Origin of the sequence: Thermococcus sp. 9N3, from assembly GCF_012027685.1 — an archaeon.
Taxonomy (GTDB): domain Archaea; phylum Methanobacteriota_B; class Thermococci; order Thermococcales; family Thermococcaceae; genus Thermococcus; species Thermococcus nautili.
The window spans coordinates 221,712-334,568 of record NZ_SNUV01000002.1; the positions used below are offsets into that span (position 1 = coordinate 221,712).

General features: G+C 52.6%; 112 protein-coding genes (2 of these 112 running past the window's edge). 43 read left to right on the forward strand and 69 right to left on the reverse strand.

Annotated elements, in window-relative coordinates; all coding sequences use genetic code 11:
* The 18 genes from alaS to E3E30_RS08245 all read right to left on the reverse strand — a co-directional run.
* Positions 1-2,479 carry the 5' portion of an alanine--tRNA ligase gene (gene alaS, locus E3E30_RS08160; RefSeq protein WP_167729385.1) on the reverse strand. Its footprint begins 263 nt before the window's first position, so the window shows 2,479 of its 2,742 coding nt (coding positions 1-2,479); it begins with the start codon at positions 2,477-2,479; its stop codon lies off the left edge, out of view.
* A gap of 47 nt (positions 2,480-2,526) precedes the next feature.
* Positions 2,527-3,549, reverse strand: a complete 1,023-nt coding sequence (locus tag E3E30_RS08165; RefSeq protein WP_167729188.1) for a DUF5305 family protein — start codon at positions 3,547-3,549, stop codon at positions 2,527-2,529.
* A complete protein-coding gene (locus E3E30_RS08170; RefSeq protein WP_240922676.1) occupies positions 3,530-4,444 on the reverse strand; it encodes a signal peptidase I in 915 nt (304 codons plus the stop codon). Before E3E30_RS08170 ends, E3E30_RS08165 begins: the two co-directional genes overlap by 20 nt.
* Entirely contained in the window at positions 4,441-4,923 is a 483-nt protein-coding gene (locus tag E3E30_RS08175; protein WP_167729190.1) for a hypothetical protein, read from the reverse strand. The genes E3E30_RS08170 and E3E30_RS08175 overlap by 4 nt, the downstream gene beginning before the upstream one ends.
* Complete coding sequence (locus E3E30_RS08180; RefSeq protein ID WP_156927394.1) at positions 4,920-5,180, reverse strand: hypothetical protein; 261 nt, start codon at positions 5,178-5,180, stop codon at positions 4,920-4,922. Before E3E30_RS08180 ends, E3E30_RS08175 begins: the two co-directional genes overlap by 4 nt.
* Positions 5,177-5,935, reverse strand: a complete 759-nt coding sequence (locus E3E30_RS08185; RefSeq protein ID WP_042691147.1) for a hypothetical protein — start codon at positions 5,933-5,935, stop codon at positions 5,177-5,179. The genes E3E30_RS08180 and E3E30_RS08185 overlap by 4 nt, the downstream gene beginning before the upstream one ends.
* A 34-nt stretch (positions 5,936-5,969) precedes the next feature.
* Positions 5,970-6,548 (reverse strand): SipW-dependent-type signal peptide-containing protein, encoded by a 579-nt coding sequence (locus E3E30_RS08190; RefSeq protein ID WP_167729191.1) that lies wholly within the window; start codon positions 6,546-6,548, stop codon positions 5,970-5,972.
* A 161-nt stretch (positions 6,549-6,709) separates the two neighbouring features.
* Positions 6,710-6,982, reverse strand: a complete 273-nt coding sequence (locus E3E30_RS08195) for a winged helix-turn-helix domain-containing protein (protein ID WP_042691143.1) — start codon at positions 6,980-6,982, stop codon at positions 6,710-6,712.
* A gap of 282 nt (positions 6,983-7,264) precedes the next feature.
* Positions 7,265-7,516 (reverse strand): hypothetical protein, encoded by a 252-nt coding sequence (locus E3E30_RS08200; RefSeq protein ID WP_042691141.1) that lies wholly within the window; start codon positions 7,514-7,516, stop codon positions 7,265-7,267.
* A 215-nt stretch (positions 7,517-7,731) separates the two neighbouring features.
* Positions 7,732-9,039: a histidine--tRNA ligase gene (gene hisS / locus E3E30_RS08205; RefSeq protein WP_167729386.1), complete on the reverse strand. Its 1,308-nt coding sequence runs from the start codon at positions 9,037-9,039 to the stop codon at positions 7,732-7,734.
* 64 nt (positions 9,040-9,103) lie between these two features.
* Positions 9,104-9,718 (reverse strand): MarC family protein, encoded by a 615-nt coding sequence (locus E3E30_RS08210; RefSeq protein ID WP_167729192.1) that lies wholly within the window; start codon positions 9,716-9,718, stop codon positions 9,104-9,106.
* A gap of 101 nt (positions 9,719-9,819) precedes the next feature.
* Positions 9,820-10,575 carry a hypothetical protein gene (locus E3E30_RS08215; protein ID WP_167729193.1) on the reverse strand — a complete coding sequence of 252 codons (756 nt, stop codon included), beginning with the start codon at positions 10,573-10,575 and terminating at the stop codon, positions 9,820-9,822.
* A gap of 4 nt (positions 10,576-10,579) precedes the next feature.
* Entirely contained in the window at positions 10,580-12,046 is a 1,467-nt protein-coding gene (locus E3E30_RS08220) for a methyl-accepting chemotaxis protein (RefSeq protein WP_167729194.1), read from the reverse strand.
* A gap of 3 nt (positions 12,047-12,049) precedes the next feature.
* The gene (locus tag E3E30_RS08225) at positions 12,050-12,688 is read right to left on the reverse strand and encodes a DUF257 family protein (RefSeq protein WP_042691132.1); all 639 of its coding nucleotides are present in this window, start codon (positions 12,686-12,688) and stop codon (positions 12,050-12,052) included.
* 265 nt (positions 12,689-12,953) lie between these two features.
* Entirely contained in the window at positions 12,954-13,397 is a 444-nt protein-coding gene (locus E3E30_RS08230) for an IS1 family transposase (RefSeq protein ID WP_167729195.1), read from the reverse strand.
* A 262-nt stretch (positions 13,398-13,659) separates the two neighbouring features.
* Positions 13,660-13,824 carry a helix-turn-helix domain-containing protein gene (locus E3E30_RS11455; RefSeq protein ID WP_346765916.1) on the reverse strand — a complete coding sequence of 55 codons (165 nt, stop codon included), beginning with the start codon at positions 13,822-13,824 and terminating at the stop codon, positions 13,660-13,662.
* Positions 13,825-14,186: 362 nt separating this feature from the next.
* Positions 14,187-15,332 (reverse strand): cation:proton antiporter, encoded by a 1,146-nt coding sequence (locus E3E30_RS08240; RefSeq protein WP_167729197.1) that lies wholly within the window; start codon positions 15,330-15,332, stop codon positions 14,187-14,189.
* Positions 15,333-15,341: 9 nt separating this feature from the next.
* Positions 15,342-15,881, reverse strand: coding sequence for a CBS domain-containing protein (locus E3E30_RS08245; protein ID WP_167729198.1), 540 nt, complete (start codon positions 15,879-15,881; stop codon positions 15,342-15,344).
* 157 nt (positions 15,882-16,038) lie between these two features.
* On the opposite strand from E3E30_RS08245, the gene E3E30_RS08250 reads away from it, so the two are divergent.
* From E3E30_RS08250 to E3E30_RS08275, 6 genes are all read left to right on the forward strand, one after another.
* Complete coding sequence (locus E3E30_RS08250; protein WP_167729199.1) at positions 16,039-17,502, forward strand: NAD(P)/FAD-dependent oxidoreductase; 1,464 nt, start codon at positions 16,039-16,041, stop codon at positions 17,500-17,502.
* Positions 17,503-17,570: 68 nt separating this feature from the next.
* Positions 17,571-18,176, forward strand: coding sequence for a DUF257 family protein (locus E3E30_RS08255; protein WP_240922677.1), 606 nt, complete (start codon positions 17,571-17,573; stop codon positions 18,174-18,176).
* Positions 18,166-18,834, forward strand: coding sequence for a DUF257 family protein (locus tag E3E30_RS08260; protein WP_167729201.1), 669 nt, complete (start codon positions 18,166-18,168; stop codon positions 18,832-18,834). Before E3E30_RS08255 ends, E3E30_RS08260 begins: the two co-directional genes overlap by 11 nt.
* A gap of 106 nt (positions 18,835-18,940) precedes the next feature.
* Complete coding sequence (locus E3E30_RS08265; RefSeq protein ID WP_167729202.1) at positions 18,941-19,456, forward strand: hypothetical protein; 516 nt, start codon at positions 18,941-18,943, stop codon at positions 19,454-19,456.
* A 40-nt stretch (positions 19,457-19,496) separates the two neighbouring features.
* A complete protein-coding gene (locus E3E30_RS08270) occupies positions 19,497-20,417 on the forward strand; it encodes a TIGR00269 family protein (protein ID WP_240922678.1) in 921 nt (306 codons plus the stop codon).
* A gap of 236 nt (positions 20,418-20,653) precedes the next feature.
* Positions 20,654-21,304, forward strand: coding sequence for a DUF257 family protein (locus tag E3E30_RS08275; protein WP_167729203.1), 651 nt, complete (start codon positions 20,654-20,656; stop codon positions 21,302-21,304).
* On the opposite strand, the gene E3E30_RS08280 is transcribed toward E3E30_RS08275, so the two are convergent.
* The 3 genes from E3E30_RS08280 to E3E30_RS08290 are packed head-to-tail and all read right to left on the reverse strand — an operon-like array spanning position 21,301 to position 24,570.
* Positions 21,301-23,241, reverse strand: a complete 1,941-nt coding sequence (locus E3E30_RS08280) for an alpha-amylase/4-alpha-glucanotransferase domain-containing protein (RefSeq protein WP_167729204.1) — start codon at positions 23,239-23,241, stop codon at positions 21,301-21,303. The genes E3E30_RS08275 and E3E30_RS08280 overlap by 4 nt on opposite strands.
* Positions 23,242-23,279: 38 nt before the next feature.
* Positions 23,280-23,903 carry a diacylglycerol/polyprenol kinase family protein gene (locus tag E3E30_RS08285; protein WP_042691114.1) on the reverse strand — a complete coding sequence of 208 codons (624 nt, stop codon included), beginning with the start codon at positions 23,901-23,903 and terminating at the stop codon, positions 23,280-23,282.
* Positions 23,875-24,570, reverse strand: coding sequence for an HAD family hydrolase (locus tag E3E30_RS08290; protein ID WP_167729205.1), 696 nt, complete (start codon positions 24,568-24,570; stop codon positions 23,875-23,877). The genes E3E30_RS08285 and E3E30_RS08290 overlap by 29 nt, the downstream gene beginning before the upstream one ends.
* 78 nt (positions 24,571-24,648) lie before the next feature.
* Here E3E30_RS08290 and E3E30_RS08295 point away from each other — a divergent pair, with 78 nt between their 5' ends.
* Genes E3E30_RS08295 through mfnA form a run of 3 tightly spaced genes read left to right on the forward strand, consistent with a single transcriptional unit; the run spans position 24,649 to position 27,253 of the window.
* A complete protein-coding gene (locus tag E3E30_RS08295; RefSeq protein WP_167729206.1) occupies positions 24,649-24,894 on the forward strand; it encodes a DUF131 domain-containing protein in 246 nt (81 codons plus the stop codon).
* 1 nt (position 24,895) lies between these two features.
* Positions 24,896-26,068: a cation:proton antiporter gene (locus E3E30_RS08300; RefSeq protein WP_167729207.1), complete on the forward strand. Its 1,173-nt coding sequence runs from the start codon at positions 24,896-24,898 to the stop codon at positions 26,066-26,068.
* Between the two features lie 33 nt (positions 26,069-26,101).
* Positions 26,102-27,253, forward strand: coding sequence for a tyrosine decarboxylase MfnA (gene mfnA, locus E3E30_RS08305; protein WP_167729208.1), 1,152 nt, complete (start codon positions 26,102-26,104; stop codon positions 27,251-27,253).
* A 39-nt stretch (positions 27,254-27,292) separates the two neighbouring features.
* Here the strand turns inward: mfnA and E3E30_RS08310 are convergent, their stop codons facing one another.
* The 8 genes from E3E30_RS08310 to E3E30_RS08345 form a co-directional block, all read right to left on the reverse strand.
* Entirely contained in the window at positions 27,293-28,153 is an 861-nt protein-coding gene (locus E3E30_RS08310; RefSeq protein WP_167729209.1) for a cation diffusion facilitator family transporter, read from the reverse strand.
* A 317-nt stretch (positions 28,154-28,470) separates the two neighbouring features.
* Positions 28,471-30,816 carry an exo-beta-D-glucosaminidase gene (gene glmA / locus E3E30_RS08315; protein ID WP_167729388.1) on the reverse strand — a complete coding sequence of 782 codons (2,346 nt, stop codon included), beginning with the start codon at positions 30,814-30,816 and terminating at the stop codon, positions 28,471-28,473.
* Positions 30,817-30,821: 5 nt separating this feature from the next.
* The gene (glmD, locus tag E3E30_RS08320) at positions 30,822-31,802 is read right to left on the reverse strand and encodes a glucosamine-6-phosphate deaminase (protein ID WP_167729389.1); all 981 of its coding nucleotides are present in this window, start codon (positions 31,800-31,802) and stop codon (positions 30,822-30,824) included.
* Position 31,803: 1 nt separating this feature from the next.
* Positions 31,804-32,769: an oligopeptide/dipeptide ABC transporter ATP-binding protein gene (locus tag E3E30_RS08325; protein WP_167729210.1), complete on the reverse strand. Its 966-nt coding sequence runs from the start codon at positions 32,767-32,769 to the stop codon at positions 31,804-31,806.
* The gene (locus E3E30_RS08330; protein ID WP_042691099.1) at positions 32,766-33,737 is read right to left on the reverse strand and encodes an ABC transporter ATP-binding protein; all 972 of its coding nucleotides are present in this window, start codon (positions 33,735-33,737) and stop codon (positions 32,766-32,768) included. Before E3E30_RS08330 ends, E3E30_RS08325 begins: the two co-directional genes overlap by 4 nt.
* 1 nt (position 33,738) lies before the next feature.
* Complete coding sequence (locus E3E30_RS08335) at positions 33,739-34,671, reverse strand: ABC transporter permease (protein WP_167729211.1); 933 nt, start codon at positions 34,669-34,671, stop codon at positions 33,739-33,741.
* A gap of 2 nt (positions 34,672-34,673) precedes the next feature.
* Positions 34,674-35,654 (reverse strand): ABC transporter permease, encoded by a 981-nt coding sequence (locus E3E30_RS08340; RefSeq protein ID WP_042691096.1) that lies wholly within the window; start codon positions 35,652-35,654, stop codon positions 34,674-34,676.
* A 53-nt stretch (positions 35,655-35,707) separates the two neighbouring features.
* The gene (locus E3E30_RS08345; protein ID WP_167729212.1) at positions 35,708-37,543 is read right to left on the reverse strand and encodes an ABC transporter substrate-binding protein; all 1,836 of its coding nucleotides are present in this window, start codon (positions 37,541-37,543) and stop codon (positions 35,708-35,710) included.
* Positions 37,544-37,745: 202 nt separating this feature from the next.
* Here E3E30_RS08345 and bgaS point away from each other — a divergent pair, with 202 nt between their 5' ends.
* From bgaS to E3E30_RS08360, 3 genes are read left to right on the forward strand one after another with little or no spacing between them, the layout of a single operon-like run.
* Entirely contained in the window at positions 37,746-39,200 is a 1,455-nt protein-coding gene (bgaS, locus tag E3E30_RS08350) for a beta-galactosidase BgaS (protein ID WP_167729213.1), read from the forward strand.
* Positions 39,197-39,406, forward strand: a complete 210-nt coding sequence (locus tag E3E30_RS08355; protein ID WP_042691091.1) for a hypothetical protein — start codon at positions 39,197-39,199, stop codon at positions 39,404-39,406. Before bgaS ends, E3E30_RS08355 begins: the two co-directional genes overlap by 4 nt.
* A 2-nt stretch (positions 39,407-39,408) precedes the next feature.
* On the forward strand, positions 39,409-39,858 hold the full coding sequence (locus tag E3E30_RS08360) for a type II toxin-antitoxin system VapC family toxin (protein ID WP_167729214.1): 450 nt from the start codon (positions 39,409-39,411) through the stop codon (positions 39,856-39,858).
* Here E3E30_RS08360 and E3E30_RS08365 read toward each other — a convergent pair.
* Complete coding sequence (locus tag E3E30_RS08365; RefSeq protein ID WP_167729215.1) at positions 39,851-40,654, reverse strand: PIG-L deacetylase family protein; 804 nt, start codon at positions 40,652-40,654, stop codon at positions 39,851-39,853. The two genes, E3E30_RS08360 and E3E30_RS08365, sit on opposite strands and share 8 nt — an antisense overlap.
* 115 nt (positions 40,655-40,769) lie before the next feature.
* Between E3E30_RS08365 and E3E30_RS08370 the strand changes: the two genes are divergently transcribed.
* From E3E30_RS08370 to E3E30_RS08380, 3 genes are read left to right on the forward strand one after another with little or no spacing between them, the layout of a single operon-like run.
* On the forward strand, positions 40,770-42,257 hold the full coding sequence (locus tag E3E30_RS08370) for a flippase (RefSeq protein ID WP_167729216.1): 1,488 nt from the start codon (positions 40,770-40,772) through the stop codon (positions 42,255-42,257).
* A gap of 38 nt (positions 42,258-42,295) precedes the next feature.
* Complete coding sequence (locus E3E30_RS08375) at positions 42,296-43,516, forward strand: flippase (RefSeq protein ID WP_167729217.1); 1,221 nt, start codon at positions 42,296-42,298, stop codon at positions 43,514-43,516.
* A gap of 16 nt (positions 43,517-43,532) precedes the next feature.
* Entirely contained in the window at positions 43,533-44,216 is a 684-nt protein-coding gene (locus tag E3E30_RS08380; protein WP_167729218.1) for a CDP-alcohol phosphatidyltransferase family protein, read from the forward strand.
* Here the strand turns inward: E3E30_RS08380 and E3E30_RS08385 are convergent.
* The 6 genes from E3E30_RS08385 to E3E30_RS08410 form a co-directional block, all read right to left on the reverse strand.
* Positions 44,202-45,218, reverse strand: coding sequence for an iron-containing alcohol dehydrogenase family protein (locus E3E30_RS08385; protein ID WP_167729219.1), 1,017 nt, complete (start codon positions 45,216-45,218; stop codon positions 44,202-44,204). The genes E3E30_RS08380 and E3E30_RS08385 overlap by 15 nt on opposite strands.
* A gap of 50 nt (positions 45,219-45,268) precedes the next feature.
* The gene (locus E3E30_RS08390) at positions 45,269-46,051 is read right to left on the reverse strand and encodes a CDP-alcohol phosphatidyltransferase family protein (protein ID WP_167729220.1); all 783 of its coding nucleotides are present in this window, start codon (positions 46,049-46,051) and stop codon (positions 45,269-45,271) included.
* Complete coding sequence (locus tag E3E30_RS08395; RefSeq protein WP_167729221.1) at positions 46,048-47,721, reverse strand: methyltransferase domain-containing protein; 1,674 nt, start codon at positions 47,719-47,721, stop codon at positions 46,048-46,050. Before E3E30_RS08395 ends, E3E30_RS08390 begins: the two co-directional genes overlap by 4 nt.
* Positions 47,718-48,809 (reverse strand): glycosyltransferase, encoded by a 1,092-nt coding sequence (locus E3E30_RS08400; RefSeq protein WP_167729222.1) that lies wholly within the window; start codon positions 48,807-48,809, stop codon positions 47,718-47,720. The genes E3E30_RS08395 and E3E30_RS08400 overlap by 4 nt, the downstream gene beginning before the upstream one ends.
* The gene (locus tag E3E30_RS08405; RefSeq protein ID WP_167729223.1) at positions 48,781-49,971 is read right to left on the reverse strand and encodes a glycosyltransferase family 4 protein; all 1,191 of its coding nucleotides are present in this window, start codon (positions 49,969-49,971) and stop codon (positions 48,781-48,783) included. Before E3E30_RS08405 ends, E3E30_RS08400 begins: the two co-directional genes overlap by 29 nt.
* Positions 49,972-50,722: 751 nt before the next feature.
* Entirely contained in the window at positions 50,723-51,838 is a 1,116-nt protein-coding gene (locus E3E30_RS08410) for a glycosyltransferase family 4 protein (protein WP_167729224.1), read from the reverse strand.
* Positions 51,839-51,912: 74 nt separating this feature from the next.
* On the opposite strand from E3E30_RS08410, the gene E3E30_RS08415 reads away from it, so the two are divergent.
* A complete protein-coding gene (locus tag E3E30_RS08415; protein ID WP_167729225.1) occupies positions 51,913-53,073 on the forward strand; it encodes a site-2 protease family protein in 1,161 nt (386 codons plus the stop codon).
* Here the strand turns inward: E3E30_RS08415 and E3E30_RS08420 are convergent.
* Positions 53,057-53,809, reverse strand: coding sequence for a hypothetical protein (locus tag E3E30_RS08420; RefSeq protein ID WP_167729226.1), 753 nt, complete (start codon positions 53,807-53,809; stop codon positions 53,057-53,059). The genes E3E30_RS08415 and E3E30_RS08420 overlap by 17 nt on opposite strands.
* A 53-nt stretch (positions 53,810-53,862) precedes the next feature.
* On the opposite strand from E3E30_RS08420, the gene E3E30_RS08425 reads away from it, so the two are divergent.
* From E3E30_RS08425 to E3E30_RS08450, 6 genes are all read left to right on the forward strand, one after another.
* Positions 53,863-54,840, forward strand: coding sequence for a TIGR00269 family protein (locus tag E3E30_RS08425; protein ID WP_167729227.1), 978 nt, complete (start codon positions 53,863-53,865; stop codon positions 54,838-54,840).
* 75 nt (positions 54,841-54,915) lie between these two features.
* Complete coding sequence (locus tag E3E30_RS08430) at positions 54,916-56,205, forward strand: ATP-binding protein (RefSeq protein WP_167729228.1); 1,290 nt, start codon at positions 54,916-54,918, stop codon at positions 56,203-56,205.
* Positions 56,177-56,371, forward strand: coding sequence for a TIGR04140 family protein (locus tag E3E30_RS08435; protein ID WP_167729229.1), 195 nt, complete (start codon positions 56,177-56,179; stop codon positions 56,369-56,371). Before E3E30_RS08430 ends, E3E30_RS08435 begins: the two co-directional genes overlap by 29 nt.
* Positions 56,372-56,433: 62 nt before the next feature.
* The gene (locus tag E3E30_RS08440; RefSeq protein ID WP_167729230.1) at positions 56,434-57,015 is read left to right on the forward strand and encodes a hypothetical protein; all 582 of its coding nucleotides are present in this window, start codon (positions 56,434-56,436) and stop codon (positions 57,013-57,015) included.
* Position 57,016: 1 nt separating this feature from the next.
* A complete protein-coding gene (locus E3E30_RS08445) occupies positions 57,017-57,313 on the forward strand; it encodes a transcriptional regulator (protein ID WP_167729231.1) in 297 nt (98 codons plus the stop codon).
* Positions 57,306-57,926 (forward strand): CPBP family intramembrane glutamic endopeptidase, encoded by a 621-nt coding sequence (locus E3E30_RS08450; protein WP_167729390.1) that lies wholly within the window; start codon positions 57,306-57,308, stop codon positions 57,924-57,926. Before E3E30_RS08445 ends, E3E30_RS08450 begins: the two co-directional genes overlap by 8 nt.
* A gap of 299 nt (positions 57,927-58,225) precedes the next feature.
* Here E3E30_RS08450 and E3E30_RS08455 read toward each other — a convergent pair whose 3' ends face one another.
* Positions 58,226-59,539 (reverse strand): RNA-guided endonuclease TnpB family protein, encoded by a 1,314-nt coding sequence (locus tag E3E30_RS08455; protein WP_167729232.1) that lies wholly within the window; start codon positions 59,537-59,539, stop codon positions 58,226-58,228.
* Between the two features lie 179 nt (positions 59,540-59,718).
* On the reverse strand, positions 59,719-61,707 hold the full coding sequence (locus E3E30_RS08460) for a DUF460 domain-containing protein (RefSeq protein WP_167729233.1): 1,989 nt from the start codon (positions 61,705-61,707) through the stop codon (positions 59,719-59,721).
* Positions 61,708-61,828: 121 nt separating this feature from the next.
* Between E3E30_RS08460 and E3E30_RS08465 the strand changes: the two genes are divergently transcribed.
* Positions 61,829-62,158, forward strand: a complete 330-nt coding sequence (locus tag E3E30_RS08465; RefSeq protein ID WP_206205140.1) for a hypothetical protein — start codon at positions 61,829-61,831, stop codon at positions 62,156-62,158.
* Here the strand turns inward: E3E30_RS08465 and pcp are convergent.
* Complete coding sequence (gene pcp / locus E3E30_RS08470) at positions 62,144-62,743, reverse strand: pyroglutamyl-peptidase I (protein ID WP_167729234.1); 600 nt, start codon at positions 62,741-62,743, stop codon at positions 62,144-62,146. The two genes, E3E30_RS08465 and pcp, sit on opposite strands and share 15 nt — an antisense overlap.
* A gap of 60 nt (positions 62,744-62,803) precedes the next feature.
* Here pcp and E3E30_RS08475 point away from each other — a divergent pair, with 60 nt between their 5' ends.
* Together E3E30_RS08475 and E3E30_RS08480 are read left to right on the forward strand one after the other, a co-directional pair.
* Entirely contained in the window at positions 62,804-63,916 is a 1,113-nt protein-coding gene (locus E3E30_RS08475; protein WP_167729235.1) for an NAD(P)/FAD-dependent oxidoreductase, read from the forward strand.
* Positions 63,917-63,925: 9 nt separating this feature from the next.
* Entirely contained in the window at positions 63,926-64,270 is a 345-nt protein-coding gene (locus E3E30_RS08480; RefSeq protein WP_167729236.1) for an ASCH domain-containing protein, read from the forward strand.
* Here E3E30_RS08480 and E3E30_RS08485 read toward each other — a convergent pair.
* Together E3E30_RS08485 and E3E30_RS08490 are read right to left on the reverse strand one after the other, a co-directional pair.
* Positions 64,263-64,631, reverse strand: a complete 369-nt coding sequence (locus tag E3E30_RS08485) for a type II toxin-antitoxin system VapC family toxin (protein ID WP_167729237.1) — start codon at positions 64,629-64,631, stop codon at positions 64,263-64,265. The two genes, E3E30_RS08480 and E3E30_RS08485, sit on opposite strands and share 8 nt — an antisense overlap.
* Positions 64,604-64,840, reverse strand: coding sequence for an antitoxin VapB family protein (locus E3E30_RS08490; protein ID WP_167729238.1), 237 nt, complete (start codon positions 64,838-64,840; stop codon positions 64,604-64,606). The genes E3E30_RS08485 and E3E30_RS08490 overlap by 28 nt, the downstream gene beginning before the upstream one ends.
* 215 nt (positions 64,841-65,055) lie before the next feature.
* On the opposite strand from E3E30_RS08490, the gene E3E30_RS08495 reads away from it, so the two are divergent.
* Complete coding sequence (locus E3E30_RS08495) at positions 65,056-66,474, forward strand: hypothetical protein (protein ID WP_167729239.1); 1,419 nt, start codon at positions 65,056-65,058, stop codon at positions 66,472-66,474.
* Positions 66,475-66,536: 62 nt separating this feature from the next.
* Here E3E30_RS08495 and E3E30_RS08500 read toward each other — a convergent pair whose 3' ends face one another.
* From E3E30_RS08500 to E3E30_RS08515, 4 genes are all read right to left on the reverse strand, one after another.
* Positions 66,537-68,036, reverse strand: a complete 1,500-nt coding sequence (locus E3E30_RS08500) for a carboxypeptidase M32 (RefSeq protein ID WP_167729391.1) — start codon at positions 68,034-68,036, stop codon at positions 66,537-66,539.
* Positions 68,037-68,113: 77 nt separating this feature from the next.
* A complete protein-coding gene (locus tag E3E30_RS08505; protein WP_167729240.1) occupies positions 68,114-68,674 on the reverse strand; it encodes a CGP-CTERM sorting domain-containing protein in 561 nt (186 codons plus the stop codon).
* Positions 68,675-68,799: 125 nt separating this feature from the next.
* Positions 68,800-69,975 carry a hypothetical protein gene (locus E3E30_RS08510; RefSeq protein ID WP_167729241.1) on the reverse strand — a complete coding sequence of 392 codons (1,176 nt, stop codon included), beginning with the start codon at positions 69,973-69,975 and terminating at the stop codon, positions 68,800-68,802.
* The gene (locus E3E30_RS08515; protein ID WP_167729242.1) at positions 69,963-70,940 is read right to left on the reverse strand and encodes a hypothetical protein; all 978 of its coding nucleotides are present in this window, start codon (positions 70,938-70,940) and stop codon (positions 69,963-69,965) included. The genes E3E30_RS08510 and E3E30_RS08515 overlap by 13 nt, the downstream gene beginning before the upstream one ends.
* 229 nt (positions 70,941-71,169) lie before the next feature.
* Between E3E30_RS08515 and E3E30_RS08520 the strand changes: the two genes are divergently transcribed.
* On the forward strand, positions 71,170-72,000 hold the full coding sequence (locus tag E3E30_RS08520; RefSeq protein ID WP_167729243.1) for a carbohydrate kinase family protein: 831 nt from the start codon (positions 71,170-71,172) through the stop codon (positions 71,998-72,000).
* On the opposite strand, the gene E3E30_RS08525 is transcribed toward E3E30_RS08520, so the two are convergent.
* Genes E3E30_RS08525 through E3E30_RS08545 form a run of 5 tightly spaced genes read right to left on the reverse strand, consistent with a single transcriptional unit; the run spans position 71,990 to position 76,061 of the window.
* A complete protein-coding gene (locus E3E30_RS08525; protein ID WP_167729244.1) occupies positions 71,990-72,418 on the reverse strand; it encodes a hypothetical protein in 429 nt (142 codons plus the stop codon). The genes E3E30_RS08520 and E3E30_RS08525 overlap by 11 nt on opposite strands.
* On the reverse strand, positions 72,415-73,707 hold the full coding sequence (locus E3E30_RS08530) for a DUF58 domain-containing protein (RefSeq protein WP_084606333.1): 1,293 nt from the start codon (positions 73,705-73,707) through the stop codon (positions 72,415-72,417). Before E3E30_RS08530 ends, E3E30_RS08525 begins: the two co-directional genes overlap by 4 nt.
* A gap of 9 nt (positions 73,708-73,716) precedes the next feature.
* Complete coding sequence (locus E3E30_RS08535; RefSeq protein WP_167729245.1) at positions 73,717-74,670, reverse strand: MoxR family ATPase; 954 nt, start codon at positions 74,668-74,670, stop codon at positions 73,717-73,719.
* Positions 74,660-75,103, reverse strand: a complete 444-nt coding sequence (locus E3E30_RS08540; RefSeq protein ID WP_042692009.1) for a hypothetical protein — start codon at positions 75,101-75,103, stop codon at positions 74,660-74,662. Before E3E30_RS08540 ends, E3E30_RS08535 begins: the two co-directional genes overlap by 11 nt.
* Positions 75,081-76,061 carry a DUF4129 domain-containing protein gene (locus tag E3E30_RS08545; protein ID WP_240922658.1) on the reverse strand — a complete coding sequence of 327 codons (981 nt, stop codon included), beginning with the start codon at positions 76,059-76,061 and terminating at the stop codon, positions 75,081-75,083. Before E3E30_RS08545 ends, E3E30_RS08540 begins: the two co-directional genes overlap by 23 nt.
* Positions 76,062-76,133: 72 nt before the next feature.
* Here E3E30_RS08545 and E3E30_RS08550 point away from each other — a divergent pair, with 72 nt between their 5' ends.
* Positions 76,134-76,625 carry a DUF2118 domain-containing protein gene (locus tag E3E30_RS08550; protein WP_167729246.1) on the forward strand — a complete coding sequence of 164 codons (492 nt, stop codon included), beginning with the start codon at positions 76,134-76,136 and terminating at the stop codon, positions 76,623-76,625.
* On the opposite strand, the gene E3E30_RS08555 is transcribed toward E3E30_RS08550, so the two are convergent.
* A complete protein-coding gene (locus tag E3E30_RS08555) occupies positions 76,626-76,922 on the reverse strand; it encodes a hypothetical protein (RefSeq protein WP_042692014.1) in 297 nt (98 codons plus the stop codon).
* Positions 76,923-77,047: 125 nt separating this feature from the next.
* Between E3E30_RS08555 and E3E30_RS08560 the strand changes: the two genes are divergently transcribed.
* Positions 77,048-77,548, forward strand: coding sequence for a peptidylprolyl isomerase (locus tag E3E30_RS08560; protein WP_167729247.1), 501 nt, complete (start codon positions 77,048-77,050; stop codon positions 77,546-77,548).
* Here the strand turns inward: E3E30_RS08560 and E3E30_RS08565 are convergent.
* The 5 genes from E3E30_RS08565 to E3E30_RS08585 all read right to left on the reverse strand — a co-directional run bounded on the left by E3E30_RS08565 (position 77,504) and on the right by E3E30_RS08585 (position 85,615).
* On the reverse strand, positions 77,504-78,415 hold the full coding sequence (locus E3E30_RS08565; RefSeq protein ID WP_042692018.1) for a type II secretion system F family protein: 912 nt from the start codon (positions 78,413-78,415) through the stop codon (positions 77,504-77,506). The two genes, E3E30_RS08560 and E3E30_RS08565, sit on opposite strands and share 45 nt — an antisense overlap.
* Before the next feature lie 5 nt (positions 78,416-78,420).
* Positions 78,421-79,473: a type II secretion system F family protein gene (locus tag E3E30_RS08570; RefSeq protein ID WP_042692020.1), complete on the reverse strand. Its 1,053-nt coding sequence runs from the start codon at positions 79,471-79,473 to the stop codon at positions 78,421-78,423.
* 9 nt (positions 79,474-79,482) lie between these two features.
* A complete protein-coding gene (locus E3E30_RS08575) occupies positions 79,483-83,106 on the reverse strand; it encodes an ATPase, T2SS/T4P/T4SS family (RefSeq protein ID WP_167729248.1) in 3,624 nt (1,207 codons plus the stop codon).
* Positions 83,107-83,112: 6 nt separating this feature from the next.
* Positions 83,113-84,036, reverse strand: coding sequence for a hypothetical protein (locus E3E30_RS08580; RefSeq protein ID WP_240922659.1), 924 nt, complete (start codon positions 84,034-84,036; stop codon positions 83,113-83,115).
* Between the two features lie 115 nt (positions 84,037-84,151).
* On the reverse strand, positions 84,152-85,615 hold the full coding sequence (locus E3E30_RS08585) for a DUF515 domain-containing protein (protein WP_206205123.1): 1,464 nt from the start codon (positions 85,613-85,615) through the stop codon (positions 84,152-84,154).
* Between the two features lie 74 nt (positions 85,616-85,689).
* On the opposite strand from E3E30_RS08585, the gene E3E30_RS08590 reads away from it, so the two are divergent.
* Genes E3E30_RS08590 through E3E30_RS08605 form a run of 4 tightly spaced genes read left to right on the forward strand, consistent with a single transcriptional unit; the run spans position 85,690 to position 88,579 of the window.
* Positions 85,690-86,010, forward strand: a complete 321-nt coding sequence (locus E3E30_RS08590; protein ID WP_042692031.1) for a TIGR04076 family protein — start codon at positions 85,690-85,692, stop codon at positions 86,008-86,010.
* Entirely contained in the window at positions 85,979-87,052 is a 1,074-nt protein-coding gene (locus E3E30_RS08595) for a GTPase (protein ID WP_167729249.1), read from the forward strand. The genes E3E30_RS08590 and E3E30_RS08595 overlap by 32 nt, the downstream gene beginning before the upstream one ends.
* Before the next feature lie 5 nt (positions 87,053-87,057).
* Positions 87,058-88,155 carry a tRNA (guanine(6)-N2)-methyltransferase gene (trm14, locus tag E3E30_RS08600; RefSeq protein WP_167729394.1) on the forward strand — a complete coding sequence of 366 codons (1,098 nt, stop codon included), beginning with the start codon at positions 87,058-87,060 and terminating at the stop codon, positions 88,153-88,155.
* A gap of 40 nt (positions 88,156-88,195) precedes the next feature.
* A complete protein-coding gene (locus tag E3E30_RS08605; RefSeq protein WP_167729250.1) occupies positions 88,196-88,579 on the forward strand; it encodes a hypothetical protein in 384 nt (127 codons plus the stop codon).
* Positions 88,580-88,581: 2 nt separating this feature from the next.
* Here E3E30_RS08605 and E3E30_RS08610 read toward each other — a convergent pair whose 3' ends face one another.
* Complete coding sequence (locus E3E30_RS08610; protein ID WP_167729251.1) at positions 88,582-89,259, reverse strand: fumarylacetoacetate hydrolase family protein; 678 nt, start codon at positions 89,257-89,259, stop codon at positions 88,582-88,584.
* Positions 89,260-89,351: 92 nt separating this feature from the next.
* Here E3E30_RS08610 and E3E30_RS08615 point away from each other — a divergent pair, with 92 nt between their 5' ends.
* A complete protein-coding gene (locus E3E30_RS08615; RefSeq protein WP_346765913.1) occupies positions 89,352-90,317 on the forward strand; it encodes a hypothetical protein in 966 nt (321 codons plus the stop codon).
* A gap of 2 nt (positions 90,318-90,319) precedes the next feature.
* On the opposite strand, the gene E3E30_RS08620 is transcribed toward E3E30_RS08615, so the two are convergent.
* On the reverse strand, positions 90,320-91,444 hold the full coding sequence (locus E3E30_RS08620; RefSeq protein ID WP_167729253.1) for a hypothetical protein: 1,125 nt from the start codon (positions 91,442-91,444) through the stop codon (positions 90,320-90,322).
* A gap of 115 nt (positions 91,445-91,559) precedes the next feature.
* Between E3E30_RS08620 and E3E30_RS08625 the strand changes: the two genes are divergently transcribed.
* Positions 91,560-91,703: a hypothetical protein gene (locus E3E30_RS08625; protein WP_014122909.1), complete on the forward strand. Its 144-nt coding sequence runs from the start codon at positions 91,560-91,562 to the stop codon at positions 91,701-91,703.
* Between the two features lie 44 nt (positions 91,704-91,747).
* The gene (locus E3E30_RS08630; protein WP_167729254.1) at positions 91,748-92,440 is read left to right on the forward strand and encodes a hypothetical protein; all 693 of its coding nucleotides are present in this window, start codon (positions 91,748-91,750) and stop codon (positions 92,438-92,440) included.
* A 2-nt stretch (positions 92,441-92,442) separates the two neighbouring features.
* On the opposite strand, the gene E3E30_RS08635 is transcribed toward E3E30_RS08630, so the two are convergent.
* The gene (locus E3E30_RS08635) at positions 92,443-93,594 is read right to left on the reverse strand and encodes a tryptophan--tRNA ligase (protein WP_167729255.1); all 1,152 of its coding nucleotides are present in this window, start codon (positions 93,592-93,594) and stop codon (positions 92,443-92,445) included.
* A gap of 179 nt (positions 93,595-93,773) precedes the next feature.
* Between E3E30_RS08635 and E3E30_RS08640 the strand changes: the two genes are divergently transcribed.
* From E3E30_RS08640 to E3E30_RS08655, 4 genes are all read left to right on the forward strand, one after another.
* Positions 93,774-93,965, forward strand: coding sequence for an antitoxin family protein (locus tag E3E30_RS08640; protein ID WP_015857836.1), 192 nt, complete (start codon positions 93,774-93,776; stop codon positions 93,963-93,965).
* Between the two features lie 78 nt (positions 93,966-94,043).
* Positions 94,044-94,397 (forward strand): type II toxin-antitoxin system VapC family toxin, encoded by a 354-nt coding sequence (locus E3E30_RS08645; protein WP_346765914.1) that lies wholly within the window; start codon positions 94,044-94,046, stop codon positions 94,395-94,397.
* Between the two features lie 48 nt (positions 94,398-94,445).
* A complete protein-coding gene (locus E3E30_RS08650; protein WP_167729256.1) occupies positions 94,446-95,291 on the forward strand; it encodes a DMT family transporter in 846 nt (281 codons plus the stop codon).
* The gene (locus tag E3E30_RS08655; RefSeq protein ID WP_167729257.1) at positions 95,288-96,055 is read left to right on the forward strand and encodes an MBL fold metallo-hydrolase; all 768 of its coding nucleotides are present in this window, start codon (positions 95,288-95,290) and stop codon (positions 96,053-96,055) included. The genes E3E30_RS08650 and E3E30_RS08655 overlap by 4 nt, the downstream gene beginning before the upstream one ends.
* Positions 96,056-96,131: 76 nt before the next feature.
* On the opposite strand, the gene E3E30_RS08660 is transcribed toward E3E30_RS08655, so the two are convergent.
* Together E3E30_RS08660 and E3E30_RS08665 are read right to left on the reverse strand one after the other, a co-directional pair.
* Positions 96,132-96,851, reverse strand: a complete 720-nt coding sequence (locus E3E30_RS08660; protein WP_167729258.1) for a hypothetical protein — start codon at positions 96,849-96,851, stop codon at positions 96,132-96,134.
* Between the two features lie 79 nt (positions 96,852-96,930).
* A complete protein-coding gene (locus tag E3E30_RS08665; RefSeq protein WP_167729259.1) occupies positions 96,931-98,334 on the reverse strand; it encodes a CoA-binding protein in 1,404 nt (467 codons plus the stop codon).
* Positions 98,335-98,513: 179 nt separating this feature from the next.
* On the opposite strand from E3E30_RS08665, the gene E3E30_RS08670 reads away from it, so the two are divergent.
* The 3 genes from E3E30_RS08670 to E3E30_RS08680 are packed head-to-tail and all read left to right on the forward strand — an operon-like array spanning position 98,514 to position 99,958.
* Positions 98,514-99,089: a transcriptional regulator gene (locus tag E3E30_RS08670; protein WP_042692062.1), complete on the forward strand. Its 576-nt coding sequence runs from the start codon at positions 98,514-98,516 to the stop codon at positions 99,087-99,089.
* A gap of 5 nt (positions 99,090-99,094) precedes the next feature.
* On the forward strand, positions 99,095-99,400 hold the full coding sequence (locus E3E30_RS08675) for a DUF211 domain-containing protein (RefSeq protein ID WP_042692064.1): 306 nt from the start codon (positions 99,095-99,097) through the stop codon (positions 99,398-99,400).
* Positions 99,401-99,958: a transcriptional regulator gene (locus E3E30_RS08680; protein WP_042692066.1), complete on the forward strand. Its 558-nt coding sequence runs from the start codon at positions 99,401-99,403 to the stop codon at positions 99,956-99,958.
* Between the two features lie 21 nt (positions 99,959-99,979).
* Here E3E30_RS08680 and E3E30_RS08685 read toward each other — a convergent pair whose 3' ends face one another.
* From E3E30_RS08685 to E3E30_RS08715, 7 genes are all read right to left on the reverse strand, one after another.
* Positions 99,980-100,312 (reverse strand): hypothetical protein, encoded by a 333-nt coding sequence (locus tag E3E30_RS08685; protein WP_042692068.1) that lies wholly within the window; start codon positions 100,310-100,312, stop codon positions 99,980-99,982.
* 14 nt (positions 100,313-100,326) lie between these two features.
* Positions 100,327-101,769, reverse strand: coding sequence for an NAD(P)H-hydrate dehydratase (locus E3E30_RS08690; RefSeq protein WP_167729260.1), 1,443 nt, complete (start codon positions 101,767-101,769; stop codon positions 100,327-100,329).
* A 42-nt stretch (positions 101,770-101,811) separates the two neighbouring features.
* Complete coding sequence (locus E3E30_RS08695; protein WP_167729261.1) at positions 101,812-102,042, reverse strand: hypothetical protein; 231 nt, start codon at positions 102,040-102,042, stop codon at positions 101,812-101,814.
* 148 nt (positions 102,043-102,190) lie between these two features.
* On the reverse strand, positions 102,191-102,727 hold the full coding sequence (locus E3E30_RS08700) for a [protein ADP-ribosylglutamate] hydrolase (RefSeq protein ID WP_167729395.1): 537 nt from the start codon (positions 102,725-102,727) through the stop codon (positions 102,191-102,193).
* Positions 102,720-103,703 (reverse strand): DUF835 domain-containing protein, encoded by a 984-nt coding sequence (locus tag E3E30_RS11460; RefSeq protein ID WP_167729262.1) that lies wholly within the window; start codon positions 103,701-103,703, stop codon positions 102,720-102,722. The genes E3E30_RS08700 and E3E30_RS11460 overlap by 8 nt, the downstream gene beginning before the upstream one ends.
* Positions 103,690-104,964 (reverse strand): amidohydrolase family protein, encoded by a 1,275-nt coding sequence (locus E3E30_RS08710; protein WP_167729263.1) that lies wholly within the window; start codon positions 104,962-104,964, stop codon positions 103,690-103,692. Before E3E30_RS08710 ends, E3E30_RS11460 begins: the two co-directional genes overlap by 14 nt.
* 101 nt (positions 104,965-105,065) lie before the next feature.
* On the reverse strand, positions 105,066-112,857 hold the 3' portion of the coding sequence (locus E3E30_RS08715) for a right-handed parallel beta-helix repeat-containing protein (protein ID WP_167729264.1). The gene runs 836 nt beyond the window's last position; only the last 7,792 of its 8,628 coding nucleotides appear in the window; its start codon lies off the right edge, out of view; its stop codon occupies positions 105,066-105,068.

Genomic DNA, 112,857 nt, shown 5'->3' on the forward strand with positions numbered 1-112,857 from the left:
CGACCGCGCCGATGAACTCTACCTCACCTACCTTCTCAACCTTGTTCTCCAGCTCGTAGACGAGGAGCTTGGCAAGCTCTTTCCTGAGCTTCTCGACCTCCTTCCTGGCCTCCTTCCACTCGTTGAAGAACCTCTCGGCTGTCTCCGGTACCTTCTCCGGCGGGACGCGGAAGATTTCAGCGGTCTTCTTGAGCAACTTCTCGGTCTCCTGCATCCAGTCTATCGCGGCCTCTCCAGCGGCGAAGATTATCCTCTCAACGCCGTCCTGGATTCTCTCAGTTCTAAGAATCTTAATCGGACCTATTAAGCCCGTGTTCGGCAGGTGAGTTCCACCGCAGGCCTGGACGTCCCAGTCCTCTATCTTGAGCACCCTGATGACCCTTCCCGGAACGACTCCACCCTGGTAAAGGCGGAAGCCGTACTTCATCTCGGCCTCGGTTCTCGGAAGCCACTCCCAGGTCACCTTCCTGTTCTCCATGACGACGCGGTTTGCCAGGCGCTCTATCTCCCTGAGCTCCTCCTCGGTTATGCGCTTGTAGTGGGAGATGTCCAGCCTCGCCCAGTCGGTGTGGAGCTGACTTCCAGCTTGCCAGACGTGCTTTCCTAAGACCCTGACGAGCGCGCCCATGAGGACGTGCGTTCCCGTGTGGTGGCGCATGTGCTGGATTCTCCTGTCCCAGTCGAGCTTTCCGTGAACCTTAACGCCCGGCTTGAAGAGCTCCGGTTTATCAACGCGGTGGAGGATTACCTTCCCGACCTTCTGGACGTTCGTGACCTTGACTTCCTCCCCGTTAACCTCGAGCGTTCCGGTGTCGTAGGGCTGACCACCGCCTTCGGGATAGAAGGCCGTCTGATTGAGCACGACCCAGTCGTCTATGACCTTAACGACTTCCGCATCGAACTCCTTCATGAAGGGGTCCTCGTAGTAGAGCGTCCTCGTGTCGGGCAGGTCTTTAACGAGCTCGAAGTCCACCACGTACTCAGCGGCGGTCTTCTTCTCGGTCTTCTCGGCCTGTTTCGCAACGAGCGTGTAGAAGTTGTCAGGAATCTCGACCTTTATACCTTCCTTCTGCGCCACTTCTGCCACTATCTCCGGCGTTAGACCGTGGCTCTCGTAGAAGAGAATGAGCTTTTCGAGCGGGAGCTCGTTGATGCCCTTCTTCTTGAGCTTGGCTATCTCGCGCTTCACCAGGTCGCTTCCCCTCTTGAGGGTCTCGTGGTAGCGCTTCTCCTCGACGTTAATTATGTCGAGGATAACGTCCTCCATCTCCTTGAACTCGGGGAACGTCGGTGAGAGCTCCTTTATGTGCATGGCGACGATTTCAGCGAGCGGAACTTCGAGGCCAAGCTCCCTCAGATGTCTTATGCTCTTCCTGATGAGGAGCCTCGCCAGGTAGCCGGCCTTGACGTTGGACGGGATTACACCGTCGGCGAGCATGAAGGTTAGGGCCTTCGTGTGGTCCGCTATCGCGTAGATTAGCTCGTAGGGCCTAACGGCCTTCTCAAGCTCCTCGACGGTTATTCCAACGCGCTTGGCAACCTGCTCCCTCAAATACCTCAGGTCGCCCATGTCCTCGATGTCGAACATTCCGGCGAGGCGAGAGTTCTCCATCAAAATGCGCTCGTCTATCTTTTCAACGCCGGCCATCTTCTTGAGCGGTTCGATGACGTAGCCAAGAACGGCGTCGTAAGCTGTAGGCGTGCCGTGGCTCATCCAGACGAGCCTCTCAAGGCCGTAGCCGGTGTCAACAACGCGGGTCTCCATCGGGACGTAGTAGTCGCCCTTTATCTCGACCACCTGGCTCGGGTCGGCGTTTTCGGGGGCCTTCTTGTACTGCATGAAGACGAGCGTTGCCACTTCCAGACCGCGGTAGAGGACCTCAAACGCCGGTCCGGCGTTTCCCCCGCCGGCCCAGGGATTTTCCTTGAAGGTTATGTCCTCGGGCTTCATTTTGAGTTCCTTGGTGAAGAACTCGAAGGCGAGCTCAACGGTCTCGTCCATCCAGTAAATCGGCTTGCCCGGGTAGTTGAAGGCGTGGTGGGCCATCATCTCGAAAATCGTGAAGTGCCTGCCGGTTATTCCGACGTTGTCGATATCTGTAAAGCGAATCGAGGGCTGGCTTATCGTGAGCGGGTTCGCCGGCGGGTCGGCCTCACCGCTGATGACCCAAGGCTGAAAGTCCATGATTGAAGCGCCGACGAGGAGGACATCATCCCTCCAGCGCGGAAGAACCGGGTAGCGCTTGACCCTTCCGTGGCCGTGCTTCTCGAAGAAGCTCAGGAACTTCTCACGCATCTCGTCGAGGGTGTACTTCTTCGGTATGCCGGGCTTTCCTATGAACTGGTACTCGTCACAGGGCGGGTCGCCGCAGGTTTCCCTGTCCGGGTCGAGCGTCCAGAAGTATTTGCCGCACTTGGGGCACCGCTTCCTTATCCAGCCTTCCTCTTTAAACATTCTCGTGGTCATGTCCATGCTCATAATTCTCACCTGGGGGTAACTGAAAGGGGATGTAAAAAAGGCTTTCGTTAGGATTTCGGAGAGAAGATGTAGAGAACTCCCCCGTCAACGAAGAAGTAAAGTCCCCTTTCCGGGTCGTGGATTACCCTCTTCCCGTGGTCAATGGCCGTTTCAACGAGGTCTCCAAGGCTTGGGAACTCCACCTTGGGCGGGGAGTGGACGTAGCTCTCCGGGAGCTTTCCAGTGCTTATCCACTTGCCGTACCGCCTGAGCTCCGCCATGGCCCTGACCCTTTCCACCACCTCCGGGGAGGGGTTGAAGCGGAACCTCAATACAAGCGCCACAATGGCCAGGGCGAGGGCCAGGACAGAGCCCCCGAGGAGCAGTGTGCGCTTTACGCGGTTGACCGGCCTCGTGAAGGTTACGGTTTCAGTGTACGTGCCCGTGCCGTTGACGGCGTCACCGGTGAAGGTGTAGACCGAGCCGTAGGACACCTTAACGTTTCCGTTCAGGGAACCGCTTCCCGAAACAGGCTTTCCTTCGACGGTTCCCGAGTAGGAGAAGTCCCCCTTCACCTCGATACCGCTCTCAAAGCGGGGCAACTTCAGGAAGGCCACATCGGCCTCAATCCTTGAAACGACATCGGAGACGTTGACCGGAATTGAAAGGACAACTCCGTTACGTCCCGATGCCGAAGAGGCGTTGTACACCTTCTCAAACAGCCTTTCGCCGTTGTAGGAGACGTAATAGAGAACCTTCATGTGGGCGGTGACGTTGACGTCGGCGGATTTGGCGTAGATTTTCCATGTTAGCGTAGGCTCAAGCACGGGGGTAACGTCAAGGGGGTAGATTGGAAGGCTAACCCTCTCCCCCGAAGACCAGATGGGGTTCTCCTTTGCAACGACGGCGGAAGCGTTGAGGACACCGCCCCAGCGGTAGAGGGGCTTGGAGACCTTTGAGGTTTCCCGGACGACGGCAGGGGTCACCGTGTAGGCGTACGCCAGCGCCCCCGAGATTAGCAGGGAAACGAGGAGAACGGCCAGCCAGTTCCGTCTAATTTTAAGGAGGACTTCAAATAAAGCGGGTTCCATGCCTTTTCACCTCCACGTTCGGGAACCTGGACGTCCAGAGGGGATACAGCATGAGAGTTGAGAGCAGAGCTAGGAGAAGAGCGAGCGACCGGGGAAAAAGAGGCATCCCGGAGAGAAGGACAAGCCACTGAACCGGGAGAACGGCGTTCACTGCGGATGTGTAGTTGCAGGCGCAGGAGTCGCCGGGGTTGAGGTAAACGTATCCAGGAACTCCCCCGGAGATTAGGAGCACCGGCAGTTTTCCGCCGTTGGCAAACCCATCCCTGGCCGAATCAAGCCGGGGAGTTAGTAAGACAGTGAAAAACAGCAGAAAACCGATGAAGATGGAGAGCGCCTTCTTGGGGAAAACAAGACGGGAATACCTTGAGCTAATTAGCTGGAGGCGTTCTTTCCTCCGCGCCACTACTGGACGCTCAGAGAGCTCTCGAAGCGTAGACACGAGTATGTAAATTCCCGGGAGCAAAATGAAGAGCACGTAAACAGCCAGGAGCACCCTTCTATCCGGATTGTGCCTCGTCATGTAGCCAAGATAAGGAAGGACGATGGTGACCTTCCCGACGACGTTCTGGGCGGGAACCGGCGCGGGGTCATTTTCCTCGTTGTTGTCCCCCTTGGTGACGAAGTATAAACCGGTTGCGTTCCTGATTATGCCAACGACCCTATGGGTGTACAGTGTATTGCGCGCCTCTTCTCCCTTAGCCCACGCCGGATGGAAGGCCACCACGTCCCCGATTTGAACACCGGAGGCGTTCACCGGCTCGATTAAGACCATGTCACCGGGGTTAAAGTAGGGCTCCATGCTCCCGCTTAGAACCACGAGTGGCGTTAGCGTCCTGAGCCTTGGAAAGGTCAGCAGGAGCACGAGGATGACCGCGAATGAGAGAAGCCTTCTCATCGCCGACACCACCTTGGAACGATTGACAGAGGGTACTCTCTACCATCAATGTAGAACACCAAGTACATGGCATGCCTATTTCCGCGGGAATTCGTCTTGTAGAGGATTAAGGAAACGTTGTGAACCCCAGGGGATAGAGTAGCGTTCAGAGGCAGGTACAGACCGGCCCCGGCATTAAAGCTTGAATTGTCAACAATCACACCGCCCAAAACCCATCCCCTGCTATCGAAATAGATTCCATCAAGCGTGGAGTTGCCGGTGGTATTAACGATGATGCCCCTGAGGATGTAGTAGCCGCAGGAGCAGGGGCAGTGGCAGTGAACGAGAGTAAGGTTTTCACAGCTGATTTGAACCGAAGTCTGCTCCATTTGAAGCGACAGCCTTATTGAAGCGGAATCCGAGAAGTAAGCAAACGAGCCGAAGTACGAGTAGACGAAAATTGAAACGACCACGAGCCATGCCAAGAGAGCCCTCATCATTTCATCACCAGCTCGGAGATTACGTAGACGGCCATGCTCAGGAACACCACGGCGAGGCCAACCCTCGCGAGGAACGAAATCGTTCCAAGGGCCATCGTCATCTCGGCCGGGGAAGCACTAACGTTCTGGGTCACGTTATCAAAGACACTTGAAGCCTGAGGTTCAGTGTTGCCTACCTCATACATGGCAAGGAGGTAGAGGGTGAACGTAACTGCAACAAAGAAAAAGATGGCGTAGAGGACCCGCATGGGGCTCACGGCTCCGACTGCAATAACCTCACGTGGACGGTCATTATACAGACGTCGCCCTGCCAGTAGTTCTGGCTGGAGTCTAGCATTTTTCCTTCTGGGCCATCAAAGGAAAGCTGAGTGTTGGGCTCGTCCAAGTACTGGATACTGCTAGTGTCTAACGTCCCGTAGAGAGGCTCCGGACCTGGCAATCCCACGAATCTCATTCTGGCCAAGTCCGCAAGGGTAATTTCCTGTCCGGGACTGAACTCACTTTTGAGTTCTGGAGCAAGATATTCATATCCAGTTTCAGTGAGTTTTTTGTCATAGATAAGGCGAATAGTCTGACTATCCGTGTATTCCATAGTGTTCAATGTTATCTCACTCAGCATCAGATAAGCGCTCTCGTTTGTCTGCAGGGTATCTGATTCAGGACCCGGCTGAAGTCCATTTGTGTAATTACCATCGTTGTCTTCATAGCACTCAAATGTGAACCATATCTCAACTGTAGTATTAGGATAGGTACCATTGTTGAAGATATGAATTGCCCTATCGCCCTCACTATACCCTCCGTTCACCCCGGGTACCCTGCCGGGGGCTATGTAAAAGTAACCCCACTGAGCGTTAGCATCGCTAGTATGGTCTGTAAGCACAAGGTCAAGAGTATCAGCAGTTACATAGTCTCCGGCACTGACCTCAAGGTCGCTGAAGTAGGCCCATGTGCCGTAACCCACGGCCAATACAACGATTCCAGCCAAGAAAAAGGCAAAGAAGGCACTGCGCATCCCTGCTCACCCCAGTAAAAAGGTTAAGGGGGAATCACCCCTGCACCTGCTTAAGGTACAGGTGGACATCGAAGGTAAGCTTATCACCCTGGATGTCGTTTCCAGCGTCTTCGTAGTCAATAGAAGCCTCAACAGTTATCTTTCCGGTCTTTCCGCCATCGAGAGGACCGAGGTCAAGCATATTTCCGGGGTCGTCATAAGTCCAGTCCTTGAGATAACCTTCCCAAACGAGTTCATCGTTGTAGTAAATCTTGACGTATATAACATCCGCAAGGGTCTGCCCGCCGTTGGTCTCTGACTCCGGGTTGATGTTCTCATCGAGGGAGTAGTTCAGGTATAGATAGACTTCACCGGGCAGTCCGCCCTCGTTCATGACGTAAACGTCATCGCTACCACTCCAACCGGGATAAACCTTTCCAAAAGTAATGTTCGATGGAACGTCAATTCCATCGTACCAGGTGCTGTTATCCGGGCTGACTTTAAGGTTAAGGATGTCCGCCGTTATGTAGTTCCCCGTGCTTGACTCCGTGTCGTCGAAGTACGCCCAGGTTCCTGCTCCAAGTCCAAACAATACAACACCAACAACCAACAGGGCTAGGATTCCGCTCTTCATTCCATGCACCTCCGGGCAATATGCCCGTACTGTATGTTATTTTTCAGGTTTATAAGCTCCGAGAAAATGAGTTTAGAACAGAACGTTCTGACATGAAATCCGTAACTTTGTTACGGAAAAGAAAACGAAAGGACCCCAGAGTTCAGAGACATTGGAAGAAATCAAAAGCCATCGAAGGAATCAAAATCACCTAGTTCACGGTAAATCGTTGAGAAACTGCGTAAAAACGTTCTTCCCTTGTCCGTGACCCTGTATATCCGCCGGTTACCTTCTATGGCCTCAATAAGGTACCCCTTTCGGAGGAGGTACCGTATGTAGTTCGTGGCCAGCTTGAAGTTCAGATTCGCTCGGTAAACTATCTGGGTCTTCGTCGCACCCTTACCGTTGGCTGACTCTAGGATATCAGCAATAATTTCAACTCTCGAACGCCTCATGCCCCAACCCCCAACAGGAAAGATTGCAAACCGTATTTTAGAGAACAGATTGTAGCACAACCTGGTTATACCAAACAGAGTAACGTCGAAGTTCTATTTAAACTTTGCGGGTTATATAATGCCCAAAATTTTCAATAGTAATTTGGATAATCTTCAACATTCGGAGTAGGGACAACCCGAGCTCAGCTAGTTACATTGGGAACAACACAATTAAATACTAAGGAACATGGCAAAACCACAATGATACACAAATACATACAAGAATACAAGACTACATCCGAATCACTCATCATCTGGAAGGAAGATTATGGGGAACTTCATTTTCTTCAGCAGTTCGACCATGCGCTGGTAAGTCTTCTTCTGCATCTCAAGCTTGTGCCTTAGGCTCGCGTTCTCGATGGCAAGCCTGTTGGCTTCATCAACCTTGAGCTTCAACTGCATCCTCAGCTCTATTATCTCCTCCTCAAGCTCGCGAATCGAGCGCTCAAGCCTCTCAATCTCCTCTATGTACTCACGGCAGAGGCGCCTCTTCATGCCGGTCAGCCCCGCGAAACGTCGTCACCAATCAGGGGGCTCCAGACTCATCATCCCTACGGCACAAAGGGTTTTAACGGTTGCCTCTTATAAACTCTGGTGGTCGAGATGTGCGGGTTTCTGAGGAGGGCACTCCAGAAGTGGCGCGCCCGCTGTCCCTTCGTCCGAAGGCTTGAGGAGTGGAGAATGAGGAGGAAGGCAAAAGAATTCAAGCTCTAAAGCCCCAGCGCTCCCACGAGCTCCTTCACAACGTCTTCCTTCTTCACGACCCTCTGCTCGCCAGTTTCCATATCCCTTATCGTGACGTTGCCGTTCTCGAGGTCCCTCTTCCCGATGAGGACGACATAGGGGACGTTAAGCCTGCCAGCGTAGTCGAGGGCCTTTCTCAGCTTCCTTCCGGTCAGCTCGACGTCGGCCTTAACGCCCGCCCTTCTGAGGGCAGATACCACCTCGACGGCCGTCTTCCTGAGCTCGACTTCCTTGCCAATGGGAATCACGTAAACGTCGGGCCTGAGCTTGACTTCCGGAATCAGACCCTTCCACTCAAGGAGTGGAATGAGCCTCTCCACTCCAATCGCGAAGCCCGTCGCCGGGGTCGGCTTTCCGCCAAAGACCTCGATGAGGTTGTCGTAACGACCGCCGCCGCCAATCGAGCCGATTCCGAGGTCGTTCGGCGCTATCGCCTCAAAAACCACGCTCGTGTAGTAGTCGAAGCCCCTCGCTATTCCGAGGTCAATTCTAATCCACTTCGAGACCCCGTAGGCGTCGAGCAAATCAACGAGCTCATAGAGGCGCCTTATCTCGGCCTTAGCTTCCTCACTCGTGAACAGCTCCTCAGCCTTCGGGAGAACCTCGTTCGGTTCGCCCTTGATTTCAATCAGCGAAAGAACCTTCTCAACGCCCTCCTCGCTCAGCCCGAAGTCCCTCAAAGCCTTGACGAACTCCTCTTTGGTAAGCTTGTCCTTCTTGTCTATGAGCCTCATGAGCCCGATGTCGTCTTTGACGCCGAGCATCCTGGCGAACTCGTCGAGCAGAACCCTGTCGCCGATGTTGACGGTGAAGTCCTCAAGGCCCGTGGCGAGGTAGCTCTCGGTGAAGAGCGCTATAACCTCCGCATCGGCCTCAACCTTATCGCTCCCGATGAGCTCAACCCCTGCCTGCCAGAACTCGCGGTAACGACCGCTCTGGGGTTCCTCGTAGCGGAACATGTTGGCCATGTAGTACCATTTGATTGGCTTCGGGGCCGTCTGGAAGGCCGAAACGTAGAGCCTCGCGACGCTCGACGTCATGTCCGGGCGGAGCGAGATGTCCCTTCCTCCCTTGTCGAGGAAGGCGTAGAGCTGTTTTACGACTTCTTCACCGCTCCTGAGTTTGAAGAGCTCGGTGTACTCGAAGGTTGGAGTTAGAACCTCGTGGAAGTTGTAGCGCTCGAAGACCTCGCGAATCCTCTCGAAGACCCATCTCCTCTTCGCCATCTCCTCGGGCAGGAAATCTCTCGTCCCTTTAACGCGCTCAACCTTCATTCCTCTCACCTTTTCGGAAGAGAGGAGGGAGAAGTTAAAAGGTTATCCCGGCCGGTTTTGACGTTTATCCAGCCGAGGTCATGAGGAGGTATATCCCGACGACGCCCTCGACCATCATCTGGGCGCCGATGGCCATTATGAAGAGACCGATTATCCTGATTGTGACGCTCAGGAAGGTCTTGTTGACGGACTTCATCATGTAGAGCGCCACGAACATCGAGAGCGCAACGACTGCAATCGCTATAGCCGTCGCTGAAAGGGAGACGAGGTAGCCGTACTCGGCGGTGAGGGTTATTACCGCGGTTATAGCGGCGGGGCCAGCTATGAGGGGCATCGCGACCGGGACTGCCGCCAAGGCGAGTATATCGCGCTCCCTCTTGAGGGTGAACATTCCACCGCCTTCCAAAGCCTCAAGACCGATTTTGAAGAGAACGAAGCCGCCGGCAACTTTCAGGGCGTTTATGTTGATGTGGAAAATCTCCTGAAGGATTATCTGACCCGCCACCGCGAAGCTCGCCAGGAGAATGAAGCCTATCAGGTTGGCCCTCACGATTAAGGCTTTGATGTCGTCAATCTGAAAGTCCTCGCGCAGGAAGCTGACGAGGAGTATCTTGTCGCTCGGGTCAATCATGATGAGCATCAGCAGCGCCGAACTCAGTATCGTTGACAGCTCGCTCATACCGAAAGCTGGGGAAAGCAATTTAAAAAGCTATGCCAACTCTGGATGGCGATGACGAGACCGGCACTGGCTGAGTCGTGATGAACACTCGGTTGGCGGAGCTAGTTGAGCCTCTCGAAGTGGAGCAGGTGAACCTTGCCATTCCTCGTTGAGAGCCGGAACTCGTAGGTCGTCGGCTCGAAGCTCGGGCTCGGTGTTTTGAGTATGAGCATTCTCTCAACGAGCGTATCTTCCCTTATGCTGGACCTGAAGGCGACCATCGTGTCTGAAATGCTCGAAACCCACGCAACGAGGCGCTCGGAGACAACGTCCGTGTTGAGGAGGAGTATCGTTGAAATTCTCCTGCTGACGGACTCCCTTGCGAGGAAGGCCACCTCCGAGTTGAGGAGCCTGAGCGTCGGCCGCTCACCAAACATTATAACCGCTCCGTCGAGGGTGTAGATTAGCTTGATTATACCCCTGCCCCCCGAGATGGGGTATATAACGTCCCGGTAGACCTTCTCTATCTTGGGCGTCAGCGTGTCCTCGCTAGGGTTGTCCACCTTGATAACGTACGAATCAGCGGGGGGAATGCCGTACCTGGAACCAAAGATGTCAACGATTCTTAGAGAATCCTTCTTGGCGAGCTTTGGGATGTTTAAACCCACAAAGGAAGCCCTGGAGACGAGCCTTGGGACGGGAAGGGAATAATTGTGGATAACACCAAAGAAGCCCTCATCGAGGAGGGCCCTGAAAACCTCAAAGCCGAGTACCCAGCCTAGGGAATAGGCGTCGTAGAGTATGGACATCACGGAGCCGTTCTCCATGCTTCCTCCAATGAGCTCGTTTATCACGTTGACACCAACAACGCGCTCCATGTTCTCAGGCCTCCACCCTTATGAAGTCCACGGCACCCCTGAGCTCGCCGACTATCTTCCTCAGGTCAAGGATGTTCCTCCTGACCTCCTCAAGGGCGGAGGCCTGCTCCTGGGCGCTCGCGCTGACCTGCTGGGCGCTGGCTGTGGTTTCTTCGGCGCTCGCGGCGAGGTTCTCAAGGGCCTTCTTGGCCTCGTCAACCTCCTCGCTCGTCCGCTCTATCTCGGACTTGAGCTCGGAGAAGCGCTCCTCAACATCCCTCAGGAGCTCGCCGATGTTAACGAGGTATCCAACGGTCTCCCTCAGGAAGTCCACCGACTCGTCTATAACCCTGGAGCCGTTTCTAGTCTCGACGACCGCGTTCTCCACCTTGTCCTGAATCTCGTTGACGATGCTCTTTATCCTCTCCGCTGCCTGCTTGCTCTCCTCGGCGAGCTTCCTAATCTCATCTGCAACGACCGCAAATCCCTTTCCGAGCTCTCCTGCCCGGGCCGCTTCCACCGCCGCGTTGAGCGCCAGGAGGTTGGTTTGCTCAGCTATTGCGCTGATTGCATTTATTATCTCGTCAATCCGCCTGCTCCTGTCGGCGACCTCTGAAACGGCCTCGCTTATGGAGCGCATAGAGCTCTGAATCTGCTCAATCTGGGATATCGCCCTGTCCCCCTTCTCTTCACCTTCCCTCGCTATGCTGAGAACTTCGCTGACGACACCGCTGAACTCCTCAACGGCATCCAGGGTCTTCCGGGTCAGGTCAGCCGTTAGATTGACGCTGTCCATCACCATGGTTATGCTCTCCTGCTGTCTCTGGGCCTCGACGCTTACCTGGCTTATCGCCTCGGCGACCTGGTTTACAGCTTCGCTTATCTCCGCAGTAATGCGGGTGAGCTCGTCAGCGCGGTTTTCAAGGGTCGTGGCGAGTTCCTTAACAGTCACCATCAGGTTCTTCAGGTTTCCTATCGCGGAGCGCATTGAGTTGAGAATCTCCTCGAAATCTCCCTTGGCATGGGCGGTCAGCTCCTCCGAAATGTCACCCTCAGCAAGCTTCTCCATTCTCTCCGCGATGAGCTCAAGCGTCTCAAGGACGTCGGTTGAGATGACTCTAAAAGCGTCAAGAAGCCGGCCTATCTCGTCCCTCTCGTGGTAGCGGATTCTCTCTATCATCCTCTCAGCCTCTTTGAGCCGGCCCTCTGAGATTGCACCGGCGACGCGCGTCACCTCGACGACCGGTTCGAGGGCAGAACCCATCAACCTGTAGGCGATTCCTCCCGAGACGAGGGCGGTAAGGGCCATTATCCCCACGCTCATCCAGAGAACCTGCTCGTGGGAGCTGAGGGCGGACTGCACAGAAGCCCCCGACGAGGACAGGGACTTCGTAAGCTCCCTCATGGCGAACTGCTGGGTGAGGATTGCACTCACAAGCACGAGGACGAGGGGAAGGGCAATGGAGAGGAGGAGCTTCCGCCGGAAGTTCATTGCTCACACCTCCCCGCTTATTCCCCTAAGTCTCGGGAAGACACTCTTTCTCACGGTAAACGTCTCACCCCCGCCCCTGAGCTGGAGAACCATGGGGAACATCACCCTCAGAAGGGGCAGGGCCTCGGAGGATGCCCGCTCAACGGCCTCGACGTTGACGAAGACCACGTTGATAACGTCCTTGTTCTGGATTATCTGCCTGCCGATGTCGTGTATCTGCTCAATCAGCTCCTTCCTGTCGAAGAGGTTCATGACCATCTCGATGCCGAGCTGTACGTTGAGCTGAACCCTGCCAGCCCTGCTCTCGACTATCTTTGATAGTGCATCCTCGTAGCGGGTCTTGTAAACAGGATATGGCGATATTGGCACCTTGTAGAGGACGTTTCCGACGTTTATCTTGCCCCCGACCTTGATTACTGAGATGTTGCCGATGAAGTCAACGTCCAAGCCGAGAAGCTCTGCCTGATAGAGGTAAACCGGCAATGCATCAACGAAGTCGGTGACAACAACGTCCATAGAGCCGTCGTAGCGGTCCATGGTCTCCTTCAGGAACTTAACGAAGGCGTACCCCACGATGTCCTCGGAGGTGTGCTCAACAAGGGCACTCGTCCTTCGGGTCATCACTATCTCCGCTATTCCCACGTCACATCACCCTCCCCTCTTGATGGTTTTGAGTAGGATGTAACATTTTTAAGCATTTTTGCATATTTTTGTTATAAAAATTATCCAAATATCGTCAAAATAGGCTAAAAATTTTACAATATGGAACAAATGGAAAATACTGCCAAAATATGTTTAAGAGTTCGAGGATAAACCCACAAAACGTCGAAGTTTTAACCATCATGGACAGAAGCAAGGTACATGCACGGCACAAAAATGAATTTCAAAGGAAGCTCAACAAAATTTGTTATTTAAGGTAACACTCTGTTCCCAAAGTAACACCCAACGAAACCAATAAGTCCCTGAAAAAAGTTTCATGTTGCCTCACCCGCTTTACCAGTCTAATCACAGTAGAATAAGAACGCCCCGTCACTCTGGCTATTATCTTCGGCTCCATTCCAAGACATAAAAAGAGATACGCAACTACTAGGGCAAAACGAATGTCATGGAGTCCCTTTAATGGAGTCCCCTCCAATTCGGTGAAGGTTCTACCGCAGACCCTGCACCTGAACCGCTGAACTCTTAGACCGTTCGCTTTGATGACTCCCCCTATTCTTACCAGGGACGTTGAGCCGCAGTCCGGACATCTCGGCGGGGCTATAGCCGATGCCTTCATTACAATTATCTCCTCTGGTGTAGCAAGGATTCGCCTCAGCGCCCTTAACACCTCTCCCCCTCTCACGCTCTCCACCAAGCCGAGCTTAAGTTTACATTTTTTAGGTTTTATTGCAATTTTTTGGAACATTTAAATAACAAAATCTCGAATTAAGTGCCCCAATTTCTTTATTAACAAAACGAAACGAACGCAAATTCAAAAAATGTGGGGAATTCAACGTTCAAACCAAGCGTAGAACTCAACAACAAGAGCTGAAAGAACAGGAAACCATGGACATATAAAAGTCGAAACAGGGAATAAATAAAGTGGAACACTAAACAGTATTTCTTCAGGAAGTTCAGATGTGAGCCTCCAGTAACACGTCCAGCAGCCGCTCCATGAAACCCCTGTGTTCAAGCACTCGCCTTGACAGCCGCCTCACAGTTGGATACGGAATCCCGAGGAGCCTAGCTATACTAGACTCGCTGAGACCTGCCCTGAGGCGCAGGTAAGCGACCGCCACTAGGGCCTTGGGGTCGTGGACGCCCTTGAAAGGAGTACCCTCGAGTTCAGTGAACGTCCTGCCACAGCACCTGCACTGGAAGCGCTGGACTCTAAAGCTTCCCCTGCCAACGTAGCCTATCCTAACCACTTCCCTCGAACCGCAGGTCGGACACGCGAGGCCGAAGCCGCACCCTTCTGATTGCCTCAAGTATTCCCCTCTCTGAAGTTCTCATGATGAGTGAGAGCTCACCAACGAGTCTCGCCTCCATAACATCACCCCCCGATAACTGAGTTATTGAACAAGAATTTATAAAGGTTTGTAACCAACACGGAGCTTCAACGGTCAAAACGTAACATAAATGACCAATGTCATAGAAAGAATCAGCGGCCTGCCGAGAAAACCACCTTAAGCAGCGGCGGCGTCACGAGGGTCGTCACAAGAACCATCGCTATAGCTATGGAAAAGCTTCCCGGGGTCAGAACGCCCTCGGCGAGGCCGATGTTGGCCATTATGAGACCCACCTCCATCCTCGGAATCATTCCAACGCCTATCTGAAGTGCCTCAAGCTTTCTGAAGCCGGTAAGGAGCGCACCGGCGCCGCAGCCGAGAACCTTTCCGATTACCGCCAGGAGGGAATAGAGGAGCGTGAAGGAACCCGCCACGAGGAGAACCCTAACGTCCGTCTCGGCCCCAACGCCGACGAGAAAGACGGGGATAAAGAGCGAGTAGCCGAGGGTTATCATCTTGTCGGTTATCTTCTTCGCGTCCTCGCTCCCGGCAACGAGAACGCCCGCTAAATAAGAGCCTGTTATGGCCGCTATCTCAAAGCGCTCCGCGAGGTAGGCGAAGAGGAGCATTATAACTATCGCGATGCTCGTCACGGTCTCGGGAAGGTTTATCCTGTGGGACGAGCGGAGGACTCCCTTTATCACCCCCCTGCCGAGGAGATAGCTAAGCAGGAAGAACGCCGAGATCTCGGCGAGGATAACCCCAACGTCAAGGGGAGAAACCGTTCCCTTCGTGCTCATGGCGACGAGAATAGTCAGAATGATTATGCCCAGGACGTCGTCAACGACGGCCGCCGCTAAAATCGTCGAGCCGACCTTTGAACGGAGACGCTTCATCTCAAGGAGCACGTTGGCGGTCAAGCTGACGCTCGTGGCCGTCATCACGCCCCCCAGGAAGAGGGCCTCCATCTTGGGATAGCCCCACTCGACCGCGAGGGCGTAGCCGAAGACGAAGGGAACGATTACACCGAGGGAAGCAATCACGAAGGAAGGAAGCCCAACGCGCTTGAACTCCTCGATGTCGGTCTCAAGCCCGGCCAAGAATAGGAGCATCACCACGCCGATGTCCGAGATTAACCTTATCCCCTCCCCGTAGGTCACCAAATCGAGGAAGCTGACTCCAATGAGGATTCCTCCAATTATCTGGCCCATCGCCGATGGAAGGCCCACCCTGGAACTCAGATAGCCGGACAGCTTTGCGGTTACGAGGATTAAAGCGAGCTCCAGGAAGGGGTCCATTCTAACACCTCACAGCGAAACGAGTCTTATAAGTCGTATTATGTCCTTGACCTCAAGTAATCCGACGACGCGGTTCTCATCGTCAACGACGGGGAGGTGGTGCTTTCCGCTCTCGAGCATGACCTCTATAGCGTGGCCAAGCGTGTCGCCGGAGCGAACAGTTATCGGCCTCGTCACCATGACGTCCCCGACGCTCGTGGCCCTGTTGATGGAGTAGCGCTTGAGGAGCGAGAGGCCAACGACGGAGTGATGCCTCGGCGGGGCGAAGAGGTGGAGTATGTCCTTCATGGTAACGAAGCCGACGAGCCTTCCCGAATCGTCCACGACGACGGCAGAGCTCTCCTCGTCGCGAAGAAGGGAGATTAGAGCCGCCAGAGAATCCGTCGGTTTAACCCTGACAAAATCGCGGTCCATGACTATATCAACGGGAACCTTACCGATGTAGCGGATGTTGTGGCTGAGCTCCTCCTTGCGCTTGAGCTTGAGGAGCTTCTTCTTCGTGTGGAGAACCCTAGCCTTTTTGGCCTTAACCCTCAGCGGACGCTCCATGCTATCACGTTCCAATGAGTTCTCGCAGGGGGTATTAAATGCTTCGGTTATTGTTTGACAGATAAAAGTCAAAAAATTAACAAAAATAGGGATTAATTAACCAAAAACTTGCCAAAAACTTTTTAAGGGGGAACCCATAGAACTCGGCAAGGGAAATATGGTTTCCGGAAACGGAGGCGAAAGGTTCTACGACGTTGTTATTATCGGAGCCGGCCCGGCCGGGCTTTTCGCGGCCTACGAGCTGGCCGAAAAGAGCGACCTGAGCGTTCTCGTCATTGACGAAGGTGGCGACGTCAAGCAGAGAGTTTGCCCCATGTTCGAGCTGGGCTACTGCATAGAGTGCAAGCCCTGCCACATAATGAGCGGCGTTGGAGGAGCCGGCGGATTAAGCGACGGCACGATAAACCTCCGCCCGGACATCGGAGGCGATTTAAGCGAGCTGACCAACGACGAGAACTACGCCTGGCAACTCGTCTGGGAGGTCGACCAGATTTTTCTGAAACATAAAGCCCCGAGGAACCTCTACAAGGGCGACCCCGAGCAGGTTAGATACTGGGAGCAAAAGGCGGCGCAGGCCGGCGTCAAGTTCATCCCGATAATCCAGAGGCACATAGGCTCGGACAGGACGCCCGACGTCATAGACGACATCAAGCGGCACCTCGAGAGCAAAGGTGTGAAGTTCCTCCTCTGGACGAAAGCCCTGGAGTTCGGGAAGGGCTGGGTGAAGGTAAGGCGCGGAAAAGACGTCTTCGAGATTAAGGCGAAGTACATCATCGTCGCCCCCGGCAGGGGTGGGGCGGACTGGTTCCACGAGGTGGCTCAGAAGATAGGCCTCAAGGCCCGTCACGGTCCGATTGACGTTGGCGTCCGCGTCGAGGTTCCTGCGATAGTCATGGAGCCCATAACGAGCATAAACCACGACCCCAAGTTCCACATATACACCGACACCTACGACGACTTCGTCAGAACCTTCTGCACCAACCCGAACGGCTTCGTCGTCGAGGAGCGCTACGACGGCTACGTCGGTGTAAACGGCCACTCGATGCACGAGAAGAAGAGCAACAACACCAACTTCGCCTTCCTGAGCAGGATAGAGCTCACCGAGCCGGTTGAGGACACGACGGCCTACGGCAAGAGCATAGCGCAGTTAGCTACCACGATAGGCGGTGGAAAGCCCCTCATTCAGCGCCTCGGGGATTTAAGGAGGGGAAGGAGGAGCACGTGGGCGAGGATAAGGAGGAGCGACGTCGAGCCGACGCTGAAGAACGTAACGCCCGGCGACATAGCGATGGCTTTACCGCACCGCGTTGTGACGAACATCATAGAGGGCCTTGAGAAGCTCGACAGGGTTCTGCCCGGCGTTGCCAGCGACCACACGCTCCTCTACGCGCCGGAAATCAAGTACTACGCCATGAAGGTCGAGGTCGACGAGAACCTTGAGACCAGCATCGAGGGAATCTTCGCCGCTGGCGACGGAGCCGGTTTGAGCAGGGACATCGTCAACGCGGCCGCTACCGGACTTCTGGCGGCGAGGGGGATACTCAAGAAAGAAGGGTTATACACGGAGAAAGACTTCAGGAAGCCTGGCAACTGGAAGGAGAGAATAGAGGCCCTTAGCTAACTTCCCCCCTTCTTTGAAGTTTGAAAAGGTATTTATGCACCAAGCACTAATTCAAAACGGTGAAGGTCATGACTCACATCATAGATACCCTCTTAAACGTCACAGAGGGCGTTCTCCTCGTCGAGTATCCTGCAACGGGCCACCCTGAGCTGACGTTCTTTGAGGTTCTCAACGGATGGAGGGAGAGGGGAATCACGCCCCTGATAGTGGACATCGGGGACACCCTTCACGTCTTCCTTCAAAACCTGAGGTTCGAAGGAATAGAGCTGAGCGTTGATGACATCCCCGTGATAAAGGAAAGGGGCATGGTTGAGGTCGGGAAAGTTCTGGGATACGTTGAGGTCATCGAGGATTTTGACTACCACCTGGCAACCTACGGCCAGCTGGCCAAGAAGGTTCCAAAGGAGTCAAGGGACCACACGATAGTGGTTGGAATGGAGAAGTTCTCCTTCACGTTCATAGACGACCCTCCGAAGCTGGAGAGATACTTTGAGACCGTAACGAGAAGGTACCTGTCCATCAAAGGAAGGACAAGCTTTCTCTTCCTTAACACGGACGTTGCTTCGGAGTACCTCAGGAAGGGACTGGAACAGGATTCAGACTACGTGCTGAGGGTGAGGGGCAGGGAAGTCCGCGTTCTGAAGTCGCCGGGGGTGATGGTGAATGAACTTTAACGACTACCTCTCCAAAGTTTCACCCGGAGAGAGCATTCTCATAGAGCACACCTCCCTGTCAATGCATGCGCTTGCATTCTACGCGATAGACGAGAAGTACGGCTGGGACAGGGTTCTGTTAGTTGACGTAATAGACTCAAGCGTCCCTGCGGTGAGGTGGCTCCGACTCTCGGGCCTCAGTGTTCCGGAAAACGTGACGAGGATAAAGGCCGGAGGCGTTTCCGACTGGGGCAACATAATACTGGAGATTGACCCCCACAAAGACCCGGGGATATTCCTGAGCAAGTTCAGCAGGAAGATACGCGAAGTTTACTCCAAAAGCGACTTCACGGTCACGGTCATAATGAATCCCGAAAGGCTCGTCCCCTTCCAAAATGGAAACAGAAACTTCATACTTATGCTTTCAAACATGGCATCAGCCTTCTTAGGGAACCCCCGGAGGATAACCTTTTACTTCGTCAACAGAGAGATGACGGAAGGAATTTACTTGGCCCTCCTCGAGGAAGCCTTTACGAGGGTTCTTTGCTTCACAGGAAAAAGAAATCTCCGGGTCCTGAAATCGCCGGAGATGGGGGAGGAAGGAAATGAACTGAGGCTGGCATTAGAAACAGCCACAACAAGAAACCCAGAGCCCGATGCCATCACCGTAGGAGAATGAGGATTTCGTGCAGAGAACGTGGAGAACCCTAGAAAGAAGAGCCCACTCGGGAGAAGACATTAAGCCAGAAGAATAACTTTTTAACGTCTCCAAACTATTATCTCAGGTGGTAGAAATGGCAACTGGATTTTACAAAGTTCATTTCCACAAGATGAAGGACAGGAAGGAGGAGAGATGGACGACAAGCACGAGGCTTAAAGAGGGCATTAACATAATTAGAACATTCAAGGACAACAAGTATGACATCAGAGTTCGGGGCCCAAGACTCGCCACAGAAGCGCTTACGAAGGGAATAAAGGTGGATAAGGCTTCCCTAGTTGAGGTCTTTGATAGCAGGCCAAAGGTCGTTCTCATAACGCTCGACGGAGGAATCACCGGCCGGGTTGAAGGAGTCAAAATGGAAAAGACCGGCGTAGTCCTCAAGAGAACGGTGCCCAAAATACTTCTAAGAACCGGCACCAGAACGGTTGAGGTGAACTATCACGACATTGACGAAGTATTCATCCAGCCGAAGGCATCAACGTGGAGTTCACTCATCAGACACAGAAAGGACGACTATTACTATGACGCTTACATAATCAGCGTTGAAGGCGAGTACACCTTTGAAGTCAGGAGAGGTTAACGTTAAAAGCCACCCCTCTCTTCTATTTCCGGTGGAAAGAATGCCGATGAGATGCAAGTTCTGTGAGAAACCGGCCTTCATCAAGCTTCACTATCCAAAGATGTACCTCTGCCCGGAGCACTTCAAAGAATACTTCGAGAGAAAGGTCAAGCGGACGATAGAGCGCTACAAGATGCTAAAGCCAGACGAGAGGGTTCTGGTGGTTGTCAGCGGCGGAAAGGACTCGGCCGTTACCGCTTACATCCTCAAGAAGCTCGGTTACAACATTGAGTGCCTTCACATAAACCTCGGAATCGGCGAGTACAGCGAGAAGAGCGAGAGCTACGCCAAAAAGCAGTGCGAGGCCTTAGGTGTTCCGCTCCACATCGTTCGCGTTAAGGAGCTCCTCGGAAAGGGAATCGGCGAGGTTAGGACGAGAAGACCAACGTGCTCCTACTGCGGTCTGACCAAGAGGTACATCTTCAACAAGTTCGCCTACGACAACGGCTTCGATGCCGTCGCTACTGGCCATAACCTCGACGACGAGGCGAGCTTCATCTTCTCGAACATGATGCACTGGAACACGCAGTACTTAGCGAAGCAGGGGCCCGTAACCCCCTCCCAGTTCAACGGAAAGCTCGTGAAGAAGGTCAAACCGCTCTACGAGGTCACCGAGAGGGAAGTAGTTGCCTACGCCCTCGCCAACGGCATCGATTACATGATGGAGGAGTGTCCGCACGCGGTCGGAGCGACGACGATTGAGTACAAGGAGATACTCAACGAGATGGAGGAGAAGAGGCCCGGAACGAAAATCAACTTCGTCAAGGGCTTTTTGAGGAAAAAACATCTCTTCGAGGCCGAACTCAAGGAGACAGAGCTGAAGGAGTGCAGAGTCTGTGGAATGCCGTCGAGCGGTGAGGTCTGCTCGTTCTGCAGGTTCTGGAGACTGGAGAAACCGATAGACTTCAGGGTGAACCGATGAGGAGACTTTCGGGCCCTGAGCTGTGATGAGGGCCACCCTATCCGAGGCTCCCACCGGGTAAACGGCAGACTGCCAAAACGATTGCCGCGTTTCCTTCGGGACCGGGCTTTCAAAAGAAAAATGTAAGGGCTTGCAAACGGATTTTCTTTTTTTATTTAGCCCCTTCGGTGGTATTTCGAATCGTTTATATACCCCGAGAGTATAAACTAACCCAAAGTTATCAAAGGGGTGGTTGCATGCTCGGCGATATCATCAACGGCCTATGGGATTCACTAAGGCCAGGGGAAATCGTGCTGATAGAGAGGACTGACGTTAAAGACCAGTACTTTGGGCTGCACCAGCTCATAACCTGGGGCCTCTCCAAGGGCTACACAATCCTCGTTGTGGATGTCGTTGATTCCCTACACCTAATAAAGGCCAAGGCCAAGCTGGCCGGTTTCGACGGCGAGACGTTTGAGAACGTCAACGTCATAAAGATAGGCGGGAAGACAAAGAACGGAAAGGTTGTTGCATGGATAAGCGACCTCAGCGAGCCGGTTATACTCGTGGGGAAGTTCAGAGAGGCGTATGAGAAGTTTGTTGAGGAAAATGCACCCGTTCTAACGATAGCCTTGGGCATCGAGAAGCTCTTCGCGACTTCAGAGGTAGCGCCCAAAAACGTTCACCTGCTTCTCAGCCTCCTATCCCAATACGTCGGAAACGAGAACAGACTGGCGGTTCACTTCATCAAGACGTCCCTACTAGATGAGAGCAGAAAGTTTCTCTTGGGGCTCTTAGAAGACGTTGCCACGACGGTCATCCGGGTATCGTCCCTGGGAAGAATGACGGAATTCAACGTCGTCAAGTCAATAAGAAAGGACATGGAGGGGGTCTCCCTCAGGGTCTAGCGTTCTTTGAAGGAGAGCCTGAACCTTAACTCCCCGTCGAGCGGGAACAGGAAGGTGTAGCTCACTCCCTGCTGGATGAAGTCCCACCCGCTTTCGCTCTTGCTCAGCGTTTTTACCGGGAACTTCCACATCCTCGCTTTTCTATCGAGCTCAATGGAAAACTTCCCGACGGCGTAGCGGTCGTTCACTTCAACCCTCGAGCCTTCCAGCTCCCCCGGCGCCTCCATCACGCTGTGGACTGCAACGTTAAGCTCGACCGCGAAGGTCCCCCTTCCCGAGACGGTGTAGTCAACGGTGAAGCCCTTCTCATCCGGCCTGAAGACCTTGACGACCGAGAAGTCCCCCTCATGCCTCCAGAGCCTCAGCTCGTTTCCGTCGAACGAATACCAGTAGGGCTTTCCGGCGAAGTCCGCCAGGGGTTCGTAGCGGTTCAGCCTGAAGTCGTCGAGGGTCGTTTCTGGCCTTAAAAACCTGTCCTGGAGGAGCGCCCGCCTGACGGAATCGTAGGCGACCTCTTTCCTAATCTCCCCTGGAACCTCGCCCGAAAGCTCGTGAATGCTCTCGACACCGTCGCCCTCTTCCTCCGGGACGGCGCTTCCGGTGGAGTGGTAGTGCTCGTAGCGCCTTGCCAGGACGTCGGCGTAGTTAACTGCCCGTTCTTTCGAGCTCAGCTCGACGAGGGAACCGCCGAGGCCGGGCTTGAAGGAGTAGTAAAAGTTCTCTCCCTCGATGAAGACCTCCTCGTGGCCGTCGAAGTCGATGTCGCGGACGAACGTTCCAGTGGAAACGTAGCTGTTCGCCCTTATGATGTTCTCCCAGACGGCCCTGCGGAGGTGCGGGAGGTAGATTCCGCCGAAGACGCCGTGCCAGTAGGCGTCGTTGCACTGGGCCTTCAGAAGGAACCGCCTCGCCTCGGGGTTGTTCCTCACGAGTTTACTGACCATCAGCATCCTCTTGTGGGTGTAGTTGCCCTCGGGGTACTTGAAGAAGAAGTTCTTCCAGATTCCGCCCCTTACGAAGACGCGGTAGCGGTCGAAAATCCCCTCGGCCTTCAGCCGGTTCACGAACTCGACGAAGAGCCTCGCCTGCTCCGCCGGTAGGGACCACTCGCTCATCTCGAAGTAGGAAGCTATGGGCAGATAGACGAGGCCCCTCGGTTTAAACTGCCTCAGGTACTCGGAGTAGAGGAGAACCTCTATCCTCTCGTCGCTCGAAATCCTGTCAAAGAACTCCCTGAGCCAGCCTTTCTTGTGAACCCACTCGTAGGTTCCGGGCCAGACGCCGAACTTCTCGCCGTCGTCGTGGAAGACCGCGACCTTGCTCTCGTCGCCGTCGTCGAGGGAGTGGAGGTAGTCAATCGTTTTCTTCACCGGACGGAAGGGGATGAGGTACCTGAGCTTCTCGTCAATCGGGAAGACCACCACAGTTTCACCGCCGTCCTCCGTGTAGTAGGGCCAGTAGAGGCTCTCCTTCGGCAGGCCGGCGCTCATGAAGTGGTAGTCGTCAACGACGACGTACTCTATCCCCGCCTTCCGCAGGGTCCTCACGAGTTCGGGCTCCCAGACCCTCTCGGTCAGCCAGAGACCTTTCGCCTCGTAGCCGAGCTTTCCCGCAAAGTCCTTCAGAAGGTTAATCTGCTCGACCCGGTCTTCCTCTGGGATGGACGCCAGAACCGGCTCGTAGAAGCCGGCAACGATAATCTCGACCTGACCCCTCCTCACGAGGCTTTTGAGGAGGTCGAGGTGCTCGGGTCTGCTGTCGGCTATCCACTCAAGGAGCGGGCCGGAGTAGTGGACGGCAACCTTCATGTTTGGATACTCTTCGAGCGTCTCAAGGAACGGTTTGTAAGCCCTCTCGTAGGCGCTCTCGAACACCCACCCGAAGTTCCCGAGGGGCTGGTGGTTGTGGATTCCGAATATGAACTTCACGCCCCCCACCAGTATCAGTATCACCTAAGGTGATATAACCTTTTCCCTCAGAGCTGGAGGAAGAGGTAGAGGGCGAGCGCGACCGCGAGCTGGTTGGAGAAGTTGTCGTCCGGCGGGAGGTTGTAGAACTCCGCTATCGTTCCGGCGAGCGAACCCGCGAAGGCTGGAACCGGACCCACGAGGGGAGTCAGTAGCGCCATTCCGGTAATGAAGTAGGCGAGGCTTCCCTCGACGCTCTTCCCATTGGAGAAGCGGTGCCTGCCGAAGGTCTTCCCGATTATCGCCGCGAGCGCGTCGCCGAGGGTGGCGAGTGCTATCGCACCTATGGCAACCTCCTCGGGGAAGAAGTAGACCACTATGAAAGACGCGGCGGCGAAGTAGATGTGCGCCGCAACCCGGTTCCTCTCGTGTTCGCGCGTTATGTCATTGATGTGGTTTTCGAGGAGTTCTATCTTCTCCACGACCTCTGGAGAAACGTAGAGGTTCAGCTTCTCCTTTATCCGGTCTCTCCACTCCTCAATTACGCGGAAAGGCTCCAGAACGACGAAGAGGATGAACGCGACTCCCACAAAGGTGAGCGTGTATGTCTTCCCGAGGAGCAGGTAAACGGTCGGAACCGTCAGGCCGGTGATGTGAAGGGCCTTACGCTTCAGCTCTCTTTTGATGCTCACGTTTAATCACCTCCAGGGCCTCATAAAGGTTCCTGACAATATAGTTGGCATTCCTGACCTTTCTTCCGCTGAAGTAGCCCCTCTTCACCAGTATCCCGACGGCACCGAGGGCTCTCGCACCGGCCATGTCAGTCTCGTCGCGGTCGCCGACGACGTAGACTTCCCTGTCCGGGAACCTCTTCAGGGCGAGGCGGAAGTTGTAGTCCTCAAACTTGCTGTGGCCGGTTTCACCGCTTATTATTACGTCGTCGAAGTAAGCCCCTATCCCGAGCACCTCAAGCTTCTTCCTCTGCCAGTTCGTGGAGGAGTCAGTAACGAGAACGACCCTCGCACCGAGCTTCCGAAGGCCTCGAAGGAAAGGCAGGGCATCATCGTAAAGCCGGAGATACCTGAAGAAGTGCTCCTCCACGAATGAGGATAGCTCGGCAAGCTCCTCCTCGGTTATTTTGGGGTATATCCTCCTGAAAAGCTCTTCAACGAGCTCGTGAAGGTCGAGGGTGTGGAGCTTTTTTGAACCCTCAAGACCGCGGTACTTGGCAGTCAGGAGGTAGAGAAGGGCCCGGAGCTTGCCCCTGCGCAGGAGGAAAGGAATCGCGTGGAGCATCGTCCTCTTTCCAGCTTCCCATGTGTTGCACAGGGTATCGTCGAGGTCAACGAGCACGAGCATGTTAGGAGTTGGAGGGAACTCTTTAAACCCTTCCGGTGGGCGGGAAAGTTTAAAAACCGGAACCTCAACTTCACGCCGATGAAGGGAGAAGTTCTCATCGGAGCGGGAATAGTGCTGATACTCATCGGCTTTCTGTTAGTGTTTCTGGGAACGCTTATTTCAGCCCTCGGGAGTGGCGACGTCGAGGGCGGGGGAGTGATAATGATTGGCCCGATACCCATCGTATTCGGCACGAGCAGAAGCGCGGTAACCGTTGCCTCAGTAATCGCGCTCGTCCTCATGCTCCTCTGGATAATCGGAGTTCTCCTGGCGAGGAGGGGATGAAGTGTACCTCGGCTACCTCGCCCTTCTCCTGGTCGTTGCAAAGAGCCTCGAGTGGGCCTTCGAGAGGATTGAGATACACCCCATAATAGCCCACGTGGTTACCGGAATACTCCTCGGGCCCTTCATCCTTGGAATCGTTGAGCCGGGGGAAGAGCTCAGGGTTCTGGCGGAATTCGGACTCATAATGATGATGCTTTACATGGGCCTGACGAGCAACTTCTCGGCGATAGCCCAGAACACGGGCAAAGCCGTTCTGGTGGCAATCCTCGGCGTTGCCTTCTCGTTCCTCTTCGGCTTCCTCACGGTTTACGCCTTCGGAAAGGGAATAGCCGCGGCCATATTCATAGGCGCGACCCTCGGAAACACAGCAATAGAGGTCACGAGCGGTGTCCTCGTCAAGGAGAGGGTGAAGAGGGAAGTTTCCTCGATTCTCATGGGCGCGGCCTTCGTTGACGACATCGTCGCTGTTTACCTCATCGGTATAATAACCGGCATGACAAAGGGAGGCCTCGACGCCGTCTCCTTTGGAATCCTGACCGTCAAGATATTCGCCTTCATAGCCTTCACCCTCCTCGTCTCGGAGCTCGTCTTCAAACGCTCCCGCTGGTTCTACTCCATAGTCAGGAACCTCAACGTCTTCTTCACCTTCACGCTCATCCTCACCTTCACCCTGGCCATAATAGCGGAGTGGGTCGGCCTCAACCAGATAATCGGGGCTTACTTAGCGGGACTCACCATAAGCAGGCTCCGCGAGAGAAAAGACCCGCTCGTCGTCACGAGGATTAAGCTCAACGAGCTGATTGAAGACCTCCAGGTCGTCCTCACCGAGTTCTTCATACCGCTGTTCTTCATCTACGTCGGTCTCGTCTTCAACCCACCCGTGAAAGCCCTCGACCCGACCCTCATAGGCCTCCTCTACCTCTCGGCAGTCCTCGGAAAGCTCCTCGGGTGCGGTCTCGGCGCGAAGCTCTCGGGCCTCAGCTGGGACGATTCCATCACCGTCGGCATAGGAATGGGAGGAAGGGGAAGCCTTGAGCTCGCGATACTCACCTTCGGACTCAGCAGTGGAATAATAGACCAGGCCCTCTTCGCAAGCGTCGTAACGGTCTCGATGCTGACGGCGCTGACGACACCGATATTCTTTAAGAAGTACATCGAAAGGAGGAAAGCTTAAATTCAACGAACCCTACCGCCCCCAGGTGAGAGCATGTTTCCAGAGAGGGGAGCGGACGAGGATGAAGTGCTTGAGGAGCTACGGCGGAAGACTGCCGAAGACCTGACCTTCGACTCCGGGAAGATTCTCGGCTCGATGTGCACGTATCCACATCCCTTCGCGGTTAGAATCATCACGGAGTTCATAGACAGGAACCTCGGCGACCCCGGCCTGCACACGGGGAGCCGTAAAGTCGAGGAAGAGGCCGTCGAGATGCTCTCAAACCTCCTCGGTCTCGAAAGGGGCTACGGGCACATAGTCTCGGGCGGAACCGAGGCCAACATCCTGGCGGTGAGGGCCTTCCGCAACCTGGCGGAGGTGGAAAAGCCGGAGCTGATTCTTCCAAGAAGCGCCCACTTCTCCTTCATCAAGGCCGGCGAGATGCTCGGAGTTAAACTCGTCTGGGCGGAGCTGAACGAAGACTACACGGTCAACGTGAGGGACGTGGAGGAGAAGATTACGGACAACACGATTGGAATCGTGGGAATAGCCGGAACGACGGGCCTCGGGGTGGTTGACGACATACCAGCTCTGAGCGATTTGGCCCTCGACTACGGGCTTCCACTCCACGTCGATGCGGCGTTTGGCGGTTTCGTCATCCCCTTTGCCAAGGCTTTAGGCTACGATATCCCGGACTTCGACTTTCGCTTGAAGGGCGTGAAGAGCGTAACCATAGACCCCCACAAGATGGGCATGGTACCGATTCCAGCGGGCGGGATAATCTTCCGCGAGAAGAAGTACATAGACGCGATAAGCGTTTTAGCTCCTTACTTAGCCGGAGGAAGGATATGGCAGGCGACGATAACGGGAACGAGGCCCGGGGCGAACGCCTTAGCGGTGTGGGCGATGATTAAGCACCTCGGCTTCGAGGGCTACAAGGAAATCGTGAGAAAATCCATGGAGCTGAGCCGGTGGTTCGCGGGGGAGCTGAAGAAGATACCGGGCGTTTATCTCATCCGCGAGCCGGTTCTCAACATCGTCTCCTTCGGCACTGAGAACCTTGAAGCTGTGGAAGAGGAGCTGAAGAGGAGGGGCTGGGGAATCAGCGCGCACAGGGGCTACATCAGAATTGTCCTGATGCCCCACGTGAGGCGGGGGCACTTGGAGGAGTTTTTGAGGGATTTGAGGGAGATTGTGCAGGGTTAATAACGCAGGATTTAATATCGCGATACTAAAAGTGTGAAATCACTCCGTAACCCCCTTTATATCCACATGGACGAAGACCCTCTCGACCTCGGGGATTTCCTCTATCCTCTTCTTCACCTCTTCGCTGACGTCGTGAGCCTCTTTAAGGGACAGGTTTGGAGGAACCTCGATGTGGAGCTCGACGTGGAGCCTGTTCCCAACGTAGTGGGCCCTCAAATCGTGGATTCCAAGGACGTTGGGCACGCTCAGCGCGCGCCTCTTGATTTCCTCGCAGACCTCGAACGAGGGCGCCCTTCCGGTCAGGTAGCCGACGTTCTCGAGGATTATCTCAAGCGAAACCTTAACGAGGAAGACCGCGACGACGAGGCCGGCCAGAGCGTCGCCGTACTGGAAGCCGAACTTCTGGAGGCCGAGGCCGATTAAAACCGCGACACTGCTCAGGACGTCGCTCCTGTGGTGGTAGGCGTCGGCGATAAGGATTTGGCTGTTGAGCTTCCTGCCCACGTAGACGGAGTAGCGGAACATCAGCTCCTTCGCGAGGATTGACACCACCGTGACCCCGAGCATTACCGAGTTAACCTCTATCGTCTCGCCGTGGAGAAGCCTCAGCAGGGAGTCCTTTCCGATTTCATAGGCAACAACGAGCAGGGCCTCACCGATGAGAAAGGCCACGAGGGGCTCGAAGCGAGAGTGGCCGAAGGGGTGGTCCTTATCGGGGGGTTTTGACGCCACTTTTATGCCGAAGTAGCCGGCGACGCTCGTTACCACGTCGCTGAGGGAGTGAACGCCGTCGGAGATGAGGGCTATACTTGAATAGAGGAAACCGACGATGAGCTTTATGACCGCGAGGAGGACGTTGCCGATTATGCTGACCCATATGGGCCTGTAAATCTCCTCCATCGTATCACCTTTTTGTGCATATGCACAAAATATTTAAACCTTTCTAATTCCCTTCAGCCCCCTAAGGTTATTAGGTTTTCGAATTCAATTAGACTAATTTAAAAAGTGGCGGTCAGTCCGTCACTCCCTCGTCACAGCTCGGACAAGGCTGAACTCATCATCCCGAAAAAAGTTGGAACGGGCGCTTAAAAGGGTTGCTCAGCGATCACCTTTCCTTCCTCACCCTTCGGTTCGCCCATCACTCATCATCGCGGGGAAAAATAGGAGGAGGGGCCTTAAAAAGGTTTCAAAAGCAAAAAGTGAAGGAGGCAGTGGAGTCAGAGGCCCAGCTCGAACTCATTATCATGCTCTACGACGACCCTTAGGATTCCGTTCTCAAAGCTCTCGTCCACGATTCTACCCTCAATCGCCTTGACTTCCTCAACGCCCCGCAAAGCGACCTCGCTGGAACCGCTCAGGTGGTTCCTGAAGCGGAGCGTTTTTCCGTCCCCACTGAGGAGTGTGGCCGTTGCGTAGACCACCTCAACGTCTCCGACCCTAACGCCGAAGGGCAGGAAGAGGGCACCGCGCTTCTCCATCTCGATGCCGTCGAGGAGCCGGGGAACCTCGATTCCCCTGTACCGCACTTTTCCGAAGACCCTGTGGCCTCTGGGGTTGAGCAGGACGAGGTAGTTGCCGCGCGGAATCGCTATCATGTCCCTGTCCGTGACCTCGAAGTCCCTCTTCACGTTCTGCATCTCAAGCAGTTTGTCAACGAACTTCCTGTGGAGGTCGTGGTAGCTGTTGTAGTACTGGAGCCTGAAGCCGAGCACGATTGCGCTTCCCTTCCCCTTCCTGACGAGCGTTCCGACCGGCCTGCCGTAGTGGAAGACGAACGGCTCGCCGCCTTTAACCTCTCTGACGGTGTTCCTGACGAGCATTCTGTCTATTCCCTCGCTCTCGACGCTCGTGAACTGAATCAGCCTCACGTTGTCCCTCGCCTCGGCCCTCTCAACCTCGACGCCGAGGAACTCGGCGAGGGCGGAGTAGGGCTTCATGTTCTCGTCAAGATATGGAAGCATCGGCAGGATTACGAGGTTCCCGCCCCTCGCAACGAACTCAACTAACTTGTCCTGGACCTCTCGGGACATGAAATCGAGGCTGTACACCCAGAGCTGGCCGTAGGAGAGCATCTCCTCAACGCTCGCCTCCTCAAGGTCAAGGACGTCGAAGGGAACGTTGCTCATGGCGAGGAGCGTTAAGAGGCCCCTCTCACCGAAGAGGTATTCGTTGAGGTTCACGCTCTCGGTCATGCCCTTCCTCAGGCCAAAGGTCGAGACCGCCTCATAGGGCTCGTAGGTTCCGAAGGCCACCCTCGGCCTCAGCTCGGCATTGCCGAAGTCCGGGTTGTTGAGCAGGAACTCGCCGAGCCACTTTATTGGCTCAACGTGGGGCCTCTCGCTCCCGTCGAGGCCTATCGGCGAGTAGACGTCCCAGGTCACGCCGTTGTGGGACTCGTAGCCTTTTGGATTTTCACCGCCGACGTAGAGGTAGTAGTTGATGTTGTGGATTCCGAGTGAGGCTATCAGCGAGTAGAGGTGCTCCGCTTCATCGGGCTCGATGGTGTGGGCGAGGGAAACCTGCGTCTCTATGCTGAGGGGCGGCGTTCCGAGCCTCCTCTGGTAGAAGCGGTAGACCCCGGTCTTGTAGTAGATGTGGCCGAGCCTGTCTTCCTTCAGGTCGAAGGAGCGGTAGAAGGAGTACCAGAACTCTGTCCAGAGGTGGATGTCGAGGTTTCTCTTCTTAACGTAGCGGTAGAAGTGTCTCCAGGCCGCGAGGAGCAGGTAGGGGTCGAGGATGCTTATCGGGACGTCGATGTAGCGCTTTAGATGCCCGTAGAGGATTTCCACGTAGCGGTTGGTCATCCATATCTTGAAGTGGTGCCAGTCAAGTATCTTTGGCAGGGGCTCGTTCTCGCTCGCCGGCGCGTAGACCTCGGAGTAATCACTTATCGGCGTTCCGTAGCGCTCGCTCAGCTCGTCGAGGGAGTAGTTAGAGCGAAGCCACTCCTCCCACAGGCCGCCCGGACGGGTGATGACCTCGTTGTAGTCGGTGAGGAAGGGCTGGAAGATGGTCTCCCAGTAGGACGGCTCGTCGTCTATGGAGACGCTTATTATCGGCCCGCCGTTGGTGTAGAGGTAGTCCCTGATTATCGGGAGAACTTCATCGTACCACTCAGAGACGGCCTTGAGGTATGTAGGGTGGAGGTAGGTAATCGGGGGGTAGTAGATGTCCCTCGGCAGGGGTCCATTGGGGCCTTTCGCAAGGATTTCCGGGTGTTCCCTTATGAGCCACTCGGGTATTCCGCCGTTCCTCCACTCGCCGCAGATGTATGGACCGGGCCTTATGATGACCTTCAGGCCGACTTTATCTGCCAGCTCAAGGAAGCCTATTAAGTCCCTCTGGGGGTGCGTCTCGCCGGTGAAGTCGAACTTCCCTTTCTCGGGCTCGTGCCAGTTCCAGGCGACGTAGGTGTCTACCGTGTTGAGGCCGTGCTTCTTCATCCTCTCCAGCCTTTCCTTCCAGCTCTCCCTTGGGACTCTGAAGAACTGGAGCGTTCCCCCGTAGACCTGGAAGCGCTCCCCATCCAGTAGGTAAGTCTTACCATCGTGGCCAACTTTCATCACCATCACCACTTGACCACCTTGCTGAGGAACCTTGGATTGTCCGGATTCAAACCGCGCGATACGGCCTTGTAGTAGGCGAGGAGCTGAATTATCGGGAGGTAGAGGACTGGACTTGCAAGCTCGTCCAGTTCTGGGATTTCAATGAAGTAGTCCGCACCGGTGTCGCGCCTTCCGACGGTGAGAACCCTGGCCTTTTGCCCCTGGAATTCCTTCGTCAGCTTCTCGTGCCAGTCGAAGGGCTCGTTCACGAGGAGGACGACGAGCGTTCCCTCGTCCGCTATGGACTTGAAGCCGTGCCTGACCTCGAAGGTGTGGTAAGCCTCGCTCCAGAAGAGGGCCATTTCCTTCATCTTGAGCATGGCCTCAAGGGCTATTGGATAGAGTATCCCCGAGCCGAGGAAGATGACGTTCCTGAAGTCAAAGCCTTCCACAATCTCCCTCACGTGGTTCTCGTTCTTTAGCACGTCATCGGTGAGGGAAGATACGTGCCCGGCGTCTAAGGTTTCCCTCCCGTACGAGTGAAGGAGCAGCTGGAGGTAGGCGAAGTAGAAGGCCGGGAAAGAGTGAGTCATTACGACGCTCTCCTCGTGGGCGGGAACGATTAGCGCGTAGTCCGCTTCCCTCGAAAGGGTGCTCTCGTAGGCCGTGAGAGCGAACCTGGGGACGTCAAGGGCTTTTAGGGCTTTAATAGCTTCAGTCGTTTCCCCGGAGCGCGAGATTGCCACCAGAAGCTCGGGGTTTCCTATGCTGTACCATTCGCGCGAATAAAGAAGTTCGGAGCAGGGGAGGGCCGCTCCCCTGCCCCCGAGGCGGGTGGTTGCCATGGCCAGCGGCTGCGACAGGAAGTGTGAACTGCCACAGCCAGTGTAAACTATCTCCCTCGGTAACCGGAAGTCGTGATTGGTTATGAAATCTTCAAAGGCCTTTTGGGCCTTCATTATTCCCTCTGGAGTCTTCCTAATCTCCCTAATCGTCGAGTGCATCTCACTCACCTCCGTAAAGATGACAGGCAACCCAGTGATTCTTCTCAACCTCGTGGAGCTCGGGACGGGCTCTGAAGCAGATTTCCTTTGCCTTGGGGCATCTCGGGGCGTAGCGGCAGCCCTGGAGAGAATAGACGGTTCCCTCCTCCTTTTCGGGCTCGATTCCCTTGAACTCCCACTTGACGTTCAAATCGGGAACGCTCTCAAGGAGCATCTGGGTGTAGGGGTGGAGCGGGTTGTGGAAGACCTTCTCGGTGTCCCCCATCTCTACTATCGTCCCGCGGTACATGATGATGGTCGTGTCGCTGATGTAGTAGCCCAGAGCCAAATCGTGGGTTACGAAGAGAACCGAGGTTCCGTACTTGTCCCTGAAGTCGCCGAGTAAGTTTAGGACGTCAATCCTCGTCGAGGCGTCGAGCATCGAAACGGCCTCGTCAGCTATGAGGAGCTTCGGCTTCAGCAGTAAGGCCCTCGCTATGAGGATTCTCTGGAGCTGGCCGCCGCTGAGCTGGTGGGGGAACTTTCCGCGAATCTGGTCAGGATTGAGGCCGACCTGGATGAGGGCCTTGTCAATCATCTCGTCGCGCTCGCCCTTGCTAACGTCGGGGAGGTAGGAGTCGAATATCAGGTCGAAGGCCCTGTCAATCGGGTGGAGCGGGTTGAAGCTCGCAAAGGGGTCCTGGAAGACGGCTTGAACCTGGCGGTAGTAGTTCTTCTTGAGCTCGTTCTTGCTCATCTGGAGAATGTCCTTACCCTCGAAGAGTATCCTGCCAGATGTAGGCTGGATGAGGCGGAGGATGAGCTTTCCTGTTGTCGTCTTTCCGCTGCCGCTCTCACCAACGAGGGAAACTATCTCGCCCTTCCGTATGGTGAAGCTGACGTCGTCAACGGCCCTAATCTCAAAGCCACCGATGAAGCCGGAGGTGAAGATTTTGGTCAGGTGCTCGACCCTCAAAAGTTCGCTCATTGGCTTTCACCCCCGAGGAGATGGCAGGCCGCGTAGTGCTCCTCGCCCACCTTCACGAGCTTCGGCTCGACGTGCGGGCACTTGTCGAGGGCGTAGGGACAGCGCGTGTAGAAGCGACAGCCCTTCGGCGGGTTGAGCAAACTAATCGGGTAACCGGGGATTCCCTTGAGCTTCTGCCTCTTGTACTGCACCCCCATCCTCGGCAGGGAGTTGAGGAGAAGCTGGGTGTAGGGATGGCTCGGCTCGTTGATGACTTCGTCGGTCGGACCTATCTCGACGACCTTGCCCGCGTACATTATCATTATCCTGTCGGCTATCTTGTCGAGCAACGCTAAGTCGTGGGTGACGAAGATGATGGACTTGACGATTCCCTCTTTCATGAAGTGGTGGAGGAGCTCAATGACGACGCGCTGGGTCGTGACGTCTAAGGCAGAGGTGACCTCGTCCGCGATGAGCAGGTCGGGGTTGAGAAGGGTCGAGACAACCATCGTCGCGCGCTGGCGCATTCCACCGCTCAGCTCGACAGGGTACATCTCGGCGACCTTGGGGGAGAGCTTGACCATCTCAAGCCTCTCGCGGAGGAGCTTCTCAATCTCGTTTCTATCGGTGTAGCCGTGCTCCCTAGCTAAGTCCCACACGATGTCCTTGATTTTCTTCGTCGGGTTGAGGGCGTTCATCGCGTACTGGGGGATTATTGAGAGCTCGGTGTAGCGGATTTTTCTGGACTCCTTTGGGCTCATCGTCATGAGGTCTTTGCCCTTGAAGAGGGCCTTACCACCCATGTGCACCATCGGGGGCTTCCTGAGGATTAGGGAGTGGACGAGCGTTGACTTTCCGCAACCACTCTCGCCGGCTATTCCGAAGACTTCTCCTTCCCTAACCTCAAAGGAAACCCCGTCAACGGCCTTAACGTGGCCGAGGGGCGTTGAGTAGTAGATTTTAAGGTCTTCAACGGTGAGCATTGCCATCTCACTCCCTCCTGAGGCGCGGATTGAACACTTCTTCAAGGCCGATGTTCACGAAGAACAACGCCGTGATGATGAGGGTTATAATGAGTCCCGGCGGGATGAACCACCACCACCAGCCGAACTGGAGGGCGTTGTAGGCTATGGCCCTCTGGAGGATGTTTCCAAGCGAGACCATCGTGGTCGGCCCAAGGCCTATGAAGTCGAGGGTCGCCGAGGCGAGGATTGCACCGCTGAACTGCAGGATTCCGGCCATGAAGATGTAGGAAATCATGTTCGGCATTACCTCGGTGAAGATAATCTTGAAGTCGCTCAGCCCGGCGAGCTTCGCGAGGTGGACGAACTCCCTGTTCTTGAGCGAGAGGGTCTGACTTCTAACGGCCCTCGCGACCCAAGGCCAGCCTGTGAGACCTATGATGACCGCCTGAATGCCGGGAGTTCTTGCAGAGAGGTAAGCGGCGACCAGGATGAGGAGCACTATCGAGGGGATGACGAGCATTATGTTGGTGAACATCATGAGAAGCTCGTCGACCCAGCCCCCCTTGTAGCCGGCTACGAGGCCTATCGTTATTCCGAGTATCGTTCCGATGACTGCCGCGAGGAAAGCTATCCACAGGCTCGTCCTCAGACCGTAGACGAGCCTCGCGTAGAGGTCCTGACCGTTGATGTTCGTTCCAAGGATGTGGAGGACTTCAACCTCCTTGCCAGTGTAGGTCGTTATGACCTCGTGGCTCATCGGCGGAAGGGTCTTCTCGCCGTAGGAGGCTATCTTTATTCCACTGACCTTCTCGTAGTAGAGGCCGTCCCACGCGAAGGGCGTGAAGAGCGGGCCGATTAGGGCGAATATCACGAAAAAGGCCAGAAGGCCGAAGCCGAACTGGAACTTCCTGTTTTTGAAGGCGATTCTAACGACCTCGAACTTGTTTCTCCTCGCCATCTTCAACCCTCCGTGTAGCTCGCCCTGACGCGCGGGTCTATGAAGGCGTAGACTATGTCAATCAGGAAGTTGGCCGCGAGGACTGAGATTACGACGATGAGAAACGCCCCCTGGAGGAGGAAGTAGTCCTGGTTGAGTGCCGCGTTCATTATGAGCACTCCGATTCCGGGGTAGTTGAAGACTATCTCCGTTGCAATCGCTCCAGCTACCATCATTCCGAGCTGAAGGGCCAGTCCGGTTACCTGGGGCAGGATTGCGTTCCTGTAGGCGTGCTTGGTCATGAGCTTCTCGCTCGCACCGAGGGCCTCGAGGTAGCGGACGTAATCTGCTTCGAGCTCGTAGATTATCATGTTGCGCATTCCAATTGCCCAGCTACCAATCATGACTATGAACAGGCTCAGGAAGGGCAGAATCCAGTGGGAGAGGAAGCTCTTGATGAACGTCCAGGAGAAGCTCGGCACCAAATCCGGCGCGTAGGCGCCAGAATAGGGGAGCCAGCCGAGTTTAACACCTATAACGTAGACGAGAATCATCGCGAACCAGAAGTAGGGCATGCTCGCGAGGAAGTAGAATATCGGCATCGTGTACTTGTCATACTTCTTGTTCTTACCCGCGATTGCACCGAGCCAGTTTCCAACAAGCCAGCTCAGAACGATTGCAGGAAGGAGGATTGCTATATCGTAGGGGAGGGCGTGCCTGATTATACTCGAAACTGGGGCGTTGTACAGCATGCTGTAGCCCAAATCTCCGTGGAAGAGGCTGACCCAGAAGTTGACGAACTGCTTCCAGAGGGGCTGGTTTAAGCCGTAGAGCTCCTCGTAGAACTTAACCAGGGCGTCGTTAACGGCACCGCTCTTGGACATCATTGCCTCAATCGGGTTTCCGGGCATGAGCCTCGGGAGCAACCAGTTGAGGGTCACGGCAAATATGAAAGTAATTCCATACACGAAGGTCTTGCGCGCGAGGTACTTCTTGAACCCCATTGTCTACCCTCCACCGCGTTGATTGTCAGGATAAGAGAAAGGAAAAGGGGGCATCACCTTCTGCGCCTCAACAGGAGCGGAACGACGGCAAGGCCTACGATGAAGGCCGGACCGCAGAGTCCCTTGCTCTCCTTGCTGGTTGAGCTGGTGGGAGTGGTGGTCTTCTCCTCTGCCGGCTGGCTGGTAGTTGCCGGAGCCTCGCTGGCGGACTTGACGCCGAGGAGAGCCAGAGCCGTTCCCCAGGTTCCGTACTTGGCCCAGAATATCGGGACGCCGTAGGGGTTGTTCTCGTTGGGCCAGTTGGTCCAGTACTTGGTGTTGGCCTCGTAGAAGAGTGTTGCCATGTAAACCGGAACGGCCGGGACGTCCTTGAGCCATATCTCGCTGAGCTCCTTTATGTACTCGGCCTCCTTGTTCGGGTCGGTGGTCTTGGCGAACTCGTCGAGTATCTTCTCGGCCTGCTCATTGTAGTAGGCACCGAAGTTGGCGGCACCGTCCTTGCTTAGGAGGGCGTTGTAAACCGCGTAGGCGGTCGGCTGGAAGGTTCCGGCCCAGTGGAGGCCGAGGTCGAAGTCACCCTTGTGGTACTTGTCCATCATCGCTCCCCAGTCGTACTTATCAATGACGACCTTGATTCCAAGGGCCCTGAGCTGGTTCTGGATTATCTCTGCGGTCGAAATCCAGTCGGAACAGCCGGCACAGGTGACGAGGTGGAGCTCTATGACCTTGCCGTTGTAGGTTCTCCAGCCGTCGGCGTTCTTGGTCATGCCGAGCTGGTCGAGTATCTTGTTGGCCTCGGCGATGTTGCCGTACTGCCAGCCGTACTTCTTGACGAGGTCGTCAAGCCCTATCTTGCCGGCCCACTTCTGGAGGAGACCGGTTCCAAAGGGAATCTCGGCGGGCTTTCCGCTTATCGGACCGTTCTTGGTTATCTGCTCGGGGTTTATCGCCATAGCTATGGCGCGCCTGAACTGCGGGTTGTCCATCGGGGGCTTCTTGGTGTTGAAGTAGAGCAGAACAGGGGCCACCGGCGGGAAGTAGGGCGGCTTGTCGAGCCAGCTGACGAGGTTCGGGTTCTGCTTCTTGGCCTGGACGATGTCTATGTAGTAGGTTCCGACGTCGAGGTCGCCCTTGATGAACATGTTCGCGGCCTGGGAGTTGTCCTTAACGTAGAGCTGGATTATGTACTTCGGGGCGGGCTCGCCAAAGACCTTGTTGCCCCACCAGTCGTCGTTCCTTTCAAGAATGGCCTTCTGCTGCTGAACGACCTCCTTGAGCTTGTAGGGGCCAGAACCGACGAGGTACTTCTTCTCGTCACCGAGGAAGGTCATCTTGGGTATCTGCTTGGGGTCAATGTTCTGGAAGATGTGCTTCGGGATTATGAGGGCGCCCTGTCCCCATCCGTAGAAGAGCTGGAGCTGCCAGAGCTGGTAGTTGGGGGTACCGTCGAAGATGAAGTCAACGGTTCTGTCATCAACGACCTTTATCTCCTTGAGGCCGAGCTTTGTCCAGTTCCTGAGGCCAATCTCCTGGTAGTACTCGTAGGAGAACTTAACGTCCTCGGCTGTGAGGGGCTGACCGTCCTGCCACTTGAGTCCGGGCCTGAGTTTAACCTCGAAAACGTTTGGTTTGACCCACTTCCAGCTCTCGGCGAGCCAGGGCTTCAGCTCACCGGTCATGAAGTTCAGCATTGCCAGGGGCTCAAAGATGAGACCGTCGAGACCAATGATGTTGCCACCCTGGAAGGGGTTTGCGTTGGTCGGCGGGGCGCTGTTGGCGGTGTACAGCGTCTCGTTCCTCGGATAGTCCGAAGCGGCGCTAACGGAAGCAAAACCAAAAACGCTCCCGAGCATCAGGGCCATAACGGCCACGGCCAGGTACCGTTTCATAGTTCGTCACCTCATTATAAAGGATGTCAATTTTATAACATTCGAGGATTCTATATAAGCTTTTTGGTGGACGACACTGTCCCCGGATGTATAAATTGTGTGCAAATTACAAAGGTGTTCCCGGGCCCCACTCAAAAACTATAAAAACCATGAAAACCACAAATTCATACAAAGTTATAAAGTAGGGGAGCGGTGAACAGGCATGTCCAATTTCATCTGGGGAGTTGTGCAGTCTGCATTTCAGTTCGAGATGGGTGACCCGCTCAGACGGAACATAGATGCCAGAAGCGACTGGTGGCACTGGGTTCGCGACCCATTCAACATCAAGAACGACCTCGTGAGCGGTGATTTACCCGAGGAGGGCATAAACAACTACGAGCTCTACGAGATAGACCACCGCCTTGCCAAAGACCTCGGGCTGAACGCCTACCAGCTCACCATCGAGTGGAGCAGAATCTTTCCCTGCCCGACCTGGGCCGTCGAGGTGAATGTTGAGAGGGACTCCTACGGGCTGATAAAGCGCGTGAAGGTTCCGAAGGAAGCGCTTGAGGAACTCGACCGGCTGGCGAACAGGAGGGAGGTTCTCCACTACTTAGCAGTCCTCAAGAACCTGAAGAAGCTCGGCTTCACGACCTTCGTCACGCTGAACCACCAGACGTTGCCTGTATGGGTTCACGACCCGCTCTGGACGAGGAGCGACTTCGAGGGAAGCAGAGCGAGAGGCTGGGTTGATGAGAGGAACATAATCGAGTTCGTCAAGTTCTCAGCATACGCCTCCTGGAAGTTCGGCGAGCTGGTTGATTTCTGGGCCACCTTCGACGAGCCGATGGTTACGGTCGAGCTCGGTTATCTGGCCCCCTACGTCGGCTGGCCTCCGGGAATCCTTAACCCGAAGGCGGCCAAGAAGGTCATAATCAACCAGATGGTGGCCCACGCAAGGGCCTACGACGCCATAAAGGAGCACACGAAGGCCCCGGTGGGAATAATCCTCAACATAATTCCAGCCTATCCGCTCAACCCCCACGACGCGAGGGACGTTAAGGCAGCCGAGAACTACGACTACTTCCACAACAGGCTCTTCTTAGAGGCCCTGAACAGGGGAAGGGTCGATTTGGAGCTCGACTGGAACCCTGTGAAGATTCCCCACCTTGAGAGGAACGATTGGGTCGGCAACAACTACTACACGAGGGAAGTCGTGAAGTGGACCGAGCCACGCTTCGAGGAGCTTCCGATGGTTACCTTCGTCGGCGTCGAGGGCTACGGCTACTCCGGGAACCCGAACGGTGTTTCCCCGGACAACAACCCGACGAGCGACTTCGGCTGGGAGGTCTATCCGAAAGGTTTATACGACTCCACCGCCGAGGGGGCGGAATACGGGAGGCCGGTTTACATAACCGAGAACGGCGTGGCGGACTCCAAGGACATACTCCGCCCGAGGTACATAATCGAGCACGTGGAGGAAGTGAAGAGACTGCTCGAAAACGGTATAGACGTCAGGGGCTACTTCCACTGGGCTCTAACGGACAACTACGAGTGGGCGATGGGCTTCAAGATTCGCTTCGGCCTTTACGAGGTCGATATGATAACCAAGGAGCGCATACCGAGGAGGAACAGCGTTGAAACCTACCGTAAGGTCGTGAGGGAGGGAGTGGAATGAAGACGATAGCCGTTGACGAGACCACCTGGAAGAAGATTAAGATGCTCAAGGACAAGTTAGAGGCCCGCTCCTACGACGAAGTCCTCCAGAAGCTCATAGAGACCTGGCACCTCGTCGAGCTCGACAAGAAGGTCGACAACGTCGTCGTTGACGAGGAAGAAGCTGAAACGCTGATTAGCATACTCGAAAAGAAGAAGGGGAGTTGAAGATGCCACTGCCACCGGACATAACCTTCGACAGCATAACGCTCCTCAAGATGCATACCGCCAAGAGGAAGAGACAGCTCGAGATAACCCTCGCCAAGTTCAACGTCTCCCTGTCAATCATCACCGTCTACCGCTACCTCTCGGCCAAGGCCTACCTCAAGAGGAACGTCGAGAGGGAGCTTGAAGTCCTCAAGGACATCTACAACATAGTCCCCCTCGACGACAGGATAATAGCGAAGGGAGCCCAGATTGAGGGCCAGCTCCTTCAACGCGGTCTCATGCTCGACCTTGAGGACGTGCTGACGGCCTCGACGGCGATATGCACCAACAGCCTACTGATAACAGACAACCCGAAGCGCTACGAGCCGATGAGGCAGTTCGGCCTCGACACGATGCCCCTTGAGAAGTTCCTCGGCGAGCTCGAAAGGATAGTGAAGAAAGAACTCAAATGAGCTCCGCGAAGGGGGTTATGTGCAGGAACAGGCCGGGCATGAAGCGTAGGCCTTCCGCGTACTTCGTTCCCGCTTTTTTCCCGTAGTAGAGCGCTATCGTTCTCAAAAACGGTTCCCACTGCTCCCAGACATCGTCGGTGAACTGGCTCTTATGAGCCCTAACTGCTTTCAGCTTGAGCTCCATAACGTCGGTGATGTCGACGAAGTAGTTGGGCTTGGCGGTGTAGTAGAAGCCGAAGACCTCGACCTGATGTGGTTTTATGCCGAGCTGGACGTCGCTCGGAACGACGTTTGGCAACGGGGAGAACGATACCGCCTCGAGGGCGAGCCTTCCAGCGGTCACGTGGTCTGGGTGGGCCTCATAGGGCAACCAGGGGTCCGGAGCCAGAACGGCGTCGGGCTTCTCCCGCCTGAGAACCTTGATTATCTGGTTCCTCGCCTCGACGGTGTATGGGAGCTCCGTGTCCTTGTAGTCGAGCCAGATGATTCTGTCCACGCCGAGCATCTTAGCGCTCTCTTCCTCCTCGCGCTTCCTGATTAACGCCAGCTCGTGGGCGCTGACGTTCTCGTCGGTCGTTCCCATCGAGCCGTCCGTGAGACAGAGGTAAACAACCTCCTTACCCGCCTCGGTCAGCTTCCTTATCGTTCCGCCCATTCCTATAACGCAGTCGTCTGGATGGGGTTCGATACAGAGGATTTTATCCACCTCGTCAAAGGGGTTGCTCAGGTCGAACTCGAGAACCTCGTCGAGGAGCCTCCTGAAAGCCGTCTCAAAGTCGTTCACGTCCTCGAACATTCCGGTCACCTCGGATTATAAAGATAGCTGAATTTATAATCAACGGCGGGAATATAAAAAGGTTTCAGTGGTAAGGTTTAAGTTTAACTCACCAACAACCAGAGCAGGTGGGACCTTGGTCGAAGCTGAGATGCTCAAAAAAGTCGCCAGGGGAGGCACAATAACCCTCATAGGACTTCTACTGTCGGCTCTCCTTGGATTTCTCCTTAGGACAGTGATAGGAAGATGGTATGGGCCAAATGATTACGGTGTTTACAGCCTAGCAATGACCGTATTCAACGTTGCCCTCGCAATATCAATGTTAGGATTCCCTATTGGACTCCAAAGGGAAGTCGCATACCTAAGGAAGAAAAAGCCAGAACTTGTTGAAACACTTGTTTTTACTGCAGTAGTTATTGTGACTATCAGCTCCATAGCTATGATGGCGTGCTTAGAGCTAAAACGGGATACCATACCTTCCATAATCGGCGGTGGTACATTACTTGCAGAGACTCTCGGTGTGCTCTTAATGGCTCTTCCTGCAACCGCTGTTGTCAATACGCTGGTTGCAATAACCCAGGGATTCCACAGGGTTAGGGAGTACGTGCTTTATGAGAGGGTTCTGCCCCCCGCGCTGTTTTTGATGGTTGTAATAAGCGCGACCACATTAATAGGACGTTCATTGTTGGACTTGATGAAAGGATACGCGGCACTCCAACTGTCCATGCTATTGCTCATAACCTATGACCTACGGAAAAAGGGAATACTCCCAAAACAACCAAGCTTCTCGCACAAACTCGCAGGGTCTCTGCTAAGGTTCTCAACACCCCTTTTCTTCTCCAACATCGTCTGGCTAGTCATGACGTGGACTGACACGCTAATGCTCGGCCACTACCTTGGAAGCAAAGCAACCGGAATCTACAATGCGGCGGTTCCGGTAGCGAGGTTTCTAACGGTTTTTATGGTGGCCTTTACGACGATTTACAATCCCCTCGCAACGTCCCTGTATGCGGAGGGAAAGATTGAAGAGCTGAAGGAATTTTACGAGAGCATAACAAAGTGGGTGTTAATAATGACATTTCCATTGTTTGTAATGCTTTTTGCGTTTCCACAGGAAATCATTGTAACGTTCTTTGGAGAGAGCTATCGCGAAGCTGGGACGGTCCTGATGATTCTATCCGCGGGATTTATTTCTCAGGTTATCGCGGGACCAACAGGACTTACCTTAACAGCGATGGGAAAAACCACACAAGTACTTATAGGAAACACACTCGGCGCTATCTTCAACGTCATTCTAAACGCAACCCTCATACCGACGTACGGAATTAGTGGAGCCGCCGTTGCAACTGGAACATCTTTCGCAGTGGCAAATCTTTACAAGCTCGGGGTTTCGGCATTGGAGAAGATTCATCCTTTTAACGGTGAGTACCTGAAAGCCCTAGCTACGTTAGCCCTTGGAACCCTAATCGCAGTTTACCTTCCCCACGGCCGTTTGATGAATGCAATTGCTGGTACATTGATAGCCTCAGGAATTTCATATATCATACTCATCGGTAGTAGCAACCTTAGTCCGGAAGATAGAGAGCTTGTTAAGGAACTAATCTCAAAGATGAAACAGCAGTAAAGAAAGTTTAATAAGAGTTTTGTTGTCCCTTAACAATAATGACCGAGAGCCTTAAATGGAAGCTTATAAAGAACGCCGGCTGGCTTTTTGGGGCTAAAATAATAGCCAACCTCCTGAGTTATGGTATAATAGTCCTTCTCAGCAGAACCCTTGGACCAACGGGGCTCGGTCAGTACTCCTTTATCTTCTACTACATCGGTCTCTTGGGAATATTCTCGGACTTAGGTGTCGGATACTATTTCATGCGCGAGGTCGCGAGGGACAGGAAGAGACTTCAGGAGCTTTTGCCAGATGTCCTTGGCTTCAAGGTCGTTCTTGCGGTCTTTAACTTTCTCGTTATCACTGGCATAACATTTTTCCTACCAAAACCAAGCTGGTTAAAGCTTCTCGTGGTTTTGGCTGGAGCTGAGGCCATGCTAACGTGGATCTCGTATCTCTTTGTGAACATCATGTATGCCCATGAAGTTACCAAATATGATGCAATTGCCCAGATAGTCGAGAGGTTCTGGGCGTTCTTTGTTGGAGGCACAGTCCTATGGAAGTTCAAGGAGCTCTCACCATTCATCATTGCTCTCCTCACCGGTTATGTCATCAGAGAGCTCCTGAGGATAAAGTTAGGAATGCGGTTCGTTGATGAGCTTAAAATCCGTTTTAAACCGGAGAAATGGGTCTCTTTGCTAAAGAAATCCTACCCGTTCTGGTTCATCGGGCTCTTCACAATGATTTACTACAGGACCGACACGGTTATGCTAAGCCTAATGCGCGGGGACTACGAGACAGGGATTTATAGGGCGGCCTTTACGCTAATTGAAGTTTCCCTGTTCATCCCGAACATAGTAGTGGCAACAACAATGCCCTCGATGGCGAGGCTATGGAATGAGGATAAAAAAACGCTAGAAGTTCTGTTTAGGAAGAGCTTTCAGATGCTTTTGGCCCTCGGAATTGCAGGAACTGGGGGTTACTACATCTTCGCAAGACTTGGAATTTTGATAGTCTTCGGGAACAAGTTCCTGCCAAGCGTCCCAATACTCAGGATTTTGGCAATAGCGATTCCATTCATGTTCCTCAACTCACTGATGGGGAGTTATATGAACGCAACTGGAAGAGAGCTAATGTTCACTAAAATTACAGGATTTACAGCCTTGCTGAATGTAGTTTTGAACTACGTTTTAATTTCCCACTACGGAGCAATAGGCGCGGCGATGGCAACGGTGGTGAGTCAGGGGACAGCAAGTGTTTTAAATATGACTACAATATAGCGCTTGGGGATAATCATTGTACAAAGACGATAGGATTTTAAAAAAAGTGGATGCGTTCACCACTGTATATTTTGTTGATCCATTAGCTGTTAGGCTTGTATATATTCTTTCTAAATATAACAGGATATCTCCAAATTTTATAACTACTGTATCTTTATTCCTGGGAGTCAGTAGTGCCATTTCCTTTGGTATTGGTAAGGATATTTTTGGAGCCTTATTTTATTATCTAAGCTTTTTGTTCGATTGTGTAGATGGGAAACTCGCTCGGATTACAGGTAAGACTTCTCTTGTTGGAGCTTTTTATGATACCCTTGCTGATTGGACAGTTGCATACGGTATATACCTTGGGATAGCATATAACTCCCTAAATTATGAGCCTAAAATCACATATGCAATGCTATTGTTTGTAATTTCTAAATTGGTGTATATTAGAATTGTCCATTACAAAGACAAAATACACAGGAGTGTAAACCACAAAACTAAAAAGGATAAAAATATTGACATTCCCACATTTGGGCGAGCAAAACTAATCCCAGATGCGATAGATTGGGACTTTCTCATAATTATCTTCCCAGTGATAGTTAAAGTAAGAGAGCTAAGACTTTTTATATTAATAGTTGGAGCAATTTTCTATGTTTTATTGTCATGTGCTAATGCTTACATTATCATGACCTCGCTTAAGGCATCAGATAATCGTTAGAGTTCTTAAGACTGAATCTGCGAATTTTCTATCAATTGATATCTTGTTTAGGATAGTGAACCTATCACGTATTTTAGGTGCCAATATTAAGGCTTCAACGAAAACACTCTTTCTTATTCCTAATTCTTTTAGTCTTGTAGGGAACCCAAATTTTTTGTAGAGTTCTAGAATCCATTCATGCTCTTTCGTCTGTCCTTGTAAGTACGTTGTTAATATTGTTGCAAATCCGACTTGTATTCCATGTGGAATCTTACCAAATCCAATTATCTTATCAAGAGCATGACTTATATTATGTTCCGAACCACTTGCTGGCCTACTTGAGTGTGCAATATTCATAGCAATACCACTAAGAATAAGTCCATAAGCCAAGTCTTCAATAAATTTGCTATCTTTGGTAGAGTAATAGTTTTCAAAATTATTTAGCACATTAATTGCCGGCATATAAGCCAACATTCTAGAAAAGTTATCAATTTTCTCACCAATTTCATTATGCGCTAAAATCCAATCATAAGAAGCAGATATATTAGAGATTAACTCTCCTAAACCAGCCAACAAGTAGATCTCCGGAGAGTCTTTAATAACCTCAACGTCCACTAAAACTCCAACTGGCATTGTTGTCCCAACACTCTTGTATTCGTTATTTATTCGCAAAATACTAATAGGAGAGGATATTGCATCATTAGAGAGAAGCGTTGGTACACTTATTATAGGGATTAACGTTTCCCTAGCTAAATACTTCCCAACATCAATCACCCTACCTCCTCCACAAGCGATAATTGCATCATGATGATACTCAATTAACATTTTTCTTAAGTTTGATATTTCATCAAGGGTACTATCCTTAATGATATAATAGTTATATTCATTAACAAGCCCATAATCCTTTATTACTTCGCCACTTATTTTTCCCGTAATTACTAAGGGATTTTCGAAATGGAGATTATTTCGGTGAATAACTTTCTCGAATTCATCTAAAATTCCACTACCAACCTCAATTATCATGGGAAAGTTAACAAACTTATATATCATCTATCATCATCCCCTCCATTGCCTTAGCCTTTTGTAAGCACGTAATTAATTGCAATTTTATACTGAAGCCCCCATTTTTTTCTTATTATTTTAGTTGAGATAAAAAATTGAGCTAACGTAAATAAGAGCTCATAGAGCACCCACATGTTTAATAGTAAGATAAGAATATTTTCACTTTCACTAAAAGCAAATAATATTATTGTAAAAAACTCTAAATCTATTTCAGTGGGGACTAAAATTGCTCTTCCTATAGATGTGGAATAAATTTTAATTAAAATGCCTACCATTCCTTGTTTTTCCATTGATTCCTCATGCCTTTCATATATGCTACCTCTCGTTGGAATAACAGATTTTAAAGCGATCGTCATAGCATTCTTTTGAAGCTGAATCAAGAATAACACTAGAATTAAACCAATGATATTCTTATTTTCTTTAACGAAAAGGAAATGTAACGCTATTCCAAAGAGTACATATGCATGTGTAAGCGTTGAAGCATCATAAAAAAATCCCAAGTCCGACTTCATGCCTTTTAACCGAGCAAATTTGCCATCAATGCAATCAAAGAGAAAACTGAGATAATACATAGTAGCACCAATCACGAAGTATCCCCAATAGAAAAGCATAGCCGAAATAACTCCAAAGATGAACGCAAATAAGCTTATTAAATTTGGAGTTAAACTTGTATAATTGGCTATAAAATAAAGAAGCCTAATTGCAAGGGGATCAACTAAATATACTGTTACAAAGGAATCTCTCTGTTTTAATACTCGAGCTATATCACCACAAGTGTACTTTTTCCTCTTCATTTGCTATCACCAACTTTTGATGCTTTAATGAAGTAAAATCTATCGAGACTATACCATCTCCTTTGGATTGATTCCATAATATCAATATTAAAACCTGCTTCCTCTAAGAACTCCCTCCATGTTTTTGATAAGTACCATCTCTCTCTAAACGGATCGTCCTTTTTATACATCCACCTATTTAACCGCTCAAAAATTGGTTTGAGAGCTCCCATTATGGATATTGGATTCCTATCTATTATCACAATCACTCCGCCAGGTTTGAGGACTCTATGAAACTCCTTAAGAGCGAGTTTTATATTGGGAACATGTTGAAGAACCTCGATGGAAATAATTATGTCAAAATAATTTTCAGGATAAGGAATATTAGTTACACTCCCAAGTGTAAAAGTGCCATCTTGAACCCTCCGCTTGGCCAATGATACTAGTCTTGGGGAGATATCAATTCCGTGAACTTCTGCTCCAAGTTCTCTGAAGTACATAGCAAACCTACCCGATCCACAACCAGCATCAAGAAGGCGTTTTCTCCTGAGATTTACATGTCTCTTGATTGCTTCTAGTCTGAAATCATGAGGATCCAGGTCTGAAGGTAATTTATTTGAGATTTCATTGAACCTTTGCGAAATAAAGTCTTCAATATATATATCTTCATAGAGTAATGCATCAATGAAAAATTTTACTCCCCAATTAGGACACATTAAGGGTAAGTATGACCCCCAGGGTGGGGAAGACCCAAACAAACACCCCTGAAGAGTCTTAATTGGCAAATTAAGCATCTTCCGTTTAAGATAGCTTGTTAGGTACATTGCCCACTTCAGATACTTGTATTCCCTTTCGAGTTCATAAAATCTGAATAGAACAATTGAGTACTGAGCAATTCCTGGAAGACACTTCTCCTTAGAGACAGGTCGCCATGATGAATCATAGTATGAATACAAAATGCCATCTTTCTTTAACCTTTCCAATAATGGTACCACTGCCTTTTTTGAGGAATTAAAGTATTTTTTGTTATTCAAGATTATAGAAGATTCAAGGAGGCTCCTTATTACGTACACAATTGTGTGAAGGACAGGTTTTTCATCATTGAGAAAAGATGCATTCCTAAACCATCCATTATCTTTTTGCTGAGATACGACCCAATCAAGATGCCTTACCGCCGCCTGTTTATAATCCTCTATTCCTGTTTTTTCCCACAGTTTCAGTAGAGCCCAAGCGACACGAGCGTAATATGTATGGGGTTGATTATTAAATGCAAATTTTGTCCACGTGCCATCCTCATTTTGAACAGAGATTATCCAGTTTCCAGCTTTTATGGCAGTTTCGAGGAATTGCTGTTTTTTAGTTATTTCATATAAAGAAAGAAGTCCAAAAATTACCTGTCCTGTGTCAAATACCATAGGTTTTCTAAAATCCGGCTCCCAATATGACCCATCTTTGTTCTGAATCTTTAATAGCCAATTCCCTGCTTCTAGTGCAGAGTTTAGTGCTTCTTCCCAGCCATATCGCTTCCATATCCTAAGCATCGTTGGAATGATATACCCTGTAGTTTCTGGGTATGCTTGTCTCCAACCTCTTCTAAGAGAAAATCCTATTGAATAACCTCCGCCTCCCTTTTCTTGAGCAAGTAAAAGCCATTTAAATGCCATTAAAATATATCTCCTAGAGTCCTTCATGCTTCTTCACCAGTAATAATTCTGACTGCACTCAGCATTTTCTTTTTTAAATGACTTCCCCAGTCATAATTTCTGAGGACTTTTTTATTCTTTTTAATTATTTCTTTTATTAGTTTGGGACTAATCTTAAGAGACATCACTTTCTCTATAAGATCCTTTCTTGTAGAATATAATAGGACATATCCCTCAAAAGATTCCAACTCCACAGTACTTGAAGCTACAACCGGCTTATTCAGCGCTAGAAATTCAAAAAGTTTTAACGGGGATACCGCATCTGTTAGTTTATTTTTGAAAAATGGTATAATTCCCAGGTCACAATTTTTAGCAATTTCAATTAATGCATTATCTCTATCTACGTACCCATATAACTGTATATTACTGTTATTTTGGGCAATAGCTTGTAGTTCATTAAATCTCTCCCCGGACCCAATTACAAAAACTCTAAAACCCATCTTGGCTAGACTAATAAAATCTTCAATCCTAACCCATTTTCCAAGAGTCCCTATAAAATATACATTAGTAATCTTGTGAGGAATCTTTCCTAAAAATTTAAGATCATCCAAATGAACACCATTAGGAATGTAAAATGCTTTAGGACATTTTTTGCTTTTTTTATATAATACCCTTGCTGTACTAATTACTCCATCCGAGTATTTAACAAACAATGGGAGAACTAATAAAGTAATAATCCTAGCAATTTTATTATTTAAAAGTTCAACATGATCATCCACATATAGAAAAATTATTTTTTTTCTAGATAGCTTAGACAAAATAAAAGTAATAAACCCCGGGAGAACATTATAAAAAATTACTATATCGGGGTTCTCCTTAAGAAGTGCCTTTATTGCGTTTAACTCAAACCGTATAAAAAACTCCACACCAAGTCTTTTAGAGTACCCTCCTTCAACGACTTGTATCTTGCCTCGGGGTCTCCGGGAAAGTACTTTTAAATGGGGTTGCTCACCTGTTAAAACCCCCGGAGGGTCAACAAATATTACTGAATAGTTTTCAGAAAGAGCTCTAGAAAATTCGTGAGCGTGAGACCAAATGCTATCCCATTTAACGCCTGAAATTATTAGCGCTCTCATACGAAATCACCCAGAGATATATGTTATAGATATCATCTACTATCCTGTCCCAAGAATATCTATCTTTTACCAGACTATATCCCCTTTTTCCCATTATTTCAAGCTTTCGTTTTGGGGTATTCAAAAGATCTTTCAGAGCTTTAGCTAAATCATTAACTTCCCCCGGCTCAACTAACCATCCATTATACTTATGCATTATTAGATAGGGATTTTCACCAACTTTGGTGGCAAGTACTGGAAGCTTTGAGGCCCATGCCTCAAGCAGAGTTAGAGGCATACCCTCAAAGAGAGAGGGAAGAACAAAAAGCATTGATGATTTATACTCTTTCAGAAGCTCTTTTTCTGGCAATCTACCTCTAAAAATAAAATATTTCTCTAACCCTAATTTTTTGATAAGAGTTCGAACTATTTTCTCTTCATTTGTCCATTTTGTATCTCCTCCAACAATAGCAATAACACCAAGATTATAGTCAAATTCATTCTTTATCTTATTAACTGCTTTAACTAGGCACCTCAAACCCTTTTGTGGATGAATTCGTCCCACAAATAAAATCTTGAACATTTTGCCTTTTTGGACATTAGTCCGATCAAACTTTTCAATATCGACCCCGTTGGGTATGTACACAGGATTATTTACATTGTAGTATTTCAAAAACTTTCTATCTACTGTTATTTCAATGTCGTATTCAATTTTCCTCTGTAGAAAAACTTCAAATAAGTATAAAATTCTACTCTTGAAGCCTTTCCCGTACATTTTTTCAAGAGCTTCAATGCCACTTCCATGAACAGTATACACCACTGGCACATTTAGCAATCTTGAAAGAATCTTGGCAGGTAATCCAGGCAAATTCGCATGAGCATGGATTAGGGAGTAGGGAGTTTTCCGATGATTGCTCAAGATTGCCCACATAACTTCAAAGGCCCATATAATCCGATTCATAAAAGTGAATGATTTTGGGAATCCAACTCTTATTATCCTCAACTTTCCATCAAAAAGCTCCTCGTTCTCGTTATAAACTCTTCCAGAAGTATCTCTCAATGCCATCACATACAAATCAATTTTAACTCCATGAGTTACTAACCTCTTACAGATTTCATAAACATGAACTTGCCCACCACCCCAAATAGGCTCCCATGCCTCTATTATCATTGCAATCCGCATAAAACCGCCCCATTTCTGTTCTAAATTCCAAAACCTTTAAATTTATTAGAAATTTTAAAACTTTTGGTGCCCGAACATGGAATGGAAAGACTGCAAGCACTCATGAGAAAGCGAGTAAATACTATTCTCTTAATCAAAAGACCTTCATAGAGTTTTTAAAGAAACACAGAATCAAGGCAAAGCGAATTCTCGATATCGGTTGTGGAGGTGAATTAACACTTAAAATTGCTGAAGCTGTGGGAGTGGAGGAAGTGTATGGAGTACATACGACGATGAAGCAATTAAGGTCGCCAGTAGCAAAGGAATAGGGGGTGATTAAGTACGATATTGAGAAAGGCCTCCCTCTTGATGACAACTTTTTTGATTTAATAACGGTGAACTAAGTGTTGAATATAAATAATACCAAGCTCCTTTTCAGCGAAACCTTTCGAATTTTGAAAAATGGAGGCCATACTCTAATTTCCACCCTAACATTTGCCTCTTGGAACAATATCGCAATGTTCCTCTCCTTGGAATGCAACCAATATCATATCATGTATTTATGAAATCCAAGTAGGAAACTTTCTAAAAGGTGTCAAGACTCATGGCCATGTTAAGACTTTCACTTTACCGGCCCTTATAGATATTGCAAAGCTACGCGGGTTTAAGGTTGTAGATACATACGGTTGTGGATTTCACAAGCTTCCAACATTTCTATCCAAAATATTCACCAAAATCGACAAAAGGCATGCAATTTATATGGGGTTCTACTTCAGAAGCCCTGGTAGTACCTTTCGAGCTTTTTAACTATCCTTTCCCACTCATATTTAGTTGCGATATTAATAGCAGTACTTCTCATTTTTCTACTTTTCTCCAACGCAATTAGGATTTTTTCTGCAAAGTCCTTCTCATTAATCGCACTAATGAATCCATTTTTGCCCTCAACTATGAGATTTTTTGAAGCATTCATATTATGGTTCACCGTAACAACGGGCAGACCGGACGCCATCGCTTCAATCACAACGATTCCAAACCCCTCCCTCCGGGATGGAAACGCGAAGACCCTCGACGCTTTCATGAGCGCGATGACGTCTCTGTAATCCTTCAAAAAGCCCGTGAATGTGACGTTATCACCGATTCCCAGTTCCCGTGCGAGGCTCTCAAGCTTCCTCCTCTCGGGGCCGTCGCCGGCTATGACCGCCCTGAAGTCCGGGAACTCGCGCCTGAGTAAAGCTAAGGAGCGCAGGAAGAAGTCAACCCCCTTCTCCGGGATAAGCCTGCCGACGAAGAGAAAATCCGATTCCAGCGACGACGGCTTCACCGAGCGAATAAGAGCAATATCTATGCCGTTGGGAACGAGATAAACGGGCTTCCTGAGGCCAGCGTTTAAGAGGTCGAGCCTTGTCTTTTGGGAGACCGAGATGTGCCTCTCGAAGGAGAACAGGCCCCTCTCAGTGGCTCTCCCGATTAAACCAGCCCATCCGAGGTAGTCGAGCCAGTAGTCTCCCCAGAACTCATGCCAGGTTATGAAGACGTTCTCCTCCTTGAGAACCCTGAGCGAATAAGCTGGGAGGTAAGGGCTCGCCTGGCAGTCTATGACGTCGAAGCGCTCGCCCTTGAGCCGGGAAACGAGCGAGAGCGAGTGGAGCAGTGGGGGAAGGATTGAACGCCTCCCTCCCGAGTACAGGTTGCCAACGCGAACGGTACCGTGGTAGTGAATCCCATCCCGCTCGATTTCATCTTTTCCTTCCCAGTGTTTGTAGCCGTAGACGTGGACCTCATGAAACCGGGCTAACCTGACCGCGAGCTCGTAAATCCGTTTCTCAACCCCTCCCTTGACCCAGGGATAGATGACGTCGTAGACGAAGGCTATCCTGAGGCTCTCCATCGCCACATGGTTGTCCGCTAACGTTTATAAGACCATCTAATGAAGTTAGCCCAGCGGAAAAAGGGTGTTGAACCATGGTGAGCACCGCGGTCATCGTAGTAGTCGCACTCACTGCGTTCTGGCTCGTTCTCTACTCCCTGTTCGGGAAGAAGGAGATAGACCCCGAAACGGGAGAGCCCATCGAGAAGGAAGAAGGGCTGAGCGTTGACTTCCTCGTGGCTATGTGGAGAACCAAGAGACTCCTCGGCTTTATAGACCGGCTTTCCAGAGTTAATAGACGTTTCTGGAAGGTCTACGGCGACATAGGAATAGCCCTCGGCTACATGGGCATGGCCTTCGTCTTCTACGCACTCCTCAAGACCGCGGTTGAGACCCTCAAGACCAAAACAAGCCCCTCCGGAGTTCAGCTCGTGATTCCTGGCGTTACAATCCCCCTCTGGTACGGACTAATCGGCCTCGCAGTCGTTATGGTTGTGCACGAGCTCAGCCACGGCGTCGTCGCGAGGGCAGAGAAGCTCCCGCTGAAGTCCGTTGGTCTGGTTCTCCTCGCGGTGATTCCCGGTGCCTTCGTCGAGCCCGACGAGGAAAAGCTATCGAAGGCCCCCTTACGCTCTAGGCTCCGTGTTTACGGAGCCGGCTCAATGGCGAACGTCGTGACGGCAATTATTACGGCGCTCATTCTGAGCTACGCGATAACTCCCCTTCTCGTGCCGAACGGCATAGAGGTAGGGGATGTCATAAAAGGCGCCCCCGCCGACGGAGTTCTCCACAAGGGAGATGTAATAATCGCGATAAACGGCCAGAGCGTCAAAACCATGGACGAGTTCATAGCCCTAATGAACAAGACGAAGCCCGGCGAAACGGTAGCGCTCACGGTTCTGAGGGGTGGAAAGGAGCTGAACCTTAAGCTAACCCTCGCGGAAAACCCGGACAACCCTGGAAAGGGCTTCATAGGGATACGTCCAAACCAGCACGTTACCTCCAAGGTGGGGCACGACGGAATAATCTTGCCGCTGTTCTTCTCCCTCTACTGGATTTACCTCCTCAACATAGGAATAGGCCTCATGAACCTCTTTCCGCTGGTTCCGCTGGACGGAGGAAGAATGCTCGACGACGTGATAAAGGAGTACTTACCAGAGCGGGTTGCCAAGCCTATACGGTACGCAACGATAGGAATCGGCCTGTTCCTTCTGGCCCTGAACGTCCTGCCGGCGATACTCAATCTCGCGAAGTAGGCAGGATTTCCACCCTTCCCTTTTTGAACCTGAAGATTCCGGTTGATGGCTCAAAGTCCGGGAGCAGGGACTTAACAACGTGCATGTTCTCAACGCCGGGTCTCTCGGTTGGCCTGAGCTCGACTATGTGCTCCGCGTACTGTGAGAGCCACGAGAGGAACCTCGGGGAGACTCTGTCCCTGTTTATGAGGAAAACGTTGAGAACCTCCTCCCCCTCAGAGCGAGGATAGCTCTCTTTCAGGGCCATGTTCTTCTTCAGAATCCTCATTCCGGTGTCCTCGCCGAAGACTTCAACAAAACCGTCCATCGTAACGGCGAGGCCTATTCTCCTCGGCCTTCCCTCAATCAGCTTCTTGTAGATTGCAAGAATCTTCGGAAGGAATGTGCTCCCATCAACCCTCCCCAACGTATAGACAAAAGGCTCCCTCGGCTGGATACCGTTAACGGAGCCAAAGACGTCAACGACGGCCAGGCGGTCTTCCCTGCCAAGGGTCTGAAGGGCAAAGCGAACGGCAGTGGCGTATTTTCTAAGGATACTGTATGGCAGGGAGTAATCCGTTACAACCCCGTACCAGCCCCTAGAGAGGAAGGCTTTGAAAACCTCCACTCCAAGCGCCCAGCCATAAGAACCCGTGTTGTAGACGATGAGAAGAATTCCGTCCTCGATTATACCCCCACCGAGCATCTCGTCAAGGGCACCAACACCAGTCCTAAAAACCTTATACCCCATAACCATTCCCAATTGAATGGGCACCCAACCTTTTTAAAAACCTTTTCTTAGGGCAACCCATGCCAGCGGTCTGCTCCAAGTGCGGTCGTCCAGCGGTCTACCACGCGCGCTACACTGGCAGATACTACTGTCACAAGCACTTCAACGAGATGGTCGAGAAGAAGTTCAAGGAGACCGTGAAGAAGTACCGCCTCATCGAGAAGGGCGAGCGAATAGCGGTCGGGGTCAGCGGAGGAAAGGACAGCGTCGTTCTAATGCATCTCCTGGCTAAACTCCGCGAGAAGTTTCCGTTTGAACTCGTCGCGATAACGATTGACGAGGGCATAGCCGGTTACCGGCCTCCAAGCGTTGAGATAGCGAAGAGGAACGCGAAGAAGCTCGGAATAGAGCACCGCGTTTATTCCTTCAAGGAATACATCGGCTTCACCCTCGACGAGACGGTTGAGATAATGGGGAGCTTCGAGAAGAAGGAAAGGGTTGGTGCCTGCTCCTACTGCGGCGTCTGGAGGCGCTGGCTCCTCAACTACGCGGCCAAGGACGTCGGGGCGGACAAGTTGGCCGTCGGCCACAACCTCGACGACGAGGTGCAGATGTTCATAATGAACATCCTCCGGGGCGATATAGCGAGACTGGGAAGAACGGGCCCCTACTACGAGGAAATTCACCCGGAGCTCGTCCCGAGGATAAAGCCCCTCCGCGAGATTCCCGAGAAGGAGATAGTCCTCTACGCGGTTCTGAACAACATTGAAGTTGACCTTAGCGAGTGCCCCTACGCGGTCGAGGCCTTCAGAGCGGAAATCCGCGACTGGCTCAACGAGATGGAGGAGAGGCATCCGGGAACGAAGTACCAGATACTCAGGAGCTACGACAAGCTCTTCCCGCTTATAGCGAAGACCTACACGAAGAGAACGAGCGAGCTGAACCGCTGTAAGATATGCGGCCAGCCGACGACGGGCGAGATATGCAAGGCCTGCCAGTTCCGCCTTCAGGTCGAGAGGAAGGCGAGGGAGAAGGGGCTGACGTTCAGGGTTGAGTAAACTGAACAGCTATTTATAAAGACCTGTTTAGTATATTGAACAACCTTTATAAAGGTTGAGCGAGTAAAAGTTAACATGAACGAAAACATCGCGCGAGTCCTCGTCGAATGGCAGGAGAACTGGACGCCCGAGCTAATCGAGAGGGACTTCGACCCCTCGCTGATTCCCGAAAAGCCAAGGAAGGTCATCACGTTTGCGGGCTGTCGAAGGACGGGCAAGACCTACCTGATGTTCCAGCTGATAAACAAACTTTCTGAGAAAATTCCACGTGACGATATTTTCTACATCAACTTCGAGGACGAGAGGCTTGAGAAGAAAACCGAAACGCTGACGGAGCTCATACCCACCATTGAAGAGCTGTTTGGGAAGAAGGAAAGGCTCTATCTCTTCCTCGATGAAGTCCAGAACGTCCCCGGATGGGACTCATGGGTGAGGAGAATACACGACTCAAAGGAAGACGTGAGGCTCTTTCTTAGCGGTTCATCATCGAAACTGTCGAGCAGGGAGATACCGACGTCACTGAGGGGAAGAGCTCTTACCTTCGAGGTCTTTCCCCTGAGCTTTTCCGAGTTCCTGCGCTTCAAAAACTTTGAGGTGCCCGAGAGGGCGGAGTTCAGCGGGAGGAAAAGCGAGCTCCTGAACCTTCTGAGGGAGTACCTCATCTACGGAGGTTTTCCTGAGGTCGTTTTAGCGGAGGACAGGAGAATAAAGGGCATGATAATCAGGGACTACTTCAACACGATTATAGCCCTGGACGTCGTTGAGCGCTATAAAGTCAGAAATCCCGAGGAGCTAAGGGCGTTCATAAGGCTACTCCTCAACTCGGAGTACTTCAGCCTGAGCAGGGCCGAGAGAACTATGAGAAGCCTCGGCTACTCGGTCAGCAAGGCGACTTTGGCCAACTACCTCCGCTACCTGAACGAGTGCTACTTTGCCTTCCCGGTCGAGGTTTTCTCGCCAAAGGTGAAGCTCAGAATCCAGCACCCGAAGAAGATATACTTCGTTGACACAGCTTTTCTAGCCTTCCTGAGCGTAAAGTTCAGCGACGACATCGGCAGGCTAATGGAGAACGCAGTCTTTATCGAACTCCTGAGGAGGGGCAAAGATGTAAACTACGCCCTCGGCGAAAACTGGGAGGCTGATTTCGTCCTGCCTGAAGAGGAAACGCTCATTCAGGTCAGCTACGACGTTTCAAGTCCTGAAACGATGGAGCGGGAGCTTAAGGCACTGAAAAAGGCAAAGAGAACATTTAGATGGAAGAACGCCAGGTTGATAACGTGGGACGTTGAAAAGAGAATAGACGGAATCGAGGTAATCCCTCTGTGGAGGTTCCTCCTTGATTATCGAGACGGCCGTTCCCTTTGAGGAGCTGGAGGAGATAAAGCGAAAAAGCGGGGCGAGGGTCAGCTTAATCCTCCTCGAAACCTTCGAGAGGAACGGGATAACCCTTAGCAGGGTTCTCCTGGAAGGCCCTCCCTCGGAAATCGAGCGCTTCATGGGGAAGCTCCGCCTGGCGAGGGCCGGCGGTTAGTTTGCGCCCCAAACTTCCGGGCGGGTATTTAAAGGTTCACTCAAACTTTTCTCGGTGGGAGCATGGAGGAACTCAGTGAAGCTCTAAAGGCCATCGAGAGGGAGCTCAACTTCGCGAGGAAAGCCTACAACTCGATAGTCTACCTCTACTGGGCAGTGGCGTTCCCGGTCGTCTATCTGACTTCATCAATACTCTCAGCATGCACGGGGGCGTCCGCGAATTCCCTCGTGGTTATCTTCTCGGCCCTCGCGATACTGCTCTTCGTCTTCGAGGAGCTGAAGGCATCTAAGAAGGTAAGGGGGATAGAAAAGGCCCTCGGGAGAAAAACGCCACTCAACCGCAGGTACCTACTCGCCCAAGCTCTCATCTGGCCGGTCGTGATTGTGATTGCCGGCGTTCTTGTCGAGGACGTCTGGCTCTCCTCACTCCTTGTGATAGGCTCAGGAATGCTCGCCCTAGCGGTCGTTGACTACGCCTTCCTTCGGGGAGGTTGGGACAAGGCCATTGTTGGAGCAACGATTCTGCTCCTCAGCGTTCCGTACGGGAGGGTTTCAATTACTAAGGGCGCATACGCGACGCTCGTACTGTCGCTGGCCTTCGCACTCGGCGCTTACCTGGTGCTCAGGAAGGCGATGAGGGAGTGAGATGATTGAAGAACTCGCGAAGCTCTCAAAGTCACCCCTCGGCAACCCTACGAGGCTGGCGATAGCCCTCTACCTGCTGTCGAGGGAGAGGGCGACCTTCGCTGGCCTGAGAAAGGCGCTGAACCTCACCGCGGGGAACCTTGAGTTCCACCTGAAGGCCTTAGAAGATGCCGGGATTGTAAGGACGTACTACGGATTCGGGAAGAAGCCGAGGAAATTCGTCGAGCTGACGGAGAAGGGAGTTGAGGAGCTGAGCGAGGTCCTCAGAGTCCTGAGGGAGGCAGTTGGGGATGGTTGAGTTCTTCCTCGCACTCCTTCTCTGGCTCTCCGTTTTCGTGCCCTCCTCCATGCTGGCCTCTATCACAGCAAAAAGAAGCTCCAGAAGAGCCAGCCCGGCTATGCAGGTCTCGATGCTCCTGATTTCCACGGTGGTGATATGGCTCATGGGCGGGCCCGGGAAATTCGGTCTCTTCCAGGGATGGAGTTTCGTTTTTCCGGCTTTTTTCCTCGGATTCGGGGTTTCTCTCGTTCTCAACCTGCTCCATAGGGACACTGGAGTTCCGGAGTTTCTGCCTGAGGGCATCGGAGGATTCGCCCTTCTCTTACTGCTCGCCCCGCTTGGTGAGGAGGTCTTCAACAGGGGTCTCGTGGAAGGTTACTTACTCAGGCACGGCCACTTCTGGAGCGCTATCCTGTTTTCCGCTTTTCTCTTCGCCCTGCCCCACTGGATGGCCGTCGAGGGGAGCAAAGGAGAAAAGGCCTATACCGTGCTTGGAGCCTTCGTCATCGGCTCTCTGGCGGGCTACTTCTTCGCGCTCGGTGGACTGGTTCCGGCCTTCATCCTGCACTCCTCAGCGAACTTTGCCGGTTTAACCGTTCTGAAGCTCAGAAAAACTCCACGTTATAAATAGATTAAGCGCGAATAACCTACCGGTGGTGAGAATGGAGGATGTTAAAGAACTCAAAAGTGTCCTTGAGCGCGTGGAGGGCAGACTCATAGCCGCGGGGAAAATATACGGGGCCATGAACTTTGCGGTGTGGTCATCGATAATGCTCCTGTACTACGTGATAATCGGCCTTCTAAACCCAAGCTGGAAGTTCAACCTCGTTTACTGGCCGGCGGGCTTCATGTTGGCGATGCTTTTCACCGGAAAAATCTGGAAGAGCCTCAAAAGGCTTGGAAGGCTGACCTCCTCCCCGCTTTGGAGGGTTAACCTCTCGCCGTTGGCGGGGAGGTTTGAGGGGTTCTCATTAAGGAACCCGTTGGAACGGGTTCTTCGAACCCCTCTGGCCGGGCCTCCGGCCAATTACCCCTCCTCTGAGCGTACAAACCGCCCAGATTCGGGGTTATGGTTTTTACAGCCCTCTTCAAAATATTAAACGCTCCAACCAAGTCCGCATTAAAAACAAGCCCCGTCGCGGGACACTTAAACAAACCTCTGACAAACCTCGCCCTTTCGTGGAGCTTCCCGCAAACGGGACAGGTCTTAGAAGTGAAAGCCTCATTCACAAGCACGACTTGAATACCATACTCTTCCGCAACCTCTGTAAGGCGTTTGATAACGTAATTAAACCGCCAGACGTGGGATAGAAGGAAGTTTTGCTTTTTACCTCTATCAGAATTCCGAGCTATCCCCTTCGGATAGCCAATGACAATCTTAGAAACCCCCAAATCGTAAAGCTTCTTAACTGTCTGCCTTACTGCCGTGTTAATGTAGTGCTTCGCCTGAAGTTTGGCATTCCCATGCATTTTCTTGAGTTTCCTACTCGTCTTAGCTCCAGATTTATTGAGTTTGGACTGGTAATCGGCAATTTTTCTTCTCCAATAAAAATCAATGCTTTTAAGCAGTCTTCCGTTCACGAGAAAGCTTTCTCCATTCTCAACGTAAACGGCCATCAAATTGTTCACTCCTAAATCAATTCCTGCTGAGAGGCTTCCTTTGGGGTGCCTTGGAACGCTAACCCATTCTTCGCCTTCAAGTTTTTCCTCGACTGTGAGGCTTATGTGGGCATACCACTTCCTCCTAACCGGGTCATAAGTGATTTCTAAGCGACCCTGCTTCCCCTTCAAGTGTATTCTACCCTTGAATTGAATGTCAAGGCGTTTGAACTTTCCGAGGCCTTTTAGAATGAGCTTATTTCCTTCAATTTTGTATTGGTCGTTTCTTAGGACGATTAAGGGTTTTCTCCTCCCGTCTTCTTTGAGATAGTTTGGTGGTTTTGGTTTAAGCCAAGAGGGGAGTTCTCCGTTACGCTTTTTTCGAAGGAGTGAGAAGAAACTCCTCCAGCTTTCAGCGTTCTTCCTCGCTATCTGCTGGACGGTTGCTGAACCGATTTCCCGTTTAAATTCCTCATAAACGGTTTTCTCGGTTGAATTGAAGTCCACGATTTTGTCCTCGAAGAATTGTTGTCTTCTCAAGTAGTTTACTCGGTTCCAGACTTTAGCTCCAGTATCGGCTAACTGATTGAGAGTTTTCTCCTGTTCTTTTGAGGGCTGTAGTTTTACTGTTACTGTTCTCTTCATTTCAATGTATGGTATGGATTTTAGGCTTTAAAAGAGTATCGCTTTCCTAATTGAAGGGCCGTTGAGCAGTTTACTGCATCCCCGTCCTAAAGGGCGGGGCTTTTAAAAGAAAAAGAAAAATATAACAGAGAAAGGTGCCGAGGAGACGGGAAAGTACCTCCGGGCACTAAAAGAAGTTCTCAGCTCCCTCTAAGCTCTTCCTCGGCCTTTCTCTTGAGCTCCTTGATGCGCTCAATCCGGTACTCCTCGACCAGCTTGAGGAACTTCTCCGCCTCCCTCTCCTCGTCCTCCTTCTTCCAGCGCTCTAACAACTCCTCGATGGCCCTCTCCAGCGTCTCCCTCTCAACGACCGCGAACTCGTCAACGCGCTTTACGTCGAGTTCTTCACTCGTGAAGAATGGCACGTGGGCCTCGCGGAGAACTTCCTTCACGGGCCCTGGAAGGGGTTTCTCGGTTATCAAGGCTTTAATTCCCTTCTCGACCAGCTCCTCCGCTATGGCCTTTCCGGCTCCAGCTGGGTTGATTACGAAGAGAACGTCGCCCCTCCTAAGTCCGATCTCGCGCTCTATCCTCTCGAGCTCGCGCCAGCTGAGGACTCTCAGCACTTTCAGCGGAACCGCGCTACCGCGGATTTCGACCACGTTCATCCTCTTGACCTTGACCAAATCCCTGCTCAGGCGCTCTATAACTGCCTTTGCTTCCCTCAGCTGTTTTTCAAGAACCTCTATGCGCTTAACCTTCGCCTCAAGCTCCCTTTCGCGGAGAACCTTCCGCCTTACTTCCTCATCGTAGTCCGCTATTCTGCGCTCAAGCCTCTCGATGGTTCTCCTCTGCTCGCGGATTATGCCCCTGAGCTCCTCGTTCTCCCTCTCAAGGAGCGCTATCCTCTCCTCAAGCTCGCGGATTTTCCTCACGTAGGGCCTGACGTCAACGCTCGCCTGCTCCTCTGGCTCCTCTTCCCTCGGCCTCTCGCGCCTCGCGACCTTCTGCATCGCCTCGCCGAGGTTGTAGCCCTGGATTACAAGGGCCTTCACCTCGTCGGCCCTCTTGCTCAACCCCGCCTCGCGGAGCTTCGCCTCGACGTGCTCAAGCTTGGGCTTGAGCCTGAGGTAAGCCTTGTAGGCGGCAGCTAAGGCGTCGCGCTGGTGGTCGTCGTCAACCTTGATGCCGAGGTTTCTCAACAGCTCGTTCTTCTCCTCGACTCGGAGGCTCTCCCGCGGGACGAAAAGCTGAGCCTTGAAGGAACGGGCTATCTTCTCGACGAAGCCTGGGGCCGGCGAAACGTCGGTCGCCACAACGACCGGGTGTCCAATCTCGCTTATGAACCTGAAGACCTCGCCGACCGGCATGTTCCTCTCGCTGTAAAGCGCCACCACGTTGCCGCTGAGGTCTATGACCGCTATTCCAACCGTTATGCCCGGGTCAATGCCAACTATGACGCTCCGCCTCTCCCTTACGGCCTCCTCGCCTTTGAGGGGAGCAAAGCCGAGCTCTGCCCTCTCGACCGGGTAAATCCTGACCTCGACGTCGCCACCTCGCATAGGTCTCACGATTCCAGCTAACTCTTCCCTGCTCGCGTAGATTCTGAACTCGCCCCTCGCCAGGCCGTAGTCCTTCTCCTCGGTCTCGAGGTCGAAGGGAATGTCCGCCCTCTTCAACCTGTCCTCGATTTCCCTCACCTTGTCGCGGACGAGGTTGTGGACGCGCTTCCGATAGCGGTCCTGGCTCCATCCGCCTTTTCCGTGGCTCCTGCCCCTGGTTACCTTGACTATAACCTCGTCTTCAAAGGCCAGAACCTCGTAGCCGACTCCTTTACTCGCGAGCAGGGCGGAGAGCTTGGCCTCTTCGTAGGGGTCGAACCTGTCGGTCGTTCTTATCCCGTGCTCCCTCGCGAGGCTCTGTAAGCTTCTCTGCTCACCGGGCCTTCCCGTTACCTGGACGAGCTTCGTGCCCGGCGGAAGGGCGCGGAGGAACTTCCTCAGGTCGTCGCCGAGCTCGGTGACGCTATCTATCGCAACTATATCGGGCCTCTTCGCCTGGATGAAGCGGATTAACCTGTAGAGCGTGAACTCACCCTTTCGCTCGAGCTTTCCGTTGTACCAGCTCACGACCGCGAAGCGCTTCGGGTTCTCGCCGATGACATCAAGGCCGATGATGAGAATGAGCATCACCCTCCACCGGAAGTGACGCGGGGGGCTTTTTAATAGTTTGGCCGAGGGGACTTAGGGTTTCACCAAAACCGTTATTTAGCCCTTGAGTTATATTCAACCCCGGGGTGATAGGGTGAAGATGCGCCTCGTCTTTGACAAAAAGTACGACATCATGAGCGGGGAGTACATCGTCAGGGTCAGGGAACTCGACCTGGACGAGGAGCTGAAGGCCATAGTAGACGGCTTTGACCCCAAGGTCAGGATTAGGGGCGAGGAGCTCGGCCTCAACGAGCTGACCGAGAAGGTCTTCAAGGCAGGCACGAGAGAGGACGCGGAGAAGATAATGAGCGAAATAAGGGGAGCCCTCGTCGAGACCTTCAGCTCACTCATAGCCCGCTTCAAGGAGGCCCAGAGCTTCAACGGCTCCGTCGTCTACGAGATTGACTTCAACGAGCTATTCAAGGAGTGACTCCAGCGCTTTCCTTATCGCCTCGTTTATCGTTTCCTGCGCCATCGACGACCTCGGCTTCTCGAGGGCCTGGGCGTGGCTGAAAGGCACGTGGATGAAGCCCGCTTTCGTTTCCATTCCAGAGACGGCTATCGTGTGCAGGGCCGTGAACATCGCGGTGTTGCAGACGTAGGTTCCGGCAGTGTTGGAAACGCCGGCTGGGATTCCGGCCTTTCTCAGGGCCTTTACAACGGCTTTTATTGGTATCGTGGCGAAGTAAGCATCTGGAGCGTCCTCGAATACCGGCTCGTCCTCCGGCTTAAAGCCGTCGTTGTCTGGCATCGTGGAGTCCATCACGTTTATTGCGACCCTTTCGACGGTCACGTTCGGCCTTCCGCCGGCCTGGCCGGTCAGGAGAACGATGTCGGGCCTCTCCTTGGAGATTAGCCTCGGCAGAATCTCTCGAACCCTCGTGAACGAAACCGGTAGCTGAACCTTCAGGAGCGTTGCTCCGTTGAGCTCGTCGGGAAGCGCCTTAACGGCCTCCCACGATGGGTTTATCTCCTCACCGCCAAAGGGCTCGAAGCCGGTAACCAGAACCTTCATGGGACCACCGGAAAGGGTAGGTTTTTAGGGTTTAAAAGCTACTCCGGGCGAGGGGTGATGATGAGGTACGACGTCCTAATCATCGGTGCCGGGCCCGTTGGCAATTATCTCGCTAACCTTCTCGCGAGGGATTACAGCGTCGCCGTCGTCGAGAGGAAGAACTCCTTCGGGGGAAAGGCCTGCACCGGCATAATCGGAGCCGAGAACTACGAGAGGCTCGGACTGCCAAAAAAAGCCGTCCTGAACGAGCTCTACGGGGCAACTTTCTACTCGCGAATCCAGAGCTTTTCGATTGGGAGGAAGAGCTCTCAGGCTTACCTCGTTGACAGAAAGACGCTTGAGCGGGAGCTCGCGAAGAGGGCTATGAAGCGAGGCGCCGATTACCTGATGAGCACGACATTTAAGGGTTTCAAGAACGGGAAAGCTATTCTCCAGCATCTCGGGGAGACGCTTGAGGTAAAGGCGGACTTCTACGTCGGGGCCGACGGCGTAAACAGCACGGTGGCGAAGGCTATGGGGACGAAGACGAAGGCAGAGTTCCTCAGCGGTTATGAGGTTGAGGTTCTTGGCGAGTTCGAGAGGAAGAGCGTCGAGGTCTGGGTGAACAAGGAGATAACGCCCGACTTCTTCGCGTGGGTCGCTCCAATAGATGGCGAGACGGCCAGGGTTGGAACCTTCGGAAGCATAGAGGTCCTGAACAGGTTTTTACGGCTCAGAAGGTTAGAATCCACGAGGATTCTCGAGTTCAAGGCCGGAACCGTCGGCTTCGGCTGGAGGAAGCCCTGGGTGCGGGGTAACGTGGCACTCGTTGGTGATTCCGCCCTTCAGATAAAACCGACCACCGCCGGGGGGATAGTCTACGGGATGCTCTGCGCCGAGGGCCTGAGGAAGGCCTTACTCGAGGGCAGGCCCGAGAACTACTGGAACTACTGCTCGTGGGTGAGGAGGCAGATAAGCTTTGGCCTCAGGTTCAGGAAGCTCTTCCTCGGCCTCGACCAGGAGGCGATAGAGAGAATCTTCGAGGTTCTGGGAAGTGAAGAGGCGAGGGAGGTAATAGAAACCCAGGCGGACTTCGACGACCACCTGAGAACCGCAAAGGCGATACTCAAGAGGCCCAAGCTCCTCGCAAAGCTCATAAAGGTCAGCCCGAGCCTGATTAGGGCGTTGCTGTGAGGTGGGAGCATGAGGTGGAAGATGGGCCTTCAGGAGGAGTACCTAAAGGCGATAGCCGAGGGGAAAAAGCGGATTGAGGGTCGCCTGTACGACGAGAAGAGGCAGGCCATAAAGCCGGGCGACGAGATAGTCTTCGAGAACAAGCTCGTCTGCGTCGTGAAGGACCTGAGGGTTTATTCGTCCTTCAGGGAGATGCTGGAGAAAGAGGGCCTTGAGAACGTCCTGCCGGGAGTGAAGAGCATTGAGGAGGGCGTCAAGGTCTACAGGCGCTTTTATTCCGAGGAGAAGGAGAAGAAGTACGGCGTGGTCGCGATAGAGGTCGAGCCTGTTGCGTGGATTGGTGAGCCTAAATGATATAGACTTCAAAGCCTAATTCCTTCAAAACCTCAAAGTCGCTGTCCAAGGTTATTATCGGCAGGCCGTTAACAATCGCAATTGATGCTATGAACAAGTCCCTAAATGACATGGGGCTCCCTTTTTCCCTCAGTTTCTTGTGGAGATATGCCGCCATCCCCGCGCATTTCCCGTCGAACGGAAGCTCAATGAGGGTTTCAAGCCATATTAGCTCGTCCTTCCTGGGCATTCCGATGAGAATCTCAAACTTTGTTATGGCGGTTATGTAGAAGGTGTTATCCAAAGTTGTGACCTTTTCAAAGACTTCTTCGTTGTTCCTAGCGATTTCAATTATCACGTTTGTGTCAAGAACCGCCCCCATTTCTCAAACTCCTCCTCAATCTCCTTGAGCTTTCTCTTTGTTTCTCGGTACTCCTCCTCGCTCAGAATTCCTTTCAGATGGCACAGGGCATCAACGTTACCCTTTCTTTCCCTCAAAAGCTCCCTAAACAGCTCGCTGAAGGATTTCTTACCCTTAATCCGGACGAGTTCGTTGTAAACGTCGTCCGAAATCGTTATCGTCTTAACCATGCTCTCACCAATACACTGTGTGCATGCATCATATTTAAGCATTATCATCCCCGTTTGAAAACGTTAAAACCCTCATGGTTTACCGAGCGAACAATATCGGCTTTTTTTGACTATTATTTTAAAAATATAAAGCGTATTTATGAACAACTAATATCAAAAATTTTTTAGATTCTTAATAGTTAATCTTTGTTGAACTATCATGAGGGGGTGTCTATATGCAGAGTCCGCGGAAACTTGGACTGTTACTGTTCTTGTTATTACTCACGGGGAGCGTTACATCCATCGTTGTGGCAACAGCGTGGCTACCCGATGAGAATACCACCATTGAAATCCTCGGGTATAACCTTTACAAATTCGAAGGCTCCGGGCACTACGCCGTCTTCTACCCCCTTCCAAACGGTTCAGTCAAACTCTTAAAAACCGGGAAAGTGGGGCTCCTCCCAACTCTCATCAAAATCCCCCGGGAGGAATGGCTGAGAGCATTCTCAGCGGAAAACAACAACGTCCTCAGAACACAGCCAGTCCCCCTCATGATATTTGTAAACGATAAGGGACTCGGCTTCGCCACCCTCAGGGGGAGCAAAGTTGTACTCCAGCCGCTTGAAGTCCCCAACAAGCCAACTGTCATGACGGCAAAACCCTGCCCAAAGGGCTACGTTCCCGAGGGGCCAAGATACTGCGTCCCAAACGATATCCCCACAAACTGGGTCGAAGTCCTTGAATCAAAAACAATCACGGAACCAATATCATTCATCGGAATCCGCGTCGAAAACAACGTTCTCAAGGAACTCGACTTTGAAACGTGGCTGTTTCTCAATAGGGCTACTTACTCCTACTGGACGGTGGGATTAAACGTTGGACCTGTTACGGTCTACACGAAAAAACTCGGAGAACACTTTGAGGGAAAAGGCATTGACATAGGCTATCGCACTCCCGATGACGTCCGTCCTGAAGGATCGATTTGGTCACGTTACGTTAATCTTTATGTCAAGTATCAAGTGGTGGTTTTTGGCGTCCTCGCCTACGACCGCTACACTGGAAAGTTCACAAAGCTACCTGTAATGGCCACATACCCGCTGGAGATTCTCTCCGAAGGCAGATACACTGTCGAGGAGACATCTAATGGACCCAAGTTCGTTGAGAGAACGAAAGGGTTATGGTCCCCCTTCATTTCCTCAGATCCTTACTACTACCACGTTCCTGACTCCTCCCAGGTGCAAAGAATTTGGTTATTTTCAGGAAGAAGAAAGACAATAGTTTATATGAGAGGCCACTCAAGTTGGAGGTTCACCTCCGAGTCAAGCCTCTCCGTTCCGATTGGGCCGAGAATCGCTAGGGCTCTACAGGAGACGGGTCTCATATCAAGGTACCCGAACCTTGCCAAGGTTCTAAATTCAATATCGCTCACGTTCGGATTCCACTATTACTCGGGAGAGCAGTCTGGGTTTCTTTACTCCATCAAGGGGATTCCCAAGCGCGATTGTTACGCGTTGGTGTACATGATGAAGGTAAACACAACTGATTATCGTCACGTTGATGTCCCAATGCTTTTAGTTACGGTGACGGACGGAAAATCCTCCGGAATTTGCGACCCGAAGACGGAACTCTGCATAGACTCTGCCGATAAGAGCTGATACGGCCTTTTTCTTTTATCCTGTTATCCTGTAAAGAAAGATAAGGGAGACAGGGCCGTAAATCACAGATACCTCTCCTTCACCCACCTGATGAAGTAGTCCGGGTTCAGCTCCTCGCCGATAGCTTTCCTGAGGAGCTCCTTCGGCGGGTAGATGCTTCCCCAGCGGTGTATCTTCTCCCTCAGCCAGGCCTTGATGGGCTCGAACTCGGCCCTTGCAACCTTGTCCTCGAAGTCCGGGATGTCCTTCTTCATATGGTAGTAGAGCTGGCTCGCGAGGAGCGTTCCGATGCTGTAGGTCGGGAAGTAGCCTATCGTTCCGTGCGCCCAGTGGATGTCCTGGAGGATTCCCTCGGCGTAGGTCTTCGGCCTTATTCCAAGGAGCTTCTCCATCTCCTCGTTCCAGAGCTCCGGCAAATCCTTCGCCTTAACGCCCTCGTTGAGCATCATCCTCTCAAGCTTGAAGCGGAGGAGTATGTGGAAGTTGTAGGTGACGACGTCGGCTTCAGTCCTAATGAAGTCCGGGCGAACGATGTTGAAGTACAGGTAGACGTCCTCCGGCGTGTAGTTGGCCATGAAGGGCAGATTCTCCTTCAGGACGGGGTAGATTAGCCCCGCGAACTCTCTGCTCCTACCGATGATGTTCTCCCAGAACCTGCTCTGGCTCTCATGGATTCCAAGGGAGACGCCACCGGCTATGGGGCTGAACATGAAGCGCTCGTCCTGCTGGAGCTCGTAGAGGGCATGTCCGAACTCGTGAACCGTGCTCAGTATCGTCCTCCTGAAGTCGTAGCCCTCGTAGCGCGTGGTTATCCTCACGTCCCTGATTCCGAACTCGGTCGTGAACGGGTGGGCGGAGACGTCCAAGCGGGAGCGGACGCCGAGTGGGAAGCCGAACTTCTGGAGAATCCAGAGGTTGACCTTCTCCATCTGCTCCCTCTCATACTTCTCCTTCTCGAGCGGGTGCTCCCTGGGAACCTTGCCTTCCTCCATTATTTTCTCGAGGAGGGGCTTGAGCTCCTTCTCGAGCTTGTCGAACATCCTCTCGACGTCCTTGGTGGTGGTTCCCTCCTCGAAGAGGTCGAGCAGGGCATCGTAGGGCTCGTCCTCGTAGCCGAGATAGTCAGCGGCGCGCTTCGCCAAATCGATTATCCTATCGAGCCAGGGCTCGAACTTGGAGTAGTCGTCGCTCTTCTTGGCCTCCTCCCAGGCCTTGGTGGCCTGGCTCGTGACCTCGCTCATCTCCCTGAGGAACTCGGGCGGGAAGGCCTTGCTGATTCTTATCGAGCGGTCGAGGACGCGAACGACACCGCGCTCGTACTCGTTGAGGTCTTCCAAACCTTTCGCCTTCTCAACCAGCTCGACGAAGTCCGGCTTGAGGAGGAACTCCTGGCTGAGAACCGAAAGCTCGCCCTGGGCTACGCTCCTCTCAAGGATTCCCTCCCTGGGCATGTTGACCTCCATGTCCCAGCCAAGGACGCTCTGGGCGTGGTTGATTGCCCATATCCTCCTGTACTTGGCCAGAATCTCCTTAATCGTCTCGTTCTGGAAGACGCTTTCCATAAACACCACCGGAGAATTTTGGAAGCCGAACTTTTAAACCTTTTCGATGGACATCTAAACGCTCCGTTGGAATGAACTTACTCACTCCATTTCCGCAGTCGTTTGAGGACAACCGCGGTAACGGCGAGGATGATGACGAGGCCCGGCCCGCAGATGGCTTTTTCTTTTGTGTTTGTTGAAGTTGGAGTAGTTGTTTCCATAACTCCCACCGTTGAAGTGTTCGTATGCTCTAACTTTTGTGCCCCGGAACTGCACAACCCAAAGGTTACGCTCGAATTGAAGTACGGGTTAGGTAAAGCCTTGAAACTGGGAAGGGTCCTAATGTAATCCCCTTGTGGACTCATAAGCCTGAGCAGGTCAAAAGCCAGCTTTAAATTCCCGTTCACGTAATAAAGAGCGTAAACACCGGAAGAATTGTCAACTGGAAGGAGGTAGTTTCCCGGGCCGAGAATTATTCCAAAACTGGGTCCACAGGCGTAGTAACAGTTCCCGTAGTCAAATCCTGCGGTGGGAATTATTAAGTAGCCGTCCCCGTCTTTTGCCGCGGCTAACTTCCACTCCCAAACCTTTGGCTGGTAATAATTCGCTAATTCATTTAACGGAATTCTAAGGGTCGTGTCGTTAAAGCGGAAGACCATATAGTCGCTTTCAACAACACCCCTTGCGACAGAACCATTGGAAGCGTGAAAGCTCTCGATTGACTGCCAACAGGTTCCGTTGAGAAGATAAACGCGCGTAGTGTTTAGGATGGGTGGTAGCTCTCTCAAGAGGAGCTCATAATGTCCCCCCAAACACTAAACCGGAACTCGTGGAGTTCCCAAGGCTCGTGAGAGTTTGTCCACGTTGGAGAAAGGTTGAAGAACTTGGGAACACCGCTCACGACAAGATAAGGATAATAATAGGGAATCCACCCGGGCTCTTTCATTGTGGCAATTAAAACCGTTGAGGTTCCATTTGAGATGAGGGAGTAATGGAGCGAGATGTAACGTGAATACCCACCGCCAAAAAACTTGAAGAAAAACTTATGGGCTGGTAGGGGTGTTATCCACCTTTGGGGCGTCATTGCGATTACAGGGTTTTCAAGGTTTCTCAGTGGGTCTCCCTGAGGAGTAATCAGCCTCAAAACGTCCACGAGGGGTTTTAGCTTTCCCTTCGAGTAGAGGAGGATTGGGATTGACTGGTTGGCCCATAACTCGGCACCCTTCGAAAAGTTAACGCCTGCGTAAACTTTTCCGTTGGCTTTCCAGTAGCTCAAACGCAAGGGATAAATTAGGAAGGCTTTTCTGTGAATTACCATGTATGAGGCCGTTGTTGAGTTCCAGATGTAAACCACATCCCTGTAAATGACTCCCCCAAGGTTCTTTAAGAACTGCTCCGGGTAGTATTTTAAGAGTTCCTCCGCTGGAATCTTGAGGGTTGTGTTTGAGCCGTTGAAAACCACGTAGTTCCCCTCTAAGTGTCTAACCATCTGGGAATTCTTGGTGTAGTGAGTGATGACCACGGGTACTGCATAATTACAGGTTAGATAATCGTAGGCTGTGCCGTTTTCCGCCTGCCAGTGAATGATTGGAGCGCCGTCGTAAGAGAAGAGGGTAAAGTCGTTCGTTGGCCATGGGAGCGTTACGTTTCCGAGCCTGTGAGTTACTCCGGAGAGGTTCGTGAGGTTCACGTACTGGAAGGTCCAGTTGGTAATGTTATTGAACGATGGGTACGCGGTGTAAAGAAGGCGGTATTCGCCGGGGGACGAACCATTCACCAGCCAGTAGGGTTTCACCATGATAATGAAGTATGGCAAAATTCCAATACTGTGGGGTTCAAGTCCCTCGATGGTGATTTGATAGGCCTGGAAGGTTTGAGTGCTGGAGGCAGAGACACCGTGAAATGGAACTATTGACATTGAAAGGATGAAAATAAGGAAACCAATCATTATTCGGGACATTTTCTCACTCTCCTCACTGTTTTTTCTGCAAAGAGAGCAGTTGTCCCAAGTAGGACAAGGAAAGCAGGCCCACAGATGCTCTTTTTGCCCCTATTCTCAACCACGGAGTTAGCAGTTGAATTGGTAGTATTCGCACTACCTTTGGCGCAGACAAACTTTTCCAAATCCATGAATTTAGGTGAACGGACGGTTTTGTTATCTGCAACAAAAAGTACGGGGATGTCCTCAACACCTTCCCCTGCGAGGACTTTGATTACCCCCATGTTAACCAAGATGACGCCGTGCTTTGCCTTAAACGCTTCCAGCTTCAGAACCGAAGCATTGACTCCTTCCGGGAGCGCAAGGGAGTAACTTCTTCCCAACCTGAAGTGAACCGTTCCATTCTCAATCCTCACGGGGACGCCGGTTAAGGAACCGCCGGGGATTTTGTAGTTGGAGACGTTCCAGACGGACCCATTGCAGGTGTCTATCTTTGTCCCGTTGGGATACGAGACGATTTTACAAGCTGAAACGTTTTCAAAACAAGCCCCATTGAACCGGTAGAGCGCTTTCACGGTCACGTTCTTGAGGAGCGTGAAGTTGTGGGACACACCTTCAATTGTGATTGTCACGTTTTTGTACGGGACGTGAGCCCTGTTGACGGTTAGAACGTAGAGCGTTCCGTTCACAAAACCGAGGAAGGTTTCCCGGCCGATGTCAGTGCCCCCAAGAAAGACGGCCTTGCTCCCGTCGGTAAGGATGTAGTACTCATCCACCGCACACGACGGTCTAGGCATCCACTCCCCCGCTATCATTTCGCAGGTGTACGTGTTCTCTCCGATTCCAAGGAGAAGCCAGCCGTTGATAATGCTGATTGAATCCACGGAATAAATTTTGTACGGCGAGCAATCGGCTGAGACGGCCGGGAGAAAAAGCAGTGAGAGCACAGAGATTACCAAGACCACGTTGGGAATAACTTTTGACATGCCCCCCACCGAATCTCACGTGGCTCCTCGGATTTCACACAAGCCATTGACAAAATAATCAAAGCTCCTAAAAAGCTTTTGGTTACACTAAATCTCAATAGACAACTCAATACGTTTTATATTTTGTCCATTTAATTGGGTAGTAACCGCTTACCACTCATCCAACTCCACCGTTTGGCTTAAAACCCAAGACAACGTAACGACTCCAATCAAGGTCAGGGGTGATAGAATGGTCGAGCTCGTCGTCCTCGGTCACGTTTCGATAGACACGATAGTTTTCCCGGACGGGAGGAAAATTGAAATGCCCGGCGGGGCCGCGGCGGCTGTAGCGACTTCAGCCTCTCTGGCCGGCGCTAAAGTTGGTCTCGTCACGAAAGTCGGCGAGGATTTTCCGCGGGGATGGCTTGAAAAATTAGCTCAATACGTTGACATCAGGGGAGTTCAAATCCTGCCCGGGAAGACGATTCACATCTGGGTTATCTACAAACCCGACGGAAGCGTCGAGTCGCCGGTCGAGATGGGCGTTGCGGAGAGAATGGGTGAGACGCCGATTCCTGAGGAGTACCTTAAGGCAAAAATCTTTCACGTGGCCCCGATTCCGCCCGAGGAGCAGTTGAAGGTCCTTGAGAGGCTGGAAGGGAAGAATGTGAGCCTCGACTTCAACCCGACATACTACGAGGACTACCGGAGAAAGCCCGACCTCGTGAGGGAGCTCGTATCTATGAGTTACGCAGTTTTTCCAAACGAGAGGGAGGCGAAGCTAATCACCGGCCTCGATGACGTGAAGAAATCCGCCGAGGAGCTGTACTCCTGGGGGGCGAAGCTTGTTGTGATAACAAGGGGAGAGAAAGGAGTCCTGATTTACGACGGAGACTTCCACGAGTTTCCGGCGCTTCCCGTTGAGGGGGAAATTGACCCAACCGGTGCCGGCGATGCCTTCGCGGGTGGCTTTCTGGCCGGGCTCGTGAAGGGGAAAGCGCTTGAGAAGTGCGCGAAGCTTGGCCTTGAGCGGGCGCGGGAGGTTTTGAAGAAGAGGGGAAGCTGGAGCATCAGCGTCTGACCAAGAGGTAGAAGAGAACGTATAGAAGGACTACGAAGATGGCGGCAAGGGCAGTGTTGACGAAGCTTGGAGTGTAGAGGGACAGCAGGTAGGCGAAGTAGTAAATCGGAACGGCAAGCAGGGTTCCAGCGAAGAGAACGTAGTAGTGCTCTGCCGGAGCGCTTCTCTTGGCGAGGTAGATGGATTCCACGTACTGGATGGCGAATATTAGCGTAAAAATGCCCACAAAGCCCCCTATCGAGCGATAAACCAGCAAAAACCCCAGAAATGCGAGGGAAAGATACCCGGCTGGCTCCCATAGAGGAGCCACTAGGGCCAGGGGCAACACGAGGATGAGCTCAATACCTGGGCCAAAATCCATGTAAACGAAGAACGCGAAGAGGGAAAACAACCCCGCGGGGAGAAGCTTCCTAATCATTTGCCGAGCACCTCCGCGATTGCGGCTTTGAGCGGTTTCCTAACGTCCCAGTCTATTATAACGCCGTAGCCGGCGAGATTCTTAAGCACAGCCTTCCTCTTGAGCTGGACGAGCTCCATCGCGAGCTTTTCTTCCTCCGTTTTTGGTTCGTAGAGACTGTTGGGGTTTGGACTTATCACGACAACGTTGTAGCCATAGCGGGCGAGAATCTTCAGCGCATTCCTGCTCTCCTCCGTCAGAAGGGGCGAGAAGTAAATTATCTGGGCCCTCGGTGGAAGGGACGTCTTTACGAGGTGCTCAACCTGGTAGGCGATGAAGTTGTTGTTATCGGGCCTCGCAGTGCTCAGGAAGTCAATGCACTTGAAGAAGTGCCTCTTGCCGTAGTCAACGCGAACCCACAGGGGAATTCTCTCGGCCAGGAGAAGTCCAAAGCTCGTGCCGTCGTTCAGCGCGTTGAGCATGAGGGAAGCCGCCGCCCGGATTAGATAGTCGAAGACCGGTTCGTTCAGCCTTGAGCCGTCAACGACGAAGACGACGTCAACCTTTCTCTCGCTCTCGAACTCGTTGGCCATTATCTTACCTGTTCTCGCTGTGGCCTTCCAGTTGATGACCTTGAGCGGGTCGCCGGGCTGGTACTCCCTAATCGCGTGGAACTCGAGGCCGCCTCCGATGAGGGGAGACGGGAGCGGACCTATCGTTATTTTAGTTCCCTTGGTGGAGTAGGGCGTCTGAACATCGTAAAGAATTGGAACTCCAACTATCTCAGTGAAGTGGTCAACGAACCTGTCGGAGGAGAAGAAGCCAAAGGGGTCGCGGTAGGACACGCGAAAGCCCTCGAAGCGGTGAATCCCGCGCCTCATCCTGACCTTGTACTTGAGAACTCCCTCCTCTCCTGGCTTTAGAGAGAACACCTTCTCGGGCTTTCCAATCACCTCAAGGTCGGGCACGAGGTCGCGGACGTAAAAGTAGTCAATCCTGAAGTCGGTTTTCACGTGAACCTCAATCTCAACCTCCTGGCCCTCAAGGAAGCGGTTGTGATGGACCACGCGCCAGATTTCAACGCTTCCCGTCGGCTTGAAGAACAGGTAGGAAACCGAGAGGAGCGTAAGGTAGGGGAGCACGAGATAAACGAGGCTCCAGCGGAGAAGAAGGAACGAAAAGATTGGAACAACCCACAGGGCAATGAGGTAGAGGGCGAGCTTTGAAGTTGGGGAAACTTCAAGCTCCTCTTCATCCTCCTCAAGAGGAACCACAGAGGGCCGATACGGGAATCCCCCGAAGCCTAGCATGCTCACCCCTCACTCAAACTTGGGAACCGGAACCTTCTCGAGGAGCTTTTCCATAACGCTTTCCTGGGAGACTTTGGTGTACCAGAGCTCGCGCTTGAGGATTAGCCTGTGGCTCAAAGCGGGAACGGCAACGGCCTTCACGTCGTCGGGAATCACGTAATCCCTGCCCTCTATTGCCGCGTAGGCTCTGGAGAGCTTCATTAAGGCCAGGCTACCCCTAGGAGAGGCTCCAATCTCGATGCTCCTCTTGTCCCTCCTCGTCATCTCGACGACGTTGACTATGTAATCGAGTATCGGCTCGCTGATGTAGACGTCCTCGATGGCCCTCTGCATCTCAAGGACTTCCTCAGGTGTCACAACCGGCGTTATGTCCACGTCCTCCTTCTTGCGCTCCATTCTCCTCCTGAGGATTTCCTTCTCTTCCTCCTTCGTTGGGTAGCCGACCCGGAGGCGGACGAGGAAACGGTCAAGCTGGGCCTCTGGGAGAGGGTATGTTCCCTCCTGCTCTATGGGGTTCTGCGTCGCTATGACGATGAAGGGCTTTGGAAGCTCGTAGGTGTTGCCCTCTATCGTTACCTGCCGCTCCTGCATCGCCTCGAGCAGAGCGCTCTGGGTCTTCGGTGGGGCACGGTTTATCTCGTCAGCGAGGAGGATGTTCGTAAAGATTGGCCCCTTCCTGAACTCGAACTCAAGGGTCTTCTGGTTGAAGACAGAAACGCCGAGTATGTCGCTTGGGAGGAGGTCAGAGGTGAACTGGACGCGCTTGAACTGCAGGCCGAGAGCACTTGCAAAGCTCTTCGCCATCAGGGTTTTCGCCAGTCCCGGGAGGTCCTCAAGCAGGATGTGACCATCTGCCAAAATCGTCGTGAGTATCATCTTCAGCACGTTTTCCTTTCCCACTATGGCCTTTCCAACCTCTTTAAGGACGAGGTTGGACTTTTCGTGAACCTCCTCAATCTTCATTCAGCTCAGCCTCCAGAATTTTTATGGCCCTTTTAAGGCCCTCGTAGGGGTTGGGGGATGAGTAGAACGCCTTTAAAGCGGGAGGCGGGTTGGAGCGGAGCTCCTGATAGTTGAACTCCCCATCATAAAGGGTGTAAAGTATCTCAAGGAGCTCCTCCTCGGCCAGGTTTCGTTTCCCTGCCTTGGCTCTGCTCACAATCGTGAGGGCCCTCTCAAAGTCAGGTTTAAGCGGACGGGTATAGGATTCCTCCTTTCTCGGGGAATACGGAATCTTGACGTCCTTCTCAATCAAGATTATGCCGAGGATTACGGCCAGGGTAAATGCCGCAATCCAGCGAACGTAGTACTCGCCGGGGACTATGGACAGGAAAACCAGCAAGCCCGCAAGGAGCATTCTTCCCCTAAAGCTCTCAATCAACTTCCGCAAGCTCACGGGCCTTCCCCCTCAGTTTGTTGTAAACTTCAAGGGCCCTCTCGGCGTCGCTCCAGCTCAGCCTCTCCGGGGCGTACTTTGCCTTCTCGAAGAGCTTTGTGAGTTCAACAAAGGCATCGTGCATGTATTCGACGTGCTCGGCGTGCTCCCAGTGAGTCCAGCTCTCCCTGTAGGGTATGCCAAGGCCCTCTAGCCACAGCACGGCGTTCTTGTAAATCTCAACAATTGCCTCCCGCGGGTCTGAGAACCTTTCAAGGCCTAGCTCATCCAGGGTCTTATCGAATTCAACGGCCTTCTCGATTTTTCTCTTTCTCTCAACTTTCTCCCTGGCCAGCTTTATGTAGTAGTAAGCAAGGTAAACAAGCCCGAGGAGAATCGGAAGGAGAAAGACCAGCCAAAGGTGAGTTGCCACTGGATGATTGAGGAACTTCGTGGCTTGAGTGCTGTTTCCACCGATGAGGGGACCAACGTCGGGAACAACGGTACAGTTTGTGAGGTTGGAGGTTACGTTGGTGGAAGCGTTGTTGGCAGAAGCGTTAAAGAAAAGCGTAGCATTGGCAGCGGTAGCGTTCGTAGCGTTAGCATTCGTAACGTTCGTAACGTTTGGAAAGCACCTCAAAGTCAATTCACTCGATTTATGACTCCAATAGGACATTGTCCCGAACATCAGCATCAAGAGAATACTTACCACGGTGGATGCAATGGCGGCTGCTATCGGTGAACCTCCCTTTTCCCTCGTCCATCTCCTTCCAGCTCCGGGCAAATCCCTCATGTAGAGCGCAAACACTACGAGAATCAAAAGCCCGACGAAAACTCCAAAGAATATAACAAACGTCAGAAAATCGGCCGCTTCAGGGTTTTTCTTATGCGGCGCCGAAAAGGAATAGCTGTCCATCAGGAGGGACATCAAGATTACCGTTATTGTCAGCAACGCAACGAACTTGACTTTAGTGGACATTTTGAGCCACTGGGAATGGTAACGGGGAGAGGTTTAAAAGGTTTACGAATTAGTAAAAATTCAGGTGAGAGCATGGAGAGGGTTCCGAAGCTCTACGTTGAAGGCAAGAGGGAAGAGTGCGTTGAGAACGGAAGGGCGGCGAGGGAGTGCGTAATAATAGACGGCAACGTAGAGGTGTGGCTCAAAAAAGGAGACGCAGTTCCGGATTTCATAGGGGAGAAAGCGAAGTTCCTAATCAAGGAGGTCTACGACCGCTTTTACCTTTACGTGGACAGAACCACCAACAGGATGAGCGCCGACGCGGTTCTCGTTCTCCCAGACGGCAGGACGAGGATTTACCTCAGGAAGGGCGACGAGCTGATGCTTCTCCCCGTTGAGGGCTTCACCAAAACGCTGATAGCGAACGTTGGAAACAGGGTGAGGACTGGAGACGCCTTCGCTGCGGTAACGACGAGAAAGGGGGAAGTCCACTACCTCAAACCGCCGAGGAACGGGACCGTAGTGTTCATTGACGAGATAACGAACAGACCCCACTACGTCTACTACATCCTCCCCGAGGAGTAATCACTCGCCCTTCATTCCCTTTATCATCGCATCGATGCTCGACTTCAGCGCGAGGTTTATGGCATCAAGCTTGTCCATTCCTTTTATCGTGCGCGTGTTGTGGGCGCTCGTTATGATTAGGGACCATTTGTATATTTCGTCCTTAACCGGAATGCTCTGGAACATCGCGATGAACTTCTCACCGCCAGAGCTCACTTCAACTATCTCAACGTCCGTTTCCCCGAGCTTCGAAGAGTAGACCTCACGAACCTCAAGGTTACCATACTCGTCCCGAAGGACGTCAGAAAGGTATCCCATATCAATCACCATTATAACATTAGGCAAAGGGCCTTATATACCTACCGCACGGGAAAGCCATGAACCAAAAGGGTTATAAGGGGTCGAAGTAAGTCCCAGTGAAGCAATTTTTGGAGTTGAAGGAAATGAAGGTTGAAGCTGGCGATTACGTTCTGTTCAACTACGTTGGAAGGTTTGAGAACGGTGAAGTTTTCGACACGAGCATAGAGGAGCTCGCTAGGAAACACGGTGTTTACGTTGAGGACAGGGAGTACGGCCCGATGTGGGCCAGGATTGGCGTTGGTGAGATTATCCCGGGCCTCGACGAGGCCATAATCGGCATGGAACCGGGGGAGAAGAAGACCGTCACTGTTCCTCCGGAGAAAGCCTACGGCATGCCAAACCCGGAGCTAATCATCAAGGTTCCGGTCGAGGAGTTCACGAGGGCGGGCCTTGAGCCGCAGGAAGGACTCTACGTCATGACCGACTCGGGGATAGCTAAGATTCTGAAGGTTGAGGAAAACATGGTTTCCCTTGACTTCAACCACCCCCTGGCAGGAAAAACGCTGATTTTCGAGGTCGAGGTAATAGAGGTAAAGAAGTCAGAAGCCGATGTTGATAAGGGAAGCACCCTTGAAGATAACTGAACCCATTGCGACAAGCAACGCCGCGTACTTGAGACCGGCGTTGTAGCTCCCTTCTCTTATTACCCCTATTCCAAGTCCAGAGACCAGGGCCTGGATTATCACAAAGATGAACAGTATGTTCGTCATTGAGTCAACGGGCAGGTTAACTCCGGTTCCCGGACCGCTCATTGAGGCCATGACCTTTGTAACGATACCGAGAATCATCGGGCCCACGAAACCACTCGTCACTATGAAGAACATCGCCTGCATTCCAGTCGAGGCTTTTCTCTCCTGCTTTATCCTGAGGATTTCACGCACGTCGTTTCCAACGAACACCAGAACGTCACTCATCGGCGCTCCCCTTTCGAGGGCCTCTATAATAATCATCATCGAGCGGTAGATAACCTGGGACTTCCTGTTCCTTATGGCAAAGGCCCTGAGGGCATCAATGGTGGAGCGACCCTTCTTTATCTCCGCGACTGTCTTCTTGAACTCCTCGGTGAGGGCGCCGAACTTGGCGGTAGTCAGCTCTTCCAGCGCCTCGGAGAAGGATATACCCGCCCTCAGAGAACTGGCCAGATAGAAGAACGCATCTGGCAGGTTCTTCTCCATGTCCTCGATTCTTTTGGATATCCTCCAGTAAGGATAGACGAACGCCATGCCGAGGAAGCCACCAACGAAAGCAACGAGACCGTAGAGCCCGTTGCTCAAGAGGGAAACGAGGAGCCCAGCGATAACGCCTATAAGGAAGGAGACCACTAGGTATTCCGCCGCGAGGAAGTTTATACCGGCTGAATAAATGTAGAGTTCATAGCGCTTGAGGTGTTTCTCGGGGATTATTTTCTCAACCAGCGCAACGAGGAGCGATGAAATTCCCTTACTGGCCAACACTCTCACCTCGGTTCAGCCTTCTTAATCATGTTGATGATAATCAGGGACATCGCCGGGAAGGCTAGGATTAGGATAATCGCGAGGGTCTGAATGTCAAATATCAGTTGCTGGGCCATAACTGAACCCGCAAGGACACCCACGACGAACATCGTCGGCATGACGATGGTCATGAACATGTAGATGAACGCTATACCGTTGACCTTCTGAACGTACTCAACGAGCTTCATCCTGTACTCGAACGAGAAGTCCTCGGCGAGCTTGTAGAGTATCTCCGCAAGGTTTCCACCGAACTTGACGGCCCTCAAAATCTGCTTAACGACCCTGCTTATGTTCTCCGAGGCCATTTTCTCCTCGAACTTGGTGAGGGCGTCTTCGAAGGAGGAACCTGTCCTCATGTCCCTTAGGATTAGCTCGAACTCCTCTGAGAGAACCCCGTAATCCGCCTTCGCAACCGACAGTATCGCCTCCGCTATACCAACACCGGCGCTGAGGAGGGACGCCATGTGCCTCAGAGCGTAGGGCATCGTCCTCTCAACTTCGGTTACGCGCTTCTTCCACACCATCTTGGGGTACTGCCTCATGTAAAAGAACCCGCCTAGGAATCCGAGGAGCCCTATGAGTATTGAAGTGTCTATGGGCATGTAGAGGAGGTACGCGAACACGAAACCGAAGAACCCTGATATCATGGCGACGCCGAGCATATAGGCTACGTACTTCTCCTTGGGCATGAAGATGCTCGCTCTGTACAGGTCCTGGTCGAGGCCCTTGATGGAGTTCGTGAGGGACTCAACGGGGCCCCTGAAGTACTTGAGTATCGTCTCGGCGAGTCTCTCGGAGAATGGCTTGCTTATCTCCTCCTTACGCCACTCTATGAGTTCTTCAACCAGACGTTCCTGTTCGCTCTGCATCTTTTCCTGCTCTATCTCCTTCTGGAGCTCCTTGAGGGCACGAAGTCTTTCCTGGATTGACCTGCCCTGGGGAACGCGACGGAGGGGCTTCTCGGTAATTTCTATCGTCTTGCCACCCAACCTCTCAAGGAATTCTATGAGCCCCATGGTAACACCTCACATCATCCGTTGAATCTGCTTGCTGGTTTCAATGCTACTCTCAGAGGCTATCTTCTTCATCAGACCTTCCTCATCAATGTAGAACTGCCTGATGTAGTAGCCGACTTTGTCTATGCTTCTGATGCCGTTCTCAATCATCCATTCAAGGATTATCTTGCGCTTCTCAATCTCAAGCTCTATCTCCTTCATGCTCATTCCTGTATGGTGGGCAAGGGTGTTAAGGGTTCTGCTCGGAACTCCTGTAGGAACGAGTTCATCCTTGGCCGGGTCGTATTTGTAGAGCTTGTTGAGCTGTATGCTCTCACCCTCTATTCCCGAAACCTCCGCTATCTCCGTAACGCGCCTTATGGTTCCCTTCTTCCTGCTGTGGAAGCGGACCTGCATGATGATTATATCAAGGGCAGGAATCATAATCCTCGGGACGTTCATCGGCGGACTCTCCAGCCTGACTATCGTCTCACGGGCGCTGTTTGCGTGGATTGTTCCCATACAGTTCGACACAAGGATTCCGTTGGCGACGTAGTTGTGGTCCTCCTCAACGGTCAGGTCGTAGAGGTACTCTATGCCCAGCTCCTTGGGCTCGACTTCTTCAACGCTCACAACCTCGTCCCAGTAGACGTCTCCATCGGCGATGAGCTCAAGCCTCTTCGCCTGAACCCAGGTCTCTTCATCCCCCAGGTCGCTCGCAACCTGCTGGAGGGCGAGCGCTATGCCCCTGAGCGCGGAGCGCCTGATTTCCTTCATCCTTCCCTTCTCAACGTGCCTTATGAGGCTCTCCGAGACCTTCTCGCCGGCATAGCTTGAGGCGAGCTTCGAAAGCTCCGAAACCGTGAGGTTAAGCCTTCTCCTGAGGGGTTCGAGCATCGCCGGCGAAATCGGAACGCGGTCGGTTCTCTTTCCGCGGTGGGAGCGGTACTTTCTGATGAGCTCCTCAAGCTTCCCCCTCTTCCTTGAGTGCCTGAGCGGTATTGAGCGGTGGAATTTAACCAGGTCTTCAACTCCCCTGACCGTGACCCTGAATATTACGCCCTCCTTGTAGCCCCTGTTCCTCACGCGGGAGACGGTGCTTATTATTCCAAGCCTCTGGAGGGCGTACCAGACCTTTCTCGCGAGGTTCTCGCTCCTTGTTGTCAGGACAACCGCCGGGCCGTTCTCGTCTATGTATGCATCGGCATCGAAGAGACCCGCTATGAAGTGCCTCAGCAGGTCGTCGTTCGAGAGAACCAAATCCGGAACGTCGAGGCCCTCCTTGCGCCCCTTGGGTATCCCGAAGGCCCTGTGGAGGAACTCGGCGAAGGGCCTTGAGCCGTAGGTTACCACCGTGTAAGCGGGTTCACGCTTTATCTGCGGCTCGCTCTCGGGAAGGAACTCTGAGATGGCAGAGGTGAAGGCTTTCATGTAGGATTCATCGTCGAAGGTGGCCGAAATGTAGTAGCCGTCCGAGGATATGTAGCCGTCTCCAAGGAGGACTCCAACGGCGTAGGAAAGGCTCTCGTTCACCTCGCGGACGAGCTTCACGGGCTTCGAGTTGATTGAGAGTAGATACTGCGCCATCTCGGGAGGAATGCCATCGTTCGGAACCTTTACGAGGCCGTTTCCGTTGGGGACTAGGTAGTAGTCGCTTATCCCCGCGTAAACCTCGGGGTTGATGATTGCTCTCCTCTGCGGCGGCCTTGGGGGCTTCCTCATCACTGCCACTCTGTCACCGGGTTTGAGCTTCTCCGCTTCCTTTCTCACCACGTCGCCGTCGGAGAACACGAAGAACGGATGGGTCTTGGTGAGTATCACCTCGTTGCCCGTCCGCGTTCTCACGCGGATGAGTTTCTCCCCTTCTCTAACCTTCCTCCTCCAGACCCTCGAAACGACGTGCTTTCCTGCCTTGAGGTCTGGACCAACGCTCACAACCTCGAACCTGTCTTCCTCGTCGAGAACCACATACTCCAAATCCTTATAGGTTTCAATCCTGTCGGAGTATTTCCTAAAGAGTTCCTCTAGCAGGTCTCCGATTAGGACGAAGCGACCGTCCGAGAGCTGGATAACTGAGAAATCGTAGAGGGCTCCATTATGGCCCGTGTTCATGGCTGTGAACATCGTCCTTGCCTCGGGACCACGAACCTCACCGACGATGATTCTGTCGGGACGCATACGGAGGGTGTTCTTGACGAGGTCGTCCATGGTGACCTCTCCCTTGCCCTCGAGGTTCGGTGGCCTCGTCTCAAGCCTTATCCAGTGCTCCACCGGGAGCTGGAGCTCGGCGGTATCCTCTATGCTTATGACGCGCTCGCTCGGTGGGATGAACATTCCAAGGGAGTTCAGCATCGTCGTCTTTCCGGAACCGGTTCCCCCAGCGACGAGAACGTTGGCCGGTTTAACGCCGAGACCGTCAACGAAAACCCAGAACAAAGCCGCTATCTCTGAGTTTATGGTTCCGTACTTGATGAGGTCGATTATGGTGAGCGGGTCCTTCTTGAACTTACGTATGGTTATCGTCGGACCGTCGAGGCTTATCGGCGGAATCGTCGCGTTAACACGGCTTCCGTCCGGAAGACGGGCGTCGAGGAGCGGGCTCTGCTGGTCAATCCTCCTGCCGACTTCCCTCGCTATCCTCTCGATGATGTTGAGTATCTCCTTCTCCTCGGGAAACGTGATGTTGGTCTTACACATGTTGAAGCGCCTGTGCCAGACGTAGACTGGCCTTCCCGTTCCTATGACCATAATTTCCTCAAGGTTGTCGTCCCTGACGAGCGGGTCGAGCTTGCCGTAGCCTATCATCTGCTGGACTATCATGTCGGCCAAGACTTCAATTCTTCCTTCGGAGTAGTGAGGGGCCTCCTCCTTAATCATCTTCTTTACCGCGTTGAGGAAGACTTTCCTGCGCTCCTCTGGGTTGGGTATCGCCGTTGGGTCTATCTGAATCTCGGTTATGGCCCTCTCCTTAATGCGCTTGAAGAGCTGCTGCTCCTCCCTGCTGAGCTTGGGGAAGCGGACCTCGTAGATTGGAACAGGCTCACCCTTGACCTTGATTATACGGACGTTGCCATATGCATCCAAGACTTCACCCCTGCCGGCAAAGGAGGGCTCTTCTGGGGCGGATGCTCCAAGGATGTCCTGTATATTAGCGGAGGGCTTCCTAGCAGGCTGGGGAACGCTCCTAGCCGGGGAAGCTGGAGTAGGTTCAGGTTTTGAAAGAATCTCGCTCAGGAAATCGGCACCGGTCTCGCTACCCTTCGGCGCGGGGAGTGGGGGTGAACGTGAGACTTTTGATTCAACTGGCTTGGGCTTCGGTTTCGGCTGGGGAGTCGAGGAGCCTCCCAAGAGAGAACTCAGCAGGTCGGCACCAGTTTCGGGTGTTGACTGCTCCCGCTTCTGTGCTGGAGCCTCTTCCTTTCCCCCGAGTATGGAGCTTAAAAGGTCAGCACCGGTCTCCTTTGGCCCCTCTTTCGGCTTATCCTTTGAAACACCCCCAAGTATGTCCTCAAGGCCTCCACCGGAAGATGAAAACGGGAGGGGTGGCTCTTCCTCTTTCTTCTTGAGAACCTTCTCAAGGGGGTCCTCGCTGCCGGAGAGTATCTCGTCTATCCAGGAGAACCCCTCCCCCTTCTTCTTTTTCTCACCGAACACGAACTCTCACCGTCCGGAGTTGTTATTCCAGCTCACGCGATAGGTTATATCAATCCTGTCACCCATGAAGACTACCCACACCGGGAAGTCAGGGCCGTTATAAGGCTTCCTATCAACACTAACTGGTGAACCCACCCTAACGCCAGAGATAAGGGTGTCGGTGAGTTTAAAGAGGTTGTTCTCCGGCATTGTAACGTTAACTGCTCTCTTCGCCGGCCCATTAACGCCGGAGTAGCCCCAGACGAACCTCTGAAGGTACTCCTGGTAGGTCATGGTGTAGTTGGGAGTGTAGTCGTAGGTTTCGCCATCGAGGAATATAACCGGCTGGGCAACCGCGAAGAAGACGTGGAACAGCTTGTCCTTGCTGTTGAAGTTGGGAACGTTGGTAATCCTGAAGTCAACGAGACCCTCGTATTTGAGCACCTTCACGTTTCTGTCGAGGATGGGAAACATCGAGCGAACGCTCAGGAAAGTGGGCCTGTTTATGAGCCGGGGATAAACCGAGCCGCAGACGAGACTATCAAGGCCACCGTTGTTGTCGAGAACCGCGCTGACGAGAGTGCCGTTTTCGTAGGTGAGCTTGGTGAGCCTGCCCGCGTCGCCGCAGGGCGAGTTGAAATCGAGGAGTGGAACAAGGTAGGAGGAGTTCTCGGTTATCCTGAAATTGACCACGACGGTCTCGTAGGGTGCGAGCCAGAAGCCAACAAGGTAGTTGACGGATTTGGAGAGGAGCTCCCTTGAAACCGCACCCTGAAGCTCACCGGTGGCCGTTCTGTAGTTGTAGAGGTACTCACTTCCGTTTCCGCGGAGAACCCTGAAGTCATACCTGGGGTTAACGAGGACGTACTTGGGATAGGGGGCAGTGTTAACGAGGGTGACGTTGAAATCAACCATTATTTCACCGAGGAGGCCTATGTTATTGTAACTCATTCCCCCAGGGAGCGTGCCGGGGAGGGTGTAATCTTGGGCTAGGGAAAATGCGGGAAGCGAGAATAACAGGGTGAAAAGCAAAAGAAGTGAAAGGAGTCTCCTCATGGGCACCACCTCACGTTGAAACCTTTGCCACGTAGAGGTACTGCTGGTTCTGGAGTATGTCCGGGACGAAGATTGACGGAACCTTAACGATTACGAGGAACTCGGTGTTGGGCGGGAGCACCAGCATGTCCGAGGACTGTTCGAGGTCTATGACCTTCCATCCGTAGCTCTGAAGGGCCTCCTTCGCCTGGTCGCTGGCCTGTATCTTTCCGGCGGCTATTGCCTTCAGTATCTCCGCGAGGTTAACGCTGTAGGAGTAGCTGGCGGAGGAGCTCTGGCTGGCGCTCTGGGAGTTTGAGTACGTGTCCGAGACGGTGGTGCCGTTGGAGTACTGGAAGTCGCCCGGATTGTATGTTGACGCATGGTTCTCGTTGTAGGTGGTCGAGGTGGAGGAGCTGGTTGAACTGCTCTGGCTCTGGGATTCGCTGACCGAAATCTGACCGGCGTTTGTCGGAAGGAGGACGAGTTCAACGTAGCCCTGGTTAACTATCTCGCGGTAAGAACCCTTGGTGCCGTTCTTAGCGAAGAACATCACGGCGTCGCCCGGCTGGATGAAGCCACCGGTAATCCTGTCCCTGGGCAGAACGAGGGCAATCTCAACGTACTGAACCTTGTAAACCTTGTACTGGAGCAACTCGGTGTAGCTCGTGATAGCACTCAGGAGGGATTTAGCTTCCGCCTTGGATAGGAACTGTTTGGTGCCCTCCTTCTCAAGGATAACATCGTTGCCCGGAATGTTGTCAATCTTCCAGAAGTAGTAGTCCCTCCAGAGCGAGAGAAGGTATGAATCGGGGTTTATGGAGTTAACCTCCTCAATGGTCTTGGCGCTCATGACCTGGCTCTCAAGGGTCTTCATGGCGGAGACGACCTTGGTCCTGAGACTGTCGGGGAGGGGCATCGAGAGGAGCGGCTGGAACGCAACCTCAATGGCCTGAATCTTAGCCTGCTTGGTCTGGTTAAGCTGTTTCTCATAGGCTATCCTTTCCTGCTCTTTGACGCACTCCTGATAAACCTGAACCGCCTTGTCAAAATAGGCCTTAACGTTTATCTCCTTCAGCTCATCGACGCTGTTGGCGCTCTGAATCTTCTGGAGAACGAGGTTTCTGACCTGAACGGCTTTCTGGGCACAGTCCTTGTTGGAGAAGTTGTAGTGTGAGAAGTAGTAGTTGACCTCGTTGACCTTCTTGGTACGAAGGTCCTTCAGCTCGTTTGCGCTCCGGCTCTGCATGTAGGAATAAACGCCGATTGAGATAATTAGGATGATTATGATTAAAATTGACGCACCAATCAGAATCCTCTTGCGCCTCTCCCTCTCACGAATGCTACTGATGGAGCGCGGTCTGCGCGGTGGCTTCTTCGCCGAAGCCGTCGGTGGTTTAACCGGGGGAGTCTCGGGCTCGGCCGTTACCTTCCCGAGCTCCCTCAGACGACGTATTTTCGCTTCAATATCCTCTGCCACTTTGAGCACCACCATCATAGTTATCGCTAAGCCATTAAGGTCTCGAATAGTTTTTGAGCATTAATCCTTATTTAAGTTTCGGTGAGAACGTGGAACGGTTGGAAATAGTTGTCAAAGAAGTGAGAGGAAAGTGCCCTGTCTTCAAAGAAGGTGACAGAATCGTTGTAGAAGGCCCAACGATAAAACTGGACGAGACCGATGCAATTTGCACCCACGCCTTCGCGTCGCTACTGCCCTACATAGTGGCCCTGCGAAAGGGTATTAAACCGAGCGAGCTAGGCCTCGGAAGGGGAGAGAAAGCCTACGTTCAGTGCCTCGACCCGGGACCGCCGTACACCGACGGAGGAACTGTAATCTTCGAGATAACGGTGGTTAAAGATGAAGCAGAGGAAAGCCTGGAAGGTCGTTAGGGAAGTTATAGACGAGGCCGACGTGATAGTCGAGGTAGTCGATGCGAGAGACCCGATAGGAACGCGCAACAGGAAGCTTGAAAGGCTCGTACAGGAGGAGGGCAAACCGCTACTCATAGTGATGAACAAGGCCGATTTGGTGCCGAAGGAGTGGGCCGAGGAGTACAAGCGGAAGAGCGAGATACCGGTAGTCTTCATATCCGCGAGGGGGAGGAAGGGAACCGGAATCCTGAGGAGGGAACTCAAAAAGCTCGCAAAGCCCCTCCTGGACGAGAAGGAGAAAGTTAAGGTGGCCCTCATAGGCTATCCCAACGTCGGCAAGAGCACGATAATCAACACCCTGAAAGGAAAAAGGGCCGTCGGAACAGCCCCGATACCTGGCTACACCAAGGGGAAGCAGCTGATAAGGCTCAGCAAGAAGCTCTGGCTTCTCGACAGCCCCGGAGTCGTTCCGATAGACGACTTCGACGAGCTGGTCATTAAAGGGGGGTTCCCAGCGGATAAGATTGAGGAACCCGTCAGGCCGGCCTTAAAGCTAATCTCCAGAATCCTCGAGACGAGGAGGGAAGCCATAACCGAGAAGTTCGGCATCGAGGAGTTCGAGAGCGAGGAGGAAATCCTCAGGCGGATAGGGGAAAAGAGGGGCCTCATAAAGGCCGGCGGAGAGGTTGACTTGGAAGAAACTGCGAGATGGCTCCTCCGCGAGTGGCAGACAGGTCGCTTCACGCTGTTCGCGAGCGAGGAGGAGAAGAGCCAAGACTTCATCTGGAACTTCAAAGATGTCCTCGAGGGCGTTGAGAGGGAACTCCTCCTCGACCCGAGGAGAATCCTCTGGCGCTATGAGGATGAGCTGAGAGAGAAGCTCGACAACCAGAAGAGAGCAGGAGTAAGGGAGATAGAGGGAATAACCGTCGGCATAGCGACGGGCTTCAAGAAGTGCGACTCTGCTTTGAAGTTCCTCGAGGAGCTGACAGGGAAGAGCGTCATCGCGAGCGAGTGCTTCGGGAAGAAGTGGAAGGGCGTTATAGCGATACTGGAGTGATGGGTATGAGGCTAATCCTGACGACATCGCGGGGAATAGAGGACTTCGCGAGGGCCGAGGTTGAGATGCTCCTCTCCAACCTTGGAGTTCCGTTTCGGGTGGAGGAAAAGCCCCTCGGCGTCGAGGGAAGGGTCTTGGTAGAGGTCGATAAAGCGTTTTACACCGACGAGAAGGGACGGAAGAGGGAGCTGAGCGTTTCGACCTATCTGAACGAACGTTCGAGGCTTCTCCACAGGGTTATAGTAGAGATAGCGAGCGAGCGCTTCGAGGGGATAGCTGATGAGGAGCCGGAGAGAGCTTTGAAGAGGATTGAAGGGTTCGTGGCTTCGCTTCCTGTGGAAAGGTATGTTAAGGTCAGCGAGAGCTTCGCGGTAAGGAGTTTCCGCAAAGGCGAGCACAAGATTACGAGCGTTGATATCGCGAAAACCGTTGGAAAAGCAATATTCGAGCGTTTAGAGCGCTTTGGAAGTCCAAGAGTGAACCTCGACCACCCGGCGGTTATATTCAGGGCCGAGCTGATTGGTGAGGTCTTCCTCCTCGGGATTGACACGACCGGCGACAGCTCGCTCCACAAGAGGCCGTGGAGGGTTTACGACCATCCAGCTCACCTGAAGGCCAGCATAGCGAACGCGCTGATTGAGCTGGCAGAACCGGACGGCGGGCCCTTCATAGACCCCTTCTGCGGCAGCGGGACGATTCCGATAGAGCTGGCCCTAAGGGGTTACGAGGGACGGATAATCGGCCTCGAGAAGTTCAGGAAGCACCTGGACGGCGCCAAGATGAACGCCCTCTCTGCGGGGGTTTTGGATAGGATAGAGTTCGTTCTCGGCGATGCGACGAGGCTGAGCGAACACGTCGAGAGCGTGGACTTCGCGGTCAGCAATCTGCCCTACGGCCTCAAAATCGGCCGCAAAAGCGCCATTCCAAAGCTTTACATGGACTTCTTTGGCGAGCTTGCGAAGGTCCTTGAAAAGCGTGGGGTCTTCATAACGACGGAGAAGAGGGCGATAGAGAGGGCAATAGAGGAGAACGGCTTCGAAATTAAGCACCACCGCCTCATAGGCCACGGCGGGCTGATGGTGCACACCTACGTGATTGAGTAAAACTTTTAAGCGGATTTTTCCTACTTTTTCAGGTGGTCAGATGAAGGTCAGGTCACTCGTTTTTGGCCTCGCGGTCCTTATGGTGACCCTCGCGGGGGTGGTATACTACTCTTTCAACTACTACAACTTCAACTACCAGTGGAAGACCAACCTCGAAGATTATCGGGAGTACCGGCTCATCGGGAACTCGACGCTGAACGGCTACGTGAAGGCCGACGGCGAGGTAAGCGTCTACATCCTGACGAAGGAGGACTTCAAGAGGCTCAAAAAAGGCGAGCCCTTCAGCTATTACAGAGCCTGGGAGCACGTTAAAGCTGTTGAGCTCAACGACGTCAGAATTCCAGATGGGGATTATCTCCTCGTCATCAAGAACGAGGAGAATGGGATGCAGTGGATTTCCGTTAAGCTGGTGGATAAAAAGTGAAATCAGCACAGAATCGCGTCCTCGCTCAGGACGTCGAACTCGACCCTTCCGATGCCCTCAATCCAGGCCTCAACTTTATCCCCGTGCCTCAGTGGACCGACTCCTGCGGGAGTGCCGGTTGCTATTATGTCCCCCGGTTCGAGCGTCATAACGGAGCTTATGTACTCTATGAGCTCGGGAACCTTGAAAACCATCTCGCTCGTCCGCCCGAGTTGCCTAAGTTCGCCGTTCACCTTCAGGCCGATTTCGAGGTCGTCTATCTTTAGCTCGCGCTTATCCACGACCCTCGGGCCGACTGGCGCGAACGTGTCGAAGCCCTTCGCAATCGTCCAGGGAAGGCCCTTTTCCCTCGCCTCGGCCTGAAGGTCTCTCGCTGTAATGTCGAGCAGTATCGTGTAGCCGAGGACGTAATCAAAGGCTTTCTTCGCCGGAACTCTCTTCGCGCGCTTCCCGATTATAACTGCCAACTCGACCTCGTGGTCAACCCTCTTGCTCATCCTGGGCAGAATTATCGGCTCGCCGGGACCGATGAGCGCACTCGGAGGCTTGAGGAAGAAGACCGGTTTCTCCGGAACGTCGCTCTCCATCTCCCTCGCGTGCTCGGCGTAGTTCTTGGCGAGGGCTATTATTTTGCTCGGGCGCAACTCATAGAAGCCGTCCATGTAGGGCAACCGGACCATGCCATCACCGTTTGGAGTTCCAGGGAGGCGAATTAAACATTGCCATACGATAGGCAAAAGTAATAAGAGGAACCGCCAAAGATTGAGCGGTGGTGGTGTTGCGAAAGGTCCTCGTGAGGGAGAGCGGAACGCTCGCGGTCTTCGCGGTTGTGGTGTTTGAGGTCGTTTTCATCTGGATTGCCATCGGAATGCTGAGCTTCGCGCCGATGTGGTTCGCCCTCCTCTTTCTGGCCATGCCGGTTCTGTTCATACTCCTCGCCCTCGCGAAGGGAACGAGCGTCTTCACCGGCAACAAAAAGGCCTCGGCCCTCTTCGAAAATTCTGAGGTGTCGGAGAGCGGAGTTACGCTTCCAGAGGAGCTCGAATACGAGACGGGCAGAGTAACCCTCGACGGCTACTGGACGAGCACCGGGCGGAGCAGGAGCTACAACGTCAGGAGGAGCTTTGAGGCCAGGGAGAGGAAAACTGGCACGTTCGTGGAGTTTCCGGACGAGCCCTTCAGAGTCCAGGTGCTCCGCGACGGAACGGGTAGAGTTGAGGCACCAGCGGTAAGAATCCTCAGCGGGCCCTACAGGGACGCCCTCTTGATTTTCTTCACGGACGAAGGGGAGGTTACCGGCTCGGGAAGCCTTACCCTGAGTAAGGGGAGCGACGTCGCGACGGTGACGTTCCGGGGAGAAGGAAAGGAGCTAAGAGGAAACGTGCAGGCCGAGCTGTCGAAGGCGAGGAAGGTGAGAATCGAAGTCGGCTCGGGAAAGGTCTGGAAGAGGATAGCCGAAGGACAGAGCTTCGACTTCACGTTTTCACCCATCCCCGAGGAGAAAACTGTAGTCTTCGCCAACTACAAGACCGTAAGTCCCATGTCGCTCGTCAAGGCCCTCTGGAGGGACACCGCCGTGCTCGGCCACGGAGCGTTTGAGCTCAAGGCGGTGCTGGACGTTCCGCTCGCGAGGGACGTCGTTGAGAAGGCTGAATTTCAGGTTGAGCTGAAGAAAGAAGGGAACGTGGAAAAGAGGGAAAGGAGCGAGTTCGAGGAGGAGTGGGGGTTCTGGGATTAAACTCAAGACTTCACTTTCTTTTCAAAAACTCTAATTATCCACTCTATCCACTCCATCTCACTTGAAACAGGGGGTTCGTTGGATAGTTCCACAACAAATCTTGAGCCATGTGGCGATTTTTCAGTCTTTGTGTACAAGTACAATCGTTCCCGTTCTTTAAACCCATGAAAAACCAGAAAATTTGACATTGCCTGGGACACTGTTCTGATTTGAATAATTTCCACTGCGGGGTATTTTTCTTGGAGATTTTCAAGCAGGAGTTCAAATGCTCTCTTGATGTTGTGCTCATCAATTCCCCTCAAAAATGGATTTGGGGAGAAATCAAAAACAACAAGTCTTGAATCCTTGATAAAATACCTAACTCCAAAGAGATAAGTTGAGAGCGTTTCTGCACCATCCCCATAGTGAACGCTCAAACACTGAAACTCCTTCCCATCATAGAACATCTCCAAAAGCTTGTTTTCAATTTCCATCTTTGCTTTTCTACGAGCTACATATTCAACCCAGCGTGCCTCTTCAAAGAACCTGCATGAATTCTCGCCTGAAACAACAAAAAACTCTCCGCCAATGTAATCATCATTAAGAACTTTAAGCTCTTGGTCATGCCTAAGTGAAAACACAGCACCATACAGAGGTACAGCCTTGTCAATGAAAGTCTTCCAATCGAACTTCCCAAGAAAGCCCAAAAGCCATTCTATCCAATCAATCCCAAGAAGAACGAAGTAGGGGCAGAACTTGTAAACTAGTCCCGAGAACTCAAGATTTTCTTCCGTATAATCAGCGAGATGTTTCAAAATATTGAGTTTTTCACTTAGAGAGTAAAACTCTTTCCAGCACTTGATAATTTCCTTGGCTTTTTCGGGATTCCACAGGAGTTTGTAGGGCTTCTTTTCTTTACTCTCTCCCCGAGAATTCCCACATACAGCCAAGATTTTCAAACGCACAAGTTCTTGTAGAACTCGCCGAACGGATTCAGTTCGCACATCAAGAGTTGGGTCGTTGTTCTTTTGGGATATCTCCCTAAGTTTTTTGGTGAGGTTGTAAATTGTAAGCTCCTCGTTCTTACTTGCAAGTTCAATTATCTCTTCAGCGACTTTAAACTTGTCAATTTTTGCTGGCCTTCCCACCTAAGCCACCAGTACATAGATGGAGGATATTCACAAAAAAGTGTTTCTTTTTGAGAATACGTCGTTATAAAGTAAATTGTGGGATAACTATTGACAACACCACGGAGGTGATACGATGGGAAAGAAGGGCTCCAAACCCATGACCTGGGAAGCCGCGAGGAGAATCCAGAGCGCAGTAGATAGCGGTAGGGCCATCAAAGCTGACGGAGGCTTCAAGTCCAGAGCCATGAGCGCCGCCTCGAGGAACTCGAAGAAATGACCTACACCTTTTCATTTTACGTTGCAAAGTAGGGGGTTCCTAAGATGAAGTTTAAACGCGAGGTCACCCACGTAATCTTCTTCGACATCGAGTACTACGTCCCCAAAGAGTACAGAAACCGACCCGGACTGAAGGCTAACCCATACCTGGATGGAAGCTTCGTCATCGGGGGCGTCTTCCAGAGGTACTTCCCCATAGAGGATAAGCTGGAGGAAAAGGAGGAGTTCTGGATATGGGACATGGAAGGCAGGGACACGATGGAACAAGAGAAGAACCTCTTGGAGAAAATCTATCTCTACTTCAGGGAGAGCTGGACACGGTGGGAACTGCTGGGTGGAGGCCCCAGGTTAACGGAACCTATGGTGGCAGGCTTTGGGATAACGCGCCTCGATGTCCCCGTGCTCTTCATCAAGAGCTTGGTTCACAGGATAGCAGAGCCGGAGAGGCTCTACGACACCTACTTTAAACTCAGGCACTTCGACCTCAGCGTCGCCTCAGCCCCGCTGATTCCAGAGAACAAAGACAGAAAAGTGCTCTCCCCTGTGTCCCAGAACTGGGCCGTCAAGAACCTTTTTGGAGACGGAGAAAGAAAACCGAGCGGCACAACCGTGTGGGAACTTTACGATGAGGAAGAATACCAGAGCATAATGGAAAGAACCCGCGGAGAGGTTGAACTCGCAAGGAGGGTTTACCAGGAACTTAGAAAGATAAGGAACGGCCTTCCAGGCCGCCCCTGATTTCACTTCTTCAACGGCTCCGGAATCGCCTTCTCCCACTGCTCACGAGCAAGCTCGCCGGTGTACTTGAACTTCTCCACCTTCTTCTCGGCCTCCTTCCTCTTCTTCTGGTGCTCCTTCAGGAACTCCTGAACCTTCTTGATTAGATAGCGCTTGCACTCTCCACAGGTCAGTTCGCCAGCTTTACACGCGTGGTAGCGCTCCATGAGCTTCTTGTCGTCCTCCTCGAAGAAAATCTCCAGCCACTTGAAGACGACGCACTTCTCAGGGTTTCCTCCCTTCTCCCTCTGCTCTTTGAGCGTCGGCTGACCACCAGTTAAGGCGAACTTCCAGATTTTCTTTCCAGCTTCTTCGGGGTCGTCGGTGAGATAGACGGCGGTTTCAGGTTTGGACGCGCTCATCTTGCCCTCGAGGCCGGTAAGCGGCGGAACGAACTTCGAGTGCAAAGCGGCGGTCTTGTAGTAGCCGAGGCTCTCGGCGAAGTCGCGCTGGAGCCTCCAGTAGGGGTCCTGGTCTATGGCAGCGGGAATTAAACAGCGCTTCTTCTCGAAGAAGGTCGGTGCGGCCTGTATGGCCGGGTAGAAAATCATTCCAATCTTGCTCTGCTCGTTGAAGCCGAAGACCGCTTTGGCCATCGAGTAGTTTATCTTCTTCGCTATCGGGAGGGCCATCTCGTAAATCTTAGTGAACTCGCTGTCCTGGAAGATGAAGGTCTTGTCGGGGTCGAAGCCAACCGCTATGATGTCGAGTATGTTCTCGTAGGCCCAGCGCTTGGTTTCATCCAGGGTGAGGTTCTTGAAGAGGAACTTCTCGTCGTCGGTTATCTGTATGTAGAGGTTGACGCCAAACTTCTCCTGGAGCCACTTGGTGGCGTAGAAGGGGATTATGTGGCCTATGTGCATCGGCCCGCTCGGGCCTCTTCCCGTGTACAGGAAGAAGCCCCTTCCGCTCTCGTAGTCGGCCAAGATTTTATCGTAGTCCCTGTGGGAGAAGAAGAAGCGCCTGCGGAAGTATATCGGCAGTTCGCTCTTCGTGAGCCTTGCCGTCTTCTCAAGCAACTCGTCAGTCAGCGGGCTGGTTCCGAACTGCTCTATCAGCTTGTCGTAGTCAACTAAACCTTCAACGTCCCAGGGGGTAACCTTAAACTCGTCCATTCAAAGCACCTCCATTTCCAGTGGAAACGAAGCTCGTGGCTAAGGCGGTGCAGAAGAGAAGGACCTCACCAAAGCCAAAAACGACCACCGAGCATGGGAAGAGAAAGGGAAGAGAGAATTTAAAGTTTTTGGAAAGAAAAGGTTAAAGTCAAAATGATGGAACTCCGTATGGTGGGAGAATGGAAGTGGTTGTTGAGGCCGTTTATGAGAACGGCGTCCTGAAGCCCAAGAAAAAGCTCAACCTTCCCGAGGGGAGTGAGGTCAGGATTAAGATAGTCCCGACGAGAGTTTCCGAGAGAACCTTTGGGATAGCGAAGATGAGCAAGAGGGAAATCGATGAGATAATCGAGGAGATTGAAGATGAATGGTGAGACAAACGTCTTCTTTGATTCCAATTTCTAATCTACCATCTCGGTGGAGTAGAACTGGCAAAGCCCCTCATTGAGAGCGTGGAAGACGGTCGGATTAAGGGGTTTATTAATCCAATCGTTGCCTCTGAAGTTCTATTCTTTTATGTGAAAGCTAAGACAGGCTTAAAATCATACGAAATCAAGAAAAAGCCGTCGGTTCTTGCAGACATCGAGCTTGAGCCCGTCTTTGAGCTGTTTTCGCTCTTCAGTATGCTCGATGTCAACTCAGAGATTGTCAAAAACTCGAAGAGGGCAATGGAAAGCTATTATCTGCTTCCCACCGATGCCCTGATAGTCTCGACCTGCGAGTTCTACGGAATAAGGAGAATAGCAACGTTTGACGAGGATTTCAAGCGTGTCAAGTGGCTGGAGACTATCAGCAACCAACAATGAATACTCAAAAAGAAAAGCCCATAAAAACCTCACCTTCCAACTCCGCTCATGGACCGCGAAACCGAGGGGACGCTGTTAGCCTTCACCGTGCTGGTCCTGCTCGGCCTCGAGCCGGTTGTAATCAAAGCCAATCCAGTTAATCCATTTGCCTTCGCCTCGCTGTCCGCTCTGGTAGCCTCGCTAATCCTCTGGCCGGTTATACTGCTCGGCGGTCGGGCGAGAGAAATCCGGGAGAGGCCGGCCGAGCTGAGGAAGACCTTTCTAACGGGCCTTTTCGCGACGGCGGTGGCATATTCACTATTCTCCTACGGAACGAGGCTGAGCACCGCTGTAAACTCGGCGATACTCACGCGCTTCGAGGTCTTCTACTCCTTCCTCATCTCGTGGCTCCTCCTGAGGGAGAGGATAACCGGAAGGGCGGTAGTTTCGGCCCTGGCACTCATCACGGGCGTCTTCCTCGTGGTCGCGCAGGGAAAGAGGCCGGAGCTCCTGAAGGGCGACGTCCTGCTTCTTCTGACTCCCATCTTCTGGCAGCTCGGGCACGCGGTGGCGAAGAGAAACGATTACAGCCCGGTGACGATAGCGACGCTGAGGAACACCTTCGGCGGGCTTCTCCTCCTCGTTCCAGCCTTTATTACCGGCTTCGCCTTCACGAAGCTCGCGCTGGCGGAGGGGCTGATAATAGCGCTCACCCAGAGCCTCTGGTACTTGGCGATAGCGCGGATTAACCTCTCGAAGGCGACGGCCATTTTAACGCCCGCGCCCGCTTTAACTGTTCTCGTCTCGATTGCGCTCCTCGGCGAGAGTGTAACGCCCTACCATCTCGCGGGCTTAGCCTTAATAACCCTCGGAACGTTAGCCATCAGCAGAGAGGAAAGCGGGGTGAGGGAATGAAGGTCGTGATTCTCGGCTCGGGTTCATACAGTGGGACGCCGAAGCCCCTCTGCACCTGCGAGAACTGCTCGCGGGCCAGAATCAACCCTGCCTTAAGGAGAACGCGGTTCTCGCTCTACTTTGATAAAACGCTCGTCGACCCGAGTCCAGACCTGCACTACCACCTGGAGAGGCTGAACAGGAAAGTGGAGCGGGTTCTCATCACCCACGGCCACTTCGACCACGTTTTCGGCTTACCAGACCTTCAGGTCTTCAAACGCGTTGAGTTCTACTCCCACAGGGAAGCACTTGAAGTTGCGAAAAGCCTTGCAGGGCTGGCTTTCGGCTCGGAAAGCCCGGAGGGGCATGAGTGGGCCTACAACGAGCTTGAGTTCTGGGAGGAGACGAGAATCGGGAAGATGAGGGTAGTTCACTTTTCGGTTACCCACACGGTAACGGCCGGTGGCTTCGTCATCGAGGTGAAGGGAAAGAGGATAGCGATAACCGGCGACACCGGGCCGGAGATTCTGAAGGACGAAAAAGCAATAAAGCTCATGGAAGGGGCCGACCTGCTCATAGCCGAGATGACCCATAGGGAAGCCATTCCCGGCTCGCACCTAGGGGTCAGGGAGGCGATAGAGCTTGCTAAGAGGGTCGGGGCAGGCTACACCGTCTTCGCGCACATAAGCCACAGCAACTACCCCCATGAGGTTCTGGAGAAGAAGGTCAGGGAAGCCGGGATTTCGGGCGAGGTTGCGAGGGACTTCACGTGGGTTGAGGTTTAGGAATGTTGTTAGTGTGAAATATTGAAAATTTATCTAGAGTTTTTTATGACATCTAAGCATTGAAATACACAATGAGTTACCTTTGTGTTCTGAAAGGACAAAGTTCATATGGGGCATTATGGGAATGGTAACAGATGAGGTATTTGATGAGCATTAGAGAAAATATTGTTAACAATATGTTGTATGCCTTGGTTAGTAGTTTCTCCTGAATATAATCAGACAACAACTTTTTCCCATGGAATAAGTTATTTCGGATTCCATATAGCAATTTTAATAGAAACTCAAATGCTATTTCAATGTTGTCATCATTCGGGTCATTCCTAAATTTCTCAATGTATTCCTTAAGCTTTTGTTTTACATCTCCATCTTTTCCCCTTAGTTTGATTGTATAATTCTCTTTGAGAATATACTCTATATTAGTTAAGTGCTTGAATAATATGGCCCGTTTTTCGGATATTGTTAGTAATTTTGCAGTCTGAATTATTTTATTTTTCTCTGAACTCCCCTGAGACCTTCTAGTTGATGTGTAAAAATGATAATGATTATAAAAAGCATTATAACCTACCCACAAAGAAAAAAACTTGTTAAATCCGTCAGCTTCTTGTTTTGCCTTTTTGAGCCATTCTAAACTTTTTAATAATGTATATTCATAATCAACAAGAATACTATCCTTATTAATCTTGGGAATTTCAATATCTCTAAACATAACCTTTATCGTATCACTGTCCATGAACTCTACAGCATCTTCTACATCAAGAAGACCTTCAACCTTTAAGTTCAGTATCTCGCTATTCATAGGTAGTGTTATCACAGCCTATATTAATAAATTTTTCGCTAGGTATCCAAAAGCAAAAAATCAGGAAGTAGAAACAAAATCAAAGCTTTCCGTTCTCCCTGAGCCACTCGCCGTACTTGACAAGGGCGTAGACGGCGTCAACCGCGTCCTCTGTGGTCTCGTAGACCGGAATGCCCTTCTGCTCGATGTTCCTCGCCATCTTGTGCGGGAAGTCTCCACCGGGGGCGACGAAGACAATAGGCTTGCCGTAGGCCTTCATTCTCTCGACAGCGTCAATGATTCCCTCGTCGAGGGCAGGGCTCTGGAAGAGCGCGATGACGACGAGAACGTCGACGTTCGGGTCTTCGAGGGCGTAGCGCATGGCCCTCTCGTACCTGCTCGACGGGGCGTCGCCTATGACGTCAATCGGGTTCTTGTAGGACATGTGAGCAGGAAGCTTTCCTGCCTTAACGTCCTCTTCGAACTTCTTAAGCGTCTCCTCGCTAAGCTCCGCCATCTTCAAACCGCGCTCGAGCAGGCCATCGCTCATCATGACTCCTGCTCCACCGCCGTTGGTGACTATCGCGACGCGGTCGCCCTTGGCCGGCTTCTGCATTGCCAAGACCTTCGCGTAGTTGAAGAGCTGTCTCATCGTGGTCGCTTCCAGAACACCGCTCTGCTCAAAGGCCGCCCTGTAAATCGCGTAGGAACCCGCGAGGGAACCGGTGTGGCTTGCGGCCGCTTTGGCACCGGCCTCGGTCCTTCCGCTCTTGAGAATCACGACGGGCTTCTTGAGGGTAACGCGCTTTGCCGTTTCGAGGAACTTCCTTCCGTCCTTGACGCCCTCGAGGTAGCCGGTTATAACGCCGGTCTTCTCATCGTCGCCGAGGTAGTCCATGAAGTCGCTCTCGTCGAGGTCGGCCATGTTGCCGAGGCTGATGAACTTGCTCATTCCTATCCTCTCTCTGGCCGCCCAGTCGAGGATTGCCGCTCCGAAGGCACCGCTCTGGCTCATGAAGGCGACCTTTCCGAAGGGCGGTCTGGCCTGCCTCTCGGGCGGGTTGAAGTTACAGTCGAAGCCGTTCTCAAGGTTCGTGACGCCGAGACAGTTCGGACCGACGACACGAATGCCCCACTTCTTGGCGCGCTTCACGAGTTCCTCCTCGAGGTCGGCCCTTCCGGCCTCCTTGAAGCCCGCCGAAATGACTATCGCGCCCTTGACGCCCTTCTCACCGCACTCGTCTATAACGTCCGGCACGAATTTGGCGGGAACCGCGATGACCGCGACGTCAATCTCGTCGGGAATCTCCTTGATGCTCCGGTAGACCTTGAACTTCTTTCCGTTGACCTCGATTTCACCGCCCTTGACGTTGACCGCGTAGACCTTGCCGTTGAAGCGGAGCGTCACTGAGCGCATTATGGCGTTTCCAACCTTCCCGGGCACGTGGGAGGCGCCTATGACAGCGACGCTCTTGGGGTAAAACAGGAAGTCGAGGCTCCCCATACAACCACCTCCGAAGTTTTTTCGGCCGATGTTATTTAAGGCTTCCGAGGGTGGACGTTTTATCCAGGAGACTTTTTAAAGGCGGTTCCCCTTTACATATATAAAGCTACCGGAACGGAAAAGGTTAAAACGCCTGAGCGTTTAAAGAAACATTGGAGCGTTAAGATTGGGTGGTCATAATGTCTAAGGTGAAGGTTATAACCGACCCAGAAGTCATAAAGCTGATGCTCGAAGATACGAGGAGAAAAATATTAGCCCTACTGCGAAACAGGGAGATGACTATTTCACAGCTCAGCGAAATTCTCGGAAAAACTCCACAGACGGTCTACCACCACATCGAGAAGCTTAAGGAAGCGGGCCTCGTCGAGGTCAAGAGAACCGAAATGAAGGGCAACCTCGTCGAGAAGTACTACGGAAGAACCGCCGACGCGTTCTACATCAACCTCTACCTCGGCGACGAGGAGTTAAGGTATTTCGCCCGCTCGAAGCTCAAGACGAAGCTCGACATCTTCAAGGCCCTCGGATACGAGTTTGACGAAGGCGAGCTCCTCAACGTTATGGACGAGCTCCTCAAGAAGGAGCACGAGTTCAAGACCGAGATTTCCGAGGAGATTGAGGCCAACGAGGAGAGGCTCAAGGAATTCTCCAACGAGGACATAATCCACGCCATAGACTGGCTCGCAATGGCCAGGATGGGACGCGATGAGGAGAGCCTCGAGCTCCTCAAGAAGCTCGGTGAACTGCTCAAGAAGTGATTGCTATGGCGAGGGGAATCAGGCTTCTCGTGCTTGACGTGCTCAAGCCCCACCAGCCGATAGTCACGGAGCTGGCCCTCGGACTGAGCGAGCTCGAGGGCGTCGAGGGAGTCAACATCACGCTCGTCGAGATTGACAAGGAGACGGAGAACGTCAAGATAACGATAATGGGCGACGACCTCGACTACGACGAGATAGTCAGGACGATAGAGGAGTTCGGCGGTGTGGTGCACAGCATTGATATGGTCGCAGCAGGTAGGAGAATAGTCGAGGAAGAGGAAACTCCTCAGGACAAGCTGGAGGAGTACTGAGTGAGGGAAGTCATAATAATCACCCAGCCCGAAAAGGTCAAGGTTCTATCGGACGAGACCAGGTTCAAGATACTCCAGCTCCTCAGGCAGAGGCCAATGACGATATGGGAGCTCAGCATGGCGATAGGCAAGGACAGGACAACGATTTACAGGCACGTCAAAGCCCTTGAGAAGGCGGGTTTTGTGGAAGAGCTGGGCAGTGAGGGCAACGAGAAGCTCTACGGCAGGACCGCGAGGCTCTTTCTCATAAAGGCCGAGCCCCACGAGAGCGTGGAGAACTTCCGACAGGCGTACCTCCAAGTGGAGGCAGAAAGACTCGTAAGAATCCTTGAAAAAGCGGGAATAGGAATTAAGGACCGGGAAAAACTGAAGGAACTCGTGAAGGACATCCTCAACGAAATCGAGATTAACTCCCAGCCGTTCATTAGGAGAATCTCCGAGGCCAACGTGGAGCTCAGTGAAATAGAGCTATTCCACTTCCTCAACATGCTCGTTTTCCTCCAGAGCTGTGAGCTCTGTGAGATGGCCGAGAAGGTTAAGAAGCTGATAGAGGTTTAAGAAACTTAAGACGGTTCACCGTCACCTTTTTCCTTTAAGGAGCGAGAGGAGCAGTGCCAGGATGAGAGACAGTCCGAGGATAACCACAAGCCCTCCAACAAAGCCCCAAACTCCCTGCTCTTGATAACCCTGTTTTAGGGCCTCAAAAATCCACGACTTTCCCCAGGCGAATGTTCCCGCGAGGGTTCCAATCACAAAACCTCCAAGGGAGAAGAATAACTCATAACGCGTTTCAATTCTCACGAAGAGGAGGCCAATTAAGATGGCCAAAGCCCCGGTCGGCAGGCTGAACGCAAGGAGAAAACCGAAGAGAAAGTAGAAGAGAGAACGCCAGTTAAGCCCCGACCCCGCCATGCCAGCACCCCGGCTCAGAACTCCTCCACCCATTTTACTGCCTCTGGAATCCGCTTCGCGAGCTCAAGGGCCGTGAAGTTCTCTCCGAGCTCTTCTTTCACAATGTCGCCGGCGAGACCGTTGAGAAAGGCACCGACCGAGGCCGACCTCAGCGGAGAGTTTCCGAGCGCGAGCAAGGCCCCGACGAGACCGGCAAGAACGTCGCCCGTTCCACCGGTCGTCATCCCCCTGTTGCCTGTCCTGTTGTACTTCCAGGTTTCTCCGTCGCTGATGACGTCGTAGGGGCCCTTCAGCAGGATTACGCCGCCAATTTCGCGGGCCTTTTCCCTCACCAGCCCGGCCCGCTCAATCAACCCCTCGGGAGACTTGACGCCGAAGAGAACGCTGAATTCACCTGCGTGGGGCGTTAGGACGAAGGTCTTGCCTTTTAGAACGCCCAAATCCTCGGCTATCGCCTTCAACCCGTCAGCATCGATGACCATTGGCTTTTCACAGAGCCTCACGAACTCTCTAACGAACTCCTTAGTTTCCTCAGCGAGACCTATTCCGGGCCCGATGACGACCGCATCTACTTTCTCGGCCAGCTCGAGCAGGCCATCAAGGTGCTCGGTCGAGAAGTTCTCGCCTGGGAAGGGCCTCAGAATCAAATCGGGGTCGCTTATCCTCTTCGCAGGTTCAGCAGGCATCGCGAGGTAAACGAGGTCGACGAGGTAGCTCGCCCCCTTGGAGGCGAGGTACGGGGCACCGTAATAGCTTGAGCTGCCACCGATGACCAAAAGCCTGCCGTTCTGCCCCTTGTGCTGGCCCCTCTTCCTGAGCGCGAACTTTGCATCACCTGGCCCGACGAGATGGTAGAGCTCCCTCGGGTAGCCTATCTTCACTATAACCCTCTCAAATTCCTCGTACTCCTCCTTGTCCCACTGGAAGGTAACGGCAAAATCTGCTTTAACGCGGACGTCGCTCGGGTAACCGCTCGGCAGGTCGACGCTGACTATCTTCGCCTTTCCGACGTACTCGTTGATTTTCTCGATGGCCGAGCGTATGGGTTCCCTTGGCTCGCCCCTCGTGCCCGCTCCGAGGAGGGCGTCAACTATCACGTCGTAATCGCTCAGGTCAAGCCCTTTTATGTATGCGGAATCCTTGAGGACGCGGATTTTCACGAATTCAAGGCCCTTCAGGATTTCCCAGTTGTGTTTGGCTTCCTCGCTCCTTATCTTGGCCTCGTCGCCCACCAGAAAAACCGTGACGTCGTTCTCGAAGCTAAGATGCCTCGCGGCGACGAAGCCGTCGCCGCCGTTGTTCCCGGTTCCCGAGAATACCGCAATCCTGAGGCCCTTTCCAAAGCGCTCCTCTATCGTTCTCGCGACGCCGGCGCCGGCGTTCTCCATGAGCTGGTAAGGGGTTATCCCGAGCCACTTAGCGTTGATGTCCCAGACGTAAACGTCCTCAATTCTCATGGTATCACCGTTGATTGTTGGGCCCAACGTATTAAATCGTTTTCAGTCGTTCCCCCGAATCACCACGAGGAGAAGCAGAGAGCCGTACCAGAGGAGTGCCCAGGGCAGAAAAAGGAGAGCCGTTTGAAGATAAATTCCGCCTAGGAAAACGCTTGGGAATTCAAGGGGAATGGCCAGAGCAAGGTAGGCCGTTAGAAGAGGTCCCAAGGGTAGACGGTCGCCGGCTACACCCATCAGAAGCTCCCAAGCGGCCATAACAACTACGTAGCTCACCCAAGCAAAGCCAGGCAATTTTCCAAAAATCCCAGAAGTTGTACATGACCGTTAGAGAGAGGGAATAAGCGAAGGCAAAGGACCTCATAAAAAGCCTCAAAAAGAGGAGAAGACGAAGATGTTGTTCCAAGTTTTTCACCCCGACTACTTAAAGAACATCTAGCGCTCGCCTGTAGGCATCCTCCGAATAAAGCACCAGGTAAACCTTCTCCACGCTTCTCGCTTCCCTTAAGAACTCCTCAACGGTTTCCTTGAAGGTTCTAACAACTTCCTCAAGCGGACAGCCGTAGATTCCGGCGCTTATCGCTGGGAATGCTATGCTTTTGACGCCCAGCTCGTCGGCCTTCCTGAGCGCCCCCAGTATAGCCTTCCTGAGCTTCTCTTTCTTATCCCCGTCCCAGCGGCCGCCGCAGTAGGGGCCGACCGTGTGAATGACGTACCTGATTCCGTACTGTTCAAGTCTCATCGCCGGCGTTACAACGACCTCGCCGTGCTCTATTGAGTCCTTTCCAAGCTGTTCCCTCAAGGCTTCCTTGCTTATCCTGATGTACTCGCGGGCGTCTCCAGCGGCGGCCTTGGCTATGGCGTATGCGACGCCACCACCGTGCTCGAGGTAGCGGTTCGCGGCGTTTACAATGGCCTCGGCAGGAAAGCGGGTGATGTCGCCTTTAACAACCTCAAGCATTGCCCTCACCCACGATGCTCCTCAAAAGCTTTCTCTCCCTCTCGGAGAGGAAATCGTCACTCCCGACTATAAACACCGTGGCGCCGTGGACGAGGGCGTAGTCCCTGAGCGCCGACAGGAACTTGAGGACGCTGGGGAAGCCGTTTTCGAGGACGAGGTAGTCGAGGCCGTCAATGACGATGATGGGCTTTTTACCGGCTTCCCCAGCTTCCCTCATGAACTTGACCGCCATGTCGAGGATTTTGGGGAGGTTTGTCGGCGAGATTGCCCGCTCGTCGTGAACCGTCGTTATCCAGAACCAGTTGGGAGCGTTCCGCGGACTCCGGGAGAACACGAGGGCGGAGGAGAGAACGTCCTCCGGGGCAGAAGGAACTAGAACAAGGCCGGGCTTTTCATCGAGGCCAACGTCCTTGATTGAACCAATGGAGAAGTCCCCGACGAAAGACGTCCTCAGGAAGGTTCTAACCGACTCAAAGGCGAGGACAACGCCGAGGAAAGCGGGAATGATACGGAGCCGGAAGAAGGGAATCAATCCTGAGAGAGCCACGACGACGCCGAGGAAAGCCTGAAGGGCCGACATCGGCAGGAGCGTTCTCCCCCCATAGAATCCAAGAAGAAGGGCCGAGAGAACAATCCACAGGCCGAGAAGGGCGTAGGCTGACGTTTCGTGTTCAGGATAGAACAGGAAAACGATGAGCACCGGGAGAATCGAAAGGTAGAGCAGACTCCTCGCTGTTTCATTGTTTAGGGTCAATTCGTCTATCGCCTCGACGTTGCCTGCCCACAGAAAGGCCGAGAAAAAGGCTAGGCCAACGATGTAGACTCCCCTATCCGAGGAGAAGACCGGAACGGCGAGGCTCAGCCAGGCTAATGAGTAGTAGAGGAGCGCCTTTCGGCCAGTAAGGTGATGGTTGTAGAAGAGGAGGACGTAGGAAACGAGCAGTGCAACGCCCAGGAAAAGGTCAAGATAGTTCACGCGCCACCTCCTCCGCCCGGTTCAGTATTTTCTCCTCATCCAGCGTAAGAACTTCGCGGTCGAGCATTAAAACCTTTCCGTCAACTATCGTCGTCTCGACGTCGTTGCCGTTGGCGGAGTAAACGATGTGGCTCACTATGTCGTGTATCGGCCTCAGGTGGGGCCTGTTGAAGTCGAAGATGACTATATCGGCCAGGTAGCCGGGCTTTATGACGCCGGCGTTGAGGCGGAGCGCCTTTGCACCGTTCACCGTCGCCATCTTGAAAACCGTCCTTGCATCTGCAACCGTCGGGTCGAGGTTGTGGACCTTGTGGAGTAAAGCGGCAAGCTTCATCTCCTCGACCATGTCGAGGTTGTTGTTGCTCGCGCTTCCATCGGTTCCGAGGCCGACGTTAACTCCAGCGTTCAGGAGCCTCTGGAGGGGCATCACACCGCTGGCGAGCTTCATGTTCGAACCGGGATTGTGGGCGACCGTGACACCGTTCCTCGCGAGGATTGAAACGTCCCTGCTGTCGAGCCAGACGCCGTGCGCTATTATCACGTCGCTCCCGAAGAAGCCGATTTCGTCGAGGAGCACAACGGGGCTCTTCCCGTAGCGCTCCTGAATCTTTCCGAGCTCGGCCATTGTCTCTGCCACGTGAATCGTTATCAGCTTCCCGTGCTCGTCCGCGAGCTTCCTGACCTCCTTCAGGAGGGCAAGGGAACAGGTGTAGGGCGCGTGGGGCCCGAAGACGAAGTGGACCCTCTCCGAGTTGAGGCCCTCGATGGCCTTCATCTCGCGCAGGACCTCTTTAATCTCCTTCTCCGTCCGCTCGGGGTCGCCGAGGTCTATCATGCCATAGGAGAGATACCCGCGAAGGCCCGCCTCAAGGGTTGCCTCGGCAACCGCGTCCATCTGGAAGTACATGTCGAGGAAAGTTGTCGTGCCGGTCTTAATCATTTCAAGAGCTCCCAAGTAGGCGCCGACCTTGATGTGCTCGCGCGTCAGCTTAGCTTCCCTCGGCCAGATGTGTTTCTCCAGCCACTCCATCAGCGGTAAATCGTCGGCGAGACCGCGAAGAAGACCCATCGGCGAGTGGGTGTGCAGGTTGACGAAGCCGGGGGAAACGACCCTTCCAGTCGCGTCTATAACGGTATCGACGCCCTCGTTGATTCCCTTCTTAACCTCGACGATTCTGTTCCCTTCGATTAGAACGTCCGCTTTAACGACCTCAGGTGTCTCGCCGTAGAGAACGTAACCGTTCCTGATGAGAATGCTCACTCCGACCACCCCCTTTTAAAGGGGTGTGTTTTCTGCTGAGGTTAAAAAGATGTCGAAGAACACCCGAGGCGCCATAAATAAAAGAGAGACGGGAATCGAGGCTAACCCCAGTGTTTGTAGAGAGCCACCAGGGTTCTGAGCTGGGTGGTGGCAATTTTAATCTCGAGGTACGCCTGTATCATGTGGCTCAAGGCATCAACACTGTAGCCAAGCCGTATGGCCCTTTCGTAGTCGTGCTCGGCAAGACGAGCCAAGCTTAATGGGCCCTCAAGCAGGATGTCCGGGACTCCCAGCTCCTTCGCCTCGCCGTACAGTTTCTCAAAGAGCTCGCGCTGGTGGTTGTACTTGTTCCTGAACCTGTTGATAATCCTAGCCCGTCTCATGTTCTCCCTGCTGTATTTGACGACGTTCACTACGACACCGGTGGTGTTGGATATTCCGCCTACGTTAACGGCCTTAACTTCAATTACGTACGTTCCAAAGCTCAGGTTCTCAAGGGTGTAGGACGTTAACAGACCAACGTTGACCCACGTACCGTTGTTTACCCTGACCTCATAGTGGTCTATTCCAAGTTTATCCGCCCCGACCCACGTAACGGTAACGTTAACGGTATCGTTGGCGGGAATCACCGTGCCGTTCTCGGGTGAAGTTATGGTTATCCTCGGTACGCTGAGGCCGCCAATGACGTAGAGGCTGAAGTGATTAACAACGGCCCAGACGTAGTTCTCCTCGGTGTTAACGCCTGCGTCGTAAACGAAGGGACCGTTTGGAATGGTTGAATTCACGTAGTCGGCCACGCGAACCCAGGTGCTTCCGTTCCAGTAGTAAAGGCTCAGCGTGGATTCATCTATCGTTCCGAGTTCGCTCTCGTTGTAGCGCACCTTGAGGGTGTACTTCTCAACGACGTTTTGGGTGGTGTCGTTTGATTCCACGGAGACCTTGATGTACTTAACGGGAGCAAGCGCGGTCTCGTTGGTGTCGTTGGAAGGCGATGCAACGACCAAGGAAGTGGCGTTTTCCTCGTTGAGAACGCTTTCATCTGCCGTTACGGTGGCGTTGACCGTCAGAAGGGCCCCGGTTGTGGCAGACTCGTTGACGTCCATCGTCAGCTCAAGGTCTCCACCCCCAACGGTCACATTGGAGGTCTCGTTGGTCACCACAACGTTTTCAACGATGGTTCTCTGCCCGTAGAAGACCAAGGACGTCTCCCCCACGTTTCCGGAGGAATCCACAACCGTTATCACTGCGGTGTATTTTCCAACGTACGGAACCGTGTAATCGTAGCTGTAGAATCCAGGCGAATCCCCGAGGTTCGTGGTAAAGCTGGTGCCGTTGGGGAGCACTATCGTCAAGTTAACGGCCCTGAGCGTATGGTCGTCCGTGCAGTAGAAGGAGATTGTAGTCGAGTTGCCAACGTCAACGACGGAACTGCTGAGGTTCGCCTTCAGGATTATCGGGTTCACCTCGTCCCCGCTGTACTGGTCGAGGAAGTACTCCTTCGTGTACGGGTATCCTGGGTTCCTGAATGCAACCAATCTAAGTTGTGAGGCGTCGGGGTCGTAGCCCTCAACGACGAAGGGCCCGTTACCAACGAGGGAGTGTCCGTGCTCCAGTATAAAGGCGGAGGTCGAGGCATACCTCTCCTCTGCCTCCTCCTTGGAGACGTAGGGCCCCAGGTATTCCGGAATCGGGGCAGTACGGGCCAGGGATTCCAGCTCCCTCAGAAGGTCCTGAGAATGCTGCGGATTGAGCTGGTCAAAGCCCTCCAAATCCAGCTTGTGCTCGTTGTACGGGGGTTTGCGAATGAGCTCTTCAACGGCGTAGTAAATCTGCCAGGGAGCGAGGGGATACGGGACAAGCAGTGCCAGGCTATCAAGTTCCTGACCTGGAATTGGCACGTTGTTCTGGTACATGACAATCTGAACGGTGGTATCGTTTACCTGCTTAAACTCAACGGCCTTAATCTTATCAAGAACGCCCACGTAGTATTTGTTCGCAGGGTACAGTGAAAAGCCGTCCTGGGAGTACGTAATCTCCCACGCGAAGGACATGCTGGCTATGTAATCTGCAAGGGTCATGCGCTCTCCGTCGTGCCACGTCCCCAGCGTGCACGAGAGGGTTAACTTCACCGGCACCGTCGAGGTGTTTCCAACGGGTTTCCAGGTGTTGGTCAAGTCGTCCCATACGAGAGCATTTGCGGGAACGCTGACGTTGTACTCCGCCGAAACCGGCGAACAGTAGTTGCTAAAGACGAGGGACCTAAGGAGCCCACCGCCGTAGGTGGCGTAGGAGTCGTAAATGTTGGGGTTGGCCGGCACCCCGAGGAGGGGGTTACTGCCTGGGTAGTAGCTACCCGTGTACAGGCCTACGCTCACAGTGCCGTCGGTCGTGTTGGCGGTTATGATTGACAGGCCGTTGAGGCCACTGCGCGGGCTCGTGGCGTAATCGTAGAGGCGGGAGGGGTTCACGGGGAAGACGTTGGTAACACGGGAAACGTAGACCCTGAAGGACTCGTAGACACCGAGGGCGGTTCCGAGCTTTATAAGGTCATCCTTCTGGGACTCATCGCTAAGGAAAACGTCCGCAGTTCCATCGCCGTCGAGGTCGACGTAACCGTTGTTTAAGAGGGCCCCGATTTCGTCGGTCGTCCAGTTGAGTATACCCTCAAGCCTGGTTCCCGTGTAGTACTGAAGGTTCAGGGAAGTCGCCCCAGCGGTGACGTTTCCATCGCCGATTGCAGATAGAACGTCCCCGACGGTGCTCCTCTCCGTGTTCTCTGGCGACCATTTCCAGCCGCCGAGAGCGGGTGCGTAGCCATGGCTGGAGTACATAAAGTACACGGTCCAAAGACCGCCCCCAGAACCAAGCCATCCTTCGGTGTAGTACGACCACCCGTAGGAGCGCGGGTCCGTTGAGTAAACGAGGTAGCTGGCCTCGCTTCTCGTGACTTCCTTTCTAACGACGCGGAAACCGGCCTTCTCAAGCAGGTCCGCGAGGTAGTTGCCGAGCACGTTGCGCTCGTCTTCAACGCGTATAAGCCCCGTGACTTCAACGGGCCTGCCGTCGAAGTACCACGTTCCGTTCACCAGCTCAAGGGTGTGGCCCTCCTCCGCCACCTCCTGGGCCGCGGCGTTCATGGCATCGTTTATCATTATCAAAGCCTTGGCTTCGTTTCCATCGGGGCTCATCCCGAGGATTGTTGGAATTGGCGCAACATCCTTGGAGTAGAAGTCAAGCCAGTCCGCAAACGGGGTGAACATCTCGTCCCCCATCCCCAAGAGGGCGGTGCGTATAAAGTAATCCCTGTTGATGAGCCAGTTTATAGCGAACCTTATCTCCCTGACCGCGAAGGGGTTGAAGTAGGGCGTTCCGTTAACGGTTATGATGTACCTGCTTCCAGGGTCGTGAACCGGGTTAAAGAGTATGTCAAAGTACTCCAGGCTGTTGGGAACCAGGGAAACGTTGGAGAGAACGTCCTCAGGAATCCGGGAGACGGAGTAGGTCTGATAGCCGAAATCAACGTCTCCCTTAGAAACAGCGTACAGCAGGTCGGTGGCGTTGGCGTAACCGCCGATAAGCACGCGCTCCGGCACTGGACCGAGGCTCGGGTTGGAGGTAAGCACGGTAAAGATGACGTCGTTGCCCAGTGAAGTGTTGACGGGGTTCTTGGCAACGGCCCTAACGTAGTACCGGGACCCAATGGAGAGTCCGTTCAACTGGAACTCGAAGGGGCCCGTTGAGTTCACGAACCTGTGTTCAGTTTGAAGGGTGGTGTTCGCCCCAACCGGACCGTACTCAAACCACACCTCCGTGAGGGCACCTCCGAGGTCAACGAGGAACCCGCGGAGTGTCACCGTTCCGTTGTTGAGAACAAGGGGAACTCCAGTGAAGACAACGGGAGTTGATGGGGTGACCAAGGGATATTCATCGGTGCTGTCGCCGTCCACAGTGTAAGGAACGTCCCCTATGCCGTCTCCGTTCAAATCAGCTCCAGCGTAGTCGTTCCAATAGTTGCCGAGATAGTTGGTGAACTGAGAACCGGGAACGATGATGGTTCCGTTAACGTAATCGTAGGAGATTTGCTCTGGAGAATACCACCTGGCAGTGGAGTTCTCCATGATGACGTTCTGGGAGTTGTTGAAGCGATTTAGGTAGAAGACGTTGCCGGTTGAATTGTACATGTAAACGCCAGTCCAGGAACTGTTGACAACCGTGTTGTTAACGAAAGTATTGTTGTAAACCTCCCAAAGCCAGAAGCCCTTCACGTTGTTGGCGATAACGTTGTTCTCAACGAGGGAATTCCTGGTGCCGTGTCTTAAAACGACTCCAACGGCTGTTTCATCCATCACGTTGTCAAAGACGTGGAGGCCACTCGAACCATCCGCCTGGAACGCACCGTTGTTGTCCCTGAAGTAGTTCCGGAACACGCTCGCACCCGTGACGTTGTAAAGCTCAAAGGCGTTGTAGCCGCTCCCAACGGCAAAACTGTCCCGAATGGTCAGATTACCTGAGTTAACGACAACCAAGGCCTGTCTTGAATTGTTGGCAAAGCTGTTCCCTCCAAGAACCACGTCAAAACTGTCCTCAACTGCTACCCCCGCGCCGTTGCCGAACACCCTATTACCTAAGATTACGCTGAGGTTCGATTTTATAAGTAGAATGCCGTTGTTTGCCCCCATAATCGTGCTGTTGAGTATTCTCAAGCCAGGAGAGAGGTAGGCGGTTATCACCTGATAGTACGAGGAGTTTCCGTGGTTCAGGTAGCAGTTCTCCACGGTGTTGTTTGGGGAGTATTGAAGATAGATAACGTCACGGTAGGTATTGTAGATGAAGTTGCCCATGAATGTATTGTTCGGAGAATCGCTGACGTAGAATCCGTTTCCATTCGTTGAACCGTTTATCAAGTTGCCGGCGAAGAGGTTGTCATGAGAGCGTCCAACATAAACACCCGACCCTGTGCTGTTGAAAACAGTGTTGTTGGCCAGTAGCGAAGAATTAACGTTCCAAAGGAAGATACCCTCGCGACCCGAATATGAAATCGTGTTGTCAACAACAGAAACATTCTTGGTGTAAGATACGTGAATTGCCGAACCTTTTTCAATGCCCAGAGTGTTGAACCGAACAACGCTTCCAGTGGAGTTATAAAGGCCTATCCCCTCAAGAACGACTCCAACCAGCGTGTTGTTCTCAATAACGGAGTTCAAAGCTCCCTGCCCCTCAATTCCAAGTCCAATACCCGAGATGGTGTTTTTCAGAACCTTGCTGTCAACCGTGCCCCAGAGGGCAACACCCCTCCTAAAGGCTCTATCTATCGAGTTGGAAACGACCGTAATTGACCTCGAATTCGTTAGCGGAACGCCGTATTCAACGTTCCGAAGCGTGTTGTCCGAGATTGTCACGTTGTAGGAGTTCCAGAGATGTACCCCGGACGCAGAGGGGCCCACGTAAAGCATGGCAAGATTGCTGAGAACGTCGGAGTCGGCCCACTCGTCGGAACTGTCCGATACCGCCCCAGTCCAGGGCACAGAACTGACGGCGGAGCTACCAGAACCCCCCGCAATCCACGCGATTATTGCAATGTCCCCCTGACGACCACCGAGGGCTTCCCAGGGTATCCTAACCTCCAGGGTCTTCAGTCCAGTTGTAGAATCACCGGTGTAAGCAGCAGAATATCCACTAAACCGGTCCTGATAATCGTAAATCCATGAGCCAGTGGCAACGTCGTACTTAATCAACTGCAAGCCCTCGTGAGTGCCGTTGTCGAAGGTGAGCTTGCCTCCGCTCCACCATCCATAGAGCTCGTAGTCAATGCCGTAACGCGAGTCAAAGCCAATGGAGCGGTTCCACGCATCGTTCTGCTCCCGGTATCCAATGTACCCAAACTGAGTGTACGGGTCAACGTCAATCGCAATGCCGTAAGAAACGTCCCAGCTCTCGTTGTTCCGGGTTGTCAGCGCGATGTAGAGATAGTCGGAGTCCCACGAAACGTAGAGCGACTCCAGGTTCGCACCGGGAAGACCACTGTCCGGAGCGGTGGCAAGGGGGCTTGACTGACCCCAGTCCTCAAGGGAGCCATCAATTGTCTTGGGAGTGGGCTGGAATGGGAACGAGTACAGCTCATCAACGCTGTTCCACCTGATAACGGCGTTACCAGAATCCTGAAGGGCAATGGCGTCGTACACGTTGTTCTTGATAGTGTTGTTCTCAACAACGAAGTTGGTGCTGTTCTGAATGAGTATACCCTGCACCCCACCCAGAACCGTGACGTTTCTGATTACGAAGCTCGCCGAAACGTCTTTGACGAGGATTCCGCACCACCTGTCACCAGCGTTCACCGTAAAGTTCTCCAGAACGTATGGGTCGTTTGGAGTTCCTGAACCGGAAATCAGCCAGTCGTAGGCGGAGAAGCCCTCGTTGCCCTCTATCGTGATGGGAGGAAGAACAGTAACGTTGCTAAAGAATCCCAGTGGATAGTCATCCCTGTTTTCGGAGTCAATTATGTACGGAACGTCGCCCACCCCATCGCCGTTGGCATCAGAACCGTAATAGTCGCTCCAGTAGTTGCCGAGATAGTTTGTGAACTGAGAACCGGGAACGATGATAGTCCCGTTAACGTAATCGTAGGAAATCTGCTGGGGAGAGTGCCAGATGGCCAGGGAGTTATCGGCAATTACGTTTTGGTCATTTTTAAAGACGTTGAGGTAGAAGACGTTGCCGGTGGAGTTGTACATGTAAACGCCAGTCCAAGAACTATTGACAACCGTGTTGTTAACAAAAGTGTTGTTGTAAACCTCCCAAAGCCAGAAGCCCTTCACGTTGCCAACCATTACGTTGTCCTCGACGATAGAATCGTGAACGCCGCACCTGAGAGCAACCCCTACGTTGGTGTTTTCCATCCTGTTGCCCGCGATGACGAGTCCCGTTGAATTGTCGGCCTGAAGGGAACCTCCAGAACTGTTGGCAAAGACATTCGAGAGGAGCCGTCCGTTACTGGAGGAGTAAACCTCAACACCGTTGTAGGTGGCGTTGAGGAACCTGTTGGATTGAACGGTAAAGTTCGTCAAGTTTTGAACGACGAGCCCCTGCCTGAGAAGGTCAGAGATGGCGTTTCCTGAGATGCTAACGTTGACAGAATCAATCGCGACAACGCCAGCGCCCACGCCGTAAACAACGTTTCTCTCAATCCTGGAGTTATGTGATTTGGAGAACAGGTAGATTCCATTATTCACTTTTGTGACCGTGTTGTTGACCGCAACAGTGCCGGGAGATTCATAGACACTAATTCCCTGAGATGTTGAGATGTTGCCATGTTCAACGTAGTTCCCCGCGAGCAAGTTTCCAGGCGAAAACTGAAGTTGAATACCGTCCTCACCTGTATTAACTATCCTGTTACCAGTAACAACGTTGAGTGTGGAGTTCCAGACGTAGACACCGTCTCCACGGAGAACGTTGTGAATTTCGTTGTTGGATACGTTGTTTTTGTCGGCGCGGTTCAGAGAAATTCCGCTGTAGAGGTTCCCGTCTAGAAAGTTCCCCGCGACGGTGACGTTGGAGACGTTATCACGTAGATATATACCGAACTGGTTTCCAATAAGGGTATTGTTTTCGACGGCCATTTCGAAGACATTTCTAACCAAAAGAATCCCTTCTCCACCGTTGTTTGTGATTTGGTTGCCGTAGATAGTCCCTCCAAAGGTATCGTGGACGTACACACCCTGTGAGGTAGCGTTGGCTATGCTGTTGTCGTGAATCACCGTGTAATTGCCCCAACCGACTCCGATGCCATAGCCCCTGTTATTAACAAGGGATATCCTGTTGTAGGCAATCTCCGTCTCGGGAGTATACCCCAGGTACACGCCCCCGCTGGTTACGTTGAATATTGTGTTATTCAGT

Excerpts from the sequence above, each read along its gene's own strand:
- E3E30_RS08165 (WP_167729188.1), bottom strand. The coding sequence starts at position 3,549 with ATGGAACCCGCTTTATTTGAAGTCCTCCTTAAAATTAGACGGAACTGG.
- E3E30_RS08170 (WP_240922676.1), bottom strand. The coding sequence starts at position 4,444 with ATGAGAAGGCTTCTCTCATTCGCGGTCATCCTCGTGCTCCTGCTGACC.
- E3E30_RS08175 (WP_167729190.1), bottom strand. The coding sequence starts at position 4,923 with ATGATGAGGGCTCTCTTGGCATGGCTCGTGGTCGTTTCAATTTTCGTC.
- E3E30_RS08185 (WP_042691147.1), bottom strand. The coding sequence starts at position 5,935 with ATGCGCAGTGCCTTCTTTGCCTTTTTCTTGGCTGGAATCGTTGTATTG.
- E3E30_RS08190 (WP_167729191.1), bottom strand. The coding sequence starts at position 6,548 with ATGAAGAGCGGAATCCTAGCCCTGTTGGTTGTTGGTGTTGTATTGTTT.
- E3E30_RS08195 (WP_042691143.1), bottom strand. The coding sequence starts at position 6,982 with ATGAGGCGTTCGAGAGTTGAAATTATTGCTGATATCCTAGAGTCAGCC.
- E3E30_RS08200 (WP_042691141.1), bottom strand. The coding sequence starts at position 7,516 with ATGAAGAGGCGCCTCTGCCGTGAGTACATAGAGGAGATTGAGAGGCTT.
- hisS (WP_167729386.1), bottom strand. The coding sequence starts at position 9,039 with ATGAAGGTTGAGCGCGTTAAAGGGACGAGAGATTTCCTGCCCGAGGAG.
- E3E30_RS08210 (WP_167729192.1), bottom strand. The coding sequence starts at position 9,718 with ATGAGCGAGCTGTCAACGATACTGAGTTCGGCGCTGCTGATGCTCATC.
- E3E30_RS08215 (WP_167729193.1), bottom strand. The coding sequence starts at position 10,575 with ATGGAGCGCGTTGTTGGTGTCAACGTGATAAACGAGCTCATTGGAGGA.
- E3E30_RS08220 (WP_167729194.1), bottom strand. The coding sequence starts at position 12,046 with ATGAACTTCCGGCGGAAGCTCCTCCTCTCCATTGCCCTTCCCCTCGTC.
- E3E30_RS08240 (WP_167729197.1), bottom strand. The coding sequence starts at position 15,332 with ATGGACCCCTTCCTGGAGCTCGCTTTAATCCTCGTAACCGCAAAGCTG.
- E3E30_RS08245 (WP_167729198.1), bottom strand. The coding sequence starts at position 15,881 with ATGGAGCGTCCGCTGAGGGTTAAGGCCAAAAAGGCTAGGGTTCTCCAC.
- E3E30_RS08250 (WP_167729199.1), top strand. The coding sequence starts at position 16,039 with ATGGTTTCCGGAAACGGAGGCGAAAGGTTCTACGACGTTGTTATTATC.
- E3E30_RS08255 (WP_240922677.1), top strand. The coding sequence starts at position 17,571 with ATGACTCACATCATAGATACCCTCTTAAACGTCACAGAGGGCGTTCTC.
- E3E30_RS08260 (WP_167729201.1), top strand. The coding sequence starts at position 18,166 with ATGAACTTTAACGACTACCTCTCCAAAGTTTCACCCGGAGAGAGCATT.
- E3E30_RS08270 (WP_240922678.1), top strand. The coding sequence starts at position 19,497 with ATGCCGATGAGATGCAAGTTCTGTGAGAAACCGGCCTTCATCAAGCTT.
- E3E30_RS08275 (WP_167729203.1), top strand. The coding sequence starts at position 20,654 with ATGCTCGGCGATATCATCAACGGCCTATGGGATTCACTAAGGCCAGGG.
- E3E30_RS08290 (WP_167729205.1), bottom strand. The coding sequence starts at position 24,570 with ATGCTCGTGCTCGTTGACCTCGACGATACCCTGTGCAACACATGGGAA.
- E3E30_RS08295 (WP_167729206.1), top strand. The coding sequence starts at position 24,649 with ATGAAGGGAGAAGTTCTCATCGGAGCGGGAATAGTGCTGATACTCATC.
- mfnA (WP_167729208.1), top strand. The coding sequence starts at position 26,102 with ATGTTTCCAGAGAGGGGAGCGGACGAGGATGAAGTGCTTGAGGAGCTA.
- E3E30_RS08310 (WP_167729209.1), bottom strand. The coding sequence starts at position 28,153 with ATGGAGGAGATTTACAGGCCCATATGGGTCAGCATAATCGGCAACGTC.
- glmA (WP_167729388.1), bottom strand. The coding sequence starts at position 30,816 with ATGAAAGTTGGCCACGATGGTAAGACTTACCTACTGGATGGGGAGCGC.
- glmD (WP_167729389.1), bottom strand. The coding sequence starts at position 31,802 with ATGCACTCGACGATTAGGGAGATTAGGAAGACTCCAGAGGGAATAATG.
- E3E30_RS08325 (WP_167729210.1), bottom strand. The coding sequence starts at position 32,769 with ATGAGCGAACTTTTGAGGGTCGAGCACCTGACCAAAATCTTCACCTCC.
- E3E30_RS08330 (WP_042691099.1), bottom strand. The coding sequence starts at position 33,737 with ATGGCAATGCTCACCGTTGAAGACCTTAAAATCTACTACTCAACGCCC.
- E3E30_RS08335 (WP_167729211.1), bottom strand. The coding sequence starts at position 34,671 with ATGGCGAGGAGAAACAAGTTCGAGGTCGTTAGAATCGCCTTCAAAAAC.
- E3E30_RS08340 (WP_042691096.1), bottom strand. The coding sequence starts at position 35,654 with ATGGGGTTCAAGAAGTACCTCGCGCGCAAGACCTTCGTGTATGGAATT.
- E3E30_RS08345 (WP_167729212.1), bottom strand. The coding sequence starts at position 37,543 with ATGAAACGGTACCTGGCCGTGGCCGTTATGGCCCTGATGCTCGGGAGC.
- bgaS (WP_167729213.1), top strand. The coding sequence starts at position 37,746 with ATGTCCAATTTCATCTGGGGAGTTGTGCAGTCTGCATTTCAGTTCGAG.
- E3E30_RS08355 (WP_042691091.1), top strand. The coding sequence starts at position 39,197 with ATGAAGACGATAGCCGTTGACGAGACCACCTGGAAGAAGATTAAGATG.
- E3E30_RS08360 (WP_167729214.1), top strand. The coding sequence starts at position 39,409 with ATGCCACTGCCACCGGACATAACCTTCGACAGCATAACGCTCCTCAAG.
- E3E30_RS08365 (WP_167729215.1), bottom strand. The coding sequence starts at position 40,654 with ATGTTCGAGGACGTGAACGACTTTGAGACGGCTTTCAGGAGGCTCCTC.
- E3E30_RS08375 (WP_167729217.1), top strand. The coding sequence starts at position 42,296 with ATGACCGAGAGCCTTAAATGGAAGCTTATAAAGAACGCCGGCTGGCTT.
- E3E30_RS08385 (WP_167729219.1), bottom strand. The coding sequence starts at position 45,218 with ATGATAATTGAGGTTGGTAGTGGAATTTTAGATGAATTCGAGAAAGTT.
- E3E30_RS08390 (WP_167729220.1), bottom strand. The coding sequence starts at position 46,051 with ATGAAGAGGAAAAAGTACACTTGTGGTGATATAGCTCGAGTATTAAAA.
- E3E30_RS08395 (WP_167729221.1), bottom strand. The coding sequence starts at position 47,721 with ATGAAGGACTCTAGGAGATATATTTTAATGGCATTTAAATGGCTTTTA.
- E3E30_RS08400 (WP_167729222.1), bottom strand. The coding sequence starts at position 48,809 with ATGAGAGCGCTAATAATTTCAGGCGTTAAATGGGATAGCATTTGGTCT.
- E3E30_RS08405 (WP_167729223.1), bottom strand. The coding sequence starts at position 49,971 with ATGCGGATTGCAATGATAATAGAGGCATGGGAGCCTATTTGGGGTGGT.
- E3E30_RS08410 (WP_167729224.1), bottom strand. The coding sequence starts at position 51,838 with ATGGAGAGCCTCAGGATAGCCTTCGTCTACGACGTCATCTATCCCTGG.
- E3E30_RS08415 (WP_167729225.1), top strand. The coding sequence starts at position 51,913 with ATGGTGAGCACCGCGGTCATCGTAGTAGTCGCACTCACTGCGTTCTGG.
- E3E30_RS08420 (WP_167729226.1), bottom strand. The coding sequence starts at position 53,809 with ATGGTTATGGGGTATAAGGTTTTTAGGACTGGTGTTGGTGCCCTTGAC.
- E3E30_RS08425 (WP_167729227.1), top strand. The coding sequence starts at position 53,863 with ATGCCAGCGGTCTGCTCCAAGTGCGGTCGTCCAGCGGTCTACCACGCG.
- E3E30_RS08430 (WP_167729228.1), top strand. The coding sequence starts at position 54,916 with ATGAACGAAAACATCGCGCGAGTCCTCGTCGAATGGCAGGAGAACTGG.
- E3E30_RS08440 (WP_167729230.1), top strand. The coding sequence starts at position 56,434 with ATGGAGGAACTCAGTGAAGCTCTAAAGGCCATCGAGAGGGAGCTCAAC.
- E3E30_RS08445 (WP_167729231.1), top strand. The coding sequence starts at position 57,017 with ATGATTGAAGAACTCGCGAAGCTCTCAAAGTCACCCCTCGGCAACCCT.
- E3E30_RS08450 (WP_167729390.1), top strand. The coding sequence starts at position 57,306 with ATGGTTGAGTTCTTCCTCGCACTCCTTCTCTGGCTCTCCGTTTTCGTG.
- E3E30_RS08455 (WP_167729232.1), bottom strand. The coding sequence starts at position 59,539 with ATGAAGAGAACAGTAACAGTAAAACTACAGCCCTCAAAAGAACAGGAG.
- E3E30_RS08460 (WP_167729233.1), bottom strand. The coding sequence starts at position 61,707 with ATGCTCATTCTCATCATCGGCCTTGATGTCATCGGCGAGAACCCGAAG.
- E3E30_RS08465 (WP_206205140.1), top strand. The coding sequence starts at position 61,829 with ATGCGCCTCGTCTTTGACAAAAAGTACGACATCATGAGCGGGGAGTAC.
- pcp (WP_167729234.1), bottom strand. The coding sequence starts at position 62,743 with ATGAAGGTTCTGGTTACCGGCTTCGAGCCCTTTGGCGGTGAGGAGATA.
- E3E30_RS08475 (WP_167729235.1), top strand. The coding sequence starts at position 62,804 with ATGAGGTACGACGTCCTAATCATCGGTGCCGGGCCCGTTGGCAATTAT.
- E3E30_RS08480 (WP_167729236.1), top strand. The coding sequence starts at position 63,926 with ATGAGGTGGAAGATGGGCCTTCAGGAGGAGTACCTAAAGGCGATAGCC.
- E3E30_RS08485 (WP_167729237.1), bottom strand. The coding sequence starts at position 64,631 with ATGGGGGCGGTTCTTGACACAAACGTGATAATTGAAATCGCTAGGAAC.
- E3E30_RS08490 (WP_167729238.1), bottom strand. The coding sequence starts at position 64,840 with ATGGTTAAGACGATAACGATTTCGGACGACGTTTACAACGAACTCGTC.
- E3E30_RS08495 (WP_167729239.1), top strand. The coding sequence starts at position 65,056 with ATGCAGAGTCCGCGGAAACTTGGACTGTTACTGTTCTTGTTATTACTC.
- E3E30_RS08500 (WP_167729391.1), bottom strand. The coding sequence starts at position 68,036 with ATGGAAAGCGTCTTCCAGAACGAGACGATTAAGGAGATTCTGGCCAAG.
- E3E30_RS08505 (WP_167729240.1), bottom strand. The coding sequence starts at position 68,674 with ATGGTCTTCCGCTTTAACGACACGACCCTTAGAATTCCGTTAAATGAA.
- E3E30_RS08510 (WP_167729241.1), bottom strand. The coding sequence starts at position 69,975 with ATGTCCCGAATAATGATTGGTTTCCTTATTTTCATCCTTTCAATGTCA.
- E3E30_RS08515 (WP_167729242.1), bottom strand. The coding sequence starts at position 70,940 with ATGTCAAAAGTTATTCCCAACGTGGTCTTGGTAATCTCTGTGCTCTCA.
- E3E30_RS08520 (WP_167729243.1), top strand. The coding sequence starts at position 71,170 with ATGGTCGAGCTCGTCGTCCTCGGTCACGTTTCGATAGACACGATAGTT.
- E3E30_RS08525 (WP_167729244.1), bottom strand. The coding sequence starts at position 72,418 with ATGATTAGGAAGCTTCTCCCCGCGGGGTTGTTTTCCCTCTTCGCGTTC.
- E3E30_RS08530 (WP_084606333.1), bottom strand. The coding sequence starts at position 73,707 with ATGCTAGGCTTCGGGGGATTCCCGTATCGGCCCTCTGTGGTTCCTCTT.
- E3E30_RS08535 (WP_167729245.1), bottom strand. The coding sequence starts at position 74,670 with ATGAAGATTGAGGAGGTTCACGAAAAGTCCAACCTCGTCCTTAAAGAG.
- E3E30_RS08545 (WP_240922658.1), bottom strand. The coding sequence starts at position 76,061 with ATGTCCACTAAAGTCAAGTTCGTTGCGTTGCTGACAATAACGGTAATC.
- E3E30_RS08550 (WP_167729246.1), top strand. The coding sequence starts at position 76,134 with ATGGAGAGGGTTCCGAAGCTCTACGTTGAAGGCAAGAGGGAAGAGTGC.
- E3E30_RS08555 (WP_042692014.1), bottom strand. The coding sequence starts at position 76,922 with ATGGGATACCTTTCTGACGTCCTTCGGGACGAGTATGGTAACCTTGAG.
- E3E30_RS08560 (WP_167729247.1), top strand. The coding sequence starts at position 77,048 with ATGAAGGTTGAAGCTGGCGATTACGTTCTGTTCAACTACGTTGGAAGG.
- E3E30_RS08570 (WP_042692020.1), bottom strand. The coding sequence starts at position 79,473 with ATGGGGCTCATAGAATTCCTTGAGAGGTTGGGTGGCAAGACGATAGAA.
- E3E30_RS08580 (WP_240922659.1), bottom strand. The coding sequence starts at position 84,036 with ATGAGTTACAATAACATAGGCCTCCTCGGTGAAATAATGGTTGATTTC.
- E3E30_RS08585 (WP_206205123.1), bottom strand. The coding sequence starts at position 85,615 with ATGGTGGTGCTCAAAGTGGCAGAGGATATTGAAGCGAAAATACGTCGT.
- E3E30_RS08595 (WP_167729249.1), top strand. The coding sequence starts at position 85,979 with ATGAAGCAGAGGAAAGCCTGGAAGGTCGTTAGGGAAGTTATAGACGAG.
- trm14 (WP_167729394.1), top strand. The coding sequence starts at position 87,058 with ATGAGGCTAATCCTGACGACATCGCGGGGAATAGAGGACTTCGCGAGG.
- E3E30_RS08605 (WP_167729250.1), top strand. The coding sequence starts at position 88,196 with ATGAAGGTCAGGTCACTCGTTTTTGGCCTCGCGGTCCTTATGGTGACC.
- E3E30_RS08610 (WP_167729251.1), bottom strand. The coding sequence starts at position 89,259 with ATGGTCCGGTTGCCCTACATGGACGGCTTCTATGAGTTGCGCCCGAGC.
- E3E30_RS08625 (WP_014122909.1), top strand. The coding sequence starts at position 91,560 with ATGGGAAAGAAGGGCTCCAAACCCATGACCTGGGAAGCCGCGAGGAGA.
- E3E30_RS08630 (WP_167729254.1), top strand. The coding sequence starts at position 91,748 with ATGAAGTTTAAACGCGAGGTCACCCACGTAATCTTCTTCGACATCGAG.
- E3E30_RS08635 (WP_167729255.1), bottom strand. The coding sequence starts at position 93,594 with ATGGACGAGTTTAAGGTTACCCCCTGGGACGTTGAAGGTTTAGTTGAC.
- E3E30_RS08640 (WP_015857836.1), top strand. The coding sequence starts at position 93,774 with ATGGAAGTGGTTGTTGAGGCCGTTTATGAGAACGGCGTCCTGAAGCCC.
- E3E30_RS08650 (WP_167729256.1), top strand. The coding sequence starts at position 94,446 with ATGGACCGCGAAACCGAGGGGACGCTGTTAGCCTTCACCGTGCTGGTC.
- E3E30_RS08655 (WP_167729257.1), top strand. The coding sequence starts at position 95,288 with ATGAAGGTCGTGATTCTCGGCTCGGGTTCATACAGTGGGACGCCGAAG.
- E3E30_RS08660 (WP_167729258.1), bottom strand. The coding sequence starts at position 96,851 with ATGAATAGCGAGATACTGAACTTAAAGGTTGAAGGTCTTCTTGATGTA.
- E3E30_RS08665 (WP_167729259.1), bottom strand. The coding sequence starts at position 98,334 with ATGGGGAGCCTCGACTTCCTGTTTTACCCCAAGAGCGTCGCTGTCATA.
- E3E30_RS08670 (WP_042692062.1), top strand. The coding sequence starts at position 98,514 with ATGTCTAAGGTGAAGGTTATAACCGACCCAGAAGTCATAAAGCTGATG.
- E3E30_RS08675 (WP_042692064.1), top strand. The coding sequence starts at position 99,095 with ATGGCGAGGGGAATCAGGCTTCTCGTGCTTGACGTGCTCAAGCCCCAC.
- E3E30_RS08685 (WP_042692068.1), bottom strand. The coding sequence starts at position 100,312 with ATGGCGGGGTCGGGGCTTAACTGGCGTTCTCTCTTCTACTTTCTCTTC.
- E3E30_RS08690 (WP_167729260.1), bottom strand. The coding sequence starts at position 101,769 with ATGAGAATTGAGGACGTTTACGTCTGGGACATCAACGCTAAGTGGCTC.
- E3E30_RS08700 (WP_167729395.1), bottom strand. The coding sequence starts at position 102,727 with ATGCTTGAGGTTGTTAAAGGCGACATCACCCGCTTTCCTGCCGAGGCC.